This window comes from Mesorhizobium sp. M2A.F.Ca.ET.043.02.1.1, from assembly GCF_003952405.1.
In the GTDB taxonomy this organism is placed as follows: domain Bacteria; phylum Pseudomonadota; class Alphaproteobacteria; order Rhizobiales; family Rhizobiaceae; genus Mesorhizobium.
The window spans coordinates 1521675-1635261 of the sequence record NZ_CP034445.1 but is presented as its reverse complement, the minus strand read 5'-3'; the positions used below and the strand labels follow the sequence as shown (position 1 = coordinate 1635261).

General features: G+C 64.0%; 102 protein-coding genes, 2 tRNA genes and 3 pseudogenes (2 of these 107 only partly in view). 51 read left to right on the top strand and 56 right to left on the bottom strand.

Going from position 1 to position 113587, the window contains the following annotated elements; genetic code table 11:
- Window positions 1-753, top strand: partial view of a BMP family ABC transporter substrate-binding protein gene (locus EJ068_RS07735; RefSeq protein WP_095817026.1) — the 3' portion only. 237 nt of this gene lie to the left of the window's left edge; the window shows 753 of its 990 coding nt (coding positions 238-990); its start codon lies beyond the left edge, outside the window; the stop codon is at window positions 751-753.
- 106 nt (window positions 754-859) lie between these two features.
- Here the strand turns inward: EJ068_RS07735 and EJ068_RS07730 are convergent, their stop codons facing one another.
- Window positions 860-1267 carry a hypothetical protein gene (locus EJ068_RS07730; RefSeq protein ID WP_126081395.1) on the bottom strand — a complete coding sequence of 136 codons (408 nt, stop codon included), beginning with the start codon at window positions 1265-1267 and terminating at the stop codon, window positions 860-862.
- A gap of 22 nt (window positions 1268-1289) precedes the next feature.
- Window positions 1290-1499, bottom strand: coding sequence for a SlyX family protein (locus tag EJ068_RS07725; RefSeq protein ID WP_126081396.1), 210 nt, complete (start codon window positions 1497-1499; stop codon window positions 1290-1292).
- A 256-nt stretch (window positions 1500-1755) separates the two neighbouring features.
- Here EJ068_RS07725 and EJ068_RS07720 point away from each other — a divergent pair, with 256 nt between their 5' ends.
- The 6 genes from EJ068_RS07720 (at window position 1756) to deoA (ending at window position 7994) form a co-directional block, all read left to right on the top strand.
- A complete protein-coding gene (locus EJ068_RS07720) occupies window positions 1756-3288 on the top strand; it encodes an ABC transporter ATP-binding protein (RefSeq protein ID WP_126081397.1) in 1533 nt (510 codons plus the stop codon).
- Window positions 3285-4424, top strand: coding sequence for an ABC transporter permease (locus EJ068_RS07715; RefSeq protein ID WP_042639286.1), 1140 nt, complete (start codon window positions 3285-3287; stop codon window positions 4422-4424). The genes EJ068_RS07720 and EJ068_RS07715 overlap by 4 nt, the downstream gene beginning before the upstream one ends.
- A 1-nt stretch (window position 4425) precedes the next feature.
- Complete coding sequence (locus EJ068_RS07710; protein WP_128315485.1) at window positions 4426-5397, top strand: ABC transporter permease; 972 nt, start codon at window positions 4426-4428, stop codon at window positions 5395-5397.
- 88 nt (window positions 5398-5485) lie between these two features.
- Complete coding sequence (cdd, locus tag EJ068_RS07705; RefSeq protein ID WP_042639544.1) at window positions 5486-5878, top strand: cytidine deaminase; 393 nt, start codon at window positions 5486-5488, stop codon at window positions 5876-5878.
- Entirely contained in the window at window positions 5875-6678 is an 804-nt protein-coding gene (locus EJ068_RS07700; RefSeq protein ID WP_127249557.1) for a purine-nucleoside phosphorylase, read from the top strand. Before cdd ends, EJ068_RS07700 begins: the two co-directional genes overlap by 4 nt.
- Complete coding sequence (deoA, locus tag EJ068_RS07695) at window positions 6678-7994, top strand: thymidine phosphorylase (protein ID WP_127249558.1); 1317 nt, start codon at window positions 6678-6680, stop codon at window positions 7992-7994. Before EJ068_RS07700 ends, deoA begins: the two co-directional genes overlap by 1 nt.
- 107 nt (window positions 7995-8101) lie before the next feature.
- On the opposite strand, the gene EJ068_RS07690 is transcribed toward deoA, so the two are convergent.
- The 3 genes from EJ068_RS07690 to EJ068_RS07680 form a co-directional block, all read right to left on the bottom strand.
- On the bottom strand, window positions 8102-8668 hold the full coding sequence (locus EJ068_RS07690; RefSeq protein ID WP_127249559.1) for a TIGR02281 family clan AA aspartic protease: 567 nt from the start codon (window positions 8666-8668) through the stop codon (window positions 8102-8104).
- A 106-nt stretch (window positions 8669-8774) separates the two neighbouring features.
- Window positions 8775-9404: a uracil phosphoribosyltransferase gene (gene upp, locus EJ068_RS07685; protein WP_027165262.1), complete on the bottom strand. Its 630-nt coding sequence runs from the start codon at window positions 9402-9404 to the stop codon at window positions 8775-8777.
- A 175-nt stretch (window positions 9405-9579) separates the two neighbouring features.
- Complete coding sequence (locus EJ068_RS07680) at window positions 9580-10554, bottom strand: adenosine deaminase (protein WP_127249560.1); 975 nt, start codon at window positions 10552-10554, stop codon at window positions 9580-9582.
- A 168-nt stretch (window positions 10555-10722) separates the two neighbouring features.
- On the opposite strand from EJ068_RS07680, the gene ubiE reads away from it, so the two are divergent.
- The 3 genes from ubiE (at window position 10723) to coaBC (ending at window position 14673) form a co-directional block, all read left to right on the top strand.
- Window positions 10723-11499, top strand: coding sequence for a bifunctional demethylmenaquinone methyltransferase/2-methoxy-6-polyprenyl-1,4-benzoquinol methylase UbiE (gene ubiE, locus EJ068_RS07675; protein ID WP_127249561.1), 777 nt, complete (start codon window positions 10723-10725; stop codon window positions 11497-11499).
- A gap of 57 nt (window positions 11500-11556) precedes the next feature.
- Window positions 11557-13131, top strand: coding sequence for a 2-polyprenylphenol 6-hydroxylase (gene ubiB, locus EJ068_RS07670; RefSeq protein WP_127249562.1), 1575 nt, complete (start codon window positions 11557-11559; stop codon window positions 13129-13131).
- A gap of 63 nt (window positions 13132-13194) precedes the next feature.
- Window positions 13195-14673: a bifunctional phosphopantothenoylcysteine decarboxylase/phosphopantothenate--cysteine ligase CoaBC gene (gene coaBC / locus EJ068_RS07665; protein ID WP_210212042.1), complete on the top strand. Its 1479-nt coding sequence runs from the start codon at window positions 13195-13197 to the stop codon at window positions 14671-14673.
- 36 nt (window positions 14674-14709) lie between these two features.
- Here the strand turns inward: coaBC and EJ068_RS07660 are convergent, their stop codons facing one another.
- Window positions 14710-16047, bottom strand: a complete 1338-nt coding sequence (locus tag EJ068_RS07660) for an aspartate aminotransferase family protein (RefSeq protein WP_127249563.1) — start codon at window positions 16045-16047, stop codon at window positions 14710-14712.
- Between the two features lie 201 nt (window positions 16048-16248).
- Between EJ068_RS07660 and EJ068_RS07650 the strand changes: the two genes are divergently transcribed.
- Window positions 16249-17106 (top strand): LysR family transcriptional regulator, encoded by an 858-nt coding sequence (locus tag EJ068_RS07650; RefSeq protein ID WP_127249564.1) that lies wholly within the window; start codon window positions 16249-16251, stop codon window positions 17104-17106.
- Window positions 17107-17152: 46 nt separating this feature from the next.
- Here the strand turns inward: EJ068_RS07650 and EJ068_RS07645 are convergent.
- From EJ068_RS07645 to EJ068_RS07615, 7 genes and pseudogenes are all read right to left on the bottom strand, one after another.
- Window positions 17153-18603: pseudogene (locus tag EJ068_RS07645) on the bottom strand (MFS transporter).
- Window positions 18604-18756: 153 nt separating this feature from the next.
- A pseudogene (locus EJ068_RS07640) lies at window positions 18757-19239 on the bottom strand (DUF992 domain-containing protein).
- A gap of 148 nt (window positions 19240-19387) precedes the next feature.
- Complete coding sequence (locus tag EJ068_RS07635; RefSeq protein WP_095817041.1) at window positions 19388-19864, bottom strand: DUF992 domain-containing protein; 477 nt, start codon at window positions 19862-19864, stop codon at window positions 19388-19390.
- A 206-nt stretch (window positions 19865-20070) separates the two neighbouring features.
- Window positions 20071-20922 (bottom strand): tetratricopeptide repeat protein, encoded by an 852-nt coding sequence (locus EJ068_RS07630; RefSeq protein WP_042639313.1) that lies wholly within the window; start codon window positions 20920-20922, stop codon window positions 20071-20073.
- Window positions 20923-21054: 132 nt separating this feature from the next.
- Entirely contained in the window at window positions 21055-21321 is a 267-nt protein-coding gene (gene rpsU, locus EJ068_RS07625) for a 30S ribosomal protein S21 (RefSeq protein WP_042639546.1), read from the bottom strand.
- 174 nt (window positions 21322-21495) lie between these two features.
- A complete protein-coding gene (locus tag EJ068_RS07620; protein ID WP_126081411.1) occupies window positions 21496-21888 on the bottom strand; it encodes an SET domain-containing protein-lysine N-methyltransferase in 393 nt (130 codons plus the stop codon).
- A 166-nt stretch (window positions 21889-22054) separates the two neighbouring features.
- Window positions 22055-22423: a YrdB family protein gene (locus EJ068_RS07615; protein ID WP_127249565.1), complete on the bottom strand. Its 369-nt coding sequence runs from the start codon at window positions 22421-22423 to the stop codon at window positions 22055-22057.
- Between the two features lie 30 nt (window positions 22424-22453).
- Here EJ068_RS07615 and EJ068_RS33630 point away from each other — a divergent pair, with 30 nt between their 5' ends.
- The 6 genes from EJ068_RS33630 (at window position 22454) to EJ068_RS07590 (ending at window position 28199) form a co-directional block, all read left to right on the top strand.
- Window positions 22454-22579 (top strand): hypothetical protein, encoded by a 126-nt coding sequence (locus EJ068_RS33630; RefSeq protein WP_281059018.1) that lies wholly within the window; start codon window positions 22454-22456, stop codon window positions 22577-22579.
- Between the two features lie 41 nt (window positions 22580-22620).
- A complete protein-coding gene (locus tag EJ068_RS07610) occupies window positions 22621-23874 on the top strand; it encodes a sarcosine oxidase subunit beta (protein WP_127249566.1) in 1254 nt (417 codons plus the stop codon).
- 72 nt (window positions 23875-23946) lie between these two features.
- Window positions 23947-24243: a sarcosine oxidase subunit delta gene (locus EJ068_RS07605; RefSeq protein ID WP_112126462.1), complete on the top strand. Its 297-nt coding sequence runs from the start codon at window positions 23947-23949 to the stop codon at window positions 24241-24243.
- Window positions 24240-27233: a sarcosine oxidase subunit alpha gene (locus EJ068_RS07600; RefSeq protein WP_127249567.1), complete on the top strand. Its 2994-nt coding sequence runs from the start codon at window positions 24240-24242 to the stop codon at window positions 27231-27233. The genes EJ068_RS07605 and EJ068_RS07600 overlap by 4 nt, the downstream gene beginning before the upstream one ends.
- Window positions 27226-27810 carry a sarcosine oxidase subunit gamma gene (locus EJ068_RS07595; RefSeq protein ID WP_127249568.1) on the top strand — a complete coding sequence of 195 codons (585 nt, stop codon included), beginning with the start codon at window positions 27226-27228 and terminating at the stop codon, window positions 27808-27810. The genes EJ068_RS07600 and EJ068_RS07595 overlap by 8 nt, the downstream gene beginning before the upstream one ends.
- A gap of 170 nt (window positions 27811-27980) precedes the next feature.
- The gene (locus tag EJ068_RS07590) at window positions 27981-28199 is read left to right on the top strand and encodes a hypothetical protein (protein WP_127249569.1); all 219 of its coding nucleotides are present in this window, start codon (window positions 27981-27983) and stop codon (window positions 28197-28199) included.
- Window positions 28200-28286: 87 nt separating this feature from the next.
- Here EJ068_RS07590 and EJ068_RS07585 read toward each other — a convergent pair whose 3' ends face one another.
- From EJ068_RS07585 to EJ068_RS07560, 6 genes are all read right to left on the bottom strand, one after another.
- Window positions 28287-28520: a DUF680 domain-containing protein gene (locus tag EJ068_RS07585; protein ID WP_126081417.1), complete on the bottom strand. Its 234-nt coding sequence runs from the start codon at window positions 28518-28520 to the stop codon at window positions 28287-28289.
- A 165-nt stretch (window positions 28521-28685) separates the two neighbouring features.
- Complete coding sequence (locus tag EJ068_RS07580; RefSeq protein ID WP_127249571.1) at window positions 28686-29330, bottom strand: TetR/AcrR family transcriptional regulator; 645 nt, start codon at window positions 29328-29330, stop codon at window positions 28686-28688.
- Between the two features lie 209 nt (window positions 29331-29539).
- On the bottom strand, window positions 29540-30316 hold the full coding sequence (locus tag EJ068_RS07575) for a glucose 1-dehydrogenase (RefSeq protein ID WP_127249572.1): 777 nt from the start codon (window positions 30314-30316) through the stop codon (window positions 29540-29542).
- A gap of 16 nt (window positions 30317-30332) precedes the next feature.
- On the bottom strand, window positions 30333-31370 hold the full coding sequence (locus EJ068_RS07570) for a phosphotransferase (protein WP_127249573.1): 1038 nt from the start codon (window positions 31368-31370) through the stop codon (window positions 30333-30335).
- Window positions 31367-31852: a MaoC family dehydratase gene (locus tag EJ068_RS07565; protein ID WP_281059017.1), complete on the bottom strand. Its 486-nt coding sequence runs from the start codon at window positions 31850-31852 to the stop codon at window positions 31367-31369. The genes EJ068_RS07570 and EJ068_RS07565 overlap by 4 nt, the downstream gene beginning before the upstream one ends.
- An 80-nt stretch (window positions 31853-31932) precedes the next feature.
- Window positions 31933-32748, bottom strand: a complete 816-nt coding sequence (locus EJ068_RS07560; protein ID WP_127249575.1) for an SDR family oxidoreductase — start codon at window positions 32746-32748, stop codon at window positions 31933-31935.
- Window positions 32749-32864: 116 nt separating this feature from the next.
- On the opposite strand from EJ068_RS07560, the gene EJ068_RS07555 reads away from it, so the two are divergent.
- From EJ068_RS07555 to EJ068_RS07530, 6 genes are all read left to right on the top strand, one after another.
- Window positions 32865-34106, top strand: coding sequence for an acyl-CoA dehydrogenase family protein (locus tag EJ068_RS07555; RefSeq protein ID WP_127249576.1), 1242 nt, complete (start codon window positions 32865-32867; stop codon window positions 34104-34106).
- 5 nt (window positions 34107-34111) lie between these two features.
- Complete coding sequence (locus EJ068_RS07550) at window positions 34112-35149, top strand: zinc-binding dehydrogenase (protein WP_127249577.1); 1038 nt, start codon at window positions 34112-34114, stop codon at window positions 35147-35149.
- A 197-nt stretch (window positions 35150-35346) separates the two neighbouring features.
- Complete coding sequence (locus EJ068_RS07545) at window positions 35347-36513, top strand: glycosyltransferase 87 family protein (RefSeq protein ID WP_127251687.1); 1167 nt, start codon at window positions 35347-35349, stop codon at window positions 36511-36513.
- The gene (locus EJ068_RS07540; protein ID WP_127251686.1) at window positions 36506-37474 is read left to right on the top strand and encodes a glycosyltransferase family 2 protein; all 969 of its coding nucleotides are present in this window, start codon (window positions 36506-36508) and stop codon (window positions 37472-37474) included. Before EJ068_RS07545 ends, EJ068_RS07540 begins: the two co-directional genes overlap by 8 nt.
- Window positions 37471-38292 (top strand): ChbG/HpnK family deacetylase, encoded by an 822-nt coding sequence (locus EJ068_RS07535; RefSeq protein WP_127251685.1) that lies wholly within the window; start codon window positions 37471-37473, stop codon window positions 38290-38292. The genes EJ068_RS07540 and EJ068_RS07535 overlap by 4 nt, the downstream gene beginning before the upstream one ends.
- Window positions 38289-38699 (top strand): GtrA family protein, encoded by a 411-nt coding sequence (locus EJ068_RS07530; RefSeq protein WP_126081427.1) that lies wholly within the window; start codon window positions 38289-38291, stop codon window positions 38697-38699. The genes EJ068_RS07535 and EJ068_RS07530 overlap by 4 nt, the downstream gene beginning before the upstream one ends.
- Before the next feature lie 197 nt (window positions 38700-38896).
- On the opposite strand, the gene EJ068_RS07525 is transcribed toward EJ068_RS07530, so the two are convergent.
- Entirely contained in the window at window positions 38897-39721 is an 825-nt protein-coding gene (locus EJ068_RS07525; protein WP_127251684.1) for a MurR/RpiR family transcriptional regulator, read from the bottom strand.
- 146 nt (window positions 39722-39867) lie between these two features.
- Here EJ068_RS07525 and EJ068_RS07520 point away from each other — a divergent pair, with 146 nt between their 5' ends.
- From EJ068_RS07520 to EJ068_RS07465, 12 genes are all read left to right on the top strand, one after another.
- On the top strand, window positions 39868-40686 hold the full coding sequence (locus EJ068_RS07520) for an N-formylglutamate amidohydrolase (protein WP_126081429.1): 819 nt from the start codon (window positions 39868-39870) through the stop codon (window positions 40684-40686).
- Between the two features lie 19 nt (window positions 40687-40705).
- Window positions 40706-42268, top strand: coding sequence for an amino acid permease (locus EJ068_RS07515; RefSeq protein ID WP_126081430.1), 1563 nt, complete (start codon window positions 40706-40708; stop codon window positions 42266-42268).
- Window positions 42269-42355: 87 nt separating this feature from the next.
- Window positions 42356-43726, top strand: coding sequence for a glutamine synthetase family protein (locus EJ068_RS07510; protein WP_127251683.1), 1371 nt, complete (start codon window positions 42356-42358; stop codon window positions 43724-43726).
- Between the two features lie 182 nt (window positions 43727-43908).
- Window positions 43909-45297, top strand: coding sequence for an aldehyde dehydrogenase family protein (locus EJ068_RS07505; protein ID WP_127251682.1), 1389 nt, complete (start codon window positions 43909-43911; stop codon window positions 45295-45297).
- A gap of 17 nt (window positions 45298-45314) precedes the next feature.
- On the top strand, window positions 45315-46487 hold the full coding sequence (locus EJ068_RS07500) for an iron-containing alcohol dehydrogenase (protein ID WP_127251681.1): 1173 nt from the start codon (window positions 45315-45317) through the stop codon (window positions 46485-46487).
- A gap of 244 nt (window positions 46488-46731) precedes the next feature.
- Window positions 46732-47838, top strand: a complete 1107-nt coding sequence (locus tag EJ068_RS07495) for an ABC transporter substrate-binding protein (RefSeq protein ID WP_127251680.1) — start codon at window positions 46732-46734, stop codon at window positions 47836-47838.
- Window positions 47839-47900: 62 nt separating this feature from the next.
- Window positions 47901-48815: an ABC transporter permease subunit gene (locus EJ068_RS07490; protein ID WP_127251679.1), complete on the top strand. Its 915-nt coding sequence runs from the start codon at window positions 47901-47903 to the stop codon at window positions 48813-48815.
- Window positions 48812-49603, top strand: coding sequence for an ABC transporter permease (locus tag EJ068_RS07485; RefSeq protein ID WP_127251678.1), 792 nt, complete (start codon window positions 48812-48814; stop codon window positions 49601-49603). The genes EJ068_RS07490 and EJ068_RS07485 overlap by 4 nt, the downstream gene beginning before the upstream one ends.
- 25 nt (window positions 49604-49628) lie before the next feature.
- A complete protein-coding gene (locus EJ068_RS07480) occupies window positions 49629-50693 on the top strand; it encodes an ABC transporter ATP-binding protein (protein ID WP_127251677.1) in 1065 nt (354 codons plus the stop codon).
- 125 nt (window positions 50694-50818) lie between these two features.
- A complete protein-coding gene (locus tag EJ068_RS07475) occupies window positions 50819-52369 on the top strand; it encodes a sodium:proton antiporter (RefSeq protein ID WP_127251676.1) in 1551 nt (516 codons plus the stop codon).
- A gap of 226 nt (window positions 52370-52595) precedes the next feature.
- Window positions 52596-53513, top strand: coding sequence for an endonuclease/exonuclease/phosphatase family protein (locus tag EJ068_RS07470; protein WP_127251675.1), 918 nt, complete (start codon window positions 52596-52598; stop codon window positions 53511-53513).
- A 7-nt stretch (window positions 53514-53520) separates the two neighbouring features.
- The gene (locus tag EJ068_RS07465) at window positions 53521-54366 is read left to right on the top strand and encodes an EamA family transporter (RefSeq protein WP_127251674.1); all 846 of its coding nucleotides are present in this window, start codon (window positions 53521-53523) and stop codon (window positions 54364-54366) included.
- 148 nt (window positions 54367-54514) lie between these two features.
- Here EJ068_RS07465 and EJ068_RS07460 read toward each other — a convergent pair whose 3' ends face one another.
- The 13 genes from EJ068_RS07460 to EJ068_RS07400 form a co-directional block, all read right to left on the bottom strand.
- On the bottom strand, window positions 54515-54832 hold the full coding sequence (locus EJ068_RS07460; RefSeq protein WP_127251673.1) for a Dabb family protein: 318 nt from the start codon (window positions 54830-54832) through the stop codon (window positions 54515-54517).
- Window positions 54833-54842: 10 nt separating this feature from the next.
- The gene (locus EJ068_RS07455; RefSeq protein ID WP_127251672.1) at window positions 54843-56471 is read right to left on the bottom strand and encodes a choline dehydrogenase; all 1629 of its coding nucleotides are present in this window, start codon (window positions 56469-56471) and stop codon (window positions 54843-54845) included.
- Window positions 56472-56477: 6 nt separating this feature from the next.
- Window positions 56478-57239 (bottom strand): 3-ketoacyl-ACP reductase, encoded by a 762-nt coding sequence (locus EJ068_RS07450; RefSeq protein ID WP_126081442.1) that lies wholly within the window; start codon window positions 57237-57239, stop codon window positions 56478-56480.
- Complete coding sequence (locus tag EJ068_RS07445) at window positions 57236-58738, bottom strand: GMC family oxidoreductase (RefSeq protein ID WP_127251671.1); 1503 nt, start codon at window positions 58736-58738, stop codon at window positions 57236-57238. The genes EJ068_RS07450 and EJ068_RS07445 overlap by 4 nt, the downstream gene beginning before the upstream one ends.
- Window positions 58739-58743: 5 nt before the next feature.
- Entirely contained in the window at window positions 58744-59859 is a 1116-nt protein-coding gene (locus EJ068_RS07440; RefSeq protein ID WP_126081444.1) for an ABC transporter ATP-binding protein, read from the bottom strand.
- Window positions 59860-59881: 22 nt separating this feature from the next.
- Window positions 59882-60826: a carbohydrate ABC transporter permease gene (locus EJ068_RS07435; protein WP_127253561.1), complete on the bottom strand. Its 945-nt coding sequence runs from the start codon at window positions 60824-60826 to the stop codon at window positions 59882-59884.
- Window positions 60823-61782 (bottom strand): sugar ABC transporter permease, encoded by a 960-nt coding sequence (locus EJ068_RS07430; protein WP_126081446.1) that lies wholly within the window; start codon window positions 61780-61782, stop codon window positions 60823-60825. The genes EJ068_RS07435 and EJ068_RS07430 overlap by 4 nt, the downstream gene beginning before the upstream one ends.
- A 125-nt stretch (window positions 61783-61907) precedes the next feature.
- Window positions 61908-63161, bottom strand: a complete 1254-nt coding sequence (locus EJ068_RS07425) for an ABC transporter substrate-binding protein (protein WP_127253562.1) — start codon at window positions 63159-63161, stop codon at window positions 61908-61910.
- Between the two features lie 58 nt (window positions 63162-63219).
- Complete coding sequence (locus EJ068_RS07420; protein ID WP_127253563.1) at window positions 63220-64731, bottom strand: aldehyde dehydrogenase family protein; 1512 nt, start codon at window positions 64729-64731, stop codon at window positions 63220-63222.
- A gap of 10 nt (window positions 64732-64741) precedes the next feature.
- Entirely contained in the window at window positions 64742-65515 is a 774-nt protein-coding gene (locus EJ068_RS07415; RefSeq protein WP_127253564.1) for an enoyl-CoA hydratase/isomerase family protein, read from the bottom strand.
- The gene (locus EJ068_RS07410; RefSeq protein WP_127386099.1) at window positions 65508-67109 is read right to left on the bottom strand and encodes an acyl CoA:acetate/3-ketoacid CoA transferase; all 1602 of its coding nucleotides are present in this window, start codon (window positions 67107-67109) and stop codon (window positions 65508-65510) included. The genes EJ068_RS07415 and EJ068_RS07410 overlap by 8 nt, the downstream gene beginning before the upstream one ends.
- Window positions 67106-68122 (bottom strand): Gfo/Idh/MocA family oxidoreductase, encoded by a 1017-nt coding sequence (locus EJ068_RS07405; RefSeq protein ID WP_126081450.1) that lies wholly within the window; start codon window positions 68120-68122, stop codon window positions 67106-67108. The genes EJ068_RS07410 and EJ068_RS07405 overlap by 4 nt, the downstream gene beginning before the upstream one ends.
- The gene (locus EJ068_RS07400) at window positions 68119-69162 is read right to left on the bottom strand and encodes a LacI family DNA-binding transcriptional regulator (RefSeq protein WP_127253808.1); all 1044 of its coding nucleotides are present in this window, start codon (window positions 69160-69162) and stop codon (window positions 68119-68121) included. Before EJ068_RS07400 ends, EJ068_RS07405 begins: the two co-directional genes overlap by 4 nt.
- Before the next feature lie 240 nt (window positions 69163-69402).
- Between EJ068_RS07400 and EJ068_RS07395 the strand changes: the two genes are divergently transcribed.
- The 4 genes from EJ068_RS07395 to EJ068_RS07380 all read left to right on the top strand — a co-directional run bounded on the left by EJ068_RS07395 (window position 69403) and on the right by EJ068_RS07380 (window position 71736).
- Window positions 69403-70557 (top strand): dihydrodipicolinate synthase family protein, encoded by a 1155-nt coding sequence (locus EJ068_RS07395; protein WP_128314895.1) that lies wholly within the window; start codon window positions 69403-69405, stop codon window positions 70555-70557.
- Window positions 70558-70649: 92 nt separating this feature from the next.
- Window positions 70650-71192, top strand: a complete 543-nt coding sequence (locus tag EJ068_RS07390; protein ID WP_189342014.1) for an SDR family NAD(P)-dependent oxidoreductase — start codon at window positions 70650-70652, stop codon at window positions 71190-71192.
- The gene (locus EJ068_RS32525) at window positions 71189-71413 is read left to right on the top strand and encodes an SDR family oxidoreductase (RefSeq protein ID WP_245463366.1); all 225 of its coding nucleotides are present in this window, start codon (window positions 71189-71191) and stop codon (window positions 71411-71413) included. Before EJ068_RS07390 ends, EJ068_RS32525 begins: the two co-directional genes overlap by 4 nt.
- Before the next feature lie 29 nt (window positions 71414-71442).
- Window positions 71443-71736 carry a DUF1330 domain-containing protein gene (locus EJ068_RS07380; RefSeq protein WP_126081454.1) on the top strand — a complete coding sequence of 98 codons (294 nt, stop codon included), beginning with the start codon at window positions 71443-71445 and terminating at the stop codon, window positions 71734-71736.
- Window positions 71737-71838: 102 nt separating this feature from the next.
- Here EJ068_RS07380 and EJ068_RS07375 read toward each other — a convergent pair whose 3' ends face one another.
- Window positions 71839-72480: an outer membrane protein gene (locus tag EJ068_RS07375; RefSeq protein ID WP_189342012.1), complete on the bottom strand. Its 642-nt coding sequence runs from the start codon at window positions 72478-72480 to the stop codon at window positions 71839-71841.
- A 1448-nt stretch (window positions 72481-73928) separates the two neighbouring features.
- Here EJ068_RS07375 and EJ068_RS07370 point away from each other — a divergent pair.
- On the top strand, window positions 73929-74105 hold the full coding sequence (locus EJ068_RS07370) for a Flp family type IVb pilin (RefSeq protein WP_127249803.1): 177 nt from the start codon (window positions 73929-73931) through the stop codon (window positions 74103-74105).
- A 14-nt stretch (window positions 74106-74119) separates the two neighbouring features.
- Here EJ068_RS07370 and EJ068_RS07365 read toward each other — a convergent pair whose 3' ends face one another.
- The 3 genes from EJ068_RS07365 to EJ068_RS07355 form a co-directional block, all read right to left on the bottom strand.
- A complete protein-coding gene (locus EJ068_RS07365) occupies window positions 74120-74401 on the bottom strand; it encodes a hypothetical protein (RefSeq protein WP_127249802.1) in 282 nt (93 codons plus the stop codon).
- A gap of 365 nt (window positions 74402-74766) precedes the next feature.
- Window positions 74767-74841, bottom strand: a tRNA-Val gene (locus EJ068_RS07360).
- A 126-nt stretch (window positions 74842-74967) separates the two neighbouring features.
- Window positions 74968-75330, bottom strand: coding sequence for a response regulator (locus tag EJ068_RS07355; protein WP_006199474.1), 363 nt, complete (start codon window positions 75328-75330; stop codon window positions 74968-74970).
- Between the two features lie 213 nt (window positions 75331-75543).
- On the opposite strand from EJ068_RS07355, the gene EJ068_RS07350 reads away from it, so the two are divergent.
- Together EJ068_RS07350 and hisN are read left to right on the top strand one after the other, a co-directional pair.
- The gene (locus EJ068_RS07350; RefSeq protein WP_189512605.1) at window positions 75544-76437 is read left to right on the top strand and encodes an N-formylglutamate amidohydrolase; all 894 of its coding nucleotides are present in this window, start codon (window positions 75544-75546) and stop codon (window positions 76435-76437) included.
- Window positions 76438-76786: 349 nt separating this feature from the next.
- Entirely contained in the window at window positions 76787-77560 is a 774-nt protein-coding gene (gene hisN, locus EJ068_RS07345; protein ID WP_126081456.1) for a histidinol-phosphatase, read from the top strand.
- A 10-nt stretch (window positions 77561-77570) separates the two neighbouring features.
- Here the strand turns inward: hisN and EJ068_RS07340 are convergent, their stop codons facing one another.
- Window positions 77571-78527 (bottom strand): alpha/beta hydrolase, encoded by a 957-nt coding sequence (locus EJ068_RS07340; RefSeq protein WP_127249801.1) that lies wholly within the window; start codon window positions 78525-78527, stop codon window positions 77571-77573.
- 519 nt (window positions 78528-79046) lie between these two features.
- Between EJ068_RS07340 and EJ068_RS07335 the strand changes: the two genes are divergently transcribed.
- Window positions 79047-79514: an Hsp20 family protein gene (locus EJ068_RS07335; protein WP_042639398.1), complete on the top strand. Its 468-nt coding sequence runs from the start codon at window positions 79047-79049 to the stop codon at window positions 79512-79514.
- 182 nt (window positions 79515-79696) lie between these two features.
- Here the strand turns inward: EJ068_RS07335 and EJ068_RS07330 are convergent, their stop codons facing one another.
- Window positions 79697-80746 (bottom strand): low specificity L-threonine aldolase, encoded by a 1050-nt coding sequence (locus EJ068_RS07330; RefSeq protein ID WP_127249799.1) that lies wholly within the window; start codon window positions 80744-80746, stop codon window positions 79697-79699.
- A 490-nt stretch (window positions 80747-81236) separates the two neighbouring features.
- Between EJ068_RS07330 and gltB the strand changes: the two genes are divergently transcribed.
- Window positions 81237-85973: a glutamate synthase large subunit gene (gene gltB / locus EJ068_RS07325; RefSeq protein ID WP_127249798.1), complete on the top strand. Its 4737-nt coding sequence runs from the start codon at window positions 81237-81239 to the stop codon at window positions 85971-85973.
- A gap of 191 nt (window positions 85974-86164) precedes the next feature.
- The gene (locus EJ068_RS07320; protein ID WP_129554504.1) at window positions 86165-87619 is read left to right on the top strand and encodes a glutamate synthase subunit beta; all 1455 of its coding nucleotides are present in this window, start codon (window positions 86165-86167) and stop codon (window positions 87617-87619) included.
- Between the two features lie 152 nt (window positions 87620-87771).
- On the opposite strand, the gene EJ068_RS07315 is transcribed toward EJ068_RS07320, so the two are convergent.
- The gene (locus tag EJ068_RS07315; RefSeq protein WP_126081462.1) at window positions 87772-88980 is read right to left on the bottom strand and encodes a DUF459 domain-containing protein; all 1209 of its coding nucleotides are present in this window, start codon (window positions 88978-88980) and stop codon (window positions 87772-87774) included.
- Window positions 88981-89202: 222 nt separating this feature from the next.
- On the bottom strand, window positions 89203-90423 hold the full coding sequence (locus EJ068_RS07310) for a lytic murein transglycosylase (protein ID WP_126081463.1): 1221 nt from the start codon (window positions 90421-90423) through the stop codon (window positions 89203-89205).
- Window positions 90424-90645: 222 nt separating this feature from the next.
- Here EJ068_RS07310 and galU point away from each other — a divergent pair, with 222 nt between their 5' ends.
- Entirely contained in the window at window positions 90646-91551 is a 906-nt protein-coding gene (gene galU, locus EJ068_RS07305; protein WP_127249796.1) for a UTP--glucose-1-phosphate uridylyltransferase GalU, read from the top strand.
- Window positions 91552-91569: 18 nt separating this feature from the next.
- Here the strand turns inward: galU and EJ068_RS07300 are convergent, their stop codons facing one another.
- A complete protein-coding gene (locus tag EJ068_RS07300; protein ID WP_127249795.1) occupies window positions 91570-93360 on the bottom strand; it encodes an outer membrane beta-barrel protein in 1791 nt (596 codons plus the stop codon).
- Window positions 93361-93520: 160 nt separating this feature from the next.
- Here EJ068_RS07300 and EJ068_RS07295 point away from each other — a divergent pair, with 160 nt between their 5' ends.
- A complete protein-coding gene (locus tag EJ068_RS07295) occupies window positions 93521-94522 on the top strand; it encodes a KpsF/GutQ family sugar-phosphate isomerase (RefSeq protein WP_127249794.1) in 1002 nt (333 codons plus the stop codon).
- A gap of 49 nt (window positions 94523-94571) precedes the next feature.
- On the opposite strand, the gene EJ068_RS07290 is transcribed toward EJ068_RS07295, so the two are convergent.
- The 11 genes from EJ068_RS07290 to EJ068_RS07240 form a co-directional block, all read right to left on the bottom strand.
- On the bottom strand, window positions 94572-95036 hold the full coding sequence (locus tag EJ068_RS07290) for an NfeD family protein (protein WP_126081467.1): 465 nt from the start codon (window positions 95034-95036) through the stop codon (window positions 94572-94574).
- A gap of 26 nt (window positions 95037-95062) precedes the next feature.
- Window positions 95063-96013: an SPFH domain-containing protein gene (locus tag EJ068_RS07285; protein ID WP_127249792.1), complete on the bottom strand. Its 951-nt coding sequence runs from the start codon at window positions 96011-96013 to the stop codon at window positions 95063-95065.
- Between the two features lie 241 nt (window positions 96014-96254).
- Complete coding sequence (gene hemH, locus EJ068_RS07280) at window positions 96255-97319, bottom strand: ferrochelatase (RefSeq protein WP_127249791.1); 1065 nt, start codon at window positions 97317-97319, stop codon at window positions 96255-96257.
- A 143-nt stretch (window positions 97320-97462) separates the two neighbouring features.
- Window positions 97463-99520 (bottom strand): bifunctional UDP-sugar hydrolase/5'-nucleotidase, encoded by a 2058-nt coding sequence (locus EJ068_RS07275; protein WP_127249790.1) that lies wholly within the window; start codon window positions 99518-99520, stop codon window positions 97463-97465.
- Window positions 99521-99710: 190 nt separating this feature from the next.
- On the bottom strand, window positions 99711-100085 hold the full coding sequence (locus EJ068_RS07270; protein ID WP_126081471.1) for a hypothetical protein: 375 nt from the start codon (window positions 100083-100085) through the stop codon (window positions 99711-99713).
- An 87-nt stretch (window positions 100086-100172) separates the two neighbouring features.
- Window positions 100173-101618: a homospermidine synthase gene (locus tag EJ068_RS07265; protein ID WP_127249789.1), complete on the bottom strand. Its 1446-nt coding sequence runs from the start codon at window positions 101616-101618 to the stop codon at window positions 100173-100175.
- A gap of 132 nt (window positions 101619-101750) precedes the next feature.
- Complete coding sequence (locus tag EJ068_RS07260; RefSeq protein ID WP_127249788.1) at window positions 101751-102680, bottom strand: DUF3445 domain-containing protein; 930 nt, start codon at window positions 102678-102680, stop codon at window positions 101751-101753.
- 39 nt (window positions 102681-102719) lie between these two features.
- Entirely contained in the window at window positions 102720-103382 is a 663-nt protein-coding gene (locus tag EJ068_RS07255; protein ID WP_127249787.1) for an aminotransferase class IV family protein, read from the bottom strand.
- Window positions 103331-104476, bottom strand: coding sequence for an aminodeoxychorismate synthase component I (locus EJ068_RS07250; RefSeq protein WP_127249786.1), 1146 nt, complete (start codon window positions 104474-104476; stop codon window positions 103331-103333). Before EJ068_RS07250 ends, EJ068_RS07255 begins: the two co-directional genes overlap by 52 nt.
- 152 nt (window positions 104477-104628) lie before the next feature.
- Window positions 104629-105339, bottom strand: a complete 711-nt coding sequence (locus EJ068_RS07245; RefSeq protein ID WP_127249785.1) for a proton-conducting membrane transporter — start codon at window positions 105337-105339, stop codon at window positions 104629-104631.
- 351 nt (window positions 105340-105690) lie between these two features.
- Window positions 105691-107529: a M3 family oligoendopeptidase gene (locus EJ068_RS07240; protein ID WP_189342716.1), complete on the bottom strand. Its 1839-nt coding sequence runs from the start codon at window positions 107527-107529 to the stop codon at window positions 105691-105693.
- A 155-nt stretch (window positions 107530-107684) separates the two neighbouring features.
- Here EJ068_RS07240 and EJ068_RS07235 point away from each other — a divergent pair, with 155 nt between their 5' ends.
- From EJ068_RS07235 to EJ068_RS07225, 3 genes are all read left to right on the top strand, one after another.
- Window positions 107685-109232 carry a sigma-54 dependent transcriptional regulator gene (locus tag EJ068_RS07235; protein WP_127249784.1) on the top strand — a complete coding sequence of 516 codons (1548 nt, stop codon included), beginning with the start codon at window positions 107685-107687 and terminating at the stop codon, window positions 109230-109232.
- A 407-nt stretch (window positions 109233-109639) separates the two neighbouring features.
- Complete coding sequence (locus EJ068_RS07230) at window positions 109640-111469, top strand: DUF882 domain-containing protein (protein WP_245463365.1); 1830 nt, start codon at window positions 109640-109642, stop codon at window positions 111467-111469.
- Window positions 111470-111557: 88 nt separating this feature from the next.
- Window positions 111558-111631, top strand: a tRNA-Gln gene (locus EJ068_RS07225).
- A gap of 91 nt (window positions 111632-111722) precedes the next feature.
- Here the strand turns inward: EJ068_RS07225 and EJ068_RS33155 are convergent.
- Window positions 111723-112043: an AraC family transcriptional regulator gene (locus EJ068_RS33155; protein WP_292027563.1), complete on the bottom strand. Its 321-nt coding sequence runs from the start codon at window positions 112041-112043 to the stop codon at window positions 111723-111725.
- A complete protein-coding gene (locus EJ068_RS33150) occupies window positions 112044-112616 on the bottom strand; it encodes an AraC family transcriptional regulator (RefSeq protein ID WP_245463363.1) in 573 nt (190 codons plus the stop codon).
- A gap of 184 nt (window positions 112617-112800) precedes the next feature.
- Between EJ068_RS33150 and EJ068_RS07215 the strand changes: the two are divergent.
- Window positions 112801-113528 (top strand): annotated as a pseudogene (locus tag EJ068_RS07215) (SDR family NAD(P)-dependent oxidoreductase).
- A gap of 12 nt (window positions 113529-113540) precedes the next feature.
- Here the strand turns inward: EJ068_RS07215 and EJ068_RS07210 are convergent.
- Window positions 113541-113587, bottom strand: the 3' end of a protein-coding gene (locus EJ068_RS07210) for a 2-dehydro-3-deoxy-phosphogluconate aldolase (protein WP_127249782.1). It continues 592 nt past the right edge of the window; 47 of the gene's 639 nt are visible here — the last part of the coding sequence; its start codon lies off the right edge, out of view; the stop codon is at window positions 113541-113543.

Here is a 113587-nt window from a genome sequence, read left to right as displayed (position 1 = left end):
GGCCGCAACCCGATCGTCATGGCCGGCTTTGCCTGGGAGGACGCGCTGAAAGCGGTCGCGAAAGACTATCCTGACCTGAACTTCGCCATCATCGACGATGCCGTCGACCTGCCCAATGTGCGCTCGCTGGTCTTTAAGGAGAACGAAGGCTCCTACCTCGTCGGCATCCTGGCGGCGATGGCATCGAAGTCGAAGAAGGTCGGCTTCATCGGCGGCATGGATATCCCGCTGATCCGCAAGTTCGAATGCGGCTATGTCGGCGGCGCCAAGTCGGCAGGTGCGACCGACGTCATCCAGAACATGACCGGCGACACGCCGGCCGCCTGGAACGACCCGGCCAAGGGCGGTGAGATCGCCAAGACGCAGATCGACCAGGGCGCCGACGTGGTCTACGCGGCGGCTGGCGGCACCGGCGTCGGCGTGCTGCAGGCGGCGGCGGATGCCGGCAAGCTCGGCGTTGGCGTCGATTCCAACCAGAACGGCCTGCAGCCGGGCAAGGTGCTGACCTCGATGATGAAGCGCGTCGACGTCGCCGTCTACAACGCCTTCATGGACGGCAAGAACGGCACCTTCAAGGGCGGCCTCCAGAATCTCGGCCTCAAGGAAGGCGGCGTTGACTACGCCATGGACGACAACAACAAGGCGCTGGTGACCGACGAGATGAAGGCAGCGGTCGAAAAGGCCAAGGCCGACATCATCGCCGGCAAGATCGAGGTGCACGACTATACCGCTGACAACAAGTGCCCCTATTGATCGGCAGCTGAAGCAGGGTTGAAACCGCCGGGCCAGCGCCCGGCGGTTTCGTTTTTGGCCGGGGGTGATGCGGCCGACGATCGAAGCCGTGGCCGAAGGCGACATCCTATAACGTCCCGACGAGATAGCCGAGCGCGAAGGCTGCCAGCAGGGCGAGCGCAATGACAAAACCAAGCCTGCCGCCAAGCGAATGCAGGCCGACGCCGTAGGGTTTGCGCTCGACCCGGTGGATCATCACCGGCGGCGGTTCGGCCTCGGGAGCGGCAATGCCGGCGAGCCGCGCCTGCATCTGCGGCAGTTCGGCAAGGCGTTGCGTGACCAGCTCCCAGCGATTGCCGCGCGCTCCGGGCGCCGCGGGATCAAGCGCGCGCAGGCGCTCGGCGAGCCGCAGCACCGTGTCGCGAAAGGCGGGATCGATCTCGAGGTCGCGCTCGGCGCGGGCGCGTTCTCTGTCGTTCATCAAGCCGAAGACATAGTCGCCGGCCCGGGCGACGCGGTCGCTTTCACTGGACATGGCCGTCTTTTCCCATGGCTCCTCACCAATGCGGCGGCTTGCTCACCGGCACGTCGGAGGCGGTCTGCTCCTCCAGTTCAAGGAACCGGTTGGTCAGGGCTGCAAGCTTGCGCTCCATGCGCTCGATCACCTTCCACTGTTCGGCGATCTGGCCGGACAGTTCCTCGATGGTCTTTTCCTGCTCGGCGGCGCGGATTTCCAGCGTCGTCAGCCGATCGTCAGGCGTGGCCATGCAAAACCGTTCCTTGCGAATATGAAGCCTTCACCCAAGCAGATATTGGTGGGATGCCCACGAGTACCCGCTTATGCTCAGTTGGTTCTCGCAGGTTCCGATCGCAAAACCGCGGGACACTTTTGCGGAACCTGCTCAGGTTCGAAATTGACAAGGGCGCGGGGATTTGTCGAGAGTGAACGGCCGATTGGCATAAGCGGGGCATCATGCTAGGCATTTTGACCAAGCGATAAAAATACTGAGTGGGACAGGCTGCATGGCGCAAGCCGCAATTGAGCTCATAGGCATCAACAAGAGCTTTGGCGCGGTGCGCGCCAACCGCGACATCAACCTGGAGGTCGCGCGCGGCACCATCCACGGCATTGTCGGCGAGAACGGCGCCGGCAAGTCGACGCTGATGTCGATCCTCTACGGCTTCTACCAGGCCGACAGCGGCGAAATCCGCGTCGGCGGCAAGCCTGTTTCGATCCACACCTCCAACGATGCCATCGCGCTCGGCATCGGCATGGTCCACCAGCATTTCATGCTGGTCGACAATTTCACGGTGCTGGAAAACGTCATCCTCGGTGCCGAAAGCGATGCGCTGCTGAAGAGCAGCATAACCAAGGCGCGCTCGGAGCTTGACCGACTGGAACGCGAATACGGCCTCGAGGTCGATCCCGACGCCGTCATCGAGGAGCTGCCGGTCGGCCTGCAGCAGCGCGTCGAGATCCTCAAGGCGCTCTATCGCGGCGCCGAGATCCTGATCCTCGACGAGCCGACGGGCGTGTTGACGCCGGCTGAGGCCGACCACCTCTTCCGCATCCTCAAGCAATTGAAGGACCAGGGCAAAACGATCGTGCTCATCACGCACAAGCTGCGCGAGATCATGGCGATCACCGACACGGTTTCGGTCATGCGCCAGGGAACGATGGTCGCGACCAGGACGACAAAGGAAACCACGGTCGGCGAATTGGCCGAGCTGATGGTCGGCCGGCGCGTGCTGCTCAGGGTCGAGAAGGGCCAGTCGGAAGCCGGCGCGGTGAAACTGTCGGTGAAGAACCTGACGGTGAAGGACCAGCGCGGCGTCACCATGGTCGACGACGTTTCGTTTGACGTGCGCGGCGGCGAGATCGTCGGAATTGCCGGCGTTGCCGGCAACGGCCAGTCCGAGCTGCTGGAGGCGATTTCCGGCATCAGGCATGCGGTCTCCGGCGAGGTGATGCTCGACGGCAAGCCGATCGACCTCACCGGCAAGGCCGATCCCGGCGAATTGCGCGACCGCGGGCTGGCCCATGTGCCGGAGGACCGCCACCATGTCGGGCTGGTGCTCGCTTTCGAGGAAAACGAGAATTCCATCCTCGGCTATCACGATGACGAGCGCTATCTGAAGGGGCCGTTCCTCGACGTCGATGTCATCATGGCCGACGCCAAGGACAAGATCGAGAAATACGACATCCGCCCCGCCAATCCGCGGCTGAAGACGGCCAATTTCTCCGGTGGCAACCAGCAGAAGATCGTGCTGGCCAGGGAAATGGAACAGGACCCCGGCGTGCTGATCGTCGGCCAGCCTACGCGCGGCGTCGATGTCGGCGCCATCGAATTCATCCACAAGCGGCTGATCGCCATGCGCGACCAGGGCAAGGCCGTGCTGGTGGTGTCGGTCGAGCTCGACGAGATCCGCTCGCTTTCCGACCGCATCCTGGTGATGTTCGCCGGCCGTGTCGTCGGCGAGCGCGGCCCCGAGGCGACCGAAGGCGAACTCGGCTTGCTGATGGCCGGCGTCGAGCACCAGGAGGCCGCCGAATGAGCACGCCCTATGCCAAGCTGCCGGCCTGGGCCGATTACGGGCTGATCCCGCTGATCAACCTGTCGGTCGCCTTCATCGTCGCCGGTTTCGTCGTCATGCTGGTTGGCGAGAACCCGTTCCGCGCTGCCGTCATCCTCGTCGAAGGCGCCTTCGGCAGGGGCACGGGCATCGCCTTCACGCTCTTCTATGCCACCACCTTCATCTTCACCGGACTGTCGGTGGCGGTGGCGGCGCATTGCAGCCTGTTCAATATCGGCACCGAGGGCCAGGCCTATATAGGCGGCCTGGGCATCGCGCTCGTTTGCCTGAGCCTCGACAGCGTGATGCCCTGGTGGGTGATCTTTCCGATCGCGATCGTGGCCGCCGCGGCGTTCGGCGCGCTTTGGGGCCTGATCCCGGCCTATCTGCAGGCCAAGCGCGGCTCGCACATCGTCATCACCACCATCATGTTCAACTTCATCGCGGCCTCGGTGATGGTCTATCTCTTGGTCGGCGCGCTGAAGCCGGCCGGCTCGCAGGCGCCGCAGACGCGCAATTTCCTTGCCGGGGCGGAACTGCCGAAACTCAACTGGGTGATTGAATTGTTCGGCGCCAAGATCCGCTCGGCGCCGCTCAACATCTGCTTCCTGCTGGCTCTGGTCATGGCCTTCCTGGTCTGGCTGCTGATCTGGCGCACCCGGCTCGGCTATGAGATGCGCACCTATGGCCACAGCCCGAAGGCCGCGCGCTACGCCGGCATTTCGGAAACCCGCATCATCATCACCGCGATGATGATCTCAGGCGCGCTGGCCGGCATGATGGCGCTCAACCCCGTCATGGGCGACCAGCACAATGTCGCGATCGATTTCGTGTCCGGCGCCGGCTATGTCGGCATCGCGGTGGCGCTGATGGGCCGGCTGCATCCGGTCGGCATCGTCCTGGCGGCGATCCTGTTCGGCATGCTCTACCAGGGCGGCGCCGAGCTTGCCTTCGAGATGCCGGCGATCAGCCGCGACATGATCGTCATCATCCAGGGCCTTGTCATCCTGTTCGCCGGCGCGCTGGAACATATGTTCAGGCCTTATATCCAGGCGCTTTTCGCCTCGGTCAGTCCGAAGTCGGTCGGCATGCAGGCGGTCAAGGGGACAGGGGCCTGAAATGGACATGTTCAATGCAATCGTCCAGGTGCTGGACTCGACCATCCGCCTTTCTGTGCCGCTGCTGCTCGCCTGCCTTGCCGGTCTTTATTCGGAGCGCGCCGGCATCTTCGACATCGGGCTCGAAGGCAAGATGCTGGTCGGCGCCTTTGCCGGCGCGTCGGCTGCCGCCGTCTTTCACTCAGCCTTCATCGGCCTCGGCATGGCGATCCTGATCTCGGTCGCCTTCGCCATGGCGCACGGCTTTGCCTCGATCACGCATCGCGGCAACCAGATCGTCTCGGGCGTCGCGATCAATTTCGTTGCCGCCGGTTCGACGATCATCCTTGGCCAGGCCTGGTTCCAGCAGGGCGGGCGCACGCCGGCGCTGCAGCCGGGCGAACGCTTCGAGGCGATCATCTGGCCCGGCGCCGAGGCAATCAGGGATGTGCCGATCATCGGACCGATCTATGCCGAGCTGATCTCGGGCCATTCGATCCTGGTCTATTTCGCCTTCGCCATGGTGCCGTTCACCTGGTGGGTGCTGTTTCGCACCCGCTTCGGGCTCAGGATGCGCGCCGTGGGCGAGAACCCGGCCGCCGTCGACACCGCGGGCATCTCGGTCGCGTGGCTGCGCTATCGCGCGCTGATCTGCACCGGCATTCTCACCGGCGTTGCCGGCGCCTACCTGTCGATGGTCCAGAATGGCGGCTTCGTGAAGGACATGACGGCGGGCAAGGGCTATATCGCGCTGGCCGCGTTGATCTTCGCCAAGTGGAAGCCGGTTAACGCCATGTTCGCCTGCCTGCTGTTCGGCTTCCTCGACGCGGCCTCGATCCGCCTGCAGGGGTCGCCGCTTCCCCTTGTCGGCAAGGTGCCGGCGCAGTTCATGCAGGCGCTGCCCTATGTGCTGACCGTCATTCTGCTGGCGGGCTTTATCGGCAAGGCCATTCCGCCGCGCGCCGGCGGTGTGCCCTATGTCAAGGAACGCTAAGGTCGGGAACGCTGAGGTCGGGAACGCTGAGGCTGGATCTTGGTTCGGCGACCGGCATTTGAACAAGATCGTGGGAGAGAAGAAGCGGATGTCGCATGATCTGTTCGAAGCGGCGAAGACGGCGATGGGCAAGGCCTATGCGCCCTATTCGAAATTCCCGGTGGGCGCCGCGCTTCGCACCGAGGACGGGCGTGTCTTCACCGGCGCCAATATCGAGGTGGCGTCCTATCCGGAAGGATGGTGCGCCGAGACGACCGCGCTCGGCCACTACATCATGGGCGGCGGCGGCAGGATCGTCGAGATCGCCGTGATCGCCGAACGCATGGCCAAATGTTCGCCCTGCGGCGGCTGCCGGCAGCGGCTGGCGGAATTCTGCCGGCCGGACACAAAGCTCTATCTCTGCGACGACACCGGCGTGGCCGAGACGGTCACCATGGGCGAGATGCTGCCTTACGGCTTCAGGGGCGATATCCTGAAATGAAGGAAGCGCTGGATCATCTGGTCGAGAAGCTGGACGGGCTGGCGCCCAAGGCGGCGCTTGTGCTGGGCTCGGGCCTTGGCGGGCTGGTCGACCAGGTCAAGGATGCCAGGCGCGTCTCTTATGCCGAGTTGCCGGGCTTCCCGCGCAGCGGTGTTTCAGGCCATGCAGGCGAGGTGGTTGCCGGGCATTTCGCCGGCACGCCGGTGCTGATGCTGTCCGGCCGCGCGCATTACTACGAGCATGGCAACGCCGCCGCGATGCGCCCGGCGCTGGAGGTGCTGACCGGCATCGGCATTTCTCACCTCATCCTCACCAACGCCGCCGGCTCGGTCGATCCCGAGATGGGACCTGGGTCGGTGATGCTGCTCACCGACCACATCAATTTTTCCGGCTCCAACCCGCTGATCGGCGAGCCGAGCGACCGCCGCTTCGTCGGCCTCACCGAGGCCTACGATGCCGGCCTGCGCGGCGCCATCGAAAAGGCGGCGAAGGCGACCGGGACTTCGCTGCACAAAGGCGTCTATATGTGGTTCTCCGGACCCTGCTTCGAAACGCCGGCCGAGATCCGCATGGCGCGCGTCATGGGCGCCAACGCTGTCGGCATGTCGACCGTGCCGGAGGTCATTCTCGCGCGTTTCCTCGGCCTCAAGGTCGCCGCCTGCTCGGTCATCACCAACCTGGCGGCCGGCATGACCGGAGCGGAACTCTCGCACCAGGAAACCAAGGACATGGCGCCGATCGGCGGCGCGCGGCTGGCGACGATCCTGCGGCGGGTCTTCCAGGACGGCTTGCCCGACTGATGCTGCCGCAGGAGATCATTCGCCGCAAACGCGACGGCCACAGGCTCTCGTCCGACGAGATCGCGGCCTTCGTCGCCGGGCTGACGGCCGGCACCATTTCCGAAGGCCAGGTCGGCGCTTTCGCCATGGCGGTGTTCCTCAACGGCATGAGCCGCGAGGAAGCGGTGGCGCTGACGATTGCCATGCGCGATTCCGGCGACGTGCTCGACTGGTCCGACCTGCCTGGCCCGGTCACCGACAAGCATTCGACGGGCGGCGTCGGCGACAACGTCTCGCTGATGCTGGCGCCGATCGTCGCCGCCTGCGGCGCCTATGTGCCGATGATCTCCGGCCGCGGCCTCGGCCACACCGGCGGCACGCTGGACAAGATGGATGCCATTCCCGGCTATGCCAGCCAGCCGGATTTACCGCTTTTCCGCAAGACGGTGCTCGAGACCGGCTGCGCCATCATCGGCCAGACCGCCGATCTGGCGCCCGCCGACCGCAGGCTCTACGCGATCCGCGATGTGACGGGAACGGTCGAATCCATACCGCTGATCACCGCTTCGATCCTGTCGAAGAAGCTTGCCGCGGGCCTGGGCTCGCTGGTGCTCGACGTCAAGCTCGGCAACGGCGCCTTCATGGAAAAGTCGCGCGATGCGGTGGCCCTGGCGAACAGCCTGGTGGAGGTCGCCAACGGCGCCGGTCTGAGCGCATCGGCGCTGGTGACGGGCATGAACGAACCGCTGGCCTCCGCTGCCGGCAACGCGGTTGAGGTAAAGAATGCCGTCGACTTCCTCACCGGCCGTTTTCGCGACAAGCGGCTGGAGGACGTGACGGTGGCGTTGGCGGCCGAGATGCTGCAGTCGGCAGGGCTGGTTTCGTCGCAGCAAGATGGTCTCAGGCGCGCGACCGAAGCGCTCGCCGGCGGCCGGGCGGCTTCCGTCTTCGCGCGGATGGTGGCAGTGCTTGGCGGTCCCGGCGATTTCATCGAGAAGCCGGAAAAGTATCTGCCGACGGCGCCGGTCGAACTGGCCGTGACGGCGGAACAGGACGGGTTCGTGACCGGCATTGCCACGCGCGATATCGGGCTGGCCGTTGTCACGCTCGGCGGCGGGCGTTCCCGTCCGGATGACAAGATCGATCATGCGGTCGGCTTGACCCGGCTGTTGCCGGTCGGCGCCGAGGCGCGCTCAGGCGAGGCGCTGGCGCTGGTGCACGCCCGCACAGACGCGGAGGCCGAGGCGGCAGCGGCGGCCGTGCGTGCCGCTTATACGATCGGAGGTTCCAAGCCGCCCGCCGAGAAGACCGTGCTCAGGCGGATATTGGCGCGATAAAGCAGGTCACCGTTTCGCGGAAACGGTGACCTGCTTTATCTGTTTTGTTTTGACGCAATTCCGGACGGAAAACCGCTGCACACTTTTCCTGGAATTGCTTATGACACTTACTGGACGAGCAGCAGCGCGCCGTCCTGGACCTGGTATTTCTGCAACCGCTGCAGGAAGCTCATGCCGATGAGGTTGGTCTGCAGCGCCCGGTCGTCAAGCACCATCGCCTGGACGTTGTCGACCGAGATCTTGCCGATCTGCAGGTGGTCGACTGTCACAACAGCGGCCTTGATCGCCCCATTGGCGGTGTTCGCCTGTTGATTGAAATCTGACGGGTTGAGCGAGATGCCGATCCTGCGCGCGGTCGAGGCGTTGATGGCGACCAGTGTCGCGCCGGTGTCGATCATGCCGTCGATCTGCCGGCCGTTGAGCTTGAACTGCGACGTGAAATGGCCGCGGGCATCGGCATTGACCAGAACCTGCCGGCCAAGCGGCATCGGCGTGGCCGGTTTGGCCGCGACCGAGGCGAGATTGACCTGGGGCTCGGACTTCGGCGCCGCCGGCCGCGCGGCATCGGTCGATTTGAGCAGTCCGTCCACCAGATGCGGATTGGCCTGAAAGACGATCGGAATCGAGGCCGAGGTTCCGGCAAAAATACCGAGGATGAGAAGCTTGCGCAGCATGGATGCCCCTTGGATCAAGGCAACATCCTAACGCTGGCATGGTGTTTGCCGCTTTAATGTGCGCCGGAACCGCGCGGTTGTGTAAACGCGCGGTAAACGGATGCGCTCACTTTGTCCCGTACATGCGATCGCCGGCGTCGCCGAGGCCGGGCATGATATAGCCCTTGTCGTTCAGCTGGCGGTCGATCGAGGCGGTGAAGATCGGCACGTCCGGATGCGCCTTGGTGAAGCGCTCGATGCCTTCGGGGGCGGCAAGCAGGCAGAGGAAGCGGATGTTGGTGGCGCCGCGTCCCTTCAGCTTATCGATCGCGGCAATCGCCGAATTGGCGGTCGCCAGCATCGGATCGACGACGATCACCAGGCGGTCGGCAAGGTCGCTCGGCGCCTTGAAGAAATATTCGACGGCTTCCAGGGTCTCATGGTCGCGGTAGAGGCCGATATGGGCGACGCGGGCGGCTGGCACCAGATCGAGCAGGCCCTCGAGCAGGCCATTGCCGGCGCGCAGCACCGAGGCGAAGACCAGTTTCTTGCCTTCCAGCGTCGGCGCCTCCATCTCCTCGATCGGCGTCTCGATCATGGTCGTGGTCAGCTCGAGATTACGGGTCACTTCATAGCCGAGCAGCAGCGAGATCTCGCGCAGCAGCCGCCGGAAGCCGGCCGTCGAGGTCTCCTTCTTGCGCATGATGGTCAGCTTGTGCTGGACAAGGGGGTGGTCGACGACGGTGACGCCCTGCATGGTCTGCTCCAGTGAGTGGTGAATAGTGAATAGTGAATAGTGAATAGTAAGCGGGTTTGCGAGTCCTGATGGTTCTACGATTGCCTTGACATGCCGAAGCGCGCCGGCAAACCAACCATTCACCATTCACCATTCACCATTCACCATTCACCATTCACCATTCACCATTCACCATTCACCGGCCGCGAGCGTCGAGTCTGCTCAGCAGCATAGCCTTAGTCTTCTTGTCCACGAACGCCGCCTCGATGGCCGTCCGCGTCACGGCGGTAAGCGCCTTGTCGTCCATGCGGAAATGCTCGGCCGCGATATCGTATTCGCGCTTCAGCGAAGTCCAGAAATAGGGCGGGTCGTCGGAGTTGAGCGTCACCTTGCAGCCGGCGGCGCGCAGCGCCGGAAAGGGATGGTCGGCGAAGCTGTCGAAGACTTTCAGCGCGATGTTGGAGCCCGGGCAGCATTCCAGCACCACCCCCTCGGCGGCGATGCGGCGCACGAGGTCCGGGTTCTCGATGGCGCGCACGCCATGGCCGATGCGGGAGGGGCGGATGTGGTCAAGGGCGGCATGAACACTTTCCCAACCCATCAGCTCGCCGGCATGGATGGTGATGCCGAGGCCGGCTTCACGCGCGATCTCGAAGGCGCGCACATAGTCCTCGAAATCGCCAATGCGCTCGTCGCCGGCCACGCCGAAACCGGTCACCAGCGGATGGCCGCAGCGCGCCGCGAAGCGTGCGGCCTGCTCGATCGCCTCGACCCCGACATGGCGCACGCCGGTGACGATCATGCGGCCTTCGATCCCTGTCTTGGCCTTGGCGCGGGCCATGCCTTCGCCCAGCGCATCGGTATAGGCTTTTGGCGAGAGGCCAGCCTTCTTCGCATGGTCCGGCGAGGTGAAGACCTCGGAATAGATGGCGCCGTCGCGAGCGAGGCTGGTCAGATAATAGTCGGCGAGACGCGCATAATCGTCTTCCGTGCGAAACAGGTCGGACGCGAAATCATAAGCGGCGAGAAAGGAGGTGAAATCGTGCCAGACGAAGGAGCCATCTTGGATATAGGGCGAAGGATCCTTGCCATATTTGCGGGCCTGGGCAACGACAAGCTCGGGCGCCGCCGCGCCTTCGATGTGGCAGTGCAGTTCGGCCTTCAAGATCATGCGGTCATCGCGCCCAGCATGCTGTTCTCGCACGGAATCTGGCCGGAAAATCATGCGGGACCTTTCTCGACCGGGTTTTGCAAGCGCGGCCGAAAACCGCGCCTTGGACAATAGCGTCGGCACCATCGATCGGCTATGGTCCCGCCGGTTTTATGACGGATCAAAATAATGTCAGTTGAGAGAACCACGGCCGCGGGCGGCATGGAAACCTCCTATGGTTTCAGGAAGGTCGGGGCAGGCGAGAAGCAGCCCCTGGTCAATGACGTCTTCCATAAGGTGGCCAATCGATACGACCTGATGAACGATCTGATGTCGGCCGGGTTGCATCGGTTGTGGAAGGACGCGATGGTCGCCTGGCTGAACCCGCCGAAACGGCCGGGCTGGAAGGTGCTCGATGTCGCCGGCGGCACCGGGGACATCGCCTTCAGGATCGTCGAAGCCAGCCAGCGCCAGGCCCATGCCACCGTGCTCGACATCAACGGTTCCATGCTCTCCGTCGGCCGCGACCGCGCCGAGAAGCAGGGGCTTGCGGCAAACACCGACTTCGTCGAGGCCAATGCCGAGGAGTTGCCGTTCGAGAGCGAGACCTTCGACGCCTATACGATCGCCTTCGGCATCCGCAACGTGCCGCGCATCGAGGTCGCCCTTGCCGAAGCCTATCGCGTGCTGAAGCGCGGCGGCCGGTTTCTGTGCCTTGAATTCTCGGAGGTCGAGATGCCGCTGCTCGACAAGGCCTATGAGGCCTGGTCGTTCAACGCGATCCCCAGGATCGGCAAGGCGGTGACCGGCGACGGCGAGCCCTATTCCTACCTCGTCGAATCCATCCGCAAGTTCCCCAACCAGCAGAATTTCGCGGCGATGATCGCCCGCGCCGGCTTCGATCGCGTCACCTTCCGCAACTATTCGGGCGGCATCGCCGCCCTTCATTCCGGCTGGAAGCTTTGAGGCGGGACCTTTGAAGCAGGCCCCCTTGAAACAGGCCCTCTTGAATCGGGATGGCCAATGAGCAGCGTCGGCGCCGCCTTCAGGCTCGCCCGGGCCGGCTGGGTGCTGGTCCGCGAGGGCGTCGTCGCGGCGTTGCCGGGCGAGGAGCTCTCCGGCATGCCGAAATTCGGCTGGAGCGTTGCGCGACTTTTCACCCGGCGGCGGGCGCTGAGCTATCAGCGCGGCGACAGGCTGGCGCGCGCGGTGGTGCGGCTCGGGCCTTCCTATGTCAAGCTCGGCCAGTTCCTGGCAACGCGGCCCGATGTCGTCGGCAACGACATGGCGCTCGACCTCGCGCTGCTGCAGGACAAAATGCATACTTTCCCGAAGGCGGAAGCGGTCCATGCGATCGAAGCCTCGCTCGGGCGCAGGATCGACGACCTCTATTTGGGCTTCGGCGAACCGGTGGCGGCGGCCTCGATCGCGCAGGTGCACAGGGCCGAGGTCATGCGCGAGGGCACTGCTTCGCGCGTGGCGGTGAAGGTCATCCGGCCCGGCGTGCGGCACCGCTTCTTCCAGGACCTCGAAAGCTATTTCCTCGCCGCCCGCCTGCAGGAAAAATACATTCCCTCGTCGCGCCGGCTGCGCCCGGTCGAGGTGACGCAGACGCTGGCGCAGACCACCAGGATCGAGATGGACCTGCGGCTCGAGGCGGCTGCGCTTTCCGAGCTCGGCGAGAACACCAAGGACGATCCGGCATTCCGCGTGCCGGCGGTCGACTGGGAGCGGACCGGCCGCGACGTGCTCACCATGGAGTGGATCGACGGCGTCAAGATGAACGACATCGCCGGCCTTGCCGCCGCCGGCCATGACCTCAAGGCGATCGCCGCCAATCTCATCCAGTCGTTCCTGCGGCACACGCTGCGCGACGGCTTCTTCCATGCCGACATGCATCCGGGCAACCTGTTCGTCGAGGCGGACGGCACCATCGTCGCCGTCGATCTCGGCATTGCCGGGCGGCTCGGCAAGAAGGAGCGGCGTTTCCTCGCCGAGATCCTCTACGGCTTCATCGTGCGCGACTATCAGCGCGTCGCCGAGGTGCATTTCGAGGCGGGCTATGTGCCGCGCCAGCACAATGTCTCGGCCTTCGCGCAGGCGATCCGCGCCATCGGCGAGCCGATCCACGGCCAGTCGGCCGACACCATCTCAATGGCGAAGCTCCTGACCTTGCTGTTCGAGGTCACGGAGCTGTTCGACATGGCGACGCGGCCGGAACTGATCCTGCTGCAGAAGACCATGGTCGTCGTCGAAGGTGTCGCGCGCACGCTCGATCCGGCCTTCAACATGTGGAAGACCTCCGAACCGGTGGTCGGCGACTGGATCGCCGGCAATCTCGGCCCGCGCGGGCTGCTCACCGACGCGCGGGACGGCGCCAAGGCGCTGCTGGCGCTGGCGAGGCAGGCGCCGGACCTAGCAGCCCGCACCGACCGGCTGTCGCGCGAGATCGACCTGATGGCCGAGAACGGCCTGCGCTTCGACGAAGCGACCGCTCAAGCCATCGGCAAGGCCGAAGCGCGCCACACCCGGTCCGGCCGCGTGGCGCTGTGGGTGATTGCGCTGACGCTGATTTATATTGCGTGGAAATTGCCCTGAGTGCTTGCAATGCTAGCATCCAATTTGCTAGCGTTGCAGGCAGTTGACGGTTGGAACGGGATCATGGGCACGATTACTGTCCGTAATCTAGCGGACGACGTGAAGCAGAGATTGCGCGAACGTGCTGCAGCACGCGGCGTGTCCATGGAAGAACAGGCGCGCGAGATCCTGGGCAGAAGCGTTCTGTCCGCAGGAGCGGCGACCGCGCCGGAGGGCGAGAGCCTTTACGCGGCGATCCGCGGTCTGGTCGAGCCGCATGGCGGCTTTGATATTGAGCTGCCACTGCGCGGCCAATCCGTGGGAAGCCGCATGACTCTCTCCGGCAAGCGCATCCTGCTGATCATCGGCGGCGGCATCGCCGCCTATAAATCGCTTGATCTGATACGGCGGCTGCGCGAGCGCGCCGCTTCTGTGCGGGTGGTGATGACCTCGGCAGCGCAGGAATTCGTCACCACGCTGTCGGTCGGCGCGCTTTCGGCCGACCACGTCTTTACCGACCTGTTCGACCGCAAGGACGAGCACGATGTCGGCCATATCAGGCTGTCGCGCGAGGCCGACCTGCTGGTCGTGGCGCCGGCCACCGCCGACCTGATGGCGAAGCTCGCCAACGGCCATGCCAACGACCTCGCCTCGACGGTGCTTCTGGCCACCGACAAGAAGGTGCTGATGGCGCCGGCGATGAACCCGAAAATGTGGGCGCACGCCGCTACACGCCGCAACCGGGCGACGCTGCAGAAGGATGGCATCGCCTTTATCGGCCCCGCCAAAGGCGAGATGGCCGAAAGCAACGAAGCGGGCGAGGGCCGCATGGCCGAACCGCTGGAGATCGTCGCCGCGATCGAGACGATGCTTGACGAGAGGCCGAAGCCGCTTGCCGGCCGCAGGATCATCGTCACCTCCGGGCCGACGCATGAGCCGATCGATCCGGTGCGTTACATCGCCAACCGCTCTTCGGGCAAGCAGGGCCATGCCATCGCGGCGGCATTGGCGAAGCTTGGCGCCGAAGTGCGGCTCGTTTCCGGTCCGGTCACCATCGCCGACCCGGTCGGCGTCGCGACCACCCATGTCGAAACGGCCGCACAGATGAATCAAGCGGTCGAGAGCCTGTTGCCGGCGGATGCCGCAATATTCGTCGCGGCGGTCGCCGATTGGCGCACGGCCAATGCCGCCGGCGAGAAGATCAAGAAGGTGGCGGGCAAAGGGCCGCCTTCGCTGCAGATGGTCGAGAACCCGGACATCCTGGCCGGCATCGGCCATCATGCGCAGAGGCCTGGCCTTGTCGTCGGCTTCGCCGCCGAAACGCAGGATCTGATCGCCAATGCCGAAGCCAAGCTCAAGAAAAAGGGCGCCGACTTCATCGTCGCCAACGACGTCTCGCATGAAAGCGGCATCGGCCCGTCGGGCGTGATGGGCGGCGACCGCAACAAGGTGCGCATCGTCTCCAGGGCCGGCGTCGAGGAGTGGCCGGAGATGGGCAAGGACGAGGTGGCCGCGCGGCTTGCCGCGCTCATTGCGGAGCGTCTGCAGACCGTCGTGGTGTGAGGCCGAAGCCGGCGCTTGGGTCGCCGGCCCTCGACGTCACTCGGCGGCGATGCCGGGACGGCTCGTGTTCGCGGCGAGCCCGGCCTCGATCGACTCGGCGATGATCTTCAGGCCGAGCTCCAGCTCTTCCTCGGAGATCGTCAGCGGCGGGGCGATACGGAAGACGCCGCCCATGCCGGGAAGCTTGACGATGTTCATGCTGAGACCGCGCCGGAACGCCTCAGCCGCGATCGCGGCGCCGAGCTGATGGTCGGGAACCCGGTCCTTGCGGTCCTTGACGATCTCGACGCCGAGCAGGAGACCGCGCCCGCGCACGTCGCCGACGCATTCATAACGTTGCTTCAGGCTGGACAAGCCGGCGAACAGTTTCGCCCCCATGCTGCGCGCCCGTTCAACGAGCTTTTCTTCTTCCACCACATCGAGCACCGCCAGGCCCACGGCCGCCGGCAGCGGATCGGAAACATGCGTGGTGTAGAAGAGAAAACCTTTCGCATGCGCTTCCTCCTCGATCTCGGCCGTCGTCATGACGGCCGATAGCGGAAGGCCGGCGCCGATCGTCTTGGAAAGCGTCAGGATATCCGGCGTGACGCCGTCCCTCTGGAAGGCGAACATATGGCCGGTGCGGCCGATGCCTGTCTGCGCTTCGTCCAGGATCAGCAGCATGCCGCGTTCGCGGCATTTCTGCTGCAGCGCCGCCAGGTAGCCTTGCGGCAGCTCCAATATGCCGCCGCTCGACAGGATCGGTTCGGCGACGAAGGCCGCCAGGTTGCCCGTCGACTGGCTGTCGACCAGATCGAAAGCATCGTCGAGCTCGGTCTGCCAATCCAGCGAGCCGTCGGCATGCTTGAAACGCGGCCGGAAACTGTTTGGCGCCGGGATCGCGAGCGAGCCGACCGCGGCAGGTCCATAGCCCTTGCGGCCGGCGCTGTAGGTTGCTGACGCTGCCACGCCGGTCATGCCGTGCCAGCTCTTCGAAAAGGCGACGATCTCGTGCTTGCCGGTCACCAGCTTGGCCATGCGGATCGCGGCTTCGTTCGATTCCGCTCCGGTCGACAAAAGCAGAACCCGGTCGAGCCCAGGCGCCAGCGCCGCCAGGCGCACGGCAAGCTCGACCACGGGACGGGAGAGCATGCCGCTGAACAGATGCGCGACCTGACCCACCTGGCGGCTTACCGTGGAAACGATGCGGGGATGGGAATGGCCGAGCAGCGCGCTCATCTGGCCGGAGGTGAAATCGAGAATGGGCTTATCATCCGCATCGTAGACGAAGGATCCCGCGGCGCGCTCGATGATGGCCGGTTCGAAGCTGCCGCCGTAGCGTATCAGATGCTTTTGCGCCGCATTCCAAAACCCGCGATCCTGGTTTTTCGACATCGTTCCAGCTCCACCAAAGCGTTCGGATGACTAAAGCGCGTCGTTCTGAACGCACTGATGCGACGCGCTTTAGGTTATTGTTTTTATGCATGTCGTTGTCCCAAAACCGCTGTGCACTTTTGGGCGACATGCATTAGATAGCGGTTAGCGTTGGTGCAGTAAAATTGATAGTAATCGGATCCGGATATCAATGGATTTGATATGCAGGCTCCACTCGATCTCAAGCTCCTGTCGACATTCGTGCGCGCGGCGCATTCCGGCACCCTGAGCGCCGTCGCGGTACAGGTCGGGCGTACGCAATCGGCCGTGACCATGCAGATCCAACGGCTGGAGGAAGCGCTTGGCCAGAGCCTGTTCCATCGCAGCGGCAGCGGCGTGCGGCTGACCGGCAGCGGCGAACGTTTTCTTGCCTATGCCGAGCGCATCCTCAAAATCCATGATGAGGCGATCTCGGCCTTTTCCGACAAGGGCTTGCACGGGTCGATCATCTTCGGCAGCCCCGAAGACTATCTGAGCGCGTTCTTCCCGGCGCTCTTGAAGAGTTTCGGCACCATGTATCCCGATGTCGAGATCAAGGTGGTCTCGGCGCCGACGGTCGAACTGCGCACGCTCATCAATGCGCGTCAGGTCGATCTGGCGCTCGTTTCCACACCCAATCCAGGCGATGCGCCGGATGTCGTGCGCAGGGAATCGCTGGTCTGGGTCGGCAGCCGGCCAACCCTGGAACTCTACGATTTCGGCGACACCGTTCCGCTCGCCCTGGCTGCGTCGAACGCGATCGACCACAAGGGGGCCTGCGAGGCCATGACCCGCGCCGGCCTGCGCTACAAGATAGCCTATGCCTCCAACAGCCTTGCCGGGCTGATCGCCGTTGCGCGGTCAGGGCTGGCGATCAGCGTGATGGCGGAGGGGGCGGTGCCGCCCGATCTCCATATTCTCGGCGCTCCGCTTCCTCCGCTGCCCGGGCTCGGTATCGTGATCGTTTTCGCCGATGCGGAACGATCGCCCGCGGCCACGGCCTTTGCCGATCACATCCGCAAGGTTCTGCCGTCGCTTTGAGGGTCTGCCGCCTCGCAGCCTCTCGATCAGCTCGTGGTCTGGAACGTCAGCCCGTGGCCATTTGCGGCCGGTTCGCCGTCAACGACATCCTGAGCGCGGCCAGGCACCCGACGATCCCGAGCGGCACGAAAGCCAGGAACAGCCAGCCGGCGACGATCGCGGCCGCCTCGCGACTCAGGCCATCGGAGAACCCACAGGCATTAGCGATAATGCCGGCAAGGGCGGCGCCTACCGCATAGCCGATGCGCTGCATCGTCGGCACGGCGGCCGAGGCGATGGTCTGTTCGCCCTCGCGTGCCGAGGCGACGATGACGCGGGTCAGGAACGGCCAGGCGACGCCGAAGCCGCCGCCCTGCAGAAGGGCGCAAAGCAGGATCAGCGGGATCGAGCCGGTCGGGATCGTGTAGGCGAAGCCGGCAATGCCGCAGGCGATCATCAGCGCGCCGACGACGATGATCGACCGCTCGCGATGCAGCGCGCATTGGCGACGAGGATCGACAGGATCGACCAGGCAATCGATTCGGCGGCGATGATATAGCCTGTCGTCAGGATCGGGATGCCGTGCAGCGTGGTCAGCAGCAACGGCCCGTAAATGGCGAAGGTGCAGGTCGCCACGGAGAAGGCGGCCACCATGGTCATGCCGCTGCCGAGCGCGGAATTCCAGGAAAAAAGTTGCGAGGGAAACAGGCGCGAGCGCGGCTTCAGCGCATCGACGCGGAAGAACAGCGCGAGGCCGGCCAGGCCGAGCAGTATGAGCAGCGACGAGCGCAGCAAGGCGATGTCGACGCCAGCGGCGGCGATCAGCACGACGCTGACGGCAAGGCAGCCGAGCGCCAGGAAGGGAAAGGCGGGCGTCGGGCCGGCGCCGGCCTGCGGCCGCTTCGCGTGCGGCGTGCCAAGCACGGCGAAGCTTGCGAGCGCCATGGCCGCACCGCCAAACGTGAAGACACCGAAGGCCCAGCGCCAGGACAGGAAATCGACTATGATTGCGCCGAGCATCGGGCCGCTGAAGGCGGCGACACCCCAAATCGCCGAGATGATGCCGAAAAGCTGCGGCCAGATATTGCGCGGGAACAGGCGCTCGACCGAGACGAAGGCGAGCGAGACGAGCGCGCCGCCGCCCAGGCCCTCGACCAGCCGCCCGGCCAGGAAGACCGGCATCGATGGCGCGGTGGCGCAGACCAGCGCGCCAGCAGCATAAAGAAGGGCCGCGGCCATCATGTTGGTGCGCAGGGCGACGAAGCTGACCAGCCGGCCGGCGGCGGCACCCGCGACGATGGCGCCGAGTTCGTATACGGCCAGCGACCAGCCGACGAACTGCACGCCGGCAATATCGCCGACCATCGCCGGCATGACCGTCGCGATCATCGTCTCATTGGTGGCATGGAGCAGGATGCCGAGGCTGATGAAGCAGAAGCGTGCCAAGTCGCCATTTGCCCACAGCGCGGGCCAATCTATCTTGTCGCCACCTGCCTTGTTGCCGCTTGCTGCCGTCACGTCGATCTCCTGCTTGCGATCCGCAGCCTCATCCGCATTGCGAATGGGCGCCAGGTCCAGTTCGGCAGGGCTTGTAGAACCTCAAGCGCGGTTGAGCTCAAGAGGCTTTTTCGCTTGTCGTGGAAGGAAGGCTCCACCGGCCCTGGTGGTCAGTCAGTTCGCTGTGCTGCGCAGCTGGAACTGGCTGACGCCGATGGCGATGTTGGGACCGGTCTGGGTCTGGACGCTGAGCGGCTGCAGAGTGAAGGCGTTGCCGGTGCCGCCGACCAGGAGATTGGCGCCGGCGCCGACCGCGGCGGTCACTTCGGCGCTGGCGCCGACATAGTCGCCGGCAAGCGCACCCGGGGCTTAGATGTTGTTCATCGGCGTCAGCACCAGCCAGCGCATCACGCTCTGGCTGGTCGTGCCGATGTCGAGACCATACTTGTTGACGGCGCCGAAATAGGCTTCCGGCGCGAAGGTCTTGTCGGCCGGCATGAAGGTGCAGCTCAGATCCTTGCTTGAGCCGAAGACGAAGCCGCTGCCGCCGCAGATGGCGCAATCCAAGACGCCGAGCTCAACGCCGCCGGTCTCCGCTCGGGCCTGCCCGGCCAGTGCAACGATCGCGATCGCGGCTGCGGCGATGATCCTCGACATATGTCCCCCCTCTTCTTTTTGACGCAATTCCGGACGGAAAACCGTGTCTCACTTTTCCTGGAATTGCTCAAAAGCATGCGGCCCGGAACGGCTACAATGTCCTGTTCCGGGCCGCGCGTATAGGCGGATGTCGTTAGCGGCTGAGCGCCTATTTGTAGGAGTGGACGAGGTCCAGCGACGCCACCGCGACGGCCAGGTTGACGCCGGTCTGCGCCTGCACGCTGAGCGGCTCCAGCATGAAGGCGCCGTCGAGGCCGCCGACCAGGAGATTGGCGCCGCCGCCGGTCACGACGGAAGCCTCAGCGTTGACGCCGTAATAGCTGCCGGCGAGGTCGCCCGCCTCATGATGGCGCGTGGCGCCGAGCACCGCCCAGACCAGCTGGCCCTGATGCGTCTGGCCGATGTCGACGCCGAGCTTGGAGATCATGCCGGTGTACTGCTCGGCCGGACCGTGATGATAGGGACGGAAGGTGCAGGACACGCCCTTGTTGGACGTGATGACATAGCCGACGCCGCCGTCGATCGTGCAATCGAGCGTGCCGAGCCGGAGCGTGCCGGCGCTGACTGGGGAAGCGAGGACCGTGGCGGCAAGCGCGGCAGCGGCACAGGCAAGGGATTTGATCATTGGAAAGGTCCTTTCGCGAAAATCTTGGCCCCGGCTTAAACGGTCGAGGTGCAAGGAGCGTTCCGCCGAAAACTTGGCGCGAACATGGCAAAGGTTAACGCACTGCCCTGGGCGGTTAACGGATCGCTATCGGCGTCGCCACGGCGCAACACTGCGGCCGCCGGCGGCGACCGCGCCTGGCGCGAGATGCCCTTCCGTTACAGGCTTCAGCTGGCGTTGCCGCCGGTGCGCGACAGGCCGTCCTTGGCCGGCTGGTAGTTCGGGTCGAGGTGGATCGCCTCGCGGTAGGACTTGGCGGCCCTGACCTTGTCGCCACGGCGCTCGTAGATCAGCGCCTGGTTGGCCCAGGCCTCGGCATTCTTGCCGTCGAGCTTGATGGCCATGTTGAAGTCGGAGAAGGCGTTGTCCTCGTCGCCTGTCGCAAGATAGGAGAGGCCGCGGCCGTTGTAGGGCTCGGCGGCGTCCGGCGCCAGCGAGATGGCGGTCGAGAAGTCCTCGATGGCGAATTTGTGCTGGCCCTGGCTCTGATAGATCAGACCGCGATTGTGGTAGGCGCGCGCATCCGTGGTGTCGAGCTGGATCGCCTTCTGGAAGTCGTTGAAGGCATCCTGGGTGCGGCCCGCCTTACGGTAGAGATTGCCGCGGCCGATATAGGCGGCATCGTAGTTGGCGTTGATCTGGATCGAGCGGTTGTAGTCGGCCAGAGCGGCTTCCTGGTTGCCGAGAAAGCGCTGGATCAGCGCGCGATTCGAATAGGCCTGGTAGAAGTTCGGATTGAGCTGGATGGCCTGATTGAAGTCCTTGAGCGCCGCCTGGTACTGGCCGCCGCGGCCATAGGCCGAGCCGCGCACATTGTAGCCCTCGGGATCCTGCGGATTGCGTTGGATGACCGCCGAGAGCGAGGAGATGTTCTCGCTTGAGCCTTGCGCCTTGTCGATCGAGTTGAACTCACCCGTCGGGGCTGTCTGGCATGCTGCAAGCATCAGACCCGAAAGCAGGGCCGCCGTCAGGGCGAAGCCGCGAAAAGCGGTTCCACGCTCCACGGTAATAGCGTTCATCTTTGTCCTCACTGCCGCAGCGCCGTCAGTCCGTTCCCTCTCCGAACCGGCTCGAATCTATAAACAAAAAGGTGGCGGCGATTCCGCATCGCGCCACCTTCGGTATCCTTCGAAAAGGACGAAAAATAGGCGTTATGAGCGCGGCGAACGCGGCGCGCCACCAGCACCGGCCGGAGCCGGACGCGGGGTCATCGGCAGCAGGCCTTCGCGCTGGGCGCGCTTGCGGGCCAGCTTGCGGGCGCGGCGCACGGCTTCCGCCTTCTCGCGGGCACGCTTCTCGGACGGCTTCTCGTAGTGACCGCGCATCTTCATTTCGCGGAAAATACCTTCGCGCTGCATTTTCTTCTTCAGCGCGCGAAGCGCCTGATCAACGTTGTTGTCGCGGACGAGTACCTGCACGGGCAATCCTGTCTTCGGGTTTGAAATCGTTAGGCAATCGGCCAATAGCCGAGATGCCTCCGCGGCGAGTTGCACCGCGAATTGTGGCGGCTGATAGCAGAATCAGGCCGGGATGTCCACCGCTGATTGCGGGAAAGCGCGATCAAAAACCGGAGCAGTGCGCTAGGCCGCGATTCAGTCTTCCACCGCCGCCAGATGGAGGCGTGCGAAATCCTCGAAAAACTCGCCGTAATCGCAGGTGATTTCCTCGCCGGCGGCGATGTCGCGAATGGCGGTGGCGCCGCCATATTGCGAGAAATCCGTGTTCGGCCGCTCGGAGTGGTTCATGAAGCGGCCATTGTCGACCTCATAGACCATGAAGCCGGGCTTGTCCGGGCTCGGATAGGCATAGCGGTCGAGCAGTTCCCTCAGATGAGGGGATGCCGCTTCATATTTTTCCATCGGAATCAGGCGGTCGAAATCGGGATCGAGCCGCCAGATCGAAGCACCTTTGCGGATCGGCTCGGCAGCGAAGACACCGACGCCCTCGATGGCGCTCTGCGCAACATAGGTCCTGATCAGCAGCATCGTTCCGGTCCGATTTCGACGAAAAACGAAAATCGTCAAAACGGGCCGAAATGCAAGGCCGTAGCGCGATATTTCAGCGGATGAGTGTGCCCGCCGTCCGCCTCACGGATCACGTCCGGTTGATCGAAGCGTCCGGCTTCGGCCGCGGCATAGGCCGCTGTTGCCCCTACTGCCGCAACAGCCAGCCCAGCCGGTCCAGGGAGAAGGCGTAGCTGAGGGCGATCAGCAGGGCCATGACGATGCCCGCGGCCGCGTGACCGACCAGATAGAATCCGGCGGCGCCGCCGAACAGTATGACGAGTTCCAGCGCCAACCGCGCCGCGCCCGGCACAGGAAACGGCGCGCGGCCTGACCGGCTTGGGTCGTCAGGGACCGCGAAGGTTCCCCACAGTGCAGCCGCAACAAGCGGCAAGGCCAAGGCGAAGAGCCAGCGCCACCACCCCTCGGACAGGCTCCAGCCTGCCATGCCGAGCCCGAGCAGCGCAGCAAGTTCCAGCAGAAAGCGCAGGGTCAGATTCCACCAGGCGTTGCCCATATTGATCCTCCAGGTCTCGGAGCAGCCGGTATGGCCGATCGCGGCCGCGGCTACCAGCCCGGACGCCATCCTTTCGGCATGGCGCAAAGCGGCAAGCGCCGTCGCAAACAGCGCAAGGATGACATCGCGGTTTCGCTAGTGATACTCCTCGCGTGACGGGCGGACGACATCCGCGATTTTTGGCGCGAGGCTATAACGTGAAGAAATATTCGGTATTCGCCGTCGCCCGCGAGGCGATGCGCGGCCACAAGGGCTGGGAAGAGCAGTGGACCTCGCCCGAGCCGAAGAAGGAATACGACGTCATCATCGTCGGCGCCGGCGGGCACGGCCTGGCGACGGCCTATTACCTGGCGAGCGAGCACGGCATCACCAACATCGCGGTGCTGGAAAAGGGCTGGCTCGGCGGCGGCAACACTGGTCGAAACACCACAATCATTCGCTCCAACTATCTCTATGATGAAAGCGCCGGCATCTACGACCATGCGCTGAAGCTGTGGGATGGATTGAGCCAAGAGCTCAACTACAACGTCATGTATTCGGCGCGCGGCGTCATGATGCTGGCGCACAACGTGCATGACGTGCAGGTGTTCAAGCGCCATATCCACGCCAACCGCCTCAACGGCATCGACAATGAATGGCTGACGCCGGAAGAGGCGAAGGCATTCTGCCCGCCGCTCAACATCTCCAAGGAAGCGCGCTATCCGGTAATGGGCGCCGCGTTGCAGCGGCGCGGCGGCACGGCGCGCCATGACGCGGTGGCGTGGGGCTATGCGCGCGGCGCTTCGGCGCGCGGCGTGCACATCATCCAGAACTGCGAGGTCACCGGCATCAAGCGGGCGGCGAACGGCGCTGTCAGCGGCGTGGAGACGACGCGCGGCTTCATCGGCGCCAAGAAGGTCGGCGTGGTGGCGGCCGGCCATTCCTCGGTCATCATGAACATGGCCGGCGTGCGCATGCCGCTCGAAAGCTATCCGCTGCAAGCGCTGGTGTCGGAGCCGGTCAAGCCGGTGGTGCCCTGCGTGGTGATGTCCAACACCGTGCATGCCTATATCTCCCAGTCCGACAAGGGCGAGCTCGTCATCGGCGCCGGCACCGACCAGTATGTCTCCTATTCGCAGACCGGCGGCCTGCACATATTGCAGCACACGCTGGACGCCATCTGCGAGATGTTCCCGATCTTCACGCGCATGAAGATGCTGCGCTCCTGGGGCGGCATCGTCGACGTCACGCCCGACCGCTCGCCGATCCTGGCCAAAACACCGGTCAAGGGGCTTTACGTCAATTGCGGCTGGGGCACCGGCGGCTTCAAGGCGACGCCCGGCTCGGGCAATGTCTTCGCGCACACGATCGCGAAGGACGAGCCGCACCCGATCAACGCGCCTTTCACCCTCGAGCGCTTCCGCACCGGACGCCTCATCGACGAGGCCGCGGCGGCGGCGGTGGCGCACTGATGATGGCTCAGTCGCTTTGCGATCAACAGGCCGACGCGCGCGTCGGTCACGGCAAGTTTTAGGATCACCCAGATGCTTCTCATCCGCTGTCCCTATTGCGAGGAAGAGCGCCCGGAACTCGAGTTCCGCAATGCCGGCGAGGCGCATATCGCGCGCCCGACCAACATTGCCGCCGAGAGCGACGACGATTTCGAGAAATTCTTCTTCATCCGCGCCAACCCGAAGGGCGTCATCTATGAGCGCTGGCGGCACATCCATGGCTGCGCGCGCTTCTTCAACGCCGTGCGCGACACCGTCACCGACAAGTTCGTCATGACCTACAAGGCCGGCGAGCCGAAGCCCGCGAAGCTGCCCGGAGCCGCGAAATGAACGCCATGTTCCGCATTTCCGGCGCCGGTCGCCTCAGCCAGGCGAAGACAGCCTCCTTCAGCTTCGACGACAAGTTCTATGTCGGCATCGAGGGCGACACGCTCGCCTCGGGGCTGCTCGCCAACGGCGTGCACCTGGTCGGGCGATCGTTCAAATACCATCGGCCGCGCGGCGTCCTGTCGGCCGGCGCGGAAGAGCCCAACGCGCTGGTGCAGATCGTGCGCGACGATGCGCGCAAGACGCCGAATGTGCGCGCCACCGTCCAGGAGCTCTATGACGGGCTGACCGCCCATTCGCAGAACCGATGGCCGTCGCTTTCCTTCGACGTCGGTGCCGTCAATGACATCGCCTCGCCGCTATTTTCGGCCGGCTTCTACTACAAGACCTTCATGTGGCCGAAGTCGGCCTGGAAGAGCCTTTACGAGCCGAAGATCCGCGCCGCCGCCGGTCTTGGCGTTTCTCCGGACAAGCCGGACCCGGACCACTATGCCGCGCGCTACGCGCATTGCGAGGTGCTGGTTGTGGGCGGTGGCGCCGCCGGCATTGCAGCTGCCCTTGCCGCCGCCGAAACGGGCGTGCGGGTGATCCTCGCCGACGAGCAGGCCGAATTCGGCGGCAGCCTGCGCTTCGAGAGCGGCGCCAAAATCGAGGGCGAGAATGGCTATGCCTGGGCGCAAGCCGCGATCGCCAGGCTCAAGGCGATGGACAATGTGCGGGTACTCTCCCGCACCACGGCTTTCGGCTATTACGCGCAAAACTTCGTCGGCCTTGTCGAGCGGGTCAGCGATCACCTGAAGAATCCCGGCCACGACCTGGCGCGCGAACGCCTGTGGCAGGTGCGCGCCGGCCGCGTCGTGATCGCCACTGGCGCCATCGAGCGACACATGGTGTTCGCCAACAACGACCGTCCGGGCGTCATGCTGGCCTCGGCGGCGCGCACCTATCTCAACCACTACGGCGTGGCCGTCGGCAAGAATGTCGGCGTCTATACGGCGAATGACTCCGCTTATGCAGCGGCGATCGACCTCAAAAAGGCCGGCGTCAACATCGCGGCCATCGTCGACCTGCGCGACAATCCAGCCGGGCCGGTGATCGACGAGGCGAGGGCGCTCGGCATCGAGATTAATTTCGGTCGCGCGGTGGTGAGCGCCGGCGGCAAATTGCGCGTGTCGTCCATGACCGTGCAGCCGAAGAATGGCGGCGGCGGACGCACCATTCCGGTCGACGCGATCCTGATGTCGGCCGGCTGGACGCCGTCGGTGCATCTGTTCTCGCAGTCGCGCGGCAAGGTCGCCTTCAACGACGAGACCAAGCGCTTCGTGCCCGGCACCTACGCGCAGGATTGCGTCTCGGTCGGCGCCTGCAACGGCACGGATGGGCTGGACGCGACGGTAGACGAGGCCTATGCGGCCGGCGCCAAGGCGGCGAAGGAAGCCGGCGGCAAGGTCGGAAAAGGCGCCAAGCCGAAGGTCGATGCCGGCGAGAGCTGGTCGCGCGGCATGCTGGGCGCGGCGCCCGGCGCCGGGCCGGGCACCACGGTCAAGGCCTTCGTCGATTTCCAGAACGACGTCACCGCCAAGGACATCCGCCAGGCGGTGCATGAAGGCATGCATTCGATCGAGCACGTCAAGCGCTTCACCACCAACGGCATGGCGACCGACCAGGGCAAGACATCCAACTTGCATGGCCTGGCGATCGCCGCCGAGGAGCTCGGCAAGCCGATCCCGCAGGTCGGCCTCACCACGTTCCGCGCGCCCTATACGCCGGTGACCTTCGGCTCGATCGTCGGCCATGCGCGCGGCGCGCTGTTCGACCCGACCCGGCGCACGGCGACGCATGGCTGGGCGGCACGCCAAGGCGCCGTGTTCGAGGATGTCGGCCACTGGAAGCGCGCCTGGTATTTCCCCAAGGCCGGCGAGGACATGCACGCCGCCGTCAACCGCGAATGCGTGACGGTGCGCAAGGTGGGCGGCCTGTTCGACGCCTCGACGCTTGGCAAGATCGAAGTGGTCGGGCCGGACGCGGCGAAATTCATGGAGCTGCTCTACACCAATCCGTGGGAGAAGCTGGAAACCGGCCGCTGTCGCTACGGCATCATGCTGCGCGAGGACGGCTTCATCTATGACGACGGTGTCGTCGGTCGACTGGCACCGGACCGTTTCCATGTGACGACGACGACCGGTGGCGCGCCGCGCGTCATGAACCATATGGAGGATTACCTCCAGACCGAGTTCCCGCATCTCAATGTCTGGCTGACCTCGATCACCGAGCAGTGGGCTGTGATCGCGGTTCAGGGGCCCAAGTCGCGCGACATCATCGCGCCGCTGGTCGAAGGCATCGACATGTCGGACGAGGCGATGCCGCATATGTCGGTGCGCGAGGGCAAGATCTGTGGCGTGCCGACAAGGCTGTTCCGCATGTCCTTCACCGGCGAGCGCGGCTTCGAGGTCAACGTGCCGGCCGATTACGGCGAGGCGGTCTGGGAAGCGCTGTGGGCCGGAGGCCAGAAGCATGGCGCGACCGCCTACGGCACCGAAACGATGCACGTGCTGCGCGCCGAGAAGGGCTACATCATCGTCGGCCAGGACACCGACGGCACGGTGACGCCGAACGATGCCGGGCTCGACTGGGCGGTCGGCAAGAAGAAGACCGACTTCGTCGGCATCCGAGGCCTGACCCGGCCGGACCTTGTGGCCAAGGGCCGCAAGCAGCTCGTCGGGTTGAAGACCAAGGACCCGAAAGTGGTGCTGGAAGAAGGCGCGCAGATCGTCGCCGATCCGAAGCAGTCGATCCCGATGAAGATGATCGGCCACGTCACCTCCAGCTATTGGTCGGAGAATTGCGGCCGTTCGATCGCGCTGGCGCTGGTCGCCGGCGGCCGCGATCGCATGGGTGAGACGCTCTATGTGCCGATGCCGAACGGCATGATCGAGGTGGAAGTCACCGGCATGGTGTTCGTCGACGAGAAGGGAGAACGCCTCAATGGCTAAGGCCGCCGCCAAGACAAAAGCCGCCGCTGCTTCCGCCTCGGTCGAGCGGCGTCCGGCGCTTGCCGGCCGCGTGCAGTCCGCGCCGGGCGTGAAGGTCGAGATGCTGCCGCCGGCCGAGCGCATCTCGCTGCGCGCGCCACAGGCTTCGCTCGCCGCGCTCTCCAAGGCGCTCGGCGTGACGCTGCCGGTCAAGCCGAAGAGCTCGGCGACGAAGGACGGGCGCACGGCGCTGTGGCTCGGCCCGGACGAATGGCTGATCATCGACGAGGCCGGCAATGACCCGCTCGCCGATTGCGCTAAGGTGACGGCGCTGCATTCGGCGGTCGGCATCTCGCACCGCAATGTCGGGATTTCGGTTTCCGGGCCTGCTGCCGCGGTGACGGTCAATTCGGGCTGTCCGCAAGACCTGTCGCTCGAGGCTTTCCCGGTGGGTGCTGCCTCGCGCACCATTCTCGGCAAATCCGAGATCGTGCTGCTGCGCACCGCAGCCGATGCGTTCCGCGTGGAATGCTGGCGTTCCTTCTCGGACTATGTCTTTACTTTGCTGTCGGAAGCGGCGAGCGACGCGGCGAACTGATCCTCGCAGCAATTGGTGCGAGGAACCATCGCCGGGCCGCCTCGTTTCCACGGTTCGAGCGATTGAGCGTTTGGCAAGACGCCCAATTGCTCAAAATATTGCTCTGAAGCAGTTCCGGACGGAAAACCGCTGCGCACTTTTCCTGGAACTGCTTATCGAGGAGATTGCCGATGCCGTCCAAAACCGCGCCGAAATCGCCCAAGAAGACTCCGGCCGTCAGCTCGCTGGAGCACGAAAAGCATCGCGAGATCGAGGAAGAAGAACTTGAGGAAGGCCTCGAGGACACGTTTCCGGCCAGCGACCCGGTGTCGATCACGAGCACTTCCATCCCCGGCAGGCCGGCAAAGCCGGCCAAGGCGGTGCCAGGAACGAAACCGCGCAAGAAATAAGCCTCGGCCGATCGCTCGAGGCTATAGGCAAAACGAAAAGGGCGGCCAAGTGCCGCCCGTTTTCGTATGAAATCTTACCAGTGGCGCTTACAGGCCGGGCACGAACCAAGGGTTTACGTCGATGCCAAGCTTCGGGCTCTTCGGCTGGGTCTTGGCGGTGTCCGCCTTATCGACCGAACCGGTGGCGGTGCAATCGAGGGTCACATTGGCATTGGTCTGGGTGCAAGCAGCCGGGGCATGCTTGGCCGGCTGGCTCGCGCCGGCAAAGGCGGCGCCCGAGAAAGCCAGAACGGCAGCCAGGGTTAAGATGATCTTCTTCATTTTCCGTCTCCAGTCGTACATGTACGATACAGCGTACAAATACGGTTAACGGAAACTGAATTCAAGAGGGAATTTGTACGCGTACGATAAATTTTCTTGAACGTAAGAATTCGTCGGCGCGAATCCAGGCGATCGGCTATCACGGAAAAGCGCCGCAACCTCCGGTCAGCAGTTGACGGGTGTTTCGGTGAGCGAGGGGATATCCTGCGCCGACAATGAGGCCAGCATGAAGTCGCACATCCGCTTCACATAGGCCTGCGGATCACCGAACGGATAGAAGGGGAAGGTGATCAGCAGCGAAATCGTGCCGTGGCCGACGGTCCACAGCATGGTGGCGATAGCGCGCGGATCGCCCTTGAGCTTGCCGGCGACCACGCAGGCCTCGACACGTTTGATCAGCACCTTCATGGCGGGGTTGCCTTCTTCCATGTCCTCGTAGCTGCGCCCCTCCGGCAGCTTGGTCTTCTCGGTCATGAAGACGGTGCGGTACTCATTGGGGTTGCCAAGGCCGAAGGCGGCATATTCGGTCATCACCGCCTTGAGCGCCTCGATCGGGTCGTCGGCTGGGTGCGCCTCGATGCGGCGCGCGAGCGTTTCGAAGGCGTCCTCGGCGAGCGCGAACAGGATGTCCTGCTTGTCGGCGAAATAGGAATAGACCGACATGGGCGCATAGCCGACACGCTTGGCAAGCTTGCGGATGGTCAGGCCTTCGTAGCCCTCCTCCTGAACAAGCTTGTGAGCTGCCGCGACCAGCTCGGAGCGAAGCTCAGCCTTCTGCTTTTCGCGGCGTTTCTGAACGCTCAGCGTCAATGTGCGCTGCCTTTTGTCGTTGGTTGCCTGACGAAATTATATACGCTGTACGGAAATGGACAAGAGAGCAGGCTGGTTCCCTTGCGTACGCTCCAACCTCTGTTGAACGCAATTCCGGACGGAAAACCGCTGAGGCACTTTTCCTGGAGTTGCGCTTTGTCAGACGCAATTCCGGACGGAAAACCGCAAAACACTTTTCCTGGAATTGCTCAGATCGCCCCGATGCCGCCGTCGAGCGCCAGCGCATGGCCGGTCATGAAGGAATTGGCCGGGTCAGCGAGGAACAGGATGCCGGTCGTGATCTCGTCGACCTCGCCGACACGCTTCATCGGCACGCCGCGGGTGAGCTGGGCAAGCGCTTCGGCTTCGGGCGCTCCCGTGAAGCGGACGAAACCTTCGACCATCGCCGTTCTGGTGTGGGCGGGGCAGACGGCGTTGATGCGAATGCCCTTGCTGGCATATTCCACGGCCGCCGAGCGCGTCAGGCCGACGACGCCATGCTTGGCGGCGGCATAGACCGAAAGCTTGGGCGCGCCGGAGAGACCGGCGACGGAGGCGATGTTGACGATAACGCCGCCCTTGCCGCTTTCCCTGAACTGCCGCTCCATCCGAGGGATCTGGTGCTTCATGGCATAGAAGACACCGAGCAGGTCGACCTCGACCACGCGGCGCGCTTCCTCGGATGTGACGTGCGGCAGGCGTACGAAGCTGTGCACGATGCCGGCATTGTTGACGGCGATGTCGAGCCGGCCGAATTTTTCGACGGCCAGTTTGACAAGGTCCTCCGAGAGCTCTTCATCGGCGATGTTGCCGGCAAGGGTAGCCGTCTCGGCGTCGAGGGTTGCGGCGAAATCGGCAAGCGCGGCCTCGTCGAGGTCGGAAAGAACCAGCCGCGCGCCTTCGGCGGCAAAGGCCTTGGCCGCGCCGCTGCCGAGACCGCCGGTCGCGCCGGTGATGAGGACTGTCGCCCCGTTGAAACGGCCCATTTGTCTGCCCTCCGCTTCAGCTCTTCCTGTCGATCAGCTCCACCGCCAGCGCGGCAAGCAGTTTGACGGCCTCTGCGTAGGTCTTGGCCCTCTCGGGATTGGAGGCATTGCCGTCCAGCGCGCGGCGATAGACACCCTGGCAAATCGCCGCCAGCCGGAAGAAAGAGAAGGCCAGGAAGAAGGTCCAGTTGCCGATCTCGTCAAGGCCGCGCCGGCGGCAATATGCTGCGACATAGGCCTCTTCGGACGGCAGGCCGGCCGCGGCGCGATCGATCCCGCCGAGGCCGCGAAAGCCCGAGGCATGCGGCAGCCGCCACTGCATGCATTGATAGGCGAGGTCGGCGAAGGGATGGCCGAGCGTCGACAGCTCCCAGTCGAGCACCGCGATGACTTTCGGCGCATCGAGCGCGAACATCATGTTGTCCAGCCGGTAGTCTCCATGGACAAGCGAAACGCGGCCGTCATCGACCGGCATATGGGTCTCGAGCCACGCGACCAACCTGTCGATATCGGTTATGGTTTCGGTTTCGGAGGCCCGATACTGGCCAGCCCAGCGCGCGAGCTGGCGCACGAAATAGCTGCCGGGCCTGCCGAAATCGCCAAGGCCGATGGCGCCAACATCGACATCGTGCAGGGCTGCAAGCGTGGCATTCATGGCATCGTAGATCGCCGCCCGCTCGTCATTTCCGGAAGCGTCCGGCAGCGACGGATCCCAGAAGATGCGGCCGTCGAGATATTCCATGACGTAGAACATGCGGCCGATCGGCGATTCCTCGCCCGAGAGATGCAGCATGCGCGGCACCGGCACAGCCGTGCCGGCGAGCGCCTGCATAACCCGGAATTCGCGGTCGACCTGGTGCGCGGATTTCAGCAATTGTCCCGGGGGCTTGGCGCGCAGCACATAGCGGCCGCTGCCGGCGGTCAGCAGATAGGTCGGATTGGACTGTCCGGACTTGAATTTCTCGATCGAAGCAAGGCCGGCAAAACCCGGAATATACGCCTCGAGATAGGGCGCAAGCGCCGCCTGGTCTAAGGCGCCGGCGTCGCCGCTCATGCGTTTTCCGGCTGGCGCTCGAGCAGGGTGAGCGTCAGCCAGCGCGCCGTCAGCGCCGGCTTCTTCGAGCCTTCGATCTCGATGGTCACGTCATGCGCCGTCTGCACCCAGCCGGATGGCCTCACCTTGACGTCGGCCAGCACGAAACGGGTGCGGATGCGCGCGCCCGTCTTCACCGGCGCCAGGAAGCGCAGCGTGTCAAAGCCGTGATTGACGCCCATCTTGGTGTTTTCCAGCGGCGGCATGGTCTCGAAGGTCATCGCCGACAAGAGCGACAGCGACAGGAAACCATGCGCGATAGTGCCGCCGAACGGCGTCTCGCGCTCGGCGCGCTCCGGATCGCAATGGATGAACTGGTGGTCGTCGGTCGCATCCGCGAACTGGTCGATCATGCGCTGCGTCACCATTCGCCAGGGCGAGACGCCGACCTCCTTGCCGACGCTTGCCAGAAGCGTATCGAGACTGATCGGTTCCACGCTCATGTCCTCCGCACCCCCGCCTGGATTCCTTGACCGGGCGTCTTATTCCTTGAACCCCACCCGGATTCCTTGAATCGGGCGTCTTACTCCTTGAACAACGTCATTCCGTGCTGCACCGACTGGCCGCCGTCGATGGGCAGGATGGCGCCGGTGACATAGCTTCCGGCACGGCTGCACAAATAAAGCGTTGCTCCGGCAATGTCATCCGCCACGCCGATGCGGCCGAGCGGAACATGGTTACCAACATGTTTCGCCTGCTCCTCGGTCGCTGTGGCGAAGGCCGTCATACGGCTCTGGAAAGGACCGGGGGCAAAGGCGTTGACGGTGATGCGGCGGGCGGCGAATTCGATCGCCAGCGTGCGCGTCAGATGATGCACGGCGGCCTTGGAGGCGGCGTAGGAATAGGCGTCGTCGGCAAGCGGCTGGGTGCCCATCACCGAGCCGAGATTGATCACGCGGGCCGGATCCTCGTCGCTTGCCGCCGCGTCAAGCAGCGGCAAAAGCTCCCGCGTCAGGTGGAAGACCGCGGTGACATTGACGCCGAACACCTTGGCCCAGGCGTGATAGGGGAAATCCTGCAGCGGCGCGCCCCAGGAAATGCCGGCATTGTTGACCAGAATATGCAGGCGCTCCGTGCGCGCCTTCACCTCGGTGACAAGAGCGGCGATGCCAGCTTCGCTGGACACGTCGCCGGCAAAGCCCTCGGCCTGGCCGGAGCCGCCGAGCGCGTTCAATTCGTTGGCGACTTTTGCGCAATCCTCGCCCTTGCGCGAGGCGATCATCACATGAGCGCCGGCGCGGATCAGGCCGGTCGCCACCATGCGGCCAATACCGGTCGCCGCGCCCGTCACCAGCGCGGTCTTGCCGGTGACCGAGAACAGCTTGTCCAGATAGCTCATTGCATTCCTCCGCACCCTCGATCAAACGGGCGAGGGGACTCGCGTTGACAAGGCTAGCCGAAGTACGGTCATCCTTGCCACGGGTAAAGATTTATCTGCGAAAGGGACCGGAAGCGATGGCGGACATGAATCTCGGCATGACCGAGCGGCTGAAGCCGATCCACCAGCGTGTGGCGGCTATGGTTCGCGACGAGATCGCGCCACTCGGGGAGGAGTTTCTCGCCGAAATCGGCAAGGAGGGCGACCGCTGGGCCTACACCGCCAGGCAGACCGAGATCCTCGAAGGCTTGAAGAAGACGGCGCGGGAGCGCGGGTTGTGGAACTTCTGGCTGACCGATTCCAAACGCGGCTACGGTCTTTCCACCGTCGAATATGCCTATCTGGCGGAGGAGATGGGCAAGGCGCATCTCGGCGCCGAGACCTTCAACTGCTCGGCGCCCGACACCGGCAACATGGAGGTGCTGGAGCGCTACGGCTCGGAGGCGCACAAGCGGGACTGGCTGGAGCCGCTGCTCGAGGGGAAGATCCGCTCTGCCTATCTGATGACCGAGCCGGATGTTGCCTCCTCGGACGCGACCAACATCTCGATGCGCTGCGAGCGACAGGGCGGCGATTATGTGCTGAACGGCGAGAAATGGTGGGCGTCCGGCGCCGGCGATCCGCGCTGCGCCATCTATATCGTCATGGTCAGGACCGGATCGGACGAGGAGCCGCAGCATCGCCGGCATTCGATGATCCTGGTGCCTTCCGACAGCAAGGGCGTCACCAAATTGCGGCCAATGCAGGTCTATGGCGACGACGACGCCCCGCACGGCCATATGCATCTGAGATTCGAGAATGTGCGAGTGCCGGCAGCGAACCTGATCCTCGGCGAGGGCAGGGGCTTCGAGATCGCGCAGGGGCGGCTCGGGCCTGGGCGCATCCATCACTGCATGCGCGCCATCGGCCAGGCCGAGATGGCGCTGGAGATGCTGTGCCAGCGCTCGGTGCGGCGCGAGGCCTTCGGCCAGTCGCTGGCCAAGCTCGGCGCCAATTTCGACATCATCGCCGAATGCCGCATGGAGATCGAGATGGCGCGGCTCCTGTGCCTGAAGGCGGCGTGGATGATCGACCAGGGAGACGCGCGCGCGGCCGCCCCCTGGATCAGCCAGATCAAGGTGGTGGCGCCCCGCGTCGCGCTGAAGGTCACCGACGAGGCGGTGCAGATGTTCGGCGCGCAAGGCATCAGCCAGGACACGCCGCTCGCCCGCTCGTGGACGCATCTGCGGACGCTGCGGCTGGCGGACGGGCCGGACGCCGTGCACCGGCGCCAGGTGGCGCGCACGGAACTGAAAAAATACACGCAGGAAAAGGTCTGACAGCCATGACGCTTCCATCGCAAATGCGAGGCTTGCTGCTTGTCGGCGACGGTTACACCAGAACGCCTTCGGCGGCCGCGCTGGAAGCGATGGAGCCTTACCTTGAGCCTGGCAGCATAGCCGTGCCGGAGCCGGGGCCGACACAGGCGCTGATCAAGGTCAGCCTCGCCTCGATCAACCCCTCCGACATTGCCTTCATCAAGGGCCAGTACGGCCAGCCGCGGGTGAAGGGTCGTCCGGCAGGTTTCGAGGGCGTCGGCATGGTCGTCGCCACCGGCGACGACCCGTACGCAAAAAGCCTGGCGGGCAAGCGGGTCGCCTTCGCCACTGGCGTGTCGAACTGGGGGGCGTGGGCGGAGTATGCGGTTGCCGAGGCCGCGTCCTGCATCCCGCTCATCGACACGGTGCGCGACGAGGATGGCGCCGCGATGATCGTCAATCCGCTGACCGCCTTGGCCATGTTCGACATCGTCAGGGAGGAGGGCGAAAAGGCCTTCGTCATGACCGCAGGCGCCAGCCAGCTCTGCAAGCTGATCATCGGGCTGGCGAAAGAGGCGGGTTTCCGGCCGATCGTCACCGTGCGCCGTGACGAGCAGATCCAACTGCTGAAGGACCTCGGCGCCGCCCATGTGCTCAATGAGAAGGCGGCGGATTTCCAGGCCGTGCTGCGCGAAACCATGAAGGCCGAGCAGCCACGCATCTTCCTCGACGCGGTCACCGGCCCGCTGGCTTCGACTATCTTCAATGCCATGCCGAAACGCGCGCGTTGGATCATCTATGGCCGGCTCGACGCCGAGCCGACGGTTATCCGCGAGCCGGGGCAACTGATCTTCCAGCACAAACGCGTCGAGGGCTTCTGGCTGGCCGAATGGATGCGCCAGTTCCGCGACAGGCTGGGTCCGGCGGTGCTGGAGGCGCAGAAGCGCTTTTCCGACGGACGCTGGTCGACCGACGTCACGGCGGTCGTGCCGCTGGGCGAGGCGATGGCACGGCTGCCGGCCGAGCTCGCCAAGCCCAACGGAAAGGTGTTCATCAGGCCCTAAACTGCCGGGCGCCGATTTGAACACAAAGCTGTGATCGGCAAGGGAGCGGCCGAAAAACGCCGTTGTCTCGCCTTCCGTTGCCACGCGCTGGCAACGGTCACGCTCGGATGTTCTATTTCATTTCGATGTGATATCTGGCCGGCGCTGAGGCCAAGCGGCGATGGGAATGCCGCCCTGGTCGGAACGCGGGGTGGGCTATGATGGTGACCAAGCCGGTCTTCGACCGTTTGGGGTTTTGGCTGTGGGTCGGGTCGTTTCTGATTGTGCTTGGCTTGGCGCTGTGGTCGCCCAATCCGCGTTCGGTGGTCCATATCTATAGACACGGCAGTGAAGCTTTTCTCGCCGGAGAACCGCTGTATCAGGTCGAAGTCGCCATGGGGTACCTATATGCTCCCGCCTTCGCCGTCCTCTATGTTCCGCTGCTGAAGCTCGGGCCGTATCTGGGCAATGTTTTGTGGCACATGCTGGGCTTCGGGGTGCTTACCTTTGCCGCTATGCGCCAAGTCCGCAAGGTGGGCGGCGAGGAGCAGACATGGCTCCTGTCTTTCGGTCTCTTCCTCGCCCTGCCGGTTTCGCTGGCAGCGCTTCGCAATGGCCAGGCGACGATCCTGCTTACCGGGGCGTGCTGGTTTCTGACGCTGTCGGCACTCGAGGGACGCCGCGCCGAATGCTTCTTCTGGGCCATACTTGCGATCATCGCCAAGCCGACCGCGATCATCATGCTGCTGCTGGCGGGAGCGCTACGCCCCAGATTGATACCGGCGCTGGTGCTGGCGGTCCTTGTCGTTCTCGTCATCCCCTATGGCTTTGCATCGACGGACTATATCAACGCGCAATATCACGATTTCTTCAGGCTGCTGACTTCGATGACGGTCGATCCAACCGGCCCCTTCGTTCCGGCCGACTTCACGGCGCCGTTCACGCGGTTTGGGATGCCGATCCCTGAATCCGTGGCGACGATCGTGCGCGTCGTCGCCGGTTTGCTCACACTTTGGCTGGTGCTCCAGTTCGATCGCAGGCTGGACTCCAACCTCGGCGGACTCGCCATCTTCCTCGCCGCGGCATTCTACATGTGCGTCTTCAATCCGCGTGTCGAGCAGAACACCTATGCCATGGCGGCAGTGCCCGCGGGTCTCTCCATCGCCTTGCTTTGGCGGGAAAAGGGAGCCGGTGCCGTGCGCTGGTTCCTGGCAACGCTCCTCTTCGTCACCGGACTGACCAGTGTCGATCTGCGACTGCACGACCTTTTCCATCTGTGGTTCCGACCGCTCAGCGTCAGCATAATTGCCTGCGTGCTCATCGGCTGGCTCTGGACGCGAGGCAGACAGAAGGCGCCAGCCGCGGGAGCCGTCGCCCGTGGCTGAGAGGCTCGACGTCATCGCGCCGTTCTTCAACGAGGCCGAATCCGCGATTGCCTTCGTCGGGCTGCTCGACAGGCTCGAGGCTGCCGTGGTGGAGCGCTTCGGCATGACGGTGCGCAAGATCCTCGTCGATGACGGCAGCCACGACGGCAGCGCCGAGACATTCGCGGCGGCCCTGTCAGGTTCCTGGGAGATCGTGCGGCTCAGCCGCAATTTCGGCAAGGAAGCCGCGGTGCTCGCCGGGCTCGACCATTCCCGCGGCGACCTGGTCCTGATCATGGACTCCGACCTCCAGCATTCCATGGACATCAGCCTGAAGATGATCGGCGAGCTGGTCGACGATCCGGAGATCGATGTCGTTTATGCGCAGAACGATCGGCGGGAGGGCAGTTGGCGGCGCAGCCAGCTGGCTCGGCTTTTCTACAAGCTGATCAACAGCAGCCAGCGCTTCGATATCCCGGAGAATGCCGGGGACTTCCGCGTTATGCGCGGCGCGGTGGCGCGTGCCTTGACCAGCGTGCGCGACAAGCGTCGTTTCAACAAGGGCCTGTTCGCCTGGGCGGGCTTTCGCCAGAAGGCGGTGCTTTATTCGCCGGAAAGCCGCGCCAGCGGCACATCGAAATGGAGCCGGTTCAACCTGATCGCGTTCTCGCTCGAAGGGTTCACCTCGTTTTCCGTGATCCCGCTGCGCATCATCAGCCTCATCGGATTGCTGGCGGCATTTGCCGGTCTCGCCTATGGCGTGAAAGTGGTCTTCGAGGTGCTGTTCTATGGCATCGCCGTGCCCGGCTATCCAAGCATCATGGTCGCCGTCGTGTTGCTGGGCGGCCTCAACCTGGCGCTGCTCGGCCTGATCGGCGAATATGTCTGGGTCACGCTCAGTGAAAGCAAGGACCGGCCCGTCTACATCGTGCGCGACGTGCTGCATGGCAATGCCGCCGAGCAGGTTGCTCCCGACAGATGACCAGGTCGATCCGCCTGATCGCCGACGATTATGGGCTGGCGCCGGGAGTCTCGAGCGCGATCCTCGACCTGATCGAGCGCGGCCGCCTGACCGGAACCGGATGCATGACCGGTTTTCCCGAATGGGAAGAGGCGGCGGCGCGCATCAGGCCGTTCCGCCGTCGGGCTGCCGTCGGGCTGCATCTGACCCTCACCGATCAGGCCGCCGCGACCGGTTCGTCGAGCCTGGCGCCGGAAGGCAGGCTGCCGGGGCTCGCCTCCCTCGCGCTGCCGGTGCGGCGGGGGCGTATCGACGAGCCGGACGTTCATGCCGAGCTCGACGCCCAGTACGACCGCTTCGTCGAAGCGCTGGGCGGCCCGCCCGACTATATCGACGGGCACCAGCATGTGCATTTTCTTCCCGTGGTGCGGAATTGGCTGCTCGCGCGGTTCGGGGCAAGCGCGGGCAAACCGGCGCTGCGAGGGGCGCCGGGACTTCCGGGCATGGATGCTGCAGCGGCGAAGATCGCGGCGGTCGCCGCTCTGGCCGCAGGGTTCAACGGAGCGATGCGCCGAGCCGGCTTTAGCGTCTTGACGCCGCTTTCCGGGATCTATGACTGGCGGCAGCCGGAGAGGTTCGCTTCAACGCTGCGCGCCGCGATCAAGACCTTGCCCGAACAAGGGGTGTTCATGTGCCATCCGGGCCATGTCGATGACATTTTGCGGGCGCGAGACCCGATGCAGGCCGCGCGCGAGGTTGAGTACGCGGTTCTTTCCTCGCAGGATTTCGGCGACATCCTCGACAAGGCCGGAGCCCGCGTCATGGATGGTAGCGCATGAGCAATGCCGGCCAGCCGCAGCGTTCGACCGGCAACAAGATCGTCCGCTTCGCTCTTGTCGGACTGGTCAACACCGGCATCGACCTCACCGCATTCTACCTGCTGCTCAAGCTCACGGCGCCGGCTTTGGCCGCCAATGTCGGCGCCTGGTTCGTCGCGGTTCTCTTTTCCTTCGTTGCGAACCGCTTCTGGTCGTTCGAGCGGGACCCGGACATACGGCTGCACCATTCCTTCCTGCGCTTCGTGTCGCTGGGCGCGTTGATCTCGCTGGGCGTTTCCAGTCTCTCGATCGCGGCGCTGGCAGGAGCCATCGGCGTGTGGCCGGCCAAGATCATCGGCGTCGTGGTGGCGGCCGTGCTGAATTTCCTGGCCGCGCGCTGGTCGATCGAGGGGCGGTTGTTGAGGTGAGTCCAAGGACTTCGCTGCCCGGCCGGCTGGATGTTGGGACCCGATCCATTAATCTGTCTGCGCCGGACGCGGTCCCGATCCCTGCCGCACTTTCGTGAAGGCCTAATGCATGTCGCCCAAAAGTGCGCAGCGGTTTTGGACCACGACATGCATAGAAACAACAAGCTGAAGCACTGAGGCCGTTCAGACGCGACGCGCTAGCGCAAGCTCTCCAGATCGCGGATGCGCTTGGCGCCGGCGGCTTCCAATTGCCTCGTCACAGCGCCAATCAGGGTTTCGGCGACGACGAACAGAGCGGCGGACGAATCCCAGGCCGAAGGCACGGCAGTGCGTCCGGCGATCACATGGCGGGCGAAGCGGGCGATCGGCGACAGCCATTGGTCGGTAAAGAGGATGATCTGCACGCCGCGGTGATGCGCCTTCTCGGCGAAGCGGACGAGGCTTTCCTGGTAGCGGCGGATGTCGAAGATCACCAGGACGTCGCGCTTGCCCATGTCGATCAGGCGGTCGCGCCAGATGCTCTCCTGGCCGGCGAGGTGATAGACATCCGGCTGGATGATGGCGAGATGGGCGGCCATGTAGCGCGCCAGCGGATCGGTGAAGCGGCCGCCGATGAGGAAGGTCTTGCCGCGCCGCTCGGCAAGCCGCGCCGCGATGTCGGCCAGCTGTTTGTCGGTGAGGTGGCGGAAGGTCTCGCGCAAATTGTCGAGCGTCGCCTCCAGCATCGGCGAGACGGCGTCGCCGGCCGAGCCCGGATTGAGCGTGCGCGAGGCGGGCGACTGCAATTGCGCGGCCAGCTCATCCTGCAACGCCGACTGGAATTCGGGGTAGTTCTGGAAACCCAGCCTGGCGACGAAACGCAGGATCGTCGGCGAGGACACGCCGGCCGCGGCCGAGAATTCGGCGACGGTCTTCAGCCCGGTCATAGGATAGTTGGCAATCAGCGTCTGGGCGGCGCGGCGCTCGCCGGCCGGCATCGCGCCGATGCGGTCGGAGATCAGTTCGGCAATGCTGGAAATCATGGTTTTCCCCCACCCGTTGACCCGTCGCCGCCGTTTTCCCGAATTCGCGTTTGACAAAGCCGGTCAAACTGTATGAAATCATTCACCGGGACGCAATGAGGCAAAATACGTAACATAAGATACAGCGCTCCCGAGGGGACGGCAGTATGGAGAAAGCATGGCCCGCCAGCCTTGCACCGTCGGAGACCGTAAGGGTGACCAACCCTGGCGGCTCGAGCCCCTTCGTCTTCACCTGCGACCACGCCTCGAACTTCCTGCCAGCCGAATTCGGCACGCTGGGGCTGTCCCTTGAAGACCTTTCCCGCCACATCGCCTGGGATCCCGGCGCGCTGCCCGTCGCCAGCCGCATGGCCGAGGCGCTCGACGCCACTTTGGTCGAGACCCGTGTGTCGCGCCTCGTCATCGACTGCAACCGGCCGCTCGACGCGCCCGACCTCGTGCCGCCGGTCAGCGAGACGACAGTCATTCCGGGAAATTCCGGCCTGTCCGATAAGCAGCGCGCCGCGCGGGTCGACCTTGCCTGGCGCCCGTTTCATGACGCCATCTCCGGGATCGTCGACCGGCGGCTGGCGCGTGGACAGGAGACGCGGCTGGTCTCGGTGCACTCCTTCACGCCGGTCTACAAGGGCAAGAGCCGGCCCTGGCATATCGGCATCATCCATGATGACGACCGCAGGTTGGCGGCGCCGCTGATATCGGCGTTGCAGCGGCTTTCGGGCGTCACCGTCGGCGTCAACGAACCCTATTCGCCGGCCGACCGCGTCTACTTCACGCTGGAGCGGCATGCGCGCACGCGCGGCCTTGCCTGCGCGATGATCGAAATCCGCAACGACGAAATCGCCGGCGACACCGGGCAGCGGAAATGGGCGGATCTGCTCACAGGCATATTCTCGAATCTGGAGCCTGAGGAGGCCAGGGGCTCCCGACAACGCGCAATGGGAAAGTCAGTACAGTCGGCCAGTTAAGAACCAACAGGGGACTAAAATGTCAGCGCAAGACTATACGGAACACGACAAGCACGAGGACTTAAAGGTCCTCCACGGAATGGGCTATGCCCAAGAATTGTCGCGAAGCATGAGCCGCTTCTCGAACTTCGCGATCTCCTTCTCGATCATCTGCATTCTTTCAGGCGGCATCAACTCCTTCGCCCAGGCGACGTCTTCGATCGGCGGCGCCGGCGCGGGCATAGGCTGGATCGTCGGCTGCGCCGTTTCCGGGTTCTTCGCCCTTGCCATGGCGCAGATCGCCTCGGCGTTCCCGACAGCGGGCGGTCTCTATCATTGGGCCTCGATCCTCGGCAACCGGTTCACCGGCTGGCTCACCGCCTGGCTCAACCTGCTCGGCCTGATCACCGTGCTAGGCGCCATCAACATCGGCACAGCGTTCTTCTTCACCGGAACATTCGGGAGCTGGTTCGGGATGACCGGAACGCCGGGGGAAATTGTCGGGTTCGTCGCTTTCATTACCGTGCTGCAGGCTTTGCTCAATCATTTTGGCATCAAGCTGACAGCCCTGCTGACCGATGCTTCCGGCTTCATCATTCTCGGCACAACTGCGGTGTTGATCGTGGCCTGCCTGGTGTTTGCCCCGGCGATCGACGTCACCCGGCTTTGGACCTTCACCAACTATTCAGGTGACGCTGGCGGCGGCGTTTTTCCGCAGACCGACTCTATGAGCTATCTCTTCCTGCTCTGCCTGCTTTTGCCGGTCTACACCATCACGGGATATGATGCTTCGGCACACACATCGGAAGAGACACTGAAGGCCGCGCACTCGGTTCCGCGGGCGATTGTTTCATCCGTGGTCTGGTCCTCACTGATTGGCTGGGTGATGCTATGCGCCATCGTTCTGGCGATCCCGGATCTGGCGGCGGGCGCAAAGCAGGGCTGGAACGTCTTTTTCGCCACGATGGACGCGATTCTGCCGGTATGGCTGAAGGAGCTGCTCTATCTGGGTATCCTGATCGCGCAGTTTCTGTGCGGTCTCGCCACGGTGACCTCGGCCTCGCGCATGTTGTTCGCCTTCTCTCGCGACGGCGGCATGCCGGTCGGGTCGGCCGGGCTCGCCAAGGTCAGCCCAGCCTGGCGCACGCCGGTCAACGCGATCTGGACCGCTGCGGTCCTCGAGATCATCTATGTCTTCCTTGCCCAGTTCATCTCGATTGGCGGCACCAACATCTACACCATCGTCGTCAATTCGACGCTGGTCTTCCTGTTCCTGTCCTTCATCATTCCGATCGTGCTCGGCATGATGGCTTTCGGAACTTCGAAGTGGCCGAACCCGGGCCCGTGGAACCTCGGCGGTGGCGTTTTCAAGCTGTTCTGCATTCTGTCGATTATCGGCATGGCGATCATCTTCTACATCGCGGTTCAACCGCCAAACGACAAGGTGCTCTACATCACCATCGGCTTCATCATCTTGACCGCCGTGCTCTGGTTCGGCTTCGAGAACCGCCGCTTCCAGGGTCCGCCGATCGGTGAGCAGATCGCGGCGCGCCAGGCGGCGATCAAGGCGGCCGAGCAGGCGGTCGGCGAGACCGGCAACTGACCTTCGCTTCATGACCATGGCCGGCGCAATGCCGGCCATGGTCTCGTTTTTTCCCTTTCAAATCGACAGCACTGGAGCGCCAAAGGAATGGCCGGGAATTTCTCGTTCGATCAGTTGAAGAAGGCGGTCTCGAACGGCGAGATCGACACGGTGCTGGCCTGCATCGTCGATATGCAGGGCCGGCTCTCGGGAAAACGCTTCCTGGCCCAGTATTTCGTCGATTCCGCGCATGGCGAGACGCATGGCTGCAACTATCTGCTCGCCTGCGACATCGATATGGAGCCGGTACCGGGCTACAAGGCGGCGAGCTGGTCGAAGGGCTATGGCGACTTCGTCATGAAGCCCGACCTGTCGACGCTCCGGCGCATTCCGTGGCTGGAGAAGACGGCGCTGGTTATTTGCGACGTGCTCGACCATCACACGCATGAGGATCTTGGGCACTCACCCCGCGCGATCCTCAAGAAACAAGTCAAGCGCCTGCAGGAGCGCGGCTATATCGGCTATTTCGCCTCCGAGCTCGAATTCTACCTGTTCAGCGAAACCTACGAGTCGGCCCGCAAGAAGCACTGGCAGGGGCTCGACAGCGCCTCGCCCTATATCGGCGACTACCAGATCGGCATCACCACCAAGGAAGAAGGCGTCATGCGCCGGCTTCGCAACGAGATGGAGGCGGCCGGCATTCCGATCGAGAATTCCAAGGGCGAGTGGGGCCCCGGCCAGGAAGAGATCAATGTGCGCTATGCCGAAGCGCTCGACATGGCCGACCGCCACGTCATCCTGAAGAACGGCGCCAAGGAAATCGCCGATTCCGAAGGCAAGGCCATCTCCTTCATGGCCAAGTACAATTACGGGCTCGCAGGCAATTCCAGCCACATCCACAATTCGCTGTGGAGCGCCGACGGCAAGACGCCGCTGTTCTTCGACAAAAAGGCCGAGTGGACGCTGTCTAGCCTCGGCCAGCAATGGGCGGCCGGCCAGCTCAAATACGCCAAGGAGTTCACCTGGTTCCTGGCGCCCTACATCAATTCCTACAAGCGCTTCCAGGCAGGCACCTTCGCGCCGACCAAGATCATGTGGAGCGAGGACAACCGCACCGCAGGCTTCCGGCTCTGCGGCGAGGGCACCAAGGGCATCCGCATGGAATGCCGCATCGGCGGCGCCGACCTCAATCCTTATCTCGCCTTCGCGGCGCTGATTGCGTCGGGCCTCGCCGGCATTGACGAGAAGCTGGAACTGCAGAAGCCTTTCGTCGGCGATGCCTACCAGGCCTCGCGACTTCCCGAGATCCCGAAGACGCTGCGCGACGCGACCGAGACGCTGGCCAAGTCGAAGATGCTGAAGCAGGCCTTCGGCGAGGAGGTGATCGAGCACTATGTGCACACCGCCCGCTGGGAGCAGTTCGAATACGACCGCCGCATCACGGATTGGGAACTGCATCGGGGCTTCGAGCGGTATTAAGCTGCCGCGTCAGCGTCGGCACTGCCCATCACCCTTAACCTCTCCCGTGAGGACGAGGAGAGGGGTAGCGGGCGTCGGAACGCTTCCCTTCTCCCCGTCACTATGCGGGAGAAGGTGCCGGCAAGCGGATGAGGGCAGGCCATGCGCATATCGATTGTTGTAAAACTGCGAGGACTTATAAAATGACCGAAACGGTCAAGCTGAAATCCCCCATCGACGGCTCGATCTATGCCGAGCGGCCGGTCGCGACCGACCACGCGATCAACGCGGCGGTCGAGCGCGCCAGGGCGGCGCAGGAGAAATGGGCCGAGACGCCGGTCGTCGAGCGCGGCAAATACATGCTGGCGATGCTCGAGGCGCTGGTCGCCATGACCGACGAGATCGTGCCTGAGATCGCCTGGCAGATGGGGCGGCCGGTGCGCTACGGCGGCGAGTTCGGCGGCGTCAAGGAACGCACCAACTACATGGTCGAGATCGCTGAACAGGCGCTCAAGCCGGTCATGGCCTCGAACCCGAAGGAGGGTTTTCGGCGCTATGTGAAGAAGGTGCCGCTCGGCGTCGTGCTGGTGATCGCGCCTTGGAACTATCCCTATCTCACCGCCGTCAACACCATCGTGCCGGCGCTGATGGCCGGCAGCGCCGTCATCCTCAAGCACGCGGCACAGACGTTGCTCGTCGGCGAACGCTTCCAGCAGGCTTTCGACAGAGCGGGGCTGCCCAAGGGGCTGTTCCAAAACCTCGTCATGAACCATGCCCAGACCGAGAAGCTGCTCGGCTCCGGCAAGATCGACCATGTCAACTTCACCGGATCGGTCGGCGGCGGCCGCGCCATCGAGAAGGCGGCGGCCGGCACCTTCATGACGCTCGGCCTCGAACTCGGCGGCAAGGATCCGGCCTATGTGCTGCCCGACGCCAAGCTGGACCATGCGGTCGCCAATCTTGTCGACGGCGCCTTCTACAATTCCGGCCAGTGCTGTTGCGGCATAGAGCGCGTCTATGTGCACGAGAAGGTCTATGACGAGTTCGTCGAAGGTTTCGTCGCCGAGACGAAGAACTATGTCGTCGGCAATCCGCTGGAACAGGCGACCACGATGGGCCCGATGGCGCAGGCGCGCTTCGCCGACCTGATCCGCGAGCAGAAGGCCGAGGCGCTGCGCAAAGGCGCGACCGCACATATCAACATGAGGGTCGAGAACGACAGGGCGGGCTCGCCCTATCTGGCGCCGGAAGTGCTGACAGAAGTCGACCACCAGATGAGCGTCATGCGCGAGGAAAGTTTTGGGCCGATCGTCGGCATCATGAAGGTGCGCAACGACGAGGAGGCGATCGCGCTGATGAACGACAGCCCCTATGGGCTGACCGCGTCGATCTGGACACGCGACACCGAGCGCGCGATCGCCATCGGCGACCGCGTCGAGACCGGCACCGTGTTCATGAACCGCTGTGACTATCTGGACCCGGCGCTGGTCTGGACCGGCGTCAAGGACACCGGCAAGGGCGCGGCGCTCTCGGCCATCGGTTACGACAATCTGACCCGGCCGAAATCCTATCACCTGCGCGAAACGATCTGACCTTTCGAAAGACAAAAATGTCCAAGCTGATCTCCAAATGGAACTACCCCACCACCGTCCGCTTTGGCGCCGGGCGCATCAAGGAATTGCCTGATGTGCTCAATGCGACGGGCATCAAGCGGCCGCTCTTCGTCACCGATCCGGGCCTTGCGAAACTGCCCGTCGTCGCCTCGACGCTGAAGATCCTCGACGATGCCAAGATCCCATACGGCGTCTTCTCGGAGGTGAGGCCCAACCCGGTGGAGTCCAATCTCACCGCCGGCATCGCGGTGTTCAAGAAGGGCAAGCATGACGGCGTCATCGCCTTCGGCGGCGGCTCCGCGCTCGACCTCGGCAAGCTCATCGCCTTCCAGGCCGGGCAGACACGGCCCGTTTGGGATTTCGAGGATATCGGCGACTGGTGGACCCGGGCCAATTCGGACTTGATTGCGCCGATCATCGCGGTGCCGACCACGGCGGGCACGGGGTCCGAGGTTGGCCGCGCCGGCGTCATTACCAATGAGGAGACCCATACCAAGAAGGTCATCTTCCATCCGAAGCTTCTGCCGGCGATCGTCATTGCCGATCCGGAACTGTCGGTCGGCATGCCGCCCTTCATCACCGCCGGCACCGGCATGGACGCGCTGGCGCACTGCCTGGAGGCCTATTGCGCGCCGGGCTATCATCCGATGGCCGACGGCATCGCCGTGGAAGGCATAAGGCTAGTGTTCGAGAACCTGCCGAAGGCTTTCGCCAACGGCAAGGATCTGGTCGCGCGCGCCCATATGATGAGCGCGGCGGCCATGGGCGCCACCGCTTTCCAGAAGGGGTTGGGGGCCATCCATTCGCTGTCGCATCCGATCGGCGCTCTCTACGACACCCATCACGGCATGACCAACGCGGTGTTCATGCCCTATGTGCTGGCCTTCAACCGCGAGGCGATCGAGGAGCGCATCGCACGGCTCGCCGCCTATTGCGGCATCAAGGGCGGCTTCGACGGCTTTGCCAGGGCCATCATCAAGCTGCGCAAGGAGCTCAAGGTGCCGCACGCGCTGCCCGGCCTGATCAAGGGGCTCGACATGGACAAGAAGCGCAAGACCCTGATCGCCGATATGGCGGTGGTCGACCCGACCGCCGGCGGCAACCCCGTGAAGCTCACCAAGAAAGCAGCGCTGACGCTGCTCGAAAATGCCATCGCCGGCTCCGTCTGAGAAGCCGGCCTCGATGCCGAGGAGTTGAATAAGGGAACACTCGAGAAAAAGGGAGGAGGGGCAAAATCAAGGCAGCTAACCATTAGCCGGAAAATTAAGCGCGGGCTAATTGCTACAGTCCGTTAAAAAGAGTTAACTTTTTTCGCTGTGGGGCTCCGGTTTCAAAAAGCCTTCATCTGGCTGTCACACGAAAACGATACCCGCATCGCAGGCGCTTAGCGCGCCAGTTCAACGGAGAGAACACATGTTCAAGTTCACGGGGAAAGTGCTTTCCCTCTCGGCCGCGGCGCTCTTTGCGTCGACGATGATTTCGTCCGCAGATTCGCTGGACGATCTCGTCAAGGCCGCGAAGGCGGAAGGCCAGCTCACCACGATTGCGCTCCCGCATGACTGGTGCGGCTACGGGGCAGTGATCGACGCATTCAAGGCCAAGTATCCGGAAATCACCATCAACGAGCTCAACCCCGACGCCGGCTCCGGCGATGAGGTCGAGGCGATCAAGGCCAACAAGGACAACAAGGGCCCGCAGGCGCCTGACGTCATCGACGTCGGCCTGTCCTTCGGTCCGACCGCCAAGAAAGACGGCCTGCTTTTGCCCTACAAGGTGTCGACTTGGGATTCGATCCCGGACAGCGCCAAGGATGCCGACGGCGCCTGGTACGGCGACTATTACGGCGTGCTCTCCTTCGAGGTGAACAAGGATCTGGTCAAGGAATCGCCGGCCGATTGGGCTGATCTCCTGAAGCCGGAATTTGCTAACTCGGTCGCGCTCGCCGGTGATCCGCGCGCTTCGAACCAGGCCATCCAGGCGGTCTACGCCGCCGGCCTTTCCGGTGGCGCCGCCGCTGGCGAAGCCGCAGGCACCGCCGGCCTGGACTACTTCAAGAAGCTCAACGCAGCCGGCAATTTCGTGCCGGTCATCGGCAAGACCGCGACGCTCGCCCAGGGCCAGACGCCGATCCTCGTCACTTGGGACTACAACGCGCTTTCGGGCCGCGACACGCTGAAGGGCAACCCGCCCGTCGACGTCATCGTGCCGAAGACGGGCGTCGTCGCCGGCGTCTACGTGCAGGCAATCAGCGCCTTCGCGCCGCATCCGAACGCCGCCAAGCTGTGGATGGAGTACCTCTATTCCGATGAAGGCCAGATCGGCTGGCTGAAGGGCTATTGCCACCCAATCCGCTTCAACGATCTCGCCAAGAACGACAAGATCCCGGCGGACGTGCTGGCCAAGCTGCCGCCGGCGGAATCCTATGCTTCCGCCGTGTTCCCGACGCTCGATGAGCAGGGCAAGGCCAAGGAAACCATCACCAAGAACTGGGACGCCATCGTCGGCGCCAATGTGAAGTAACAGCGTGATACGGGCCGGGCGGCTCTGGTCGCCCGGCCTCGTTCCAGCACGGTAACCGGCGCATGACCGATCTCTCGCTATCCAACAAGGCAATTGCGGGAAACACCGCGCCGCCAGCCGAGGCGCGAAGCCTGCGGCTGCCGACGCAGTGGCTTGGCGTCACGCCTTTCTTCGTCTTCGCCGTGATGTTCCTGATCCTGCCCACGCTCTACCTGATGCTGGGCGCCTTCCAGAACGAGGCGGGCGAATTCACCTTCGCCAACATCGTCGCTCTCTTTTCGGCCAACATCGTTGCCGCCTACTGGATCTCGATAAAGGTTAGCCTGGCGTCATCGCTGATCGGCGCCTTCGCGGGCCTCGCCATCGCCATCGCCATCGTGCGCGGCGGGCTGCCCAACTGGATACGTTCGGCGACGCTCACCTTCTCCGGCGTCGCATCCAATTTCGCCGGCGTGCCGCTCGCCTTCGCTTTCATCGCGACGCTCGGGCGGCTCGGTCTCGTCACCGTCCTGCTCAACACGCTGGTTGGCCTGAACCTCTACGCGCATGGCTTCAACCTGCTGTCATTCTGGGGATTGACGATCACATATGTCTATTTCCAGATCCCATTGATGGTGGTCATCATTGTGCCGGCCGTCGACGGCTTGAAACGCGAATGGGGCGAGGCCGCCGCGACGCTCGGCGCCACCCAGGCGCAATATTGGCGCATGGTGGTCATTCCGGTGCTCTGGCCAAGCTTCCTCGGCACTGTCATCCTGCTCTTCGCCAACGCCTTCGGAGCGATCGCGACCGCCTACGCGCTGACCGGCTCGTCGCTGAACATCGTTCCGATCCTGCTCTATGCGCAGATCCGCGGCGACGTGCTGCATAACGCCCATCTCGGCTATGCGATCGCCTTCGGCATGATCTTCATCACCGGGCTTGCCAACATCTTCTACATCTGGTTCCGGACGCGCTCGGAGAGGTGGCTGAAATGAAATCCGGCAGGTTCTGGGCCTGGTTCGTCTTCCTTTTGGGCGCGGCCTACTTCTTCATCCCGCTGATCGCGACGATCGAGTTCTCGCTGCGCATGCGGCGCGGCGTCTACTCGTTCGACGCCTACAAGGTCGTGCTGGGCGACAGCCAGTTCCAGGCGACCTTCATGTTCTCGGTGATCGTTGCCGTCTTCACCATCCTGCTCGGTGTGCTGATCGTGGTGCCCACGGCATACTGGATCCGCCTGCGCCTGCCGCAGCTCAGGCCGATCGTCGAATTCATCACGCTGCTGCCGCTGGTGATCCCGGCGATCGTCATCGTCTTCGGCTATATCCGGATGTACGGCTCGAATTCACCGCTGCCGTTCCTGGGGTCTAATTTGGGAGCGAACGCGTTGCTGGTGATTGGCTACGCGGCGCTCGCGTTGCCCTACATGTACCGGGCCGTCGACACCGGTCTTCGCACCATCGACGTGCGCACGCTGACCGAGGCAGCGCAGATCCTGGGGGCCGGCTGGGGCACGATCATCGCCCGCGTCATTCTGCCAAATGTGCTGATTGCTGTATTGTCGGGCGCGTTCCTCACCTTTGCGATCGTCATCGGCGAGTTCACGATGGCCAGCCTGCTCAACCGCCCCGCTTTCGGCCCCTATCTGCAGAATTTGGTCGCCAACCGCGCCTATGAACCGGCCGCGCTGTCAATCATCGCCTTCGTAATAACATGGGGCTGCATGTCACTGATTCAGATACTGTCGCGCTTCGCGCCGAAATCGGCGAACCGCCCCAATTGAGCGAAAAGCACTGAAAGAAAAAGCCATGGCCGAGCCGTTCCTCTCAATCCAGCATGTGCGAAAATCCTTCGGCGCCACGACTGTGGTCGAGGATTTCAATCTAGATGTCGCGCCCGGCGAGTTCGTCTCATTCCTTGGCCCGTCGGGCTGCGGCAAGACGACGGTGTTGCGCATGGTCGCCGGCTTCGAGGAGCCGTCGGCCGGCAAGATCGTCGTCGGCGGCAAGGACATCACAAGGCTGAAGCCCAACCAGCGCAATGTCGGCATGGTGTTCCAGGCCTATGCGCTGTTCCCGAACCTGACGGTGGCGCAGAACATCGCCTTCGGCCTGAAGGTGGCCGGCATGTCGAAATCGGACGCGGACAGGCGCGTCGCCGAGATGCTCGACATGATCAAGCTGCCGCAAATGGCCGATCGCTATCCCTACCAGCTTTCCGGCGGCCAGCAGCAGCGCATCGCATTAGCCCGCGCCATCGCGCCGAAGCCGAAGCTGTTGCTGCTCGACGAGCCGCTGTCGGCGCTCGACGCCAAGGTGCGTGTGTCGCTGCGCGAGGAAATCCGTTCCATCCAGAAGAAGCTCGGCATCACCACCATCTTCGTCACACATGACCAGGAAGAGGCGCTGTCGATCTCAGACCGCATCGCGGTGATGTATGGCGGCAGGGCCGAGCAGGTCGGCACGCCGTTCGAGATCTACAACCGGCCGGCAACCAAGTTCGTCGCCAATTTCGTCGGCACGCTCAACGTGCTGGAGGGCAAGGTCACCGACGCCGCCTCGGGCAAGGTGCAGGTCAACAGTCAGGAAGTCTCGCTCAAGGGCAAGCTCAACGGCTCCAAGTCCGGCGACACGCTGTCGCTCGCCCTGCGGCCGGAAGCGATCTCGCTGGGGCGGCAGCCCGGCCATGACACCAGCCTGTCAGGCGAGATCGCCGAAGTGCATTTCCTCGGTTCTGTCATCCGCGTACGCGTCGGCATCGGCGGCAACACGGTGTCGCTCGACACCTTCAACAATTCCACGACGCCGCCGCCGGTCGTCGGCGACAAGGCGGACATTTCGTTTTCATCGGGCGATATGCTGGTTCTGCACTAGGCTGTGTCGATATTCAGGTGAGGCTGGCCTGCAAATGGCGGTCTCCTGCGCTTCTGGCCTGACAAATCAACAGTATCCTAGCTCAAGGTACTGCCAAGCCTCGTGTTTCATCGTTACGATGAGCCATGGCCCTCTTCGAGCTCACCCTCATCCTGCTTCTGATCGCCGTCGCGCTGACGGCGCTGTCGCGCCGTCTCGAGATACCCTATCCGTCGCTGCTGGCGCTTGCAGGCGTTGCGCTGGCCTTCGTGCCGGGCGCACCAACGATCGAGATCGATCCGGAACTGGCGCTGGCGCTGTTCATCGCGCCGGTGCTGCTCGACGCCGCCTATGACACCTCGCTGCGCGACCTGAAACGCTACCGGCTGTCGCTGGTGCTTCTGGCGCTCGGCGCCGTCGTGTTCACCACCGTGGTGGTTGCCTTCGTAGGCTGGAAGATGGCCGGCCTTCCGATCGCGGCGGCGATCGCGCTAGGCGCCATCGTCGCTCCGCCGGACGCGGTCGCGGCGAGTGCCGTGCTCGGCCAGTTCAGGGTGCCGCACCGCATCACAGCCATCCTGCAGGGCGAGAGCCTGCTCAACGATGCCACCGCGCTGCTGATCTACCGGATATCGGTTTCGGCGGCCATCGGCTCGGTCATGCTTAAGGACGCAGTGCCCGTCATCCTGCTTGCGACGGTCGGCAGCGTCGTCGCCGGCTATGTGTTCGGCCGAGTGTCGCTGCTCGCGCTGACGCGCATCGAGGATGCGGCAAGCAGCACCGTGGTGCAGTTCGCCGGAACCTTCGCCGTCTGGATCATTGCCGACAAGCTCGGTCTCTCCGCCATCATCACCATCGTCGTCTATGCGATCACCATCGCGCGGACCGCGCCACGCCGGATGTCCGCGAGGCGGCGCGTCAGCACCTATTCGGTCTGGGAGTCGGCCGTCTTCGTGCTCAATGTCTTAGCTTTCGTGCTGATGGGCCTTCAGGCTCGATCAATCGTCGGCCGGCTCTCCGGCGACGGGCAAGGCGAGGCCTTCCTCTTCGCTGCCACCGTGCTGGCCGTCGTCATCGTGGCGCGTCTCGTATGGGTGATGGGCTACGTTGCGGTGATAAAGCAGTTTAAGCGTTTCGACGGCGAAGGGCAGAAGCGGGATGCGCCGACGTTTCGCGGCGCGGTGCTTGTCGGCTGGTGCGGCATGCGCGGGCTGGTGACGCTGGTGGTGGCCATCGCCTTGCCCGCCGACTTTCCCGGCCGCGACCCGATCGTGCTGGCGGCCTTCGCCGTCGTGCTCGGAACGCTTGTGCTGCAGGGCATGAGCCTGAAGCCGCTGCTGCGCCGGCTCAACTTCGAGCGGGATACCTCGATCGACCGCGAAGTGGCCGAGGCGCGGGTGGCCATCATGCAGGCGGCGCTTGATGTGCTGAGCCGCAAGACCTCGTCCGCTGCCGCGGTCGTACGTGAACAATACGAGGCGCAACGCCGGATCGCCGAAAATCCGGACGATGCGCAAGCCGCGACGGAATACGACCGATTGCGTCTTTACGCCATCAAGCGGCAGCGTGACAGGCTGGAGGAGCTGCGCAGCAACGGCACGATCGGCGACGAGGCCTATCACCGGCTGGAAGAGGAGATCGACTGGTCGGAACTGGCGGCGGCTCCCGCCGGAAGCTTCCAGCCGCTCACCACCTGACGGATTTCAGCGAAAGCGTGGGCGTTTGCGGTGGCGATTCACCGCAGCGCCTGCCCGGGATTGCATCAGCACAGGGAGATAGAAAGGATCGCCTCCGTGGGAAAGCGAAACGGTGTGGCAAACGTGGTTCGCGGGCAGCATTGGACTATTCCGCTCGTCCTCGCGGTCCATTGAAACGCTGACGGCGAGGGGCTACTGCGATCCTCAGAAGCGAGCCGGTTAATCAATGAAGCTGATCAGCTACAACATCCAGTATGGCTACGGCAGCGACGGGCGCTATGATCTTTCCCGCGCCGCCAGGCTGGTGGACGGCGCCGACATCATCGCGCTGCAGGAGGTCGAGCGGCATTGGCTGCGAACCAATGAGGACGACCAGCCCGAGATCCTGTCCAGGCTGTTGCCCGGCTATTACTGGGCCTATGGCCCCGCCTTCGACCTGGACGCCAGCGAGAAGCGCGACGGTCGCGTCGTCAACCGCCGGCGGCAGTTCGGCACGATGGTGCTGTCGAAGCTGCCGATCGTCTGGTCGCGGCTGCATGCGCTGCCGATGCGCCGCACGCTGAGACCGCTCAACACCCGCAACGCGGCGCTGGAATGCATGATCCGCACGCCGGCCGGACCGGTGCGGGTGCTTTCCTTGCATCTGGCGCATATTGCGGCCGAGGAGCGGCTGGAGCAGATCGATTACCTCAACGCCGAGCATCGTCGCGCGCCATCCGATGGCGGTCCGTGGAGCGGCGCCGACGACGAGCCGCAGCGCAACTGGTCGAACGGCCAGGCGGAGCCCGAAAACCCCCAGGCGGCGATCTGGCTTGGCGATTTCAACATGGAGCCAGGCAGCGCCGAATACCGGTGTATTACCGGCAGCATGCCGTATCATCCCGGCGCCGCTTATATTGACGGCTTCGTCGATGCCGCCGCCGTCGCCAGCGAGCCTGGGCCGGATTTCCACACGCATGAAAAGATCATCGACGGCAGGCTGGCGAAACGCCGGCTCGACCATTGCTTCGTCGGCGGCATGCTGGCCGGGCGCGTCCGTTCGATAACAGCGGATGTCGGCGAGGTGGCATCCGACCATTTTCCGCTACGGGTCGAGATCGACCTGGAAACGCCGGGCATCGGCTCTAGTCTGGCAGGCAGGTGAGGCGGGCATGACGCTGTTCGTCTTCCTGGCTGTGCTGTCGGCGGCTGCCATGCACGCGATCTGGAACGCGCTGGTCAAGGTGCATCTCGACCGCTTCCTGTCGATCACGCTGATGACTCTCGGCATGGGCGCCGCGGCGCTTGTGGTGCTGCCCTTCGTCGAGGTGCCGAAGGCCGAGGTCTGGCCATTCATCCTCGCCTCGGTCTTCTTCCACATGGGCTACCGGACATTCCTGATCGGCGCTTACAAGGCCGGTGATTTCGCCCAGACCTATCCGCTGGCGCGCGGCACCGCGCCGCTGCTCTCGGCGCTGGGCGGCATTGTGTTGGTCGGGGAGGTGCCTGCGCCGCTTGCCATCCTCGGCATCGTGCTGTTGTCGATCGGCACGCTGGTCATGTCGTTTCGCGGCGGCGCGCATCTGGAAAGGCTCAATCTGCGCGCCGTCGGCTTCGCGCTTGGCACATCGATCTTCATCGCCAGCTACACGCTTTCCGACGGCAGCGGCGCGCGGCTGGCGGCGACCGCGACGAGCTACGCCGCCTGGCTGTTCGTCTGCGATGCGACGTGGGCGCTGGTGCTGTGCATTGCCTTTCGCGGATCGCAATCGCTTCCGGTGCTGGCCCGCGACTGGAAGGCTGGGCTGTTCACCGGCGTGCTCAGCGGCGCGGCCTACTGGATCGTCATGTGGGCGATGACCAAAGCGCCGATCGCGTCAGTTGCGTCGCTGCGTGAAACCTCGATCCTGTTCGCCATGCTGATCTCGGTGCTGGCGCTGGGCGAGAAGATGACCGCCTGGCGCGCCACGGCCGCGCTCGGCATCGTCGCCGGTGTCGTCGCGCTGAGAATGGGTTGATTGCCATTCACCCGAACACGGTCATCACCTGGCCGCGCTCGCTGGTGAGGTTCAAGGCGGTCCTCCTTTTGTGTCCCCAAAAGGAGCGATATGTTCCACGGCGGGCAAAAGAGAACGGGACAGCTGCCGGTTTTAAGCCGGCGAGCGGTCAGATTTGCGTCACCTCGAGATCGATGACCATCAGCCCCTCGGTGCCGCCTTCAAGCGCGGCGACAAGGCGCGCGCCGGCGCGCTGATGCGCCTCGTGCACGAGATAGGCGTCACGGGCGACGGCATCGCGAAAGTCGATGGTGAAACCGTGCGTTAGACCGCGCGCGAAAGGCTCGGGACTGACATTGGCGCTGAAATGCACCTTGCCCATGCCGTCGATGACGGCGCGCAGCGCTTCGAGGTCGGCATGGATCGCCGCGCGTTCGGTTTCAGGAACGTCATCGCGAAAGCGGATAAAGACGCAGTGGCGGATCATCGTTGATGCCTCAAGCCGCCTGGTTGCCCTTGAACACGGCCGGCGGCAGCGGCTCGCGGCCAAGGATGAGGTCGGCACCTTTTTCGCCAACCATGATGGTCGGCGCATTGGTGTTGGAGGAGGGGACGCGCGGCATCACCGAGGCGTCGCAGACGCGCAAGCCCTCGATGCCGCGCAGCCTGAGATCGGGTGTCACCACCGCCATCGCGTCATGGCCCATGCGGCAGGTGCCGACAGGATGATGATCGGTCTTGGAGGTGCGGCAGGCATAATCGAAGAGATCGGCGTCGCTCTGCAGGTTCGGACCCGGAAGCACCTCGCGCAACACATAGGGCTGTAGCGCCTTCTGCCGCATGATCTCGCGCGCCAGCCTGAGGCCCTTGATCGACATGTCGCGGTCATACGGGTCGGACCAGTAATTCGGATCGATCAGCGGGTGGTCGGCCGGGTCGGCGCTCTTCAGCCGCACCGTGCCACGCGAGCGGGGACGCAGGAAGGCGGAGTTCAGCGTCACGCCCGGGTTCTTCAGCTTCTCGACGCCGGCCTCGATGCCGGAGCCGAGACCGAGATGGAACTGGATGTCGGGCGAGGCGGCCGTCGGGTCGGCGTACCAGAAGCCGCCGGTCTCGAACAGGCTCGAGGCAACGGGACCCTTCTTGAGTAAGAGGTACTGCAGCCCGGCCCATAGGGTGCGGTGCAGCTTCGCATAATTGTCATAGGTGTGGTCGCCGGTGCATTCGGCAATGACGAAGAGATCGAGATGGTCCTGCATGTTGGAGCCGACGCCGGGCAGGTTATGCACCGGCGTGACGCCGACCGATTTCAGATGATCGGCCGGGCCGATGCCCGATTGCATGAGGAGCTTGGGCGAACCGATCGCGCCCGACGAGACGATCACCTCGCGTTCGGCGCGCATGATGGTCTTTTCGCCACCTGGCCTGTCGACGACCTCGACGCCGATAGCGCGGCCTTTCTCGACAACGACGCGGGTGACGAGAACGTCCGTCCTGACCGTCAGGTTCTTGCGGGCGCCGATCGGCTTCAGATAGGCGACGGAGGCCGATGAGCGCCGCGCGTTCTTTTGGGTCAGCTGGTAGTAGCCGACGCCTTCTTGGGCAGCGCCATTGAAGTCCGGGTTGAAGGGTATGCCCATTTCCTGTCCGGCGCGGAAATAGGCCTCGCAGATCGGCAGCGGCGAGATCGGATTGGAGACGCCGAGCGGACCCTGGTCGCCATGGAAATCGTTGGCGAAGCGCTGGTTGTTCTCGGCGCGCTTGAAATAGGGCAGCACGTCGCGATAGCCCCAGCCGGCGAGCCCCTCTTCCTTCTCCCAAGCGTCGTAGTCGCGGGCGTTGCCGCGCGTGTAGATCTGGGCGTTGATCGACGAGCCGCCGCCGACGACCTTGGCCTGCGTGTACCAGAAGACGCGGTCCTTCATGTTTCTCTGCGGCACGGTCGACCAGCCCCAGGAGGCGATGCCCTTTGTCATCTTGGCGAAGCCGGCCGGCATGTGGATCAGCGGATGCCAATCCTTGCCGCCGGCTTCCAGGAGCAGGACGGAATTGCCCGGATCCTCGCTCAGCCGGTTGGCGAGAACGCAGCCGGCCGGGCCGGCGCCAACAATGATGTAGTCAGCCATTGTTCCTCACAAGCGTGGCACCGAGAGCGCGCCGTCGACATCGATGACCGATCCGGTCGAAAAGCCGAATTTGCCGGAGGCGAGCGCCGCAACCACGGCGCCGATGTCGGCGGCTTCGCCCCAGCGTTTTGCCGGCACCAGGCCGTCCTCGATCAGCGCGTCATATTTGGCGGAGACGCCAGCGGTCATATCGGTGCGGATGATGCCCGGCCGTACCTCGAACACGCCGATGTTCTCGGGCGCGAGCCGCAGCGCCAGATTCTTCACCCACATTGAAAGGCCGGCTTTGGAAATGCAGTAGTCGGCTCGTTCCGGCGAAGCCATGTTGGCGCTGACCGAAGTGATGGTGATGATCGATCTGGCTGAGCCGGCAGATGCCGCCAGCATAGCCTTGGCGATGGCCTGGCTGAGAAACACCGTGCCGCGCAGATTGATATTCAGCGCGCGGTCGAAATTCTCCGGCTTAAGCTCCAGCAGGTCGCCGCGGACAACGGCGCCGATGCCGGCATTGTTGACCAGGCAATCGATGCGACCGAAGGCGCGCATGGCTGCCTCGACCAGTTTCGAATGGCCGGCGAGATCCGCGATGTCGCATTGGGCGTAAGTGAAATTCGCGCCCCGCCCCACGATCGTGTCGGCAAGGCCGTCGGCAGGTCTCTCGGCAAGGTCGGCCACCAGAATGTCGAAGCCGGCATCCGCCAATGCCTCGGCGCAGGCGAGCCCTATGCCGCGCGCGCCGCCGGTGACGATGGCTGCCGGGCGAGTCATGCCGCAAGCTCCGTCTTTCGAAGGTAATCAGCAACCCGCAGCGCCTGCGCCGCGATCGACAGCGCCGGATTGACCGCGGCGGAGGTCGGCAGGAACCCGCCGTCGACGACGAACAGGTTCCGGTGATCCCAGGCGCGGCAGAAGGGGTCGAGCGGCGAGGTGGCCGGGTCGTTGCCCATCTTCACCGTGCCGCATTGATGCGAGGGCGTGCGCTTGTCGAAGGGGCGCGACAGCACGATTGGATAGCCGCAGGCGCGCAGGTTCTCGTGCATCACCTTGGTCAGGCCTTCCAGCGACTGCATGTTGGAGCGCCGCCACTGCATGACGATCTCCTTACCTTCGACCATGATGCGGCTTTCGGGATCGGGCAGGTCCTCGCACATCAGGTACCAGTCGACGGCGTGGCCGGCCATGAAGTCGAGCACGAATTTCGGCATCGTCTTCACATTGGCCTTGAGCATGTTGCCGTCGATCTTGCCGAGCAGTTGCACATTGCCGAGCGGCTTGCCGCCCTTGCCGTCCGACAGATAGTAGTCGTTGAGCATCAGCGTCTTCTGGTACACGCTATCGTTGCGGCGGCGCGGATCGATCGCCAGCATGGCGCTCGAATTGTGGTTCATGAAATTGCGTCCGACCTGGTCGGAGCTGTTGGCGAGGCCTTTGCCTTTCGCCGAGGGCGAGCGCAGCAGGATGGCGGCCGAGTTGATCGCGCCGGCCGACAGGATGACGAGTTTCGGCGACAGCGTCTTTTGCGCGCCGTTCTGCGTGTAGTGGATGGCGGCGATCGACTTGCCGTCCGGCGCGGCTTCGAGCCAGTCGACATGGGCACCGGTTTCGAGGCGGATGTTCGGGTCCCTCAGCGCTTCTGCCAGGGGCCCGGTCTGCGCGTCGATCTTGCCCTGGCCGGTGTTGGGGAAGGCGTCCCAGCCGGTCCTGCCTTCCTTCAGCCAGGTCTCGATGTCGACGCCGAGCGGCAGTGAAGCGGGATGCAGTCCAAGGCTCTTCAGCTCAGCGCGGGCACGCGCGATCGGCGGTTCGTCCGGCACCGGCTTGAAGGGATAGGGGATTGAATGGAACGGCTCGGTCGGGTCTTCGCCGAGCACGCCGCGCACGCGAAAGAGCTGCTCGGCCTTCGAATACCAGGGCTCGAACTCGTCATAGGAAAACGGCCAGGCCGGCGAGACGCCGCCGAAATGCTCGAGCTCGGAGAAATCCTCCTCGCGGTAGCGGATTAGGACGGCGCCGAAGAACTTCGAATTGCCGCCGACATAGTAGTAATTGCCGGGGTTGAAGGGCGCGCCTCCGGCCTCGCGCCACATCTCCTTCGGCCGGTAGTGCTCGTCCAGGAAAATCGATCGCGTCAAGCGCGCATGCGGTGTCGCGGGCAGCGGCTCGCCGCGCTCCAGGATGAGGATCGAGGCGCCGCTGCCGGCCAAGCCGGAGGCGATCGTGGCGCCGCCGATGCCGGAGCCGATGATGACGATATCCGCGTTTGTCATAGCTTTTAAAGTATGCGCTTCTCGGTCGCCGGGTCGAAGAACACCGCCTTGCTGAGGTTGAAGGCCAAGGGCGTGCTGGTGCCGGGCTGGATCCTGGCATCGGCTCTCAGCCGCGCCACCACGCCCTTGCCGCCGAGATTGGTGACCGCGAAGGTGTCGGAGCCGGCCGGCTCCACCACCTCGATATGGCAGTCGGCGGTAGCGATGGCGGACCCGTTGCGTTCCGCGCCTTCCGGATCGGTCAGCGCTTCGGGACGGACACCGAAAATGACCTGCTTGTCCTTGAAGGCCGACAGACCGGCGGGCGCGCCGGGCATCGGCAGCACGATCGGCTGGCGCGACTCGCGGTCCAGCACCACCGAAAGGCCGGCGCCATTGCCGTCGATCTTGGCCGGGATCAGGTTCATCGCCGGCGAGCCCATGAAGTCGGCGACGAAGATGTTGGTCGGGTTGTTGTAGATCTCGGCCGGCGTGCCGAATTGCTGCACCTCGCCGTCGCGCATCACGGCGATCTTGGTCGCCAGCGTCATCGCCTCGATCTGGTCGTGCGTGACATAGACGATCGTCGTGCCGGTGGTGGCATGCAGGCGCTTGATCTCGATGCGCATGTCGACACGCAGCTTGGCGTCGAGGTTCGAAAGCGGCTCGTCGAACAGGAAGAGTTTCGGGTCGCGCACCAGCGCCCGGCCCATGGCGACGCGCTGGCGCTGACCGCCGGAAAGCTGGCTGGGCTTGCGGTTGAGGAGATGACCGATCTGCAGGATCTTGGCCACCTTGTCGATCGCCGCCTGGCGCTCCGCCGCAGGCACGCCACGCATCTCCATGCCGAAGGCGATGTTTCCGGCAACCGTCATGTTGGGGTAGAGCGCGTAGCTCTGGAACACCATGGCGATGTCGCGTTTCGAAGGATGGAGGTCGTTGATCGCGCGGCCATCGACACGGATCTCACCCTCCGTGATCTGCTCCAGCCCGGCGATGGTGTTGAGCAGCGTTGACTTGCCGCAGCCGGACGGACCGACCAGCACCAGGAAGCCGCCCTTTTCGAGCTCGACATTGATGCCCTTCAGGATCTCGACACTCCCGAAGCGCTTCTTCAGCCCATCAATTTCCAGAAAAGCCATGGTCGTTCCTTCAGAAATAGGGTCAGCCCTTGACCGCGCCGGCCATCAGCCCGCGCACGAAATAGCGGCCGGCGACGACATAGACGATCAGGGTGGGGAGCGCGGCGATCATCGCCGCCGCCATGTTGACATTGTATTCGACGACGCCGGTCGAGGTGTTGACGACATTGTTCAACGCCACAGTCATCGGCATCACGTCGCCGGAGCCGGCATAGGCGGAAGCGAACAGGAAGTCATTCCAGATGTTGGTGAACTGGTAGATCACTGTCACAACGATGATCGGCAGCGAATTGGGCAGCATGATGCGCCGGAAGATCTGGAAGAAGGAGGCGCCGTCGACCTGCGCCGCCTTGATCAACTCGGTCGGGAAGGCCTCGTAATAGTTGCGGAAGAAGAGCGTGGTGAAGCCCAGTCCATAGACGACGTGGACGAAGACCAGGTTCACCGTCGAATTGCCGAGGCCGAAATTGAACCCTGTCGCGTTCTGCAGCGTGACGCCGAAGCGTCCGAGGCTGCCGAGGATCGTCGCCATCGGCAACAGCACCGACTGGAACGGGATGAAACAAGCAAACAGCATCATCGCGAAGACCAGCGTGTGGCCGCGGAAGCGCCATTTGGTCAACACATAGCCATTCAGCGCGCCAAGCAGCGTCGAGATCAGCACTGCCGGCACGACCATCTTGATGGAGTTCCAGAAATAGCCTTTCATGCCGACGCAGGTCAGACCCGAGCAAACTTCACTCCACGCCTTTATCCATGGTGCGAAAGTCGGCGCATGCGGCAGCGATAGCATGTTGCCGTTCTGGATCTCGTCCATGGTCTTGAACGAGGTCACCAGCATGACGAAGAGCGGCATCAGGTAGAAGATCGCGAACAGGGCCAGCAGGCCGTAGATGACGATGCGGTTGATCGCCTTGGTGCTCAGGCCGCTCGAAGCCTGGCGGGCGGGTGAAGTGACGGCGCTCATCGCGACTTCTCCCTGAGCTCGGAATAGAGATACGGAACAATGATGGCCGTGATGGTCATCAGCATGATCACGGCGCTGGCCGACCCGACCGCCATCTCGTTGCGCTTGAAGGTGAACTCATACATGAAATTGGACGGCAGCCAGGCCGAGCCGCCGGGGCCGCCGCTGGTCAGCGCGACGACCAAGTCATAGGACTTGATGGCCAGATGCGCGAGCACGATGAAGGCCGACAGGAACACCGGCCGCAGCAGCGGAATGACGATGCGGCGGTAAAGCTGGAAGGTGGATGCGCCGTCGATCTGCGCCGCCTTCATGATCTCGCCGTCGATGCCGCGCAGGCCAGCCAGGAACATCGCCATGATGAAGCCGGAAGCCTGCCAGACGCCGGCGATGACGACCGTGTAGATGACGAAATCCTTGTTCTTGATCCAGTCGAAATGGAAGCTCGTCCAGCCCCATTGGTGCAGCGTCTGCTCCAGCCCGAGGCCGGGATCGAGGAACCATTTCCAGGCGACGCCGGTGACGATGAAGGAGAGCGCCATCGGGTAGAGATAGATCGGCCGCAGCATGCCTTCGCCGCGGATCTTCTGGTCGAGAAGGATGGCCAGGAACAGGCCGAGCGCCAGGCAGATCAGGATATAGAGGAAGCCGAAAATGCCCATATTGGTGATCGAGGTGTACCAGCTCGACGGCGGATCGCTCTCGAAGGTCCAGCGCCACAGCCGCTGATAGGCGCGGGGACCGGTGATGGCGTAGGACGGGAAAGTCTTGGAATTGGTGAAGGACAGATAGATCGTCCACAGGATGAAGCCGTAGACGAAGACGATCGTCGCCGCGAAGCTCGGCGCCAGAACGATCTTCGGCAACAAATCCTGCAGCCGCGACCGTACCGACGCGCCGGGACGGGCGTCGTGCTCCGGTGTCAGCTTGATCTGAGTTTCGGCAACTGTGCTCATCGGCTTGTCCAGTTCCGGTTGGTCGGAAACCGCCCGGCGCGAAAACGCACCAGGGTTGTCCCACACCTTTTGTCGACAGGAGACCTCCCCCGCCGAAGCGGGGGAGACCTGAGTTCAAGCGATCCTTACTTGGCGTCGTCGATCGCCTTGACCAGCTCGGTCACGGCCTCGTCGGAGCTCTTGATCTGACCATGGACGAATTTCGACACGACGTCCTTGTAGGCGTTGGCGACGGCGGGCGGAGCGCCGTAGCCCTGCGCCAGCGAGCCGAACAGCGTGCCGCCTTCGTTGGCCTTCTTCAGGTCGGCGATGCCCTTCTTGCCGCAAGCGTCGAAGTCGGTGTCCGGCACGTCGGTGCGGGCCGGGACCGAACCCTTCACCACGTTGAAGGCCGACTGGAAGCTTTTCGACAAGGTGGCGGTGGCCAGCGCGACCTGGGCGGCCTTGCGATCCTCCGGCACGTTGAACATGCCGAACATGTCGGAGTTATAGACGACCGAGCCGTCGGTGCCCGGGAAGCGGTAGCAGAGGAAGTCGGTGCCCGGGGTCTTGTTGGCGGCGTGGAACTCGCCCTTGGCCCAGTCGCCCATCACCTGAACCAGCGCGTCGCCCTTGATGACCATGGCGGTGGCGAGGTTCCAGTCGCGGCCCGAGAAGTTCGGATCGACATATTTGACGAGCTTGGCGAGGTTGTCGAACGACTTCTTCATCGTGTCGGACTTGAGCGAGTCCTCATCGAGGTCGTTCATCGCCTTCTTGTAGAACTCCGGCCCGCCGGTCGACAGCACGACCGAGTCGAACATGGTGGCTTCCTGCCAGTTCTGGCCGCCCAGGGCGAGCGGGGTGACGCCCGCAGCCTTGGCCTTGTCGAGCAACGCCACGAAGTCGTCGAAGGTCTTCGGCTCGGTGCCGCCGATCTTGTCCATCACCGCCTTGTTGATCCACAGCCAGTTGACGGAGTGGACGTTGACCGGTGCGGCCACCCACTTGCCGTCATAGACCGAGAATTTCTGCAGGGCGGCCGGAACCGACTTGTCCCAGCCTTCCTTCTTGGCGGTCTCGGTCAGGTCGCCCATGACGCCGGCGGCGGCATAGTCGAGCACGGTGTAGCCCAGCATCTGCGAGGCGGTCGGGTAGTTGCCGGCCGCGACCATCGCCTTCAGCGCGGTCATGGCAGCGTCGCCGCCGCCGCCGGCCACCGGCACGTCCTTCCAGGCAAAGCCTTCCTTGGCCAGATCCTGCTTCAGCACGTTCAGAGCTGCCGCTTCGCCGCCCGAGGTCCACCAATGCAGCATCTGCACTTCCTTGACGTCCGCGGCATGCGCCGAGAACGCAAAGCTCGTCGCAAGAGCCGTTCCGATAAGCAGTTTGCGCAACATGTACTACCTCCCTTGTTGCATACACATAACCGGCGGGTGTCCGCCGGCGTCTCCCAACTCAGCCGACCCACCAACCGGTACGCTGGCCGCGATGAAACTGGATGGTCTTTTCCTCGGTATAATCCTCGACAGCGCGTTTGCCGAGTTCGCGTCCCAGACCGGACTGCTTGTAACCCCCGAAAGGCAGCTCTGGGTAACCTTCCATGAACGTGTTCACCCAGATCGTCCCCGAACGCACACCGCGCGCCACCGACATGCATGTGTCGATGCTGGCGCTCCACACCCCTGCAGACAAACCATAGGGCGTGTTGTTGGCAATGTGCAATGCCTTTTCAATCGTTTCAAAAGTGAGCACGGACAGCACCGGACCGAACACTTCCTCGCGCGCGATCGCCATGTCTTCCGTGACGTTACGGACGATGGTCGGATCGAGGTATTGGCCGGCGTTGGATTGAAGCCGGGTGCCGCCGCTGAAAACGCTGCCGCCGTCGGTTTGCGCCGCCGTTACATAGCCGGCTACCTTTTCCATATGGTCGGCCGAGATCATGGCGCCGACCTTGGTGCGGTCGTCGAGCGGATCGCCGACGCGGACCTTTTTAGCCAGCGCCTTGACTGCGCCGAGGAAGTCGTCCGCGATCGTCGCATGCACGATCAGGCGGCTGCCGGCATTGCAGCATTCGCCGGCGTTGAAGAAGCCGCCGAACACCGCGGCATCGGCCGCCGCGTCGAGGTCGGCATCGGGGAAGACGATCTGGCCGTTCTTGCCGCCGAGCTCCATCGAGACCTTCTTCAAGGAGTTCGAGGCAGCGGCCATGGTCATCTTGCCGACGCGGGTCGAGCCGGTGAAGGAGACCATCTCGACCAGCGGATGGCTGACCATCGGCGCGCCGACATCGGCGCCGTAGCCGGCGAGGATGTTGACGACGCCGGCCGGCAGGCCGGCTTCGAGCAGGATGTCGCCGAGCACGAAGGTCGAGGCCGACGTCATCTCGCTCGGTTTCACCACCGCCGTGCAGCCGGCGGCGAGCGCGAAGGGCAGCTTTTGGCTGACGATCAGGAAGGGGAAGTTCCACGGCGTGATGATCGAGACCACGCCGATCGGTTCGCGCAGCACGACGCCCAGCATATCGTCGCCGAGATTGGCGTAGCTCTCGCCATGCAGCGTGCGGGCGAGCGAGGCGGCATAGCGCCAGATGTCGATAGCGCCGCCGATCTCGCCGCGCGCCTGGGCGATCGGCTTGCCGGACTCCAGCGCATCGAGCCGGGCGATCTCCTCCAGGCGGGTCTCGATCAGGTCGGCGGCCCTGAGCAGCACCGCGGCGCGCTCGGAGGCCTTCATGCGCGGCCATGGGCCGGTCTCGAACGCCTTGTGCGCGGCCTGGACCGCCGCCTCGACCTCCGCGGCGCCGGCTTGGGCATAGCGCGAGACGACAAAGCCGTGGCCGGGGCTGGCGCGCTCGATCGATCGGCCATCGCGGGCGTCGACATGCTTGCCGTCGATCAAGAGCTTGTAGGCCGTCGGCGCCTGGGCTGCCTCGGCCGGCATGGCAATGTTGAGCGGTGCGTTCATCATATCTTCTCTAGGATCTCGAAAAGGCCGGCTTCTGCCTGGCCTTGAAGGCGCCGACGCCGGCTTTGAGGTCGCTCGTCAGCGCAATGAAGCCGCTGGCCAGCGCCTCGGTCGCGGCTGCGTCTTCCTCGCCCTCGGCAACGCTGATCATCAGCTTGGCGGCCTCGGTCGCCAGCGGGCCGCGCTCGGCGATCTTTTCGGCCCAGCTTCTGGCTTCGTCGAAAGCCTTGCCTGTTTCGACCAGCCGGTCGACGATGCCGTCCGCCAGCGCGTCGGCCGCCAGGAAAATCTCGCCGCCAATCGCCATCCGGCGCACGATCTGCGCGCCAAAACGGCGCGCGGCGCGTTGCGTGCCCGACCATCCAGGAACGACGCCGATAGAGGTTTCGGGGAAGCCGAGTTTTATCTGCGTTTCGGCGACGCGGAAATCGCAGGCGGCCGCCAGCTCCAGCCCGCCACCCAGCGCATGGCCGGACAGAACCGCGATGGTCGGTTGCCGGAGCCGTGCCAGCCGGTCGAAGACGCGGTGGCCATAGCGCACCCATTGCACCTGAAAATCGGCGGCGCTCATCGCGCCCCAGGCTTCGACGTCGCCGCCTGCGCAAAAGCCCTTGCCTTCGCCACGGATGAGAACGGCGCGGACGCCCTCGGCCTGCTCCGCCTCGTCGAGCGCTGCTTCCAGGGCACGCAGCATCGGGATGTCGAGCGCGTTGAACTTTTCCGGCCGGCGCAGCGTGACGATGCCGATCGCGCCATCCTGCTCGAAAGTTACGAGTTCAGCCATGCGCGCCTCCGAGCGAAGCACCGCCGTTGAGCGACAGGCCGATCGGCCGGTCCTGATAGAGCGCCGCAGGCGTGACCTTGAGGTCGTTGGCGACGGAGAGCGGGATCTCGGCCTGCGCCAGCACATCGCGTTCGAGGTCCACGCCAGGGGCAAGCTCCGTGACCATCAAGCCGTCGGGCGTCAGCTTCATGACGCAGCGCTCGGTGACATAGGTGATGTCCTGTCCCTGCGCGACGGCTCTCTTGCCGGAGAAGGAAATGTGCTCGACCTCCTCGACCACTTTCTTGACCTTGCCTTCCTGGTCGATGCGGATCGCGCCATTGGCCAGCGAGAGTTTCGCGCCGGCATTGAAGAAGCCGGAGAAGACGATCTTCCTCGCCCGCGCCGTGATGTCGACGAAGCCACCGGCGCCGGCGGTGACATGGGGCCGCGCCGAAAGTTTCGAGACATTGACCGAGCCGTGGCGGTCGATCTGCAGGAAGGAGAGCAGCGAGGCATCGAAGCCGCCGGCCTGGAAATAGATGAACTGGTGCGGCGAGGGCATGATTGCCTCGGCGTTCGAGGCGCAGCCGAACTTGAAGTCGAGCAGCGGCACGCCGCCGACCGCGCCCTGCTCGATCACCCAGGTGACCTTGCCGTGCTGGCCTTCCTCCAGGAGGATACGCGGCACGTTGGCGGAGATGCCGAAGCCGATGTTGACGGCCATGCCGTCGCGCAATTCCATGGCGACGCGGCGGGCGATCACCTTCTGGATGTTCATCTCCGGCGTGCGGAAACTCGACAGTGGCCGGAAGATCTCGCCCGAGATCGCCGGGTCGTAAGGCGTCTGCGTCGTCTGCAACTGATCGGGCGCCACCACGATATGGTCGACCAGCACGCCGGGAACGCGGACATCGTGCGGCTTCAGCGTGCCGTTCTCGACGACGCGCTTCACCTGCGCAATGACAATGCCGCCATTGTTGCGGGCGGCAAGCGCCTGCTCCAGCCCGCCGAGATAGGCACCCTCATGCTCGTAGGTGAGGTTGCCGCGCTCGTCGGCGGAGGTGGCGCGCATGATTGAGATATTCGGCACGATCGAGCGGAAGTAGAGCCATTCCTCGCCGTCGAACTGCTCAATCGACACGATCGGCTCGCTGGCGGCGGCGTTCATGGCGCAGCCCTGGTGGCGCGGATCGGCGAACGTATCGAGGCCGACCTTGGTCAGCACGCCGGGGCGCTTGGCGGCAGCCTCGCGATGCATGTCGAACAGGATGCCCGACGGCACGTTGTAGGCCGCGACTGAATTGTCGCCGATCATCTTCCAGATCTGTGGCGGCTCGGCGGAGGAGGGGCCGGACGGATAGGAGCCGCACAGCGTGCGCTTCAACAGGCCGGGCTTGGCGAGATGGTCGATGCCCTTGATGCCATACATGTCGCCGGCGGCGATCGGATGCAGCGTCGTGATCGCCTTCGGATGGCCTTCCGCGTCGAAGCGCTCGCCAATCGCGGCAAGCACGGCGTCGGGGCAGCCAAGGCCGCTCGACGACGATACCGAGACGACCATGCCGTCCTTGATCAGGCTGGCGGCGTATGCCGCCGAGACGAGCTTGCTCAATCGAGGCTCCCAAGTTGCGGGTCGATGGTCACAGCCTTGCCCGTTTTCGACGATTGCAGCGCGGCTTCGGCCGAAGCCAGCGACCAGATGCCGTCCTCGCCGGTGGCGGAAGGCTGGCCTTCGCCGCGGATCGCGGCGTGGAACTGGCGGACCGAGCGGGTATAGAGGTCCTCGCGGTCGAAGCTCAGTTCTTCTTCGCCGCTCGCGGTGCGCAGCAGCACCGAGCCGATTGGCTTCTGCGTCATCACATTGGCGGCGATCAGCGAGCCTTCCGTCCCGTGCACCTCGAAGCCGGTGCCGGCATATTTCGTGGTGAAGCCCTCGTGCGATTGGGCGATGACGCCGGACTTGAAGCGCCAGATGCACATGGCGCCGTCCTCCAGCCCGCTTCCAGCCATGCCGGCCGATTGCGTGAAGGCCGAAACCTCGACCGGATCGTCGCCGAGCACGAAGCGCAGCGTGTCGGCATCGTGCACCGTGATGTCGAGCACCACGCCGCCGCCGGCCTCGGGCCTGGTGATACGCCAGCCTTGCAGGTTCTCCGGCAGAAAGACCGAGTGGAAGACGCGCGCCGCGATCGGCTTGCCGATGCGGCCGGCGGCGATCGCCTCTCGCATGGCGCGATGAGCGCCGGCGTTGCGCAGGTGATGATTGGTACCGAAGACGATGCCGGCGTTCTTCGCTGCCGAAACCATCGTCTTCGCATCGGCGCTAGTCAGCGCCAGCGGCTTTTCGCACAGCACATGCTTGCCCGCCTTGATCGCCGCCATGCCCTGCTCAAGATGCAATTCGTTGGTGGTGGAGATGTAGACGGCGTCGATGTCCGAGTTGAGCAGCGCGTCGAGGGTCGAGACGGCGGCCGGAATGCCGTTCTCGCGGGCGTAGGCCTCCGCGCGCTCCGCGTTCGAACTCATCACGGCTGCGATCTCGCCATTGGCCTGCGCGCGGATGGCGCTGATCATGAACTGCTTGGCGATCGTGCTGGCGCCGATCAGTCCCCATCGCGTGCTCATGCCGCGTCTCCCACCTGGCTGTTGCGGTTTGGCCCGCTGCTTTCCCGCACGACCAGGCTGACGGCGCCGATATGGTCCTCGGCGCGCGTGGTGCGCGACTGGATCATCTTCAGCATCACGTGGGCGGCGCGCTCGCCCAGCCCCGCGGTGTCGACGGCAACGCTGGTCAGCGCCGGGCTGTAATGCTCGGCCTCGGCGACGTCGTCGAAGCCGACGACGGCGAAGTCCGCTCCCGCCTCGAGGCCGCGCTTGCGCAATGCCAGCATGACGCCGAAGGCAACCGCGTCGTTGAAGCAAAGGGCCGCCGTCGGCGGTTCAGGCATTGCCAGCGCCGTCTCCAGGCAGGCCATGCCGCCTTTGCGGCTGGTCTCGCCCTCGACGATCGTTCGGTCGGCAACAGGGATGGCGAACGCCTCGCAGGCTTCGAGGAAACCGCCCAGACGCTCCTGATAGACGACGAGGTCGGACGAGCCGCCGAAGAAAGCGAGGCGACGATGGCCCTTGCGGATCAGGTGCTCGGTGGCAAGGCAGGCGCCGCGACGATTGTCGGGCGCGATCGCCGGTATGCGGCTCTCTGGCAGCCTGCGCATGGCGAAAACCACGGGCACGCCCGCCGCTTCGATGCGCCGGAAAGCGCCAGACGTGGTGCCGCGCGCCGGCGAGACGATCAGGCCGGCGACGCCCTGCTCCATCATCGATTTCAGCACCTCTTCCTGGCGCACCGGGTTCTCCGCCGTGTTGGCGATGAAGGGCACGACGCCGGCCGCCTGGAAGACGCGCTCCATGCCGACCGCAAGCTCCGCGAAGAAGGGGTTGGTGAGGTCGTTGATCACCATGCCGATGACGTTGGAATGGGCCTTGCGCAGATTGGCGGCGCCGCGGTTGTAGACATAGCCGACATCCTCGATCGCCTTGCGCACTTTGACCGCGGTTTCAGGCCGGATCAGCCCGCTGCCCTGCAGCACGAGCGACACCGTCGATTTGGACACGCCGGCCTCGCGGGCAATGTCCAGGATCGTCGCCTTGGCCCGGCTGGCCATCCTCGTTCCGTCCTCCACGGCTTTGAGCGAATTTTATTGGAACGTTCTAATCACCGTTACAAATCAGAGTCAATCGTGATTCCCGCGAGATTTGAAAAATTGATCGATGTGGCTCAGAACTCCCGTCAATGCAAGCATTTCTCCACGGCAGGACTATGCTCTGCCGGCTCGAATCCCAAGAATAAAGCTTCTTGATTTATTGGAACGTTCCATTTATAGGAGCCGCAACGGGAGAGTTCCATGGACATCATCTTGCCTGCGGCAAACGGCGACCAGATCGGCTACCGGCTCGTCGGCAAGCCGGTCGAGCCGAGCAAGAACGCGCATTTTTCGCGCATCGCCTATGCCGCCGCCCATGTCGTCGCCGACCCCATCGCCATGACCAATCCGTGGTCGCGGCCAGCGGTCGACTGGGACAAGACCATGGCGTTCCGTCATCATCTGTGGCGGCTCGGCTTCCGCATCGCCGAGGCCATGGACACCTCTCAGCGCGGCATGGGTTTCGATTGGGCGAGCGCCAAGGAGTTGATCCGCGGCTCGGTCGCCGAGGCCAGAACAGTGCCGGGCGCCGACCTTGCTTCAGGGGCGGGGACCGATCACCTGGCGCCGGCGGCGGTCAAAACGCTCGACGACGTCATCGGCGCCTATGAGGAGCAGTTCGGCTTCATCGAAGGCGAGGGCGGCAAGGCGATCATGATGGCGAGCCGCGCGCTGGCGGCGGTGGCAAAAGGGCCGGACGATTATACCCGGGTCTACGACCGCATCCTGTCGCAGGCCTCCGGCAAGGTCATCCTGCACTGGCTCGGCGACATGTTCGATCCGGCGCTCAGGGGCTATTGGGGCAGCAGCGATTTCGACGCGGCACTGGATACGGTCGTCGCCATCATCGAGCGGCATGCAGACAAGGTCGAGGGCATCAAGATATCGCTGCTCGATGCCGAGAAGGAAGTGCAGTTGCGCGACCGGCTGCCCGAGGGTGTCGTGATGTTCACCGGCGACGACTTCAACTATCCGGAGCTGATCGCCGGCGACGGCAGGCGGCATTCGCACGCGCTGCTCGGCATCTTCGACGCCATCGCGCCCGTGGCCAATGCCGCGCTGGCGAAGCTGGCTGAAGGCGACAAGGCCGGCTATGACGCGCTGATGGCGCCGACCGTGCCGCTGTCGCGAAAAATCTTCGAAGCGCCGACCGAATACTACAAGGCCGGCATCGTCTTCATGGCTTGGCTGAACGGGCATCAGGACCATTTCACCATGATCGGCGGCATGCAGTCGGCGCGCGGCATATGCCACTATGCGGACGTGTTCCGCCTAGCCGACCAGGCCGGCCTGCTGGCCGATCCCGATCTTGCCTCCGCGAGGATGAAGAGCCTGCTGGCGACGGCCGGCATCTGAACCGATCGCCCCGCGGCGATTTGCGTTCCGCCGGCAAACCTGTATTCGCTTGCCAAAATCGCGTTGCACCAAGGCGGACTACGGGTGAGCAGATGGAAGTTCCCGGCTTGAGGGGGCGGGTGGCGGTCATTACCGCGGCCGGCCAGAACATCGGCAAGGCCGTCGCCCTGGCGTTCGCTCGAGCGGGGGCGCACATCGTGATTACCGGCGGCAGCGATCTGGCCAAGATCGAGGCCGTGGCGGATGAGGCGCGATCCTTAGGCGTCGAGGCGGTGGCCTCCGTCTGCGACGGCACCGACGAGACTGCCATGAACGCCTTGATCGAATGGGCGGTCGCGGAACTCGGCGGCGTCGACATCGCGGTATCCTGCGTCGGGATAAGACCGCATCAGCAGATCGCGGAGATCACCCTTCAGGACTGGCAGAAGGTGATGAACACCAATCTCGGATCGGCTTTCATCCTGACCCAGGCGGTGCTTCCGCACATGCGCAGGAGGAAGTATGGCCGCCTGCTTTACATGGCGGGCACGGACGCCCTTTTCCCGCTGGCAAACAGGGCGCATGTGGTCGCCGCGAAGCACGGCTGCACGGCCTGGCGAAGGCCGTGGCGCTGGAATGTGGGCCGGACGGGGTGACCGCCAACAGCATCGCGCCTGGATGGCTGGACACCGACCGAAACGCGGCGTGGTATCCCGATCTTGAGAAGACCTACGAGCATGTGAGAGCCACGGTGCCGCTCAGGACGTTGGGGACCGCCGAGGACGTCGCCAATGCCTGCCTCTATCTCGCATCGGACATGGGCAAGTTCGTCACCGGACATTTGTTGCACGTCAACGGCGGCGAGTTCATGGTGTAGGACCGCAATCGGCAAGGGGGCGCGTCGGCGTGAAGGGATACTGGCTCATCGTCGGAACCGAGATTTCGGACCAGGAAGCGCAGGCCGAATATGCCCGGCTCTGGAAGCCGATCGGCGAAAAATACCAGGCACGCACCAACACGACAAAGCAGCCGCCGCTGCTCGTCGAGGCGCGTGACGCCAAGCGCATGGTGCTTGTGGAATTTCCGTCGCTGGACATTGCCAAGGCCTGCTACGCCGACCCGGCCTATGAGGAAGCCATGCGCTTCGCGCTGAAGGCGTCGAATCGTACGCTGGTGATGTTCGAAGGGGATCTGGGGTAGAAAAGCGGATAGACCGACGGGCTGCTCAGGCGAGAGAATTTTTCCCACTGAGGCAAAAAAGCCATGCCGACCGATGGGCGGCCCGCAACGATTCACGTGACGTCAAAAGCGGTAGTTCAGGCTCAGCGAAACCGTATGGGTGCTGGGCTTGACGAATGTTGGGCCAACCAACACGCTGTCTTCTTCGAAATTATGATCCGAGAAATGCGCGTAGGCGTAATCAAGGCCGACAACCCATTTGTCATTGAGCGCGTAGTCTGCGCCAACACCGATCGTCCAGCCGGTATAAGTCCGGTCGAACTTGGTATCTCCAAAACCGAGAACGCTATATCCGGTTTCGTGCAGGTGCAGGAAGGCCACGCCGCCCTTAACATAGGGCATGAAATTGCCCATCGCGTATCCGGCCTTGGCGACGATATCGCCCTGCCAATCGGCAGCGGTCTCGAATGTTTCACTGTCAATCGTCGGCACGGTCTTCTTGTTGAACACGGCAACCAGACGGGCCTCCGCTCCAACAACGAAATTGTTGTCGAACTGGTACTGGTAGCCTACTTGGCCGCCAATCGATGCCGATGTGCTGTCGCCATCATATCCGCTGGGATCGTCATTGGGAATCCTCACATCACCCTTGAGAAAATTGACCCCGGCCACTGCGCCAATATACGCGCCTGTCCAATTGTAGGACGAGGGCTCGACTGACAATGCGTCGGCGGCAAAGGCTGACGAACAAAACCCAACAAGCATTGCCGATGTGAGTAGAGCCGTCCTCATAACCCGCCTATCGCTCCGGTCCGCCATTGCATCCATGGGTTGATAGCACGGGTTTCAGGGGTGCGCTGTAACACAGCGGCAACAGTGGCGCTGGTGGATGCGTCCCGAGAGATTGCTTCCGACACCGTGAGCGTCGGACGCAACGAAAAACGGGGTTCCTGTGCCAGAAAGTGGCGGAGACGGCTAAGTTATTGAAAGGATGGTGGGCGTGACAAGGATTGAACTTGTGACCGCGGCTATGTCAATGGAGTGCGTTCTCGGATTTCATTGCAGAATCTGCCGCAAAAGAACGTGAACCGAGCAAAAACATTCGAACATATCTGTGCCGCGACACGGTGGTGGCAAACTCCTAGCGCAATTCGAGGGGAAATAGCCTGAGTCAATCAAGCGCAACCTTCTTACGCGAAGCACGTTAGAACCCGGCTGATCGTCGGGGAGAGCGCGCAATGCACAGAATCGGTAACCGCGGCAATGGTTTTGAGGCATTTATGGTCTTCATGATCGGCCTCGCCGTGATAGGCGCTAGCATATCGACCTACTTCACCGGCCTCTAACAAGGCTCGCCAGACCGGTGGACTTCAGAAAACTGACATGCCCGGTCTGCCAAGGGCGGCGGGAGGGTGTTTGCATGCAGCCGGTGGAAGACGACGGGCGGAACCTGCTGCCCGGCCGGCACTCACCAGCAAGGTTGCCCGGGGCGCACAGTTAGGTGCACCCCTTGCGAGGGAACCGGCATCAGAAGATCGGTGCTGGAAGATTAGCCGCTGGCGCCACGGAACAGAATGCCGATTTCGGCTTCGGCCAGTGTGATCTGATAGCGCTGTTTGGATCTGTTCGAGTAGATGTCGTCAGCAACAATCGAGACAGTCACATCGCCGTTGTCGCTAATCTACACATCGTCGAGCCGCAGCGGCGCCGAGTATATGCATTTCGCTGATCCTTGCCTTCGCGCGGGCTGAGTAGATAGCCGCATTTACGACATCCTCTGCTGTTGCAGGATACCGGGTGCAAGACGGATGCCACCACTTCGGTCCCAAAATGGAGCAAGGCAACAGCCCGCAGACTGCAGAAACTCCAGCCTACTCCCATCTTCCTCCTTATGGATACATGCCATGCAGTTCAGCACGGCCGTATATCTTCGTTAGCCGGTGAGTTGTTTTGAGTCCGAGCCCTCACTGGTCAGGCCCGGTGTGATTGCTGGCCTACCCCGTCAGCCTGCCGGGCCGCTCCCGGCCTCCGTCGCCGACTGCGGATGTACCAGCGGCCACGGAGCTGGCCCTTGGGCACTAGGGGAAACTGGCACTCATTAAGCTGGCGCCTCGGCCAGTTTCTCGATGGATAAAAATTTGGGGCGTCCGTTCACCCTATCTAAATTAGATAGCCCTCATATGTGCGTGATCGGAAGTCAGGGCTTATGAAAGATGCAACGGGTAGCGAGTTTTCTACGTGACGATTCCGGAGCGACGGCCATCGAGTATGGTTTGATTGCAGCGCTTATCGCCTTGGGAATCATGGTTGGGGCAACCTCACTGGGCGGCGCGCTAAATGCCCAGTTTGTGTCGATTGCCACGACGCTTAACGGCGCCGGCTCACCGTGAGGGTGCCCTAGGCTTTACGGACAGGGCGTCCAGCCATTCCGGTGTTCCAGTATCACGGCGTGGTTCGTGAACTGCAGGTTCCGATCGTCTCGGCCGGCGGCGCGGCACTCGTGGCAGTAGATGATTTTCAGCAGATCCCAGTGCAGACAGGGCTGGTCCGGGCCGAACCGCCTGGCCAGCGCGGCGACGTCAAGAACCGCGCGGCGCTGGCAGCCGAAGCAGTGGACCGACAAGCCCGTGCAGGCGGCCAGTTTGCCGCCCAGCGTGGCTTCTGAAAACGGATACTCCTTGCCCATGGCGATTTCCAACGAGGTCGCCCCACACGGGTGGCTATCTATCTGGAGAATCGCTCCTTGAGTGCCCTGCTCTAGGAAATTTCTTAGGATCCGTTGGTTAGGGGCCAAGTCGAAGTGATTGAGCCTTAGGCCCAGGTGCCTGCGGTCGCTCAGCCTAATTGAGCGATTGCTAATACCCTTCTAGATTGCGTGAGCGGGAGGAAACGGTTGCCACCTAGCCAACCCGCATGGCCGGTACAGCACATCCCCAAACCCCGGTGCGCACCGCTGTCGTGCCCGGCGGCGCGCTTTTCACACCCGTCGGGAGGTTTCTGTGCCATTCCTGTGCCACACGGCACAAGGGCTTAGCTAAGTTATTGAAAGGATGGTGGGCGTGACAAGGATTGAACTTGTGACCCCTGCAATGTCAATGCAGTGCTCTCCCGCTGAGCTACACGCCCATCCGACGCCGCGCATACACCACTTTTGATCCGGCACGTCAATAGCGGGAATGTGGAAAGACGGCTTCCGTTTGTCGCATCGGCGAAGCGCCTGCCGATGCAGGGCCCGATCCGGGCCGGAGGCGGCTAGGCCGCCTGCAGCATCTTCTCGACCTCGTTGACGAGATCGCGCAGGTGGAATGGCTTGGACAGCACCTTGGCGTCCTTGGGCGCCTTGGAATCGGGATTAAGCGCGACGGCGGCGAAGCCGGTGATGAACATCACCTTGAGGTCGGGGTCGATCTCGGTGGCGCGGCGGGCAAGCTCGATGCCGTCCATCTCCGGCATGACGATGTCGGTCAGGAGCAGCGAGAAGGGCTCTTCGCGCAGCCGCTCATAGGCGCTGGCGCCATTGTCGAAATCGCTTACCTGGTAACCGGCGCGTTCCAGCGCCTTGACGAGGAAGCGGCGCATATCGTCATCGTCTTCCGCCAGCAGAATGCGTGCCATAATGTCCCGTCCGAATCACCCGCCCCAAGCCTGCCGCCGGGCTAGGCCATTAACCATCCTGTATATGAGATGGAGCCGGTAAACATCAAGTGAATGAAGGGCATGCCAGATGCGGTTCGCGGCGCGGTTTTGCCGCCTGAAATGCTGGACATGCCGCGCGCAAGGTGGCAAGTTTTGCGTCATGACGCAGTGCTTCATCCTGGTTCATAAAAATTGAAGACGGCAGCCGAGGATTTTTCGGTCGTTCCACCCTTCGAAATCCGATCGGGCGCCGAGCAGCGCGTCCCTTTTCTGTTCAACTCCCCGCATAGCGGCCGCCACTATCCGGAGCGGTTCCTGGCTATGGCGCGGCTCGACCGCAATGCTATCCGCCGGTCGGAAGACTGCTATGTCGAGGAGCTTTTCGGCGGCGCCGTGCCGCTCGGCGCGCCGTTGCTGGCGGCGAACTTTCCGCGCGCTTATCTCGACGTCAACCGCGAGCCTTGGGAACTCGATCCGCGCATGTTCGCGGAGCCGGTGCCGTCCTTCTGCAATATCCGTTCGGCGCGTGTCGCCGGCGGGCTGGGCACCGTGCCGAAACTGGTCGGCGAGGGGCTCGACATCTATCCCGGCCGGCTGCCTTTGGCCGAGGCCGTCGCGCGCATCGAAACGGTGTACAAGCCTTACCACGAGACGCTGAAGTGGCTTTTGACCAGGACGCATGCCAGGTTCGGCTATGCCGTGCTGATCGACTGTCACTCGATGCCGGCCTCGATCCGCGTCAGCGACAATGGCGTTCGGCCCGACTTCATCATCGGCGACCGGTTCGGCATCTCGGCCTCGCCGGCGCTCACCGAGATGGCGATCAGCCTGCTTGTCGGCATGGGCTACACGGTCGCGCACAACAAGCCCTATGCCGGCGGCTTCATCACCGAGCATTACGGCCGACCGGCGCGGCATCTGCATGCGCTGCAAATCGAGGTCAATCGCGGGCTTTACCTGGACGAGCGGACGTTCCAGAAGTCGGCCGGTTTCGACGCCCTGGCCTGCGACCTGACCCGCTTCTCGGCCGATCTGATGTCGATGCCCGATCATCATTTCGTCGATTTGCCGCTTGCGGCGGAATGACGGTGCGCCCGAGTTCTTAATAAACGCAATTCCGGACGGAAAAACCGCTTCGCGCTTTTCTCGAATTGCTCGAAAAAAAGACCGCATCGTTTTCACGACACGGTCGAAGTCTAGGGAGGAAACGCCCAAGGAGGGCATGGACAGGAAAACCTGTCCGACGACAAAATTATTGTGCGGCGCACAAATGTCAATCGACAGCTGGATTTTTTAATTCAATATGATGTGGAAATTCCGCTTCGGCGGTTCAGTTGTGGCATTAAGGCAACATAAAGCGGGCGCCTGACCGGTATTCAGCGCGCCTGTTCTGCGAGAAAGAGCGGCTGGCAAGAGCCGCGATGGGGAGAGCGACTTGGATATCAGCACCGATTTCATGCGGCGCATAGCGCATGCCGCCGCAGCGGAAACCTTGCCGCGCTTCCGCAGCCAGGGGGTGGTCGCCAACAAGGAGGCGGGAAGCTTCGACCCAGTCACGGAGGCCGATCGCGAAGCCGAGCGCGCGATCCGGGCGCTGATCTCCGCCGAATATCCCGAGCACGGCATTCTCGGCGAAGAACATGGCAGCCAGAACATCACCAGCCGGCATGTCTGGGTGATCGACCCGATCGACGGCACCCGCGCCTTCATTTCCGGCCTTCCGGTCTGGGGAACGCTGGTCGGGTTGACCGCCGACGGCGACGCGGTTGCCGGCATGATGTCGCAGCCCTTCACCGGCGAGCTGTTCTATGCCAACGCCTCCGGCTCGCACTATGAAGGACCGGGCGGCCCGCGCAGGCTCTCGACCCGCAAGACCACCGACCTCGCGCAAGCGACGCTGTTCACGACCACGCCGGCGCTTTTCAAGGGCGAAGCGCGCAAGCGCTACGACCAGTTCGAAACGAAAGTCCAACTCGCCCGCTACGGAACCGACTGCTACGCCTTCGCCATGGTGGCGGCGGGCTGTGTCGACATCGTCGCCGATCCGGGCCTGAAGCCCTACGACATCGTCGCGCTGATCCCGATCATCGAGAAGGCCGGCGGCGTCGTCACCACTTTCGAAGGGGCCCCGGCGGAGAAGGGCGGCGATATATTGGCTGCGGCGACGCCGGAGCTGCACGCCGCGGCAATGGCGGCGCTGCGCGGCTGATCGGGCGCGTTCAGGGAGCGTCGCCGGTGCCTGGAATGAAGGCATCGAAGGCGGCGAGCAACTGCTCGCGGTAGATGTCCCTCTCCTGCAGGATTTCGTGCTCGGCGCCGTCGATCATCAACAGCGAGCCGACGCGCAATTTCCTGGCATAGGCTTCCACGGCCTTGGTCGAGACCACCCGGTCGGCGCCGGCGGCGACGATCAGCATCGGAACCTTGACCCTTGCCATGAAATCCGGATCGCTGACGGCTTCCGCGGCCGCGGCTGCGGCCTTCAGCCAGCGGATGGTCGGGCCGCCGAGCGCGAGCTGCGGCCAGGCCTCGTAGATCCCGACATTGCGGCGGTAGCGCTCGGGATCGGAAGTCACCTTGTTCACCTCGAAAGCCGGCGGCACTTTCGGGCGTGGACCGATCGCCGCGTAGAGCCAGCCGAGGCCAAGCGCGCAGAAGATTGCGCACACGCGCCGCACGGTGGCGATCGAGACCGGCATGTCCGGCACCTCCAGAAAGGGCGCCAGCAGCACCATGCGCCGCACCCGATTGACCATGGACGGCGAGGCAAGCAGCGCAATCACCGCCCCGGTCGAATGGGCGAGGATATAATAGGGGCCGCGGCAGTCGGGCAGCACGATCTCCTCGAAGAATTGCTCGAGGTCGCGCGCATAGTCGCGGAAGCTGCGGACATGGCCACGCTGGCGGTCGCGCAGCAGGCGGCTGGAATCGCCCTGGCCGCGCCAGTCGAAGATCGCGACGCCGAAGCCGCGATCGGCGAGGTCGCGGATGGTCTCAAAATATTTCTCGATGCACTCGTTGCGTCCGGTCAGCAGAACCACCGTGCCCAGCAGCGGCCGAGCGACGGCTGCAAACACGCCGTAGCGGATCTTCTTGCCGTCGGGCGTGGTGAAGAAGCCGCTCGCGGCGTTCCGCGGCGCGGGATTGTCCTCGGTCAGATGGAAAAAATCCGTCATTCGGCAAGTCGCTGGTTGTTCTTTGCCCGAGCGGGCAAGGCGTCGGCATGGTGATAGACGGCCAGGCGGCAAAAGCAAAGGCGCCGCGAGGATTTACGCAACCGCCCTGAAATGGGAAGGCCGGAAGTGCCTGCGGCGCACTTCCGGCCTCTGTCGATCCGGGAGGAAGGGACGTTGCACCCGGTTCGGCCTCGTCGCAGCGCCAGGAAAAGGCGCCGCTTGTCTCTTTGTCTTGACGCAATTCCGGTCGGAAAGCGCCTCGCGCTTCTCTTGGGAATTGCTCCAACTTGACCAAAGCCTAGCGCCGAGCGGCTGAACGGATGCCGAAGCTGCGGTTCATCCGCCGTTCATCAACTTGGCCGCATTGCGGCGCTGAAAAAACCTTGAAATGGCTTTTTGAGCTTCCCAAATAAAGGTTGCGGCCGCCGATTGTCGGGGTCGCTGGCCTATCCGGAACGCCTTTCGAGGGTTTCGCACCGGGTCACACGCAAACCATGTTGCTCAACAGGAGAACACCTCATGCGTCACGTTGATTTTTCCCCGCTTTATCGTTCGACCGTCGGCTTCGACCGGTTGTTCACCATGCTCGACTCGCTCGGCCAGCCCGAGACCGCGCAGACCTATCCGCCCTATAACATCGAGCGCACCGGCGAGAATGCCTATCGCATCTCGATGGCCGTTGCCGGCTTCTCGGAAGACGAAATCTCGATCGAAGCCCACCGCAACGTGCTGACCGTCAAGGGCGAGCGCAAGGAAGAGGGCAATGGCGAGGGTTCCGAGCTGCTCTACCGAGGCATTGCCTCGCGCGCTTTCGAGCGCCGCTTCCAGCTCGCCGACCATGTCGAGGTCGAGGGCGCCACGCTGAAGAACGGCCTGCTCTTCGTCGACCTCAAGCGCAACATTCCCGAGGAGCTGAAGCCGCGCAAGATCGCGATTACCCAGTCCTCGGACAAGGCCAAGCAGATCGAGGCGAAAGCGGCCGCGTAATCCGCGGACTTTTCCCAGACGACGTCTCTATCCCGAGACGAAAGCGGCGCCGCGAGGCGCCGCTTTTTATTGGTGCGCCAGCTACCGGCCTTCCTTTTGAAGCTGCGGCGGAGCGTGAAGGACTCTCCTGGTGGACCAGCCGCGTCGTCGAGCCGAGCGGCGGCTTGGTCATGGCAGGACGCTCAGCCGAGCAACTGGCCGAGGCGGTCGATCTCCTCGGTCGTGGTCGCGAAGCTGGCGACGAAGCGGTAGATCGCTTCATTGTCGCCGAGATGGCCCTCGAATCCTGAAGGCACGCCCCATTCATGGAATTTGGCGCCGGCCGCCCGCAGCCTTTCAGCCGTGGCGCGGTCCAGGATCGCGAAGACCTCGTTGGCTTGCGGCAACCAGGCGAGCCTGCCCGCCGGTGCATCCTCGATCGTCTCGGCCAGATGCGCTGCCATTTGATTGGCGTGCCCGGCCATCCTCAGCCACAGGTCGTCGGTGAGATAGGCTTCGAACTGGGCCGAGATGAATCGCGCCTTGGAGAAGGTCTGCCCGGCGCGCTGACGCTGCAGGCGCAGGTCCTTACCGACGTCCGGATTGAGGATCACCACGGCGTCGGCCATCCAGCAGCCATTCTTGGTGGCGCCGAAGGAGATGAGGTCGACGCCGCTCTTCCAGGTCATTTCAGCCGGGCTGACGCCGGTCGCGGCAATCGCATTGGCGAAGCGCGCGCCGTCCATGTGCACCGGCAGCTTGTGGCGGCGGCTGACCTCGGCGACCGCCTTGACGTCGTCGGCGCTGTAGACGGTGCCAACCTCGGTCGCCTGGGTGATGGTGACCGCCATCGGCTGACCGGCGGGAGCCAGATCCTGCGAATAGCGCTTGATAGCCCGGTCGAGCGCTTCCGGATTGATGCGCCCCAACGGCCCGGGAACCGGCGCCATGCGCGCGCCGCCCGTGTAGAAACCCATCGCGCCGAACTCGTCGACATTCATATGCGCTTCGGAGTGGCAAAGCGCGATGCCGCCGATACGGTTCAACGCGGCCATCGAAAGCGCGTTTGCCGCGGTGCCGGTCGCGGCGAAGAAGACTTCCACCTCGCGCTCGAAAATCTCGTTGAAGCGGCGATAGACGGCGCGGTCCAGATCGCCGTCGCCATAGGCGGTGGCAACGCCGTCGGCGTGGCGCGCCAGGTTGGCCGAAATGTCGGGATGGACGCCCGCCCAGTTGTCGGAAGCAAAGAACATCGAGAGGTCCGTATCGTGATTGGCAGAAGCGGCGGGACTTGACCGCTTCAGCGGGAGAAGCGCAAGGGCCAATCGCCGGCAAAGCGGTGAAGCCAGCGCATCGCCTCGAAAGCCCGGACCAAAGCTTGCGTTTCCAGTGTTCGTCACGAAATTTTGTGTCGCGTCGCGCCCAAGTTTTTTGTGAACCGGTCTTGTATAGGTCCCTGATTTCTGCCATAAAAAATTTAGGACAGTAGTGCTGTCTTATTTTGTCGCACAAAACAGGCTGGACTGGCGTATCATTGCTGCCATTCCGGCCATTGTCGCGAGCGGCGGGTAGACGGCCCGGCTCTGGCCTGTACGATACCGGATGCGAACCGGGCGTATAGCCGTATGGTTCGATGGATTTCGCGAGACGTGCAGCAAGGATCAAGGGGAAGCCTTGTGCTTCCCAAGGCAAACCAGCGCCCTGAGACAGTCGGGGCCAAGGTGGAGAACGGAGGATAGGACGATGACGGAACTGACGCCATCTGCGATCTACGGCCAGGCCGCGCAGACGAAAGCGGCAGCCGTTAAAAATACCGTCCTGGCCAAAGAGCTGCGAACTGGCACCGGCATGACCGCGCAGGGCCTCTACGATCCGCGCAACGAGCATGACGCCTGCGGCGTCGGCTTCATCGCCAATATGAAGGGCGTGAAGTCGCACCGGATCGTCGAGGACGGTCTGGCGATGCTGGAAAACCTCACCCATCGCGGCGCCGTCGGCGCTGATCCGCTGGTCGGCGACGGCGCCGGCGTGCTGGTGCAGATTCCGGACGCTTTCTTCCGTGAGGAAATGGCCGCCAAAGGCGTCGAACTGCCTCCGGCCGGCCAGTATGGCGTCGGCCATTGGTTCATGCCGCAGGACGCGGCGCTTCGCGCCCATATCGAGGAGATCATCGCCGAATCGGCGCAGTCGGAAGGGCTGCCGCTCATCGGCTTCCGCGACGTGCCGGTCGACAATTCGTCGCTGTCGAAGGCGCCCGATATCGTGGCCTCGGAGCCTTTCCACCGGCAGGTGTTCATCGGCCGCACGGCCGACATTCCGGATGACGAGGAGTACGAGGCGCGGCTCTACTTGCTGCGCAAGGTGATCTCGGGCCGCATCTATGCCGAGAACGACAACAAGGACATCGGCGCCTATTGCGTGTCGCTGTCGGCGCGCACCATCGTCTACAAGGGCATGTTCCTGGCCTACCAGGTCGGCGCCTATTATAAGGACCTCAAGGATCCGCGCTTCGAAACGGCGCTGATCCTCGTTCACCAGCGCTTCTCGACCAACACCTTCCCGTCGTGGAAGCTGGCGCATCCCTATCGCATGGTCGCGCATAATGGCGAGATCAACACCGTGCGCGGCAACAACAACTGGATGGCGGCGCGCCAGGCCTCGGTCGATTCCGAGCTGTTCGGCAACAACATCTCGAAGCTGTGGCCCATCTCCTATGAGGGCCAGTCGGACACGGCGTGCTTCGACAACGCGCTGGAGTTCCTGTTCCAGGGCGGCTATTCGCTCACCCACGCTATGATGATGCTGATACCGGAAGCCTGGGCCGGCAACAAGCTCATGGATGCCGACCGCAAGGCTTTCTACGAGTATCATGCGGCGCTGATGGAGCCGTGGGATGGTCCGGCGGCGGTGGTGTTCACCGACGGTCGCCAGATCGGCGCCACGCTCGACCGCAACGGCCTGCGCCCGGCGCGCTACATCGTCACCGACGACGACCGCGTCATCATGGCGTCGGAAGCCGGCGCGCTGCCGGTGCCGGAGGAAAAGATCGTGCAGAAGTGGCGGCTGCAGCCCGGCCGCATGCTGCTGATCGATCTTGCCAAGGGCCGCATCGTTTCCGACGAGGAGATCAAGTCGGAGATCGCGACCAGGCATCCCTACAAGACCTGGCTCGCCAACACGCAGTTGATCCTGGAAGACCTCAAGCCGGTCGAGCCGCGCGCGCTGCGCAAGGATGTCAGCCTGCTCGACCGCCAGCAGTCCTTCGGCTACACGCAGGAAGACACCAAGCTTCTGATGGCGCCGATGGCTACCACCGGCCAGGAAGCTGTGGGCTCGATGGGCACCGACACGCCGATCTCGGCCATGTCGGACAAGTCGAAGCTGCTCTACACCTATTTCAAGCAGAATTTCGCGCAGGTCACCAACCCGCCGATCGACCCGATCCGCGAGGAACTGGTGATGAGCCTGGTGTCCTTCATCGGGCCGCGGCCGAACATCTTCGATTTGGTCGGCACGTCGCGCCGCAAGCGGCTCGAGGTGCGCCAGCCGATCCTGACCAATGGCGATCTCGAAAAGATCCGCTCCATCGGCCACACGGAGGACCGTTTCGACACCAAGACTCTCGACATCACCTATGGCTCAAATGAGGGCGCCGCCGGGATGCACGGCGCCGTCGATAGGCTTTGCGAGCGAGCCGAGGCGGCGGTCGCCGGCGGCTACAACATCATCATCCTGTCGGACCGCCAGGTCGGGCCTGACCGCATTGCCATTCCAGCCCTTCTGGCCACGGCGGCGGTTCACCACCACCTGATCCGCAAAGGCTTGCGGACGTCGGTCGGCCTCGTCGTCGAATCCGGCGAGCCGCGCGAGGTGCATCATTTCTGCTGCCTCGCCGGCTATGGCGCCGAGGCGATCAACCCTTATCTTGCCTTCGACACGCTGCTCGACATGCACAAGCGCGGCGAACTGCCGGCCGAGGTCGACGAATACGAGGTGGTTTCGCGCTACATCAAGTCGATCGGCAAGGGCATCCTCAAGGTGATGTCCAAGATGGGCATCTCGACCTACCAGTCCTATTGCGGCGCGCAGATCTTCGACGCCATCGGGCTGAAGTCCGATTTCGTCGAGAAGTATTTCACCGGCACCGCGACGCTGATCGAAGGCGTCGGCCTGGACGAGGTCGCCGCCGAGACGCTCAGCCGCCATGCGGACGCCTTCGGCAGCGATCCGGTGCTGCGCAACAGCCTGGAGGTCGGCGGCGAATACATGTTCCGCATGCGCGGCGAGGCGCATATGTGGTCGCCTGATGCGGTCGCTACCTTGCAGCATGCCGTGCGCCAGGGCTCCTGGGACACGTTCAAGGAGTATTCGGCGCAGATCGACAGCGCGACCGCGCGGGCGCAAACCATCCGCGGTCTGTTCAAGATCAAGCTGGCCGAAGCAACCGGCCGCAAGAAGGTCGCGATCGAGGACGTCATGCCGGCGGCCGAGATCGTCAAGCGCTTCTCGACCGGGGCGATGTCCTTCGGCTCGATCTCACGCGAGGCGCACACTACGCTGGCGCGCGCCATGAACCAAATCGGCGGCAAGTCGAACACCGGCGAAGGTGGCGAAGAGGCCGACCGCTATCTGCCGCTGCCCGGCGGCGGCAAGAACCCGGAACGTTCGGCGATCAAGCAGGTCGCTTCGGGACGGTTCGGCGTCACGGCGGAGTATCTGGTCAATTCCGACGTCATGCAGATCAAGGTGGCGCAAGGCGCCAAGCCCGGCGAGGGCGGCCAGCTGCCTGGTCACAAGGTCGACGCCACCATCGCCAAGGTCAGGCACTCGACGCCGGGCGTCGGCCTTATCTCGCCGCCGCCGCATCACGACATCTATTCGATCGAGGACCTGGCGCAGCTGATCTACGACCTGAAGAACGTCAATCCGGCAGCCGACGTCTCGGTCAAGCTGGTGTCGGAAGTCGGCGTCGGCACGGTCGCGGCGGGCGTCGCCAAGGCGCGCGCCGACCACATCACCATCTCCGGCTATGATGGCGGCACCGGCGCTTCGCCGCTGACCTCGCTCAAGCATGCCGGCAGCCCGTGGGAAATGGGCCTTGCCGAGACGCATCAGACGCTGGTGCTCAACGGCTTGCGCAGCAGAGTCGCGCTGCAGGTCGATGGCGGGTTGCGCACCGGGCGCGACGTCATCATCGGCGCGCTGCTCGGCGCCGACGAGTTCGGCTTCTCGACCGCGCCGCTGATCGCGGCGGGCTGCATCATGATGCGCAAGTGCCACCTCAACACCTGCCCGGTCGGCGTGGCGACGCAGGATCCGGTGCTGCGCAAGCGCTTCAAGGGCACGCCCGAGCATGTCATCAACTTCTTCTTCTATGTGGCGGAAGAGGTGCGTGCACTGCTCGCCGAAATGGGCTTCACCCATCTCGACCAGATCATCGGCGACAGCGACCTCCTGGAAAAGCGCGACGTGATCCAGCACTGGAAGGCGCGCGGGCTCGACTTCTCGAAGATGTTCTTCAAGCCCGACGCGCCGCATGAGGCGCTGCACTGGACCGAGCGGCAGAAGCATCCGATCGACGACGTGCTCGACCGCAAGCTGATCGAGCTGGCTAAGCCGGCGCTCGAAGCCAGACAGCCCGTCACCATCGAGCTGCCGATCCGCAACGTCGACCGCTCCGCTGGCGCCATGCTGTCGGGCGAGGTCGCCAAACGCTTCAAGCACAAGGGCCTTCGGGAAGACACGATCCAGGTGAAGCTCACCGGCACGGCCGGCCAGTCCTTCGGCGCGTTTCTCGCGCGCGGCGTGTCGTTCGAGCTGGTCGGCGCCGGCAACGACTATGTCGGCAAGGGCCTGTCGGGCGGCCGCATCGTCATCCGCCCGCCGGAAGAAGCCAAGATCGTCGCGGCGGAATCGATCATCGTCGGCAACACGGTGCTCTATGGCGCCACCGAGGGCGAGGCTTACTTCGCCGGTGTCGCCGGCGAGCGCTTCGCCGTGCGCAATTCGGGCGTGGCGGCTGTCGTCGAGGGCGTCGGCGACCATGGCTGCGAATACATGACCGGCGGCATCGTGGTCGTGCTCGGCAAGACCGGGCGCAACTTCGCGGCCGGCATGTCGGGCGGCGTCGCCTATGTGCTGGACGAGAAGGGCGATTTCGCCGAACGCTGCAACATGGCGATGGTCGAGCTGGAGCCGGTCCCGGAAGAGGACGATTTGATGGAGAAGCTGCTCCATCACGGCGGCGACCTCGACCACAAGGGCCGCGTCGACGTGTCGGGCGACATGACCAGCCATGACGAGGAACGGCTCTACCAGCTGATCTCGAACCACGTGCATTACACCGGCTCGGTGCGCGGCCGCGAGATCCTGGACGACTGGCAGAACTTCCGGCCGAAATTCCGCAAGATCATGCCGGTGGAGTATCGCCGCGCCCTGATCGAGATGGAACGCATGCGCATGAGCGTGGCGGCGGAATAGGCATCGGGCATGGCCGGAAAGATGACTTTCCGGCCGGCATCCTCACCAACAATCCTGACCCCGAGAGCATGATCCCGCAAAGTGGGAACTCGGCGAAGGTCATGCTCCAGCAAGGTGCGGTTGCCATGGCGGCCTTATGGGGTTAACGGGTGCGCGACAAAAGCGTGCCTTCGGACAGCAGGGACTGGACTATGGGCAAGGTAACAGGCTTCCTCGAGATCGACCGGCAGGTGCACAAGTACCAGCCGGCCTCCGACCGCATCCGGCATTTCCGCGAATTCACGCTGCCGATGTCGGACAAGGAGGTCGAGAAACAGGCCGCGCGCTGCATGGATTGCGGCATTCCGTTCTGCCATGGGCCGACCGGCTGCCCAATCCACAACCAGATCCCGGACTGGAACGATCTCGTCTACAATGGCGACTGGGATAGCGCGATCCGCAACCTGCATTCGACCAACAATTTCCCGGAATTCACCGGCCGCATCTGCCCGGCGCCCTGCGAGGAAGCCTGCACGCTGAACCTCGAAGACATTCCGGTCGCCATCAAGACGGTCGAGCAGGCGATCGCCGACAAGGCCTATGAGACCGGCCATATCCGGCCCCATCCGCCCGAGAAGAAGACCGGCAAGCGTGTCGCCGTGATCGGCTCCGGCCCGTCCGGCATGGCGGCCGCCCAGCAGCTCGGCCGCGCCGGGCACGACGTGCATGTCTATGAGCGCGAAAGCCGCCCCGGCGGCCTCATGCGCTACGGCATCCCCGACTTCAAGATCGAGAAGCACTATATCGACCGGCGCATCGAGCAGATGCAGGGCGAGGGCGTGACCTTCCATTGCGGCGTCAATGTCGGCGTCGACACGAAGGTGGCCGATCTGCTCGAGGAATATGACGCCGTGCTCTATTGCGGCGGCTCGGAAACGCCGCGTCCGGCCGGCATTCCAGGGGCCGATCTCAGCGGCGTCTACGACGCCATGCCTTATCTGGTGCAGCAGAACCGCCGCGTCGGCGGCGAGCCGATCCAGTCGGTTGCCTGGCCCTCACACCCGATCATCGCCGGCGGCCAGCATGTCGTGGTGGTCGGCGGCGGCGACACCGCGTCCGACTGCATCGGCACCGCCTTCCGCCAGGGCGCGGTGCGCGTGACGCAGCTCGACATCCGTCCGCAGCCGCCGGAGAAGGAAGACAAGCTCTCCGTGTGGCCCTATTGGGCGACCAAGATGCGCACGTCCTCCTCGCAGGCCGAGGGCGCCGAGCGCGAATTCCAGGTGGCGACGCTCGAATTCATCGGCGAGGACAGCCAGTTGACCGGAGTGCGCTGCTGCGAGGTTGACGAGAAGCGCAAGCCGATCGCTGGCACAGAGTTCGTCATCCGCGCCGATCTCGCCTTCATCGCCATCGGCTTTGCCGGCCCGGCGGGCGACAGCCTGATGAATGAACTGGACGGCAAGATCAAGATCGTCACCGACAGCCGCCGCTCGCGGAATGTCGAGGCCAATGATCGCGACTACAGGACCAGCGTCGACAAGCTCTATGCCGCGGGCGACGTGCGCCGGGGCCAGTCGCTGGTGGTCTGGGCGATCCGCGAGGGCCGCCAGGCGGCGCGCTCGATCGACGAGGCGTTGATGGGGTCGACGGTGCTGCCGCGCTGAGACCGTAAAGAAATTCTACTCCTGCGGCCAGCTGCTGGCGTTTTCTGCGCTTCGGGTGCACGTACAGCAACGTACGCTCCGCTCCGGTTCTCGAAAACACCACCATCTGACTCGCAGGAGCGAATTTCTGAAACGGTCTCCGAGCCGATGAGCTACTGATTGACGCCCGCCGCCGTATCGGGCTGAGCGGCGGCGGTCGGCTTCGGCGGCCAGGAAAAATCGTCGGCGCGGCCGGGTGAGGCGGCCGGCGCCTTGCCTTCCAGGATCAGCTTTTCGCCGGGCAGGTTCGGATCGGCCCTGGCAGGCTGCGCGGCACCCAGCAGTTCAGTGCCGCCGTCGAGCGCGGGATCGCCGAGCAGCATCGGCGCGGTGCGGTCGACGATGATGGGCGCGGCGGCCGGCTTCGGCGCCTCGACCGGAGCGCCGGCCGGCGCCGACACGGTGGTGATGCTTCCCGGCGCCGCCAGTCCGAGGATCTTGGCCAGCGGCTTTTCCGTGTAGAAGGCGAGCTTGCGCTTGCCGGCCTTGGTGACGTTGATGCCGTCGTCGGAGCGCAGGCGCACCGGCTGGCCGTTGATGTCGGGGCCGGAGGTGACGAAAGCGCCGTTCTCATCGACGAAGCCGTCCCAGACATCGACGAACTCGCCGCCATTGCTTTGGGCGACCGAGTGATAGATGTCGTTGAAGGCGAGCATGTCGGAATTCATCTTCGACACACCGAAAGCCGGCATGCCGACCCACAGGAATGGCACCTTGGTCTCCTGAAGAGCCTTGCCCAGCGCATCGGTGCGGCGCTCATATTCCTTGGTCCAGTTCTCCGAGCGCGGCTGCTCGCGCACTTCGCCGACCTTCATCTGCTGCCGGTCGTTGGAGCCCAGCATGACGATCACGACCGCCGGTTTCTCGGTCTCGATCAGCGATTTTATCTGGGCCGGCCAATTGTAGACGTCGTCGCGAACGAAGCCGGAGGAACCGTTGGAGCGGGCGACGATCCTGACGGCGGGATTGTCGGCAAAGGCCGTGTCCAGCCCCTCCGCAAGCCCGCTCGCCAGAAAATCGCCGACCACCAGGACGACGCGAGCATCGTTGGTCTTCTCGACGATCGGCGTTTCGGGCTCCGCCGGCGGGCGTGGCTTGGATTTCTTCTTGGGTTTCGGCCTTGGCTGGACTTCGACGGGCGGCTCGATGCGTTCGCTGCGGCGGGGAAACAGAAGGTCGCGCAGCGACCAGCCGCGGCTTTCCTCCTGCGCGAACGCAGGGGCGTGGAACACGCCGGCGGCGGTGACGACAAGCACGGCAAGGGCGAGAATCAGGATCGGCGCCCGGCGAATACCCTGCCTGATACGCGCGACCGAAACCAAACACCTCTCCATCCCTTGGCGCATGACCAGGCAAACGCGGGAAAGTCATGCGCAAGCCGAAGCGCTACCGCATCCTTGCCGTCTTTGAAAGGATGCCTGGCGCCCTAAAGTGCGTCGCGCTGAAATGGATTCAGTCGACGCGCTTTAAGTCTTTGTTTTGATGCATGTCGTTCCCCCAAAACCGCTGCGCACTTTTGGGCGACATGCATTAGAGCGGCTCTGCTACCGCTTGCGGAGCCATTTGAGCACTTCCAGGCTCGGATAGCCATCCTGGGTCAGGCCAACCTTTGCCTGGTAGGCCATGATGGCGGCCTTCGAGCCGTCGCCGATCTTGCCGTCGAACTTGCCGTCGTAATAGCCGTGCTCGGAAAGCCGCTTCTGCAGCTCCTGCCGCTCCTCGAAGCTGAGCTTGGTGAAGGGCCGCTGCCAGTCCTGCACCAGGCCGGTGCCGCCGGCGATCTCATCGGCCAGAAGCCCGACGGCCAAAGCGTATTTGTCGGCATTGTTGTAGGCCTTGATCACCGAGAAATTCCGGATCATCAGGAAGGCGGGGCCGCCCCGGCCGTCCGGCACTTTCAGCGTCGCCTTGTCGGTCAGGTTCTTGAACGGCTTGCCGCTGGCCCTGACGACGCCGAGCGCCTGCCACTGCGCGATCGTCTTTGCGCCGCCGGGCAGCTTGCTGGCCGGTATGGTGACCTCATAGCCCCAGGTCTTGCCGGCTTGCCAGCCGTTCTTCTTGAGCAGATTGGCGGAAGTCGCCAGCGCGTCGGGGATCGAATTCCAGATATCGCGCCTGCCGTTGCCGTCCATGTCGACCGCATAGCGCTGATAGCTGGTCGGGATGAACTGGGTCTGGCCCATCGCGCCGGCCCAGGAGCCCATCAGATGGCTCTCGTCGATGTCGCCGCTCTGCAGGATTTTCAGCGCCGCGATCAGCTGGGTGCTGGCATATTTCGAGCGCTTGGGATCGCCATAGGCAAGGGTGGCCAGCGAACGGATGACGTTGCGCATGATGTCGTCGCGCTTGAGCGTCTCGCCATAATTCGATTCCATCGACCAGATGGCCAGAAGGATGTTGCGGTCGACGCCGAACCGCGCCTCGATGCGGTCGAGCCATGGCTTCCATTTGCGTGCCATCGCCTGGCCGTTGGCGACCGCCTGGTCGTGCACGCGGTTGTCGAAATAGTCCCAGGCGGGCGCGGTGAATTCGGGCTGGGTGCGGGCTTTTTCCAGCACGACCGGGTCGGGCTCGATGCCTCTCATGGACTGATCGTAGACAGCGCCCGAAACGCCGCCCGCCACCGCGGTGGCGCGGAAGCCCGCGACCCACTGGCGGAACCCGGCATCGGCGAAAGCGGGTCCGGCGGGCATCAGCAGGGCCAAGGTCAGGCCGGCTGCGGTCGCCAGTGCCGTCAGGCGCCTCGCGGTGTTGCGAACGGACATCATTTCCTCCTTCGTCAAATCAGGAAGGATCATTCAACGCCGAACCGGGTTAGTATTTAGTTTACCATAGGCGCCGCCGGGAACGAAAAGAGGTGTCGCGGCTTCTAGCTCTCACATTCAACCTGGACGTCCGATAGCCCAACATTCCGGCGTGAAAATGTTTGGGGGGATTGCGGAGCGTGCCGCCGAGCGGATAATTGGCCGAAAAGCAGGGGTGTCAGCATGAAGCGCGTTCGCAAGGCAGTTTTCCCGGTCGCCGGCCTCGGCACGCGGTTCCTTCCGGCCACCAAGGCCATCCCGAAGGAAATGCTGACCGTCGTCGACCGGCCGGTCATCCAATATGTGGTCGACGAGGCGCGCGAGGCCGGCATCGAGCATTTCATCTTCGTGACCGGGCGCAACAAGGCGGTCATCGAGGACCATTTCGACGTCCAGTTCGAGCTCTATGACACGCTCGCCCAGCGCGGCAAGGACGACCAGCTCGCCCGCCTGCAGCGGCTGCAGCCGGCGCCGGGACAGACGAGCTTCACGCGCCAGCAGGTGCCGATGGGCCTCGGCCACGCCGTCTGGTGCGCTCGCGAGCTGGTCGGCGACGAGCCATTCGCGCTGCTGCTGCCGGACATGATCATGCAGTCGGAAAAGAGCTGCATGAAGGGCATGGTCGAGCTTTATGAGGAGACCGGCAACAACATCATCGCCGTGCAGGAATGCGATCCAGCGGAAGCGCATAAATACGGCATTGTCGGCCGCGGCGAGGATGCGCATCACGGCTTCCGCATCACCGGCATGGTGGAGAAGCCGAAGCAGGGCACCGCTCCCTCCAATCTCTTCATCAACGGCCGCTACATCCTGCAGCCGGAAATCTTCGGCATCCTGGAAAGCCAGGAACGCGGCGCCGGCAACGAGATCCAGCTGACTGACGCGATGCTGAAGCTGGAGAAGAAGCAGCCCTTCTACGGCTATCACTACAAGGGCCGCACCTTCGACTGCGGCTCGCCGGAAGGGTTCGTCGAGGCCAATGTCGCCTTCGCGCTGTGGCGCAGCGACATGAACGCAAGCATGGCCGGCGTCATCCGCACGCTGCTGGACGAGGTGCGGCCGGCGGAACGCCGCGGCGTGGGGTCCTAGCCTTCGTGGTCGGCGAGGCTATCGCTGGACCTTCAGACCAAGATAGACGCTGTTGGCCGTGTAGTCGCGTCCAGGCAGGTTGCTGGTCAGCTTCTCCGTCCGCACTCTCGTGGTGAGGCCGGCATAGCGATTGAGCCACCAGGTCAGTCCGGCTTCGGCGCTCAGGATCAGGTCGTGGCCGTCGGAGCCGGTATAGTCGCGCCAATCGAGGCCAAGCGCCGAGTTCGCCGTCAGATTGGCGCGGATCTGGCGCTCGCCGGTCAAACGGCCGGAGTAGAGGATATCGCCGCTCTCGCCCGCCGTCGTTGTCGTCTCGACGTTGGTCTTGCCGGTGAGGCCGATGGTGGTGCCGCGCTCGGGGGACCATTTGAGGTCGGCGTTCAAGCTCGGCCCTGCCACCGCCGGCAGGCGGCTGTCGTCGATCGCTTCGCGCAGCCAGCCGACGGAGAATTCGCCTGAAAGCTTCTCGCCCATGTCGAGCTCGAGGCCGGCACGCGCGCCAAGCCTGGTCGAGGACCGCTCGAAGCCGTCGGTGTCGACGCGCAGGTCATAGATGCGCCGCCCGGCCTCGACTTCCGTGAAGGGCGTCAGCGCCGGTGAAATCTGATAGCCGGTGCGCAAAGTCGCCGTGTAGAGCGTGGAGTTGCGATCCTTCTGTGACACGGTGGTGCCGTTGGAGAGCTCGGCATCGCCGTAGAAATCATGCGAGACCGCGCCGGTCAGCGCGTAACGCATCTTGCCGACACTTTTTTCGATGCCGAGGCTGCCGTCCACGGTCTGGCGCAGCGGCTGCTGGGTGACACCGGCGATCGCATCTGGCGAGGAGGCCGATTCCGGCGCTGCCTCGTAGCCGAGCTTGGCGATGGCGCGCAGCTCGTTGTCGAGATCGACATTGAGCTGGCCCTCGATGCGGCCCTGCGCATCGTTGATCTTTTGGCCCGAGACGGTGTTGCGGAACTGGCCGTAACCGGTGATCAGAGCCGAATTCTCGCGCCAGTCGGAGGTCGCGGTGAAACGCAGCGCTGTCTCCGACAGGACGGCCGATTTGCCAGTGCTGCTGGAATCGGCGTTCGACGTGGCGGTGAAGCCTTGCTCCAGCGTCGGACGGAAGACAAAGGTGCCGATCCTTACGCCGGGAGCGGCGAAGGGATCTTCCTCCGGCTTGACCTTCTGTCCATCGATCGATCCGGTACGCTCCTGGCCCGGGTCGAGCTTCTGCTTGTCGACGCTGTCGATGGTGACGGCGCGGCGGTTGCCGCCGTCGCCGGCAGTCGCTGCAGCATCGGCCTGATCACCGGTGGCGGCGGTTGCGGCGGTGGTCGTGTTGTCGGTTGCCTCGCCCGCCTTCTTCTTGGTCTTTTTCTTATCGGCAGTCTTGCTGCTGGCCTTCGTGTCGGCCTTGGCGTCCTGTGTGCGCTGCCTTGCCGTCGAGGGCCGGCGCGGCTTTGCCGGCGCCGTGTCGGCCAGCGGGTCGTTGGCTGCCGGCGGCTGGTCGAAGATGCTGTCCGACGCACCAGCCGTCTGGTCGTCATCCGGAACCGCGCCTGGGCTTGCCGGCTGATAGGTTGTCGGCGCCGTGTCCTGGACGGCGGCGGGAGCGTTCTGATCCTGCGATCCTTGCGCCCGCAACTGCCTGGCCTTGCGCTGCTGGTCGGCAAGTATGGCCGATTCGGAAACCTCGCCGCGCAGTTCGGTTTCCTGCGAAAATGCAAGCGCCGGGCGCAGCAAGGCAAGCGCGCTTGCCGTCAGCAGTGCTGCAACGGCAATGCCCCTTCGACCGATTTTCGTTTCAGGCTGGCCCCCGGACATCGTCACCACTGCTTGCGCGGCGCGGTTGCGCCATACTTACCGAACCGTAAATGCGGATGGTTAACGGAGGGTTGAGACTGACTGCCTGGGTTGCCCGCAAACGAGGGCAAACGGCAATTCCGTTGGACAGGCGGGCGACATGGCGCTAATGGCTTCTGCCATGCATGCGGGGTCCCCAGAAAGAAAGCAGCCGGACAGGCAGGCTGCGATCGAATCGGCGCTGAGAACGGTGGCGACGGAGCAGGCCGGCATGGCGGCCCTGGCCGCCGGACTCGCAGATGGGCTAGCCGAGCCCTTCGCGGCGGCCATCGACCTGATTTCGCGGATCGCGGGCCGCGTCATCGTCACCGGCGTCGGCAAGAGCGGCCATATCGGCTCCAAGATCGCCGCGACGCTGGCCTCGACCGGCACGCCGGCCTTTTTCGTCCATCCGGCGGAGGCCAATCACGGCGATCTCGGCATGATCGCCCGTGACGACGCCATCATCGCCATGTCGTGGTCGGGCGAAACCAAGGAACTGATGGGTATCGTCGCTTATTCGAGGCGGTTCTCGATCCCGCTGATCGCCATCACTTCCGGGGAGAACTCTGCACTGGCGCGAGCGGCGGACGTGGTCTTGCTGCTGCCGATCGTGCCGGAGGCCTGTCCGCACGGGCTGGCGCCGACGACGTCGACGCTTCTGCAACTCGTCATGGGCGATGCGCTGGCGATCGCGCTGCTCGAGGCGCGTGGCTTCACATCCGATCACTTCCGAACCTTGCACCCCGGCGGGCAGCTTGGCGCCAATCTGACCCTGGTTTCGGAGATCATGCGGACCGGCGATCAGGTGCCGCTTGCTTTGCTCGGCACCAAGATGCCGGAAGCGGTGATGACGCTCTCGCAAAAGAAAGTTGGCTGTGTCTGCATCGTCGATGCCAGCGGCAAACTGGTCGGGATCGTCACCGACGGCGACGTCGCACGCAATCTGCATCGCAATCTCGCCGACGTCACCGTCGATGAGGTGATGACCCGCACCCCCAAGACGATCGATCCGCAGACGCTGGCGGGCACGGCGATCGCCATGCTCAACGAGCACAATATCGGCGCGCTGGTCGTGATCAAAAACAAAATGCCGGTGGGCGTGGTTCACTTCCACGACCTGCTGCGCATCGGCGCAGCTTAACGCGTGAGATTTCAGGCCGAATCGGCCCGATATTTTGATCTGTCTCGGCTCAGATTGCCTCGACAGTCAGCTCCAGATCGGTATCCGCCGCCCCGGTCACGCGCACCTGCGCGCCGACCGGCAGGTCGGGACCGGAGACGCGCCACAGCGTGTCGCCGAGCCGGATGCGGCCGCGGCCGTTCTTGATCGGCTCGGCCAACGTTGCCGTGCGGCCGACCATCTGCGCGCCGCGGCGGTTGAGCAGCGGCTGGTCGACGCTGCCTTGCCGACTGACGGCGATCTGCCGACCGACATAGGCGGAGATCACGGCCAGCACGAGGAAGGCCAGGACCTGGACCTGCCAGGTCCAGAACGCCGCGTCCCAGATCGCCAGCGACACCGCGCCGACGATCAGCGCCGCGATGCCGATCCACAGCATGAACACGCCGGGCGCCACGACTTCCATCACCAGGAGCACGATGCCGAGAACCATCCAGTTCCACGGGCCGAGTTCCGAAACGATGCGGTCGATCATTGACGGTCTCCCACAGAGTTAGATGATCAGCTGTCGGTCTGCCGCACGATCGGCGGGCGCGAACACTGACGCGGCGTGCCCGATGGGGTATCGCCCTTGAAGACTTCGCGGGCGATCTCGCCGATGCCGCCGAGCGAACCGATCAGCGACGAGGCCTCGAACGGCATCAGCACGATCTTGTTGTTGCTCGACGAGCCGATCTTGGCCAAGGCCTCGGTGTATTTCTGCGCGACGAAGTAGTTGATGGCCTGCACATCGCCCTTGGCGATGGCTTCCGACACGACCTGCGTCGCCTTCGCTTCCGCCTCGGCCGAGCGCTCGCGCGCCTCGGCGTCGCGGAAAGCGGCTTCCCTGCGGCCCTCGGCTTCAAGGATCTGCGATTGCTTGAGGCCTTCGGCGGCCAGGATCTGGGCGCGCTTGTCGCGCTCGGCCATCATCTGGCGGCCCATCGATTCCACGAGATTGGCCGGCGGGTTGATGTCCTTGATCTCGACGCGGGTGATCTTGATGCCCCACGGATGCGCCGCCTCGTCCACGACGCGCAGGAGGCGCTCGTTGATGGCGTCGCGATTGGAAAGCAATTCGTCGAGGTCCATCGAACCCATGACGGTGCGGATGTTGGTCATGGTAAGGTTGAGGATGGCGTTCTGCAGCCCAGCCACCTGGTAAGCGGCCTGGGCGGCGTTCAGCACCTGGTAGAAGGCTACGCCGTCGACCCCGACGATGGCATTGTCGCGGGTGATGATCTCCTGCGTCGGGACGTCGAGCACCTGCTCCATCATGTTCATCTTGGCGCCGACGCGCTCGAAGATCGGGTTGATGATGTTGAGGCCGGGGGTCAGCGTCTTTGTGTAACGGCCGAAGCGCTCCACCGTGTAGTTGTAGCCTTGCGGCACCGTCCTGATGCCCTTGAAAAGCAGAATGATGACCAGGAAAACAAGAACAATGATGGCAATATCGAAACCGCTAAAGCCCATTTCGCTTCTCCCTCAAAGGCGGCGACCTCACGGAATCACTTAAGTGTGTTTCCGTAGCGTTACAATCAGGTGATCGCCAGAGCCGGATGATTTCAGGCCGGATCGACCTGAATCATCCGGCCCTGGGTCAATAGAAAGAGCATGATGGGGTCCGAAAACCGCTCACACTTTTCGGCATCATGCTCTGATACCGGTTAGCGGCGGGTTTTGCGCACCGTTTCCAGCCTGTCGGTGAAGCCGGTCACACCCAGCCGGAAAGCTCGCACCGGACCAGCGCCTCGATGACCGCCATGCCCTCGGCGCTGTCATTGAGGCAGGGGATATGGGCGAAGTTCCTGCCGCCGGCGTGATGGAAGGTCTCGGCTGCCTCGCGGCCGATCTCGTCCAGGGTCTCGATGCAGTCGACGGAGAAGCCCGGATTGACGACGGCGATCGATTTCACGCCGTCCTTGGCCAGTTTCTCGACCGTGACATCGGTGTAGGGCTGCAGCCATTCCTGCGCGCCGAAACGCGATTGGAAGGTGGTGATGAGCTTCTTCTCGTCCCAGCCGAGCCTTTCCCGTAGCAGCCGCGTCGTCTTGAGACAGTGGCAATGGTAGGGGTCGCCCTTCTCGAAATACGGCTTCGGGATGCCGTGATAGGACGCGATAACCACCTCGGGCTCGAAGTCCAACGCCTCGAGATGCCGCTCTATCGAGTGAGCGAGAGCCTCGATGTAGACCGGTTCATCGTAATAGGGCGGCACGCTGCGGATCGCCGGCGCGTTTCTGATCTTCATCAGCGCGCGGAACAACTGGTCGTTGGCGGTCGCCGTCGTCGTTGCCGAATATTGCGGATATACTGGGAAGGACAGGATACGGTCGCAGCCCTGCTCGACCAGTTTTTGCGCGACGCTTGCCGTCGAAGGATTGCCGTAGCGCATCGCCCAGTCGACCACGACGTTCGACTGATCGGCGAGGGCACCGGCGAGCTTCTCTGCCTGGGAGCGGGTGAAGGTGCGCAGCGGCGACTCGTTCTTCTCCCGGTTCCAGATTCGGGCATAGTTGGCGCCGGACTTTTTCGGCCGGGTCGTCAAAACCAGGCCGTAAAGGATCGGGTACCAGATCGCCTTGTTGAGCTCGATGACGCGCGGGTCGGAGAGGAATTCCCTGAGATACCGCCACATCGGCGCGAATTCGATTCCGTCGGGTGTGCCGAGATTGATCAGCATGACGCCGACCTTGCCCTGCTTCACCGCCGGGTGGCCGGCAGGCAGCGGACCAGCGGTCTTCGCGGTCTTGACATCGGTGGGGCTTGCAAGCGTCATCAACGGTCTCCGGTAGCGCCGCGGAAACTAGCGATGCCCTGCCGGTTTTCAATGCCGCGTCTGGCCGCACCTTACCGTGTTTGGCACCGGAAAAGGAACACCCGCCCGTTTCCGGGCGGGTGCCATGAATTCCGGGCTGCCGCTTACTTCGCCGCCGGCGGAATGGTCAGCGTCGCGCCAAGCGGCAGGCGACGCGGCTTAAAGTCCTTGTTGGCCTCGGAGATGAGCTTCCACTTGGTGGCGTCGCCATAGGCTTTCCTGGCCAGGTCCCAATAGGTATCGCCGGCGGCGATGGTATGGCTGGTTTCCGCCGGCTTGGTTTCAGCGCGTTTGGCCGGCTCGCCGGCGGGAGCAGGGGTCGCCGGCGCAGCCTCGGCAGGCTTTGCCGGTTCCGCGGTCGGCGCCGTCTCAGCGGGAACCGCCGGCGCCGTGCCGGCAATGTCGCTGGAGCCGGAAGGCATAGCCGGCATGGCAGGCTCAGCGTTCGCCGGAGCGGTCTCGGCCGGCTTTGCCGCCTCGGCCGCAGGCGCCTGGGCGGTTTCGGCAGGCTTTGCCGGTTCCGCGGGCTTGGCCGGCTCGGCCGCCGTCGTTGCCGCAATCTCGGTGATGCGGCCGTCGAGCTTCGGCGTGTAAGGCCGATGCGCGCCCAGATAGTCGGCCACCACTTGCTCGAGGCCTGGGCCGTAGTCATAGGCATCCGTGGCCTTCTCGGCGAAAACCTTGTAGCCGTCGCCGCCCTGCCGGACATAGTTGTTGGTGGCGACCAGATACTGCTTGTCGGGATTGATCGGCGCCCAGGCGCCGTTCTCCATCACCTCGACCGATTTGACGCGGCCGGCGTTGGGCGCGACCGACTTGTCGAAGGAATATTTCAGCCCGGCGACCTGCGGGAAGCGGCCAGCGCCGTCCTCGACCTGGCTGAGACCGCTTTCGAGGCCCGCGACAAGGTCCTTGCCGGAGATCTTGAAGGTGGCCAGCGTGTTCTGGAACGGCAGCACGGTCAGCACCTCGCCCATGGTCACCGTGCCCTGGTCGATCGAGGCGCGCAGGCCGCCGCCGTTCGAGATGACGATTTCGACGCCCTGGCCTTTGGTGCGGTCGAGGATGGCGTCGGAGACAAGATTGCCCATCTCGCATTCGCGCGCGCGGCAATTCTCGCGGCTGCCATCGATCGCCTTGGTGGTCTCGGCCACTTCCTTGTTCTTCAGCGCCTCGATCGGCGCGCCGAGCTCCTTGATGCGGGCAAGGACAGCGGGATCGGGCGTGATCGACTTGTCGAGATAGATCGGCGCGCCGCTGGCCTCCTTGACGTTGCCATTGTCGTCGAACACGACCTTGAACTCGCCGAGATATTTCGAATAGGACGCCGCCTGCACCACCGGCACCTTGGAACCGTCCGGGTTATCGGCCATGGTCGGGTAGGGGCCTTCGGCCTTCGGGTCGGTGTTGGACAGGAGCGTGTGGCTGTGGCCGCCGACCACCACGTCGATCCCCGGGATCTTGGCGATCACGTCGCGTTCTCGCCTGTAGCCGATGTGGGTGACCGCGATGATCTTGTTGATGCCTTGCGCCTTGAGCTTCTCGACGTCGGCCGTGATCGATTTGACGTCATCGGCGATGGCGATGTTCGGGCCGGGCGAGGCGAGTTCCGGCGTGTCGTTGGTGACGGCGCCGATGATGCCGATCTTCTGGCCGCCGACCTCGACGACGATCGAGGACTTGATCTTGCCCGACGCGCCGGACTTGTCGTTGGGCATGACATTCGCGCTGACGATCGGAAACTTAGCCTTGTCGAGGTAAGGCACCAGTGCTGTCTCGCCGTCGTCGAATTCGTGGTTGCCGAGCGTCACCGCGTCGGGCTTGATCTGATTGAGGAACTCCTCCTCTACTGCACCCTTGTAAGTGGTGTAGAAGAGCGAGCCCTGGAAGCTGTCGCCGGCATTGAGCAGCAGCACGTTCTGCCCTTCGAGCTTCTTGCGCTCCCCAGCGATCGCGGTGATCAGCCGGCCGGCGCCGCCGATGCATTCGCCCTTGGTCTCCTCTTCGGCGGAACAGGTCGACTCGTATTTGTTGTTGCCTTCGATGCGGCTGTGCCAGTCGTTGAAATGCAGGATGTTCAGCGTGTAGTCGGCAAAGGACACGCCGGCCGACAGGCCAAGCGTCGAAGCGGAAAGGGCTAGGATGGCGGCAATCTTCTTCATCTTCGTCTCCCGGATAAGCTGACTTCGACAGTGCTTAACGCCTTCGCTTGACTGGAAAATAACAGTCAGCCTCGGGTCATGTTCACATCGGGTCCCGGCCGATGCAAGCACAAATCGGGGAGATGTTTGCCGGCACAAAAAAGGACGGCGGTTTGCGCCGCCGTCCTTTTTGGATGGATGTCTGCGAGCCTCAGGCCCGGCGCGTCAGCACGAAATTCTGGCCGCTGGCGCTGGTGCAGTTGAGCTGGCTGATCGAGACCATCAGGCAGTTGAAGCTGACCGGCGTCTGGCGGATCAGCGAGGTGCCGTGGATCTCGACCGAGGTCGGTCCGGTCAAGGTGTAGCTGCCTTCCGACAGCTTCTGGCCGGTGTCAGTGGCAACGGTGGTGAAGCTGCCAGCCGCGAAGGTCGACAGGCCGGTGCCCTTGGCGTCGATCCAGTTGCCCTCGACGCCCTTCGGCGCAGCTGCGCCCGGTGGTTCCGATGGGCCGGTGGTGGTGCAGGCGGCCGCAGCCAGCAGGCTTGCCGCGGCGCCTGCCGAAAGCAGTTTGCGCGCAATGGTCATTCTTGAAAATCCTCTCCTCAGTCCGCACCCTCTCAATCGCCCGATTTCCGGGCGATTGCAAGGCGCTGCCACTGGTCAGTCCCGGCTCTATCGGACCAGAATGTTGCGGAACTGCCACGGGTCGTCCTTGTCCAGGTCCTCTGGGAAGAGGCCCGGGCGGTTGTCCAGAGGAGTCCAGTCGGTATAGTAGCCCCTGACCGGCCCGAGATAAGGCGACTGCACTTCGAGGCAGCGCCGGTAGTCCATCTCGTCGGCTTCCACGATGCCGGCCGCCGGGTTCTCAAGCGCCCAGACCATGCCGGCGAGCACCGCCGAGGTGACCTGCAAGCCGGTGGCGTTCTGGTAGGGGGCGAGCTTGCGCGCCTCGGCCAGCGACAATTGCGAGCCGTACCAGTAGGCGTTCTTGTCGTGGCCGTAGAGCAGCACGCCGAGCTCGTCGACGCCGTCGACCAGTTCGTTCTCGTCAAGCACGTGGTGGACCGGCTGCGGCTTGCCGGCGGCGCCGAACATCTCGTCCAGCGACAGCAAGGCGTCGTTGCAGGGATGGTAGGCGTAATGGCAGGTCGGACGATATTGGACCTTGCCCTTCTTCGAACGCACGGTGAAGAAGTCGGCGATCGAGATCGACTCGTTATGGGTCACCAGCAGGCCGTATTGCGCGCCCGGCGTCGGGCACCAGCTGCGAACGCGCGTGTTGGCGCCGGGCTGCTCCAGATAGATCGCCGCCTTGGAGCCATGCTTGTGCTTCTTGCCATTCTTCGGCATCCAGTTTTCATGCGTGCCCCAGCCGAGCTCGGCCGGCTGCAGGCCTTCCGAGATGAAGCCTTCGACCGACCAGGTGTTCCAGAACACATTCATCGGCTTTGGCTTCTTGGTGCGCTGGGTGTCGCGCTCGGCGATGTGGATACCCTTGACGCCGGCCTTCTTCATCAGCCTGGCCCAGCCCTCGCGATCTTCCTGGGCGGGCTCCGAAAACTCGAGCCCGAGATCGGTGGCAAGGTTAACCAGCGCCTTCTTGACGAACCACGAGACCATGCCGGGATTGGCGCCGCAGGTGGAGACCGCCGTCGGGCCGCCGGGCTTGTCCTGCTTTTCCTTGATCATCGCCTCGCGCAGCGCGTAGTTGGTGCGGCTGGCATTGTCGGCCTCGGCGTCGAAATAGAACCCCAGCCACGGCTCGACGACGGTGTCGATGTAAAGCACGCCGAGCTTGCGGCACAATTTCATCAGGTCGACCGAACCGGTGTCGACCGACAGGTTGACGCAAAAGCCCTGGCCGCCGCCATTGGTCAGAAGCGGCGTCAGCAGCTTCTTGTAATTCTTCTCGGTCACAGCGTCCTGCATGAAGGCGATGCCGCGCTCGTCAAGCAGCTTGCGGTCGGTGTCGAGAGGGTCGATGACCGTCATGCGCGACTTGTCGAACTTGAAATGGCGTTCGATCAGCGGCAGCGTTCCCCGCCCGATCGAGCCGAAGCCGATCATCACGACGGGACCGGTGATTTCACCGTAAACGGGCCAGTTTTCATTCGCCATTTTTTCGCACACTCCTTCAAACACGCGCAAAACCGGGCGCCTTTGGCCCGACGGCCAAGCGCTACACCACAGATCATTGTCATAAACCAGCGAAAAGCGCCAACCGCCGGCTAGGCCGTTCTGGGCGTGTGGTTAAGCCGATCCGGCCATGCGGCCGAGGAGTGCAACCAGCCGGTCGCGGTCGGCAGTCAGCCCCTTATAGTCGAGCTGTTGCTGGTCGAGGGCCAGGAGCTGCTCCGCGAAGGAGGCCGCCAATGTCGCCCGGTCCGGATGGTCAGCGAGCAGCTTAAGCGGATCGAGGTGGATGCGGATGGTGAAGAGGATGTCGCGCGACACTGGAAGCTTGCGCAGCGTCTGGCGTTCGACGCGGATGAAGGCGTGGGCGTTGACGTCGCCGTCCGGAAAGCGGCTCGGGCGGTTCGTGGCGCGGTCGATGCGCTCGACATTGGAAAGCGGATGGTACAGCCTGTCATCGGCCTGGATCGACCAGTTGAAGCGCTCGACCGCCTGGCCCTGCAGGCCGTCGAACATGCGGTTGATGAGCTCAGCCGGCCGCGTGCCTGGTCCGAAGCCGGGTACCGGTTCGTGGATCTCCTGCAGCGGCTTGCCGAATTTTTCCCGCAGCGACCAGGATGAAGGAAAGCATAGCGAGCCGGCAGCGAGCCGCCAGCCGCGCTCGTCGCGGCGCATCAGGATCAGGTCTTCCTGGACGAGCAGCGAGGCCTTTGCCAGCGGTGCCTCGCGCAAGGCAGGAGGCAGCCGGTCGGTTATACCCTCGAACCCGGCCGGCTCGACACCGGCTCCGTTGCGGTGGTGGGTTACGGGATGCGCGGCTTCGAGATGGGCGACGAGCAGGTCGAGCACTTCGCGCTGAGCGTCACGGGTGCCGTCTTCCTCGACAAAGACCCTTTCCGGGATTTCCGCGTAGAGCCGCTGCTTTTCGGCGAGATGGGGCAGCAGGAACTCGTCGACCTCGATCCAGCGGTCGAAATCGAGCGGCTTCAGCCCGATGCTGAAGAGCTTCGAGGACCCGTCATAGGGCGTATGGGTCGGGCGGCGGATGCCTGTTTGGGTGTTATCCAGTTTGTGTCTCCAGCGTGGTCAGCCAAGCCGCGCCGGGATCAGCCCGCGCAGCGAGTTGCCGACGAAGATCGCCTTCGCCGCCTTCAGATCGTCGAAGCTGTAGATCGCTTCCTCGGCGCGGCCTTCGTCCAGAAGCTCGCCGCGCAATATTCCAGGCAAAAGGCCGCAGTCGAGGCGGGGCGTGGCGAGCGGACCGTTGCCCAAATCGGCGAAGAGATTGGTGATCGTGCCCTCACAGATCTCGCCGCGCTCGTTGGCTAAAAGCACTTCGTCGGCGCGCGTGGCGAGATATTCCGCGCGGGCATGCGTGTAGACCTGACGCAGGCTGATCTTGTGGCGCAGCATCGTGTTGGTGGAATCGAGACGGATTCGCGCCAACTGCAGCCGCCAGACCTTGTCCACGGGCAGCGGTTCATAGGCTTGAGCGGCAGCCGTCACTTCGCCATTGCGCCGCAAGGCAAGGCGCACGCGCAAGGCAATCCCGTGTCCGTTGACGGTGTTCGACAGCACTTCGCCGATCCGTTCGGGATCGCAGGCGAAGCCGAGCTCGGCGGCGGACGCATAAAGCCTGGCGAGATGGCGCTCGAACCGCAGGAAGCCTGAACCCGGCTCCCAGCGCATGGTCTCGATCAGCTCGAAGCCGGCACCGTTCCCGTCGCGAAGCGCGCTTTCAACAGACACTCCCGATACTCCTCCTCGGCGGTGGAATCGAAGACGACGCCGCCGCCGACATTGTAGACGGCCTCGCCGTCGGCAAAGAGCGAGATGGTGCGGATCGCTACCGAAAAACGCATCCTGCCGCCCGGCGCGATCCAGCCGATGGCGCCGCAATAGACGTCGCGCGGCGCGTCTTCCAGCTCGTGCAGGATTTCCATGGCGCGGATTTTTGGCGCGCCGGTGATCGAGCCGCAAGGAAACAGCGCGGCGAAGACCTGGCGGATGCCGATGTCCGGCAGAAGCTTCGCCCGCACGCGGCTCACCATCTGGTGCACCGTCGGATAGGACTCGATACGGAACAGTTCCGGCACGTCCAGCGTACCCACCTCGCTGATCAGCGAGATGTCGTTGCGCAAAAGATCGACGATCATGCGGTTCTCGGCCTGGTTCTTCTCGTCGTTGCGCAGGAAGGCCTTCAGCCGCGCGTCCTCGGCCTTGGTCGCGCCGCGCGGCGCCGTGCCCTTCATCGGGTGCGTCTCGATCATGCCGTCGGCGTCGATCTCGAAAAACAGTTCGGGCGAGCGCGACAGAACGACCGGATCGCCAAGCGAGACCAGCGCGCCATATTTGACCGGCTGGCGCTCGGTCAGCGCGTCGAAGGCGGCAAGCGGATCGCCGGACCATTGCGCATGGACCGGGAAGGTAAGGTTGCCCTGGTAGCAGTCACCCTTGCGGATGTGACTGTGAAGGCGCGCGAAACGGCCGGCATAATCCTCGGCCGACCATGTCGCCCTCGCATCGAAAATCGGGCCGTTGCTGGCGGGCCCGGCATTTTGCGGCACGGCCTGTTCGACGGGCGCATCGAAGACGCCGAGACAGATCAGCGGCGCGCGGCGGCCTTCGGGCAGCAGCGGCACCAGTTTAGGCTCGAGCAGGTAGCCGGCCTCGTAGGAGAAATAGCCTGCCAGCCATTTGCCGGCGTCGGAAGCAGCCTGGGCTCGCTCGAGCGCCGGCGCGAACTCCTCCGCAGTGCGCGCGAGAATGACCTCGTGCGGCCGGTCGAACACCAGCTGACGCGCGCTCTCGTCATTGCGGAATATGGCTGCGGGCAGGGGCATGAGCCTCGGAAGCGGACAATTCAGTCGACCGGTCTATATGGGGGCCCGGGGACGCGCAATCGAGGGAACGGCGTCGAGCGACGCAAAGGCGGCTGGCCAAAATAAAGACGGCGCCCCATGCCGGCGCCGCCTCGTACCAACCAGACGGATATTCAGGTGTTGCTTACGGTACCGGCTGTCGGGAACTGGCGCGCGAACCCGGCCTCGTCGCCGGCGGCCAGCAATTTCGCCTGCTCGATCCATTTCTCGCGCGCGATGCGGCCGTCGAAATTGAGCACCTCCTCGATGCGTTTGACGTCGGCGTCGGTCCAGGCGGCGATCTGGGCATAGGTGGTGACGCCCAGGCCCTTGAGCAGCCTCTCGTTGACCGGGCCGATGCCGATGAGGCGGCGCAGATTGTCGGCTTTGGCGGCCGCGGCTTTTGGCGCGGCAGCTTTCTTGGCGGGAGCCGCCGCCTTCTTCGGCGCGGCTGCCTTGGCCGCGGGCTTCGCTGCCGCAGTTTTCGTGACCGCCGGCTTCTTCGCGGCGGCGGGCTTCGCCGGCGCGGCCTTTGCCGCTGCCGATGTCGCGGCCGTCGGTGTCGAGACCAGCGCCGCCGGGGCCGGCGCGGCGGCCTTGGCGACGCCGGCCTTGGCGGCAGGCGCGTTACGCACCTGGCTTTCGAGATCGGCACGGGCACGGCCGCAGGCATCGAGCTCGCCCTTCAGCCGATCGCTGTCGGCCTTCAGCCTGTCGCGTTCGCTTCGGGTGCGATCAAGATCGCCACGCAGACTGTCGAGCTCGCCGCGCAGGCGGCCCCAGATGAACCAGCCAGCCAGGATACCCATAACGAACGCCAGGAGCATGTAGAAGAAAGTGCTCATTTCCCTCTCCAGTCCGATCCGTCGGCCGCGGCTGGGAGGGCACGCTTGCCGTCAAGGATCGTCAAAGGTTCCGTGTTCGGTGGAACCGCCGGCTTCAATCGAGCCATCGGCGTTCGGCCTTGTCCGGACCGACGGCCATCATCGCATTCGCCGTAGCGGAGCGGCAGGCATCTCTGGCCTGCGCGATGCGTCCGGCTGAGCTTGAGGCCGGACGCTATCATATGGCTTGTCGAAAGCCAGTTGAAAATGCGCCGGAGAGTTATTCAAGAACAGCTATTTAGGGCAAGAATAGAATCTGGCTAATATGCGTCTCGGCTAAACTATAGCTATCGATGCACGCTTCGTTGCTGTTCACTTGTCCAGCGCTTCCAACTCGTCGATCAGCGAACCGATCACGCCGAGGCCGATCTGCCAGAACGCGGGATCGGTGGCGTCGAGGCCGAAGGGCGCCAGGAGTTCGGAGTGATGCTTGGTGCCGCCGGCGCGCAGCATCTCGAAATACTTCTCCTGAAATCCCCGCTCGGCATTCTGGTAGACGGCGTAAAGCGAGTTCACCAGGCAGTCGCCGAAGGCATAGGCATAGACATAGAAGGGCGAATGGATGAAGTGCGGGATATAGGTCCAGAAGACCTCGTAGCCGTCGCGCAGCTTGATTGCCGGCCCCAGGCTTTCGGCCTGCACCTCCAGCCAGAATTCGCCCAACCTGTCCGAGGTCAGCTCGCCGTTCTTGCGCTCGGTATGCACCTTGCGCTCGAACTCATAGAAGGCGATCTGGCGCACGACCGTGTTGATCATGTCCTCGACCTTCTGAGCGAGCATGGCCTTGCGCTCGCGTCTGTCACTGGTCTGTTCGAGCAGAGAGCGGAAGGTCAGCATCTCGCCGAAGACGGAGGCGGTCTCGGCCAGCGTCAGCGGCGTCGAGGCCATAAGCGCGCCCTGGCCGGCGGCCAGCACCTGGTGCACGCCATGGCCGAGCTCATGCGCCAGCGTCATCACGTCGCGCGGCTTGCCCATGTAGTTGAGCAGCACGTAAGGATGCGCCGACGGGACTGTCGGGTGGGCGAAGGCGCCGGGTGATTTGCCCGGCCGCACCGGCGCGTCGATCCATCTGCGATCGAAAAAGCCGCGCGCGATTTCGGCCATGTCGGGCGAGAAGCGCTGGTAGGCGGAGAGCACCGTATCCCTGGCGTCGTCCCAGCGGATCACCGCCTTCGGCGTCTCCGGCAGCGGCGCGTTGCGATCCCAGTGGTTCATCACCTCCATGCCAAGCCAGCGCGCCTTCATCGCGTAATAGCGGTGCGACAGCCTGGGATAGGCCTCGCGCACGGCCGCGGCCAGCGCGTCGACCACGTCGCGCTCGACGCGGTTGGCGAGGTGGCGCGAGTCAGCGATATCCTGGAAGCCGCGCCAGCGGTCGGAGATTTCCTTGTCCTTGGCCAAGGTGTTGGTGATGAGCGTGAAGGTGCGCAGGTTCTTGCGGAACGTGGCGGCCAGCGCCTCGGAAGCGCGGCGGCGCACCTCGCCATTCGTATCCTGGAGCCGGTTCAGCGCCGGCTCAAGCGTCAGCTCCTCGCCGTCGACGTCGAAGCGCAGGTCGGTCATGGTCTCGTCAAACAGGCGGTTCCAGGCGCCGCGCCCGGTGACCGACTTTTCGTGGAACAATTGCTCGACACGGTCCTCGAGCTGGTAGGGTTTGTCCTTCCTGAGGTCGAGCACCCAGGGCCGGTAGTGGCCGAAGGCCTTGTCGGCGGCCAGAGCGCTCTCGATCGCCGCATCATCGATCAGGTTGAGCTCGAGCGCGAAGAACAGAAGATGGGCGCTCGCGTCCGTCATCTTTTCCTGGACGTCGCCATAGAGCTTGGCGCGCTGCGGATCGGCGGTGTTGCCGGCATAGACGAGGCCGGCATAGGAGACGATGCGGCCGATCAGCTCCTCGAGCGCCTCATAGGCTTGCAGCGCCTCGCCCAGCCGGCCGGCGGCTCCGCGCCCGGCTTCCGCGGCGAGCGTGCCTTTCCAGCGGGTCTCGAAGGCGATGGCGTCGCTGGCCGCCTTGGCGATGTCGCGCTTCAGCTCGGGCGCTTCCATGCCGGAATAGAGATCGGCGAGATTCCACTCCGGCAGATCGCCAAGCTCGGCCGCGCCGTGTCCGGACGCTGGCGCCGCAAGCCGCTGACCAAACTCAATGCGCATCAGCAATACCTTCTTTGAATCGGGCCAAATCAGAGGGAAGGAGGAAGCCGGTCAAATCCTAAGGAATTCGTTCACCGGGTTTTTTGAAACCTTATTTAGAACCCTGTGCCAAGATGATCCATGGGGATTGTCTCGGGCGGAAAACTCAAACAGTCATGACAGGTTCCATACTCATAGTCGATGACGATCCGGTGCAGCGCAGGTTGATCGAGGCCGCGCTGACCAAGTTCGGGCACACCGCGATTGTCACCGATAGCGGCGAGGCTGGCCTCGACGTGCTCGACGGGCCGAACGCGCGCGAGGTCTCCGTCGTCATTCTCGACCTTGTCATGCCCGGCCTAGGCGGCATCGGTGTGCTGAAGGCGATGCGCGAGCGCGGCATCAACATTCCCGTCATCGTGCAGACGGCCCAGGGGGGCATCGAGACGGTCGTTTCGGCGATGCGGCACGGCGCCTTCGACTTCGTCGTCAAGCCTGCGTCGCCCGACAGGCTGCAGACCGCGATCTCCAACGCGCTCAAGGTGGAAGCCGTCGAGGACGAGATGAAGCGCGCATCGCGGCGACGCGGCGGCGGCCATCTCACGTTCAAGGACATGATCACGCGCAGCCCGGCAATGGACCGGGTGATACGCCTCGGGCAAAAGGCGGCGGCCTCCAACATCCCGATCCTGATCGAGGGCGAATCCGGCGTCGGCAAGGAACTGGTGGCGCGCGCCATCCAGGGCAGCGGCGATCGCCGTTCGAAGCCCTTCGTCACCGTCAATTGCGGCGCCATCCCGGACAATCTCGTTGAATCGATCCTGTTCGGCCACGAGAAGGGCTCCTTCACGGGCGCCACCGACAAGCATACTGGCAAATTCGTCGAGGCGAATTCCGGCACGCTATTCCTCGACGAGATCGGCGATCTGCCGCTCGACGTCCAGGTGAAGCTCTTGCGCGCCGTGCAGGAGGGCGAGGTCGATCCGGTCGGCGGCCGCTCGACCGTCAAGGTCGATATAAGGCTCATCTCGGCCACGCATCGCAACCTTCTGCAGCAGGTCAAGGACGGCAAGTTCCGCGAGGACCTGTTCTACCGGCTGAACGTCTATCCGATCTTCGTGCCGCCGCTGCGCGACCGCCGCGACGACATTCCCTACCTGGTCCGGCATTTCATGGAAAAGGTCGCTCCGGCCGATCCGCGCCGGCGCCTTGCCGGCATATCGGCGTCAGCGCTAGCGATGCTGCAGGCCTATGACTGGCCGGGCAACATCCGCCAATTGGAGAATGCGGTCTTCCGCGCGTCGGTGCTTGCCGAGGGCGACGTGCTGACCGAGGAGGAGTTCCCGCAAATCCGGGCCCAGGTGGAAGGCACGGTCGATCTCGCAGCGGAAACGACATCCACCATCGCCGAAACGGTCGAGGGTGCGTCCAAACCGGCGGATGAGGCGATTGCCGAGAAAATGGGGTCCGCCTTTGCCGACGGCGAGTCACCGGCGCGGCCGCAGCCGCGGTTCGGAACGCTTCGGGCGCTGGACGAGCGCGGCAATGTACGGGCGCTGGCCGATGTCGAACTCGAGATGATCAAGCTGGCGATCGATCACTATAATGGCCAGATGAGCGAAGTCGCGCGCCGTTTGGGCATCGGCCGTTCCACCCTCTACCGCAAGTTGAAGGAATATGGCATTGATCCCGAAGCTGGTCGCGTCGACCGGCTTGCCTCGTGACAGGCAAGCCTCGAATAGCTTGCGCGCCTAAAATCCGAGTCAAATTGTCGCTTTTGACGTGAAAACGCAGGGTTTTCAGCGGTTGGCGTTGCCGAGGATCACGCATTAACGCTAACGGTAACAGATCGTGTTCTGGCCGGGGCCGGATTCTTGATCTAAACCAGCGGTTTACCACGAAATGCTGTGCATCATTTTTGACGGGATATCGCCACGGTGTTACCGCATTTCGGCTTCAATAAACGATGGTTAACCATTAGGATCGATATTCGGATGTGAAAACCACGCATCCGTTTGGTCAAATCCGGGGACAAACGGCAGCCTGAAAGCCATTTGATTTGAACAAAGTCGAACGACACACAAACGGGCGGCATTTTCACATGAGCGTCTGGCCGAGGTGGCTGACGTTTATGATTTTGGCTGTCGGGTTTCTGTCCGCGGCAATGTCGGGCGCCAGGGCTGAGGTTCGCACGCTCAAGCTCTATCACCTGCACACGCACGAGAAGGCCGAGATCGTCTACAAGCGCAATGGCCGCTACGATCCGGAAGGCCTGCGCAAGATCAACATCATCCTGCGCGACTGGCGCCGCAACGAGCCGACGAAGATGGACCCGCGGCTGCTCGACCTCGTTTGGGAAGCTTATCGCGAAGCTGGCGCGACCGACTACATCCAGGTCGTCTGCGGCTATCGTTCGCCGTCGACCAACGCGATGCTGCGTTCGCGCAGCCGTGGCGTCGCCGAGAAAAGCCAGCACATGCTCGGCAAGGCGATGGATTTCTACATCCCCGGCGTGCCGCTGAAGAAGCTGCGCAACATCGGCCTCAAGATGCAGGGCGGCGGCGTCGGCTACTACCCGACCTCCGGCTCACCTTTTGTGCACATGGATGTCGGCAATGTGCGTCATTGGCCGGGCATCAGCCGCCAGGAGCTGGTCAGCCTGTTCCCGAACGGCAAGACGCTGCATGTGCCGAGCGACGGCAGGCCGCTGCCCGGCTATGAGCAGGCGCTGGCCGCCTATCAGGCGCGCAAGGGCTCTGGCACGCCGAACATCGAACTGGCCAGCGCCGGCGGCTCGACCAAGCGGTCCGGCGGCCTGTTTGCCTGGTTCCGTGGCGGCGGAGCCGACGAGGCAGATGACGATGCCGATGAAAGCGTTCCGGCACCCCAGCAGAAAGCTGTGAAGCAGGTCCAGGTCGCGAGCGCCGCCACTGCCCGCAATAGCAATCTCCCGGGCATCGCGATCGTTTCGCCGAAGGATGCGAAGCGCGCCAACGTCCCGCAGATCGCGGATGACAGCGCCGACGATCAGCAGCAGCCGCAGCAGGATACGCCCGAGACGATCATCGCCGCGCTGCCGCCCAAGGAAATCCCGTTGCCCGATTTCGCGCCGCGTCCGAAGGTCGATGTCGGCCAGCAGACGCCGCAGAATGTGCCGTTTGCCGTGGCGGATGCCTCGGCGACGACCGAGCAGGCGGTTTCGACGGCGCAGGCGCCCGTGCCTGACAAGGTTCCGTTCGGCGCTGCCAGTGCGGCCGAGGCCGCTGGCACCGATCCGGCGCAGGTGGCCGTCAACAACATCCCGCTTCCGACCTGGCGCCCCGATCGCTCGACGCCGGCCGAATTGGCGTCGAAGGATAACAACCTGCTTCTGGCGCTCGCCGAAACGGCTTCGCAGGACAAGAGCGCGACCGACGCGTTCTCCGTGCTGCCGACCGCCCGGCCGCAGCCCGGCAAGCAGGATGAGGTCAAGGCCGTTCTCGAACAGGCCAACGCGACCGTCGAGGCCGGCGGTGCCGGCGCCGAATACCAGCTTGCGTCGCTGACCGAGCCCGAGCCGCGCTCGGCGTTCAACTATCCGTCGGGGGCCGATGCTGCCTCGCCACGCCAAGCCATTGCCGCCCTTCCGGCAGGCAGCGATCCCACGAAGGCGATCGGCGCCGGCGTGAAGACGACGGCCAAGGAAGGCAGAGCTTCGTCCCGCGACCTCAAGCCGGGACCGAAGGCCATGGTGGTGGCGGCAGCGCCGCAGGCCGCGCGGTGGGCGCTCGGCAGCGGCGTGAACATCGCTTCGGTTTCCGATCCGACGACGGCGCCGCGTTATGCCTACAACATCGTGCATACGCCGCCGAGCGAAGTGTACACCGCCGGCTTCCAAACGGATGGCGGGATGCAAGATGCCAGCCGTTTCAGCGGCAACGCGGTCAAGTTCCTGTCGGTCGCCCGTTTCCAGACGAAATAGCGATCCCGCCAGATACCGGAGAAGCCGCGTTGGAGGACAACGCGGTTTTTTGTTTTCATCCCTGAAAGATGTTTTGATCGCCCGGTCTTCCCGCTTCGTCTGGTGGTAGGACAGCGCCCTTTGAAGGCGTGAATCGTGGTTCGAATCCATGAGCGGGAACCAGTCCTCGATTGGCGTTATCTGGCATTGCGCAAGCTGCATCGGCTTGAATTTCTCGTGAGGAGGTGGGCGCTCAGCCGGCCGGTTTTTATGTTCAGTCGACTTCCAGCGCGGCCGCCTCGCCGTTGGCCAGAAGCCGCGCGGCGTCGCGCGCCGGAGGCAGTCCGAACTGGCGCGCATATTCGCGGCTGAACTGGGAGGCGCTTTCGTAGCCGACGGTGAAAGCAACCTGCGCCGCGCCGCCCGGTTGGGCAATCAGCAGGTGGCGGGCTTCCAAAAGGCGGAGCTGCTTCTGATACTGGATCGGGCTCATCGCGGTCGCCGCCTTGAAGTGGCGATGAAAGGCGGCGTTGCTCATATGCGACAGCTCGGCCAGCTGCGTCACATCGATAGGCTCGTTGTAATGCGCTCGGATTCAGGCGGTGGCGCGGCGGATCTGCGACAGGCGGCCATCGGCGCGCGCGAGCTGGCGCAGCTTTTCGCCCTGCGGGCCTTGCAGCAGGCGGAATGCGATCTCGTGTTCGAGCATGGGCGCCAGCACCGGAATCTCTTCCGGCCGATCGAGCAGCCGCAGCATCCGTCGCCAGGCGTCGAGCAAGTCATCATCGGCCGTATTGGTGACGAAGCTGTCGCCGTCGATCGCCACCCGATGATCGATAAGCAGGCCGGCGATCAGCTCGATATCGATGGCGAAGGCGAGAGCCATGTAGGGACAGGCGCTGCTCGCCTCGATCAGCTGGCTGGTGGCGGGCGCCTCCACCGCGTAGACGAAATAGCTGCCGGCGCTGTAGGCAAGCGTGCGGTCACCGATCAGCACCGTTTTGGTCCCCTGCAGGACCAGAAGCGCGGTCGGCTGGCAGAGCTCGGGCAGCGGCGGCGTCGGAAGCTCGCTGCGACCGATAGTGACGCGCGGAATGGCCGTCTTCGTCCGCCGCCCCCGCGCATGACGCCCGGCCATGGCGATCAATTCCTGCAATATGTCACTCATCGTTCCAGCATTGCCGATCCATCGCGGCCAAGCAACCAAGCGAGGTGCTGACGCGCCCGCGAAGACACGAACCTTGGTGACGCGAAGACGCGCACCTGAGAGGATTAGGCAAGAGGCTGAGAGCTTTTGGCGCGCGAAGCGAGCCGGTTCACGTCATCTCTGGGTCATCGAAGGAGACATGGACATGACGACGAGAAAGAACGCGCTGGTGACCGGCGCCAACAAGGGCATCGGCCGTGAGACCGTCCGGCGGCTGGCGGCACTGGAGGCGCGCGCGACGCCGAGCGTGGCGAGACTGCGGCGCAGGCATTGCGTGATGAGGGGTTTGACGTCGAGTGGCTCGCGCTCGATGTCGCCAGCGACGACAGCGTGGCAGCCGCGGCCAAAGCCGTCACGGCGCGGACGCCCGGCCTGGACGTGCTGGTCAATAATGCCGGCATCGCTCCCGGATATGTCGACGCGCTCGACGCGGACGGCCGCTACCAGCGGCCGCCAAGCCAGGAAAATGTCGCGGACATGAAGGCCACCTATGACGTCAACGTTTTCGGGCCGGTGCGGGTCACCCAGGCATTCCTGCCGCTGCTCCTGGCATCGCCAGCTTCCCGCATCGTCATGGTGAGCAGCTATCTCGGATCGCTGGCGCGCGCGGCCGGCAGCCAGTCACCCAATGTCATGGGCTATGGCAGCTCGAAGACCGCGCTCAACGCCGTTACGCTCGCCTTCGCCAGGGAACTCGCGCCGCACGGCATCATGGTCAACGCAGCCGCTCCCGGCTACACCGCGACGGACCTTAACGGCCACAGAGGCGGCCGCACGGTGCAGCAGGCGGCCGAGATCATCGTGCGGCTGGCGACGCTGGAGCCGGGCGGACCGACGGGCGGCTATTTCGATGAGAACGGCCCTCTGCCCTAATGAAAGCGATGACTACTTTTTTAGCTTGCTCGCTTCACGCGCCAGCGCTTCGATCTCGT

Bases quoted from the DNA above. Each gene is read 5' to 3' on its own strand.
- EJ068_RS07720 (WP_126081397.1), top strand. From the start codon at position 1,756: ATGGCGCAAGCCGCAATTGAGCTCATAGGCATCAACAAGAGCTTTGGC.
- EJ068_RS33150 (WP_245463363.1), bottom strand. From the start codon at position 112,616: ATGAGTGACATATTGCAGGAATTGATCGCCATGGCCGGGCGTCATGCG.
- EJ068_RS07320 (WP_129554504.1), top strand. From the start codon at position 86,165: ATGGGCAAGGTAACAGGCTTCCTCGAGATCGACCGGCAGGTGCACAAG.
- gltB (WP_127249798.1), top strand. From the start codon at position 81,237: ATGACGGAACTGACGCCATCTGCGATCTACGGCCAGGCCGCGCAGACG.
- EJ068_RS07300 (WP_127249795.1), bottom strand. From the start codon at position 93,360: ATGTCCGGGGGCCAGCCTGAAACGAAAATCGGTCGAAGGGGCATTGCC.
- EJ068_RS07490 (WP_127251679.1), top strand. From the start codon at position 47,901: ATGACCGATCTCTCGCTATCCAACAAGGCAATTGCGGGAAACACCGCG.
- EJ068_RS07585 (WP_126081417.1), bottom strand. From the start codon at position 28,520: ATGAAGAAGATCATCTTAACCCTGGCTGCCGTTCTGGCTTTCTCGGGC.
- EJ068_RS07530 (WP_126081427.1), top strand. From the start codon at position 38,289: ATGAGCAATGCCGGCCAGCCGCAGCGTTCGACCGGCAACAAGATCGTC.
- galU (WP_127249796.1), top strand. From the start codon at position 90,646: ATGAAGCGCGTTCGCAAGGCAGTTTTCCCGGTCGCCGGCCTCGGCACG.
- EJ068_RS07230 (WP_245463365.1), top strand. From the start codon at position 109,640: ATGATTTTGGCTGTCGGGTTTCTGTCCGCGGCAATGTCGGGCGCCAGG.
- EJ068_RS07595 (WP_127249568.1), top strand. From the start codon at position 27,226: ATGGCTAAGGCCGCCGCCAAGACAAAAGCCGCCGCTGCTTCCGCCTCG.
- EJ068_RS07520 (WP_126081429.1), top strand. From the start codon at position 39,868: ATGGAGAAAGCATGGCCCGCCAGCCTTGCACCGTCGGAGACCGTAAGG.
- EJ068_RS07550 (WP_127249577.1), top strand. From the start codon at position 34,112: ATGACGCTTCCATCGCAAATGCGAGGCTTGCTGCTTGTCGGCGACGGT.
- EJ068_RS07365 (WP_127249802.1), bottom strand. From the start codon at position 74,401: ATGGGCAAGGAGTATCCGTTTTCAGAAGCCACGCTGGGCGGCAAACTG.
- EJ068_RS07375 (WP_189342012.1), bottom strand. From the start codon at position 72,480: ATGCTTGTTGGGTTTTGTTCGTCAGCCTTTGCCGCCGACGCATTGTCA.
- deoA (WP_127249558.1), top strand. From the start codon at position 6,678: ATGCTGCCGCAGGAGATCATTCGCCGCAAACGCGACGGCCACAGGCTC.
- EJ068_RS07400 (WP_127253808.1), bottom strand. From the start codon at position 69,162: ATGGCCAGCCGGGCCAAGGCGACGATCCTGGACATTGCCCGCGAGGCC.
- EJ068_RS07700 (WP_127249557.1), top strand. From the start codon at position 5,875: ATGAAGGAAGCGCTGGATCATCTGGTCGAGAAGCTGGACGGGCTGGCG.
- EJ068_RS07590 (WP_127249569.1), top strand. From the start codon at position 27,981: ATGCCGTCCAAAACCGCGCCGAAATCGCCCAAGAAGACTCCGGCCGTC.
- coaBC (WP_210212042.1), top strand. From the start codon at position 13,195: ATGGGCACGATTACTGTCCGTAATCTAGCGGACGACGTGAAGCAGAGA.
- EJ068_RS07335 (WP_042639398.1), top strand. From the start codon at position 79,047: ATGCGTCACGTTGATTTTTCCCCGCTTTATCGTTCGACCGTCGGCTTC.
- EJ068_RS07555 (WP_127249576.1), top strand. From the start codon at position 32,865: ATGGCGGACATGAATCTCGGCATGACCGAGCGGCTGAAGCCGATCCAC.
- EJ068_RS07575 (WP_127249572.1), bottom strand. From the start codon at position 30,316: ATGGGCCGTTTCAACGGGGCGACAGTCCTCATCACCGGCGCGACCGGC.
- ubiE (WP_127249561.1), top strand. From the start codon at position 10,723: ATGTCAGTTGAGAGAACCACGGCCGCGGGCGGCATGGAAACCTCCTAT.
- EJ068_RS07430 (WP_126081446.1), bottom strand. From the start codon at position 61,782: ATGAGCACAGTTGCCGAAACTCAGATCAAGCTGACACCGGAGCACGAC.
- EJ068_RS07425 (WP_127253562.1), bottom strand. From the start codon at position 63,161: ATGTTGCGCAAACTGCTTATCGGAACGGCTCTTGCGACGAGCTTTGCG.
- EJ068_RS07650 (WP_127249564.1), top strand. From the start codon at position 16,249: ATGCAGGCTCCACTCGATCTCAAGCTCCTGTCGACATTCGTGCGCGCG.
- EJ068_RS07620 (WP_126081411.1), bottom strand. From the start codon at position 21,888: ATGCTGCTGATCAGGACCTATGTTGCGCAGAGCGCCATCGAGGGCGTC.
- cdd (WP_042639544.1), top strand. From the start codon at position 5,486: ATGTCGCATGATCTGTTCGAAGCGGCGAAGACGGCGATGGGCAAGGCC.
- EJ068_RS07420 (WP_127253563.1), bottom strand. From the start codon at position 64,731: ATGAACGCACCGCTCAACATTGCCATGCCGGCCGAGGCAGCCCAGGCG.
- EJ068_RS07500 (WP_127251681.1), top strand. From the start codon at position 45,315: ATGTCCAAGCTGATCTCCAAATGGAACTACCCCACCACCGTCCGCTTT.
- EJ068_RS07370 (WP_127249803.1), top strand. From the start codon at position 73,929: ATGCAACGGGTAGCGAGTTTTCTACGTGACGATTCCGGAGCGACGGCC.
- hemH (WP_127249791.1), bottom strand. From the start codon at position 97,319: ATGACGCTTGCAAGCCCCACCGATGTCAAGACCGCGAAGACCGCTGGT.
- EJ068_RS07310 (WP_126081463.1), bottom strand. From the start codon at position 90,423: ATGTCCGTTCGCAACACCGCGAGGCGCCTGACGGCACTGGCGACCGCA.
- EJ068_RS07290 (WP_126081467.1), bottom strand. From the start codon at position 95,036: ATGATCGACCGCATCGTTTCGGAACTCGGCCCGTGGAACTGGATGGTT.
- EJ068_RS07615 (WP_127249565.1), bottom strand. From the start codon at position 22,423: ATGGGCAACGCCTGGTGGAATCTGACCCTGCGCTTTCTGCTGGAACTT.
- EJ068_RS07330 (WP_127249799.1), bottom strand. From the start codon at position 80,746: ATGTTCTTTGCTTCCGACAACTGGGCGGGCGTCCATCCCGACATTTCG.
- EJ068_RS07440 (WP_126081444.1), bottom strand. From the start codon at position 59,859: ATGGCTTTTCTGGAAATTGATGGGCTGAAGAAGCGCTTCGGGAGTGTC.
- EJ068_RS07690 (WP_127249559.1), bottom strand. From the start codon at position 8,668: ATGCTGCGCAAGCTTCTCATCCTCGGTATTTTTGCCGGAACCTCGGCC.
- EJ068_RS07480 (WP_127251677.1), top strand. From the start codon at position 49,629: ATGGCCGAGCCGTTCCTCTCAATCCAGCATGTGCGAAAATCCTTCGGC.
- EJ068_RS07730 (WP_126081395.1), bottom strand. From the start codon at position 1,267: ATGTCCAGTGAAAGCGACCGCGTCGCCCGGGCCGGCGACTATGTCTTC.
- EJ068_RS07275 (WP_127249790.1), bottom strand. From the start codon at position 99,520: ATGAAGAAGATTGCCGCCATCCTAGCCCTTTCCGCTTCGACGCTTGGC.
- EJ068_RS07445 (WP_127251671.1), bottom strand. From the start codon at position 58,738: ATGACAAACGCGGATATCGTCATCATCGGCTCCGGCATCGGCGGCGCC.
- EJ068_RS07340 (WP_127249801.1), bottom strand. From the start codon at position 78,527: ATGACGGATTTTTTCCATCTGACCGAGGACAATCCCGCGCCGCGGAAC.
- ubiB (WP_127249562.1), top strand. From the start codon at position 11,557: ATGAGCAGCGTCGGCGCCGCCTTCAGGCTCGCCCGGGCCGGCTGGGTG.
- EJ068_RS07265 (WP_127249789.1), bottom strand. From the start codon at position 101,618: ATGGCGAATGAAAACTGGCCCGTTTACGGTGAAATCACCGGTCCCGTC.
- EJ068_RS07495 (WP_127251680.1), top strand. From the start codon at position 46,732: ATGTTCAAGTTCACGGGGAAAGTGCTTTCCCTCTCGGCCGCGGCGCTC.
- EJ068_RS07725 (WP_126081396.1), bottom strand. From the start codon at position 1,499: ATGGCCACGCCTGACGATCGGCTGACGACGCTGGAAATCCGCGCCGCC.
- EJ068_RS07545 (WP_127251687.1), top strand. From the start codon at position 35,347: ATGATGGTGACCAAGCCGGTCTTCGACCGTTTGGGGTTTTGGCTGTGG.
- EJ068_RS07660 (WP_127249563.1), bottom strand. From the start codon at position 16,047: ATGTCGAAAAACCAGGATCGCGGGTTTTGGAATGCGGCGCAAAAGCAT.
- upp (WP_027165262.1), bottom strand. From the start codon at position 9,404: ATGCAGGGCGTCACCGTCGTCGACCACCCCCTTGTCCAGCACAAGCTG.
- EJ068_RS07525 (WP_127251684.1), bottom strand. From the start codon at position 39,721: ATGATTTCCAGCATTGCCGAACTGATCTCCGACCGCATCGGCGCGATG.
- EJ068_RS07635 (WP_095817041.1), bottom strand. From the start codon at position 19,864: ATGATCAAATCCCTTGCCTGTGCCGCTGCCGCGCTTGCCGCCACGGTC.
- EJ068_RS07395 (WP_128314895.1), top strand. From the start codon at position 69,403: ATGGACATCATCTTGCCTGCGGCAAACGGCGACCAGATCGGCTACCGG.
- EJ068_RS07435 (WP_127253561.1), bottom strand. From the start codon at position 60,826: ATGAGCGCCGTCACTTCACCCGCCCGCCAGGCTTCGAGCGGCCTGAGC.
- EJ068_RS07240 (WP_189342716.1), bottom strand. From the start codon at position 107,529: ATGCGCATTGAGTTTGGTCAGCGGCTTGCGGCGCCAGCGTCCGGACAC.
- EJ068_RS07295 (WP_127249794.1), top strand. From the start codon at position 93,521: ATGCATGCGGGGTCCCCAGAAAGAAAGCAGCCGGACAGGCAGGCTGCG.
- EJ068_RS07505 (WP_127251682.1), top strand. From the start codon at position 43,909: ATGACCGAAACGGTCAAGCTGAAATCCCCCATCGACGGCTCGATCTAT.
- EJ068_RS07535 (WP_127251685.1), top strand. From the start codon at position 37,471: ATGACCAGGTCGATCCGCCTGATCGCCGACGATTATGGGCTGGCGCCG.
- EJ068_RS07270 (WP_126081471.1), bottom strand. From the start codon at position 100,085: ATGACCATTGCGCGCAAACTGCTTTCGGCAGGCGCCGCGGCAAGCCTG.
- EJ068_RS07455 (WP_127251672.1), bottom strand. From the start codon at position 56,471: ATGGCTGACTACATCATTGTTGGCGCCGGCCCGGCCGGCTGCGTTCTC.
- EJ068_RS07390 (WP_189342014.1), top strand. From the start codon at position 70,650: ATGGAAGTTCCCGGCTTGAGGGGGCGGGTGGCGGTCATTACCGCGGCC.
- EJ068_RS07680 (WP_127249560.1), bottom strand. From the start codon at position 10,554: ATGATCTTGAAGGCCGAACTGCACTGCCACATCGAAGGCGCGGCGGCG.
- EJ068_RS07710 (WP_128315485.1), top strand. From the start codon at position 4,426: ATGGACATGTTCAATGCAATCGTCCAGGTGCTGGACTCGACCATCCGC.
- EJ068_RS07405 (WP_126081450.1), bottom strand. From the start codon at position 68,122: ATGAGCACGCGATGGGGACTGATCGGCGCCAGCACGATCGCCAAGCAG.
- EJ068_RS07565 (WP_281059017.1), bottom strand. From the start codon at position 31,852: ATGAGCGTGGAACCGATCAGTCTCGATACGCTTCTGGCAAGCGTCGGC.
- EJ068_RS07250 (WP_127249786.1), bottom strand. From the start codon at position 104,476: ATGCCCCTGCCCGCAGCCATATTCCGCAATGACGAGAGCGCGCGTCAG.
- EJ068_RS07485 (WP_127251678.1), top strand. From the start codon at position 48,812: ATGAAATCCGGCAGGTTCTGGGCCTGGTTCGTCTTCCTTTTGGGCGCG.
- EJ068_RS07470 (WP_127251675.1), top strand. From the start codon at position 52,596: ATGAAGCTGATCAGCTACAACATCCAGTATGGCTACGGCAGCGACGGG.
- EJ068_RS07245 (WP_127249785.1), bottom strand. From the start codon at position 105,339: ATGAGCACTTTCTTCTACATGCTCCTGGCGTTCGTTATGGGTATCCTG.
- EJ068_RS07715 (WP_042639286.1), top strand. From the start codon at position 3,285: ATGAGCACGCCCTATGCCAAGCTGCCGGCCTGGGCCGATTACGGGCTG.
- EJ068_RS07475 (WP_127251676.1), top strand. From the start codon at position 50,819: ATGGCCCTCTTCGAGCTCACCCTCATCCTGCTTCTGATCGCCGTCGCG.
- EJ068_RS07605 (WP_112126462.1), top strand. From the start codon at position 23,947: ATGCTTCTCATCCGCTGTCCCTATTGCGAGGAAGAGCGCCCGGAACTC.
- EJ068_RS07285 (WP_127249792.1), bottom strand. From the start codon at position 96,013: ATGGGCTTTAGCGGTTTCGATATTGCCATCATTGTTCTTGTTTTCCTG.
- EJ068_RS07515 (WP_126081430.1), top strand. From the start codon at position 40,706: ATGTCAGCGCAAGACTATACGGAACACGACAAGCACGAGGACTTAAAG.
- EJ068_RS07355 (WP_006199474.1), bottom strand. From the start codon at position 75,330: ATGGCACGCATTCTGCTGGCGGAAGACGATGACGATATGCGCCGCTTC.
- EJ068_RS07465 (WP_127251674.1), top strand. From the start codon at position 53,521: ATGACGCTGTTCGTCTTCCTGGCTGTGCTGTCGGCGGCTGCCATGCAC.
- EJ068_RS07570 (WP_127249573.1), bottom strand. From the start codon at position 31,370: ATGAGCGGCGACGCCGGCGCCTTAGACCAGGCGGCGCTTGCGCCCTAT.
- EJ068_RS07450 (WP_126081442.1), bottom strand. From the start codon at position 57,239: ATGACTCGCCCGGCAGCCATCGTCACCGGCGGCGCGCGCGGCATAGGG.
- EJ068_RS07415 (WP_127253564.1), bottom strand. From the start codon at position 65,515: ATGGCTGAACTCGTAACTTTCGAGCAGGATGGCGCGATCGGCATCGTC.
- EJ068_RS33630 (WP_281059018.1), top strand. From the start codon at position 22,454: ATGGCCGATCGCGGCCGCGGCTACCAGCCCGGACGCCATCCTTTCGGC.
- EJ068_RS07600 (WP_127249567.1), top strand. From the start codon at position 24,240: ATGAACGCCATGTTCCGCATTTCCGGCGCCGGTCGCCTCAGCCAGGCG.
- EJ068_RS07510 (WP_127251683.1), top strand. From the start codon at position 42,356: ATGGCCGGGAATTTCTCGTTCGATCAGTTGAAGAAGGCGGTCTCGAAC.
- EJ068_RS07630 (WP_042639313.1), bottom strand. From the start codon at position 20,922: ATGAACGCTATTACCGTGGAGCGTGGAACCGCTTTTCGCGGCTTCGCC.
- EJ068_RS07560 (WP_127249575.1), bottom strand. From the start codon at position 32,748: ATGAGCTATCTGGACAAGCTGTTCTCGGTCACCGGCAAGACCGCGCTG.
- EJ068_RS07460 (WP_127251673.1), bottom strand. From the start codon at position 54,832: ATGATCCGCCACTGCGTCTTTATCCGCTTTCGCGATGACGTTCCTGAA.
- EJ068_RS07235 (WP_127249784.1), top strand. From the start codon at position 107,685: ATGACAGGTTCCATACTCATAGTCGATGACGATCCGGTGCAGCGCAGG.